Origin of the sequence: Jeotgalicoccus coquinae (assembly GCF_014207425.1) — a bacterium.
GTDB classification, from domain to species: Bacteria; Bacillota; Bacilli; order Staphylococcales; family Salinicoccaceae; genus Jeotgalicoccus; species Jeotgalicoccus coquinae.
This window is the reverse complement of sequence record NZ_JACHFF010000001.1, coordinates 1,125,137-1,240,479: the sequence shown is the minus strand read 5'-3', so window position 1 is coordinate 1,240,479 and position 115,343 is coordinate 1,125,137. Positions and strand designations below refer to the sequence as shown.

Genomic DNA, 115,343 nt, shown 5'->3' with positions numbered 1-115,343 from the left:
CAGCGATTGGATATTTAAAGCCACTGGTTTAAGAGAGTATTTAGAAAATGAATTTTTAGAGGTTCTGAAAAGTTCATAAATGAAGTTTACTTCCCTATAAATATACTTCTTCGCATGTAGAAAACCGCCCAACTACTAATGTAGAAAGGCGGTTTGTTTTTATTTATATAATTAGTTCAGTAAATTTAATTCTACATCATTGAGTATACCGCTGTCATGAATACTCTCAAGATGCGTATCGGTCTTCGCTTCATTTTCCATCATAATCATCTTATCTAGGAATGCACTGTCTGTATCTTCTTTAGAGAGTGCCATGTCGCCATAAAGGATGCCCTGTACGACAACTAAGTCCCACTTTGTTGTGTCCGGCTGTTGATACCATAACGTCATGACTGGTGTGCCGTCGGAGTCTTCCCCAAGCAGTTCTGCTGCGAATATCACTTCGCTCTCAGTATCTTCGTTAAATCCAGTCATACGTAGTCGTCCACGTTCTGAAAACTCTTCGCTGTGCGAGACATCTGCGATATGTGCAAATCGTGCTTCGACTTCACCTTCGCCGTAATCTACAGTCATTGAATTATGGTCTAAAGCTTCGATGAGGTCTGCATGGACTAACTGTCCGTTATGATCTGTTGAGAATATCGCCATCGAACCCTCATCTGATTCTTCGTTGACTAATACGACAGGATCGCCCGGTTTAGGATTCTCGTTCACCTCGATGTTTTCAGATTCTGTTTCATCTACTGCTTCAACTGACGCATCGACTTCCTCGTCTACAGGTGCGTTGTCCTCACTATTGCAAGATGCGAGTATCAGTGCCGTACCTAATAAAAATAATTTTTTCACTTCTATTTCCTCCAAAAAAACAATTTTAATTAAATATAGCAATACTTACAAATATAGGCAATAAGACATTGATTGATAAAACTACTCTCTACTATATAATAGTCAGTAATAGAATTTGTAGTGACTATAGTTATGGCGACATTCGGGACAGGCTAATTGAATCTCAACGTCATACCGTTTCATTTGGATGATATATTGATGTTGGCACTCGGGACAGGTTACCGTTTCGTTTTGCAGCGGATCATATATAATCTTTTAAAAAGAATTCAATAGTAATCATTGTCGTTCCTTTCGAAATAAATTTGATTTGATTATAGCATTTTTAATGTTTTTGACAATTTGGGAACGAGAACGGGGAGTTGAACCTCGGATTTAATAATTAATGGGCTGTCAACATATTGTCAACTAGCGACCGTAACCCTTGATATATATACGTTTGTAAATCTCTCCATCTCCGTTAATATAATTGCTCAATCCCAATAGGGGTTGAGCTTTTTTTATTTTCTAAAATACTAAAAAATTTTAAATACCTTGTGACGATATATTCTAAGTTCTAAAAAAACTGGCTAATTAGAGTGTATTAATTCTACAAGTAGCCAGTTTATTGATAAAAATTAATTTATTTCTAAATCTATTCTTGCTTCTTCTTGTAGTTCCTTTCCGCCTATGCCTAAACTCACTATCAATTCACGCTCTTTTATCTCAGCTTTTTTATCCACTCTTCCAGAGATAAAGAATACATCTATTAAAGCCCAAAATCCAAGTCCACCTAAAGTTAGAGTCATCGCAATAGCGTAACCTATATCTCCTAAATAATATCTGTGTCCACCAAGACCGCCAGTAAATAACCATAGTACAAATGCTACAGGTTTACTTTTTTTGTGCTTGTCCATCTCACTCTCTAAAATCATTAAATCCTGATGCGATAAACTTCTTTTTAGATGCATGTTTGACATAATTTTCTCTCCCTACAATATTTTTATATAATCATATATATGTTAGAAATAGTATTTCTTTTTATATAATCAATTATATTACTCTTTAAATACTATTTTACCATAATGTAAAATTTAGTTAACTCTTATTTTAAAATTATTTCGATATTGAAATATTATTAAATAACTGTAATATTTAGTTAAGAGAGAAAGCAAAGTGCGTAAATAAAATAAACTAGTTTATGCTGATAAAAAATTGAAGAAAAGAGGATGAATACTAATGGAGATAGTTTTAATATTATTGTTACTAGTCGGATTAGTGGCGTACCTATTTATTTTAAGGAATAAATTAATAGAAAAAACAAAAGAATTTGAGAATTTAAAAAAGAAAGATAGAACAGTTGAGGAAATGAACTATTTAGAACTTGAAAAAAGTATAGAAGAGAAGACGAAACAATCAACTCAGTTAGATGATGAATTGAGTAAAAAGAGGAAAAAATTTGAAAATGAAATTAAGTCCTTTGAACATAAAAAGTATAAATTGGGAAATGAGCAAATTAATTTAGAAGAAGTAAAACGAATGAAAATTGAAGAGATAGAAACACTTCAACAGAAAGTTAATATTATTAATGATGATATTAGCATGCAGGATTATGGTATCTATGAGCCAAAATATACTTTTGCATCTGCATTAGTGTATAAAGATATGTTAAAAGCAAAAAGAGATCAGCAAAAACAAATGATTAAAAGTAAAACTGCCGTTGAATATAATGAAAATTGGACAGTAAACGGTAGTAAAGCTGAAGGTAAAAAAATGTTGAATAATAATATCAGACAAATATTAAGATCGTTTAACAATGAGTGTGAAGTACTCATTGATAAAGTAACTTATCAAAATTTTGACAGTGTAAAAAAAAGGATAATTAAAATACACGCTGATTTAAATAAACTGAATACTACTCAGCAAGTGTCAATAACATTTCAATACCTTGATCTAAAAATCGATGAGTTGTACTTGGCTTATGAGTATGCTAGAAAAAAAGAAGAAGAAAAAGAAGAGATGCGACTACAAAGAGAACAAGAAAGAGAAGAGAAAAAATTAGCCAAGGAAATTGAAGAAAAGAAAAAAATTGTGGATAAGGAAATTTCTCATTACAATAATTTAATGCAATCACTTAAGAATAAACTGAAAAATACAGTTTCAGAAGACGAAAGAATTAATTTAGAAAAAGAAATAGAAGAAACGGAAAAGAATATTCAAGAAAAAGAGCATGAGAAAAAAGATTTAGATTATAGAGAAGCCCATTCAAGCGCAGGATATGTTTATATAATAAGTAATATAGGCGCTTTTGGTGAGGATGTATTAAAGATTGGTGTAACTAGAAGATTAGAACCAATAGAAAGAATAAAAGAGTTAAGTAGTGCATCTGTACCATTTGTTTACGATATACATGCTCTAATATTTAGTTATGAAGCTTATGAATTAGAGACTGAGTTACATAATTATTTTGAAAAATATCGCGTTAATAAGGTTAACAATAGAAAAGAATTCTTTAAAGTTCCAATTACGGAAATTGAGTCTAAACTTCAAGATTACGGTAACTTGACTATTGATTTCAATTTACAAGCGGAAGCAGCAGAATATAGGGAAACGTTAGCAATTGAAAAGAAAATGACAAGTTAACTATAAGCCAGGTGCTACGAATTTGAGTAGGTGCCTGGTTTTTAGTTTTGTGTAGAAGGTATTTAAAAAATACTTATGAGAGTGTGATTTTCTACTACCTCTATTATATTGAAGAGAGAGTAATATCATATTCCCAAACCCACTTCCTCACAACATCTTTTCGACTAAAATAAAATTTATTTATATATTCTAGAATCACCGAAGGTGGTATGATTAATTCATATGATAGAGGGGGAACCATGTGAAGAACATTTTAAGTTTAATTAATTCGAAATACTGGGTAGTCGTAGAGTCTACGGACGATGAGATCACTTTTTCTACAGAGCGACACGAATACACTATATCCAAACGCCCGATTCTCGGTTATCGTTTAACCATCGCATCTTTTAACAGTATCGATCGCGATGAGACAATTTTTAAAGATGAAGATGATCTAATTTTATTTATAAAATCTAATAAGCCAATCTGGGAAGAGAAGGTTGTTAAACCTCTTATTTAATACACTGGATTTCTGCTGATATAAATAAATAAACCGCCTGAGAAAGGCGGTTTATTTTTTCTGTAAATTGGTCTTATCTTACATCTGTTCTGTCAGTCGTTCTATCATGTGTTCTGTCAGTTACTCTTGGTGCATTAATTAAGCCGAAGAACTTGAGACAGTATAAGGCTGAAAGACCAACTAAAACATAAACAATTTTAGACAGTAATTCTTCCTGTCCGCCAAAAATAGTCGCTACTAAATCGAATTCAAAAAGTCCGACAAGCAGCCAGTTCAATCCGCCAACAATTAAAAGGATTAGAGCAATAGTATCTAATGCTTTCATAAACACCCTCCTAAATTAAGACTTAGTTAAGTTCTCCCCACTTTAAATATCTCAAACAGAAAAAAAGAATTTTTTCAAGAAATTTAAAAGATTATATCTTCATATACTCGTAATTACTAAATATATTCCTGTAAATATCAAAATTATATAAGTAATATTTAAGAATACTTTCTGGGTAATTTTTTTGAAAACCAGCTGGCCGATAACTACGCCTAAAAAGAGCGCAGGGAGGGCAAGAGCGGATGATAGCCATATTTCTGTGTTCGTCCCGCCGAATGTTATTTGCATGATTAAGCTCACTGTATAAGCGAATAGGTAGAAGGCAAGCGTTGTGCTGCGTAATATAGTTTTGTCTATCCGTACACCTGAAAAATACAGCAGCAGTGGTGGACCTGGAACGCCGATACTCGTTGTCAGCAGTCCTGACAGTCCGCCCGCTGTATAGTCTTTAAGCCCTGTTCTTTTTAACGTGAAGTTACTGATTAAAAGTATAGTTAGAATCAGCACGATAATCCCGACACTGAGTTTAATAAATCCTGTATCCATATACAGGTATATAAGAATTCCGGCAAAGAGTCCAATCGGACTGCCGTATATTAATTTTTTAAGCAGTTCTAAATCAATTTCTTTTCGTATGTTATAAATCATCACCGATGATAAACAAATTGAAAGGATAATGTTAATCTGAATTGCTTCATGAAATGGGAACACCATCAGCAAAAAAGGTGTGCCGACAATTGAAAATCCGTACCCGGTGCTTGTCTGCAGTGACGAAGCTATGATGACGATGAGAAATAATATAAGAAGTTCTTCATTCAAAAGTAATCACCGGCCCATCTAATATTGAATGTTTACACTGTATTAACAGCTCATTCCATATTAACAAAAGGTTTATCAAAGTCCAGCTCACCTTTAATCTTCGTAATCTTAATATCTTCTCCCTGCAGCCATTTATTAAAATCAAAAATAACTGGTTTCCTGTCCAGACCAATAACAAATAATGCTTTTAATTCCTTCGGCAGATAGACCGACGTATGAATTGTTCCGGCAGATGCATCGTATTTGGTTGATGCAATACCTTCATTAAGACTGTTCATGATTTTAAAGGCATCATAAGGTTTACTCGTATTTTGCTGTTTGTTCATGATGTTTTGTTCACGCTGAAGTGATTCTTCCTGTCTGTAGCGGTTTTCTTCCTGCAGCATATGGAAGTGATTTGTACATATATTAGACTGTCTGACAGCGACGTTCCTTGGTGATGCTTCTATAACATAAGGAATACCTCTTTGGTCCTGTACAACATAGCTGAACGAATGCCTGTGGGGTATTTCTTTCAGCAGTGTGACTGCTTCGTCGGTATTTGCACATGTTTCCAGAACAAGCCTTGCAATCATACTGCACATAAATCCGTCTGCAGATTTTTTAGTGTGAGTAAAGTTATAGCCGATAACGAGACCCTTCTCATTCATGCCGTCAATCCGTCCTGTGATCTGCATCGTCGGACCCATAAAAGCATAGCCTCGATCTGTCGGCTGATAAAATATATAACGTCCTTCGTAGCCGCGGGGATGGCTGTCATAATTTCGGACGAAAAAATCATTGTTGGTAAAAATAGAACAGCCGCTCCGTGTCAGCTCTAAATAATAGCCGCCGAACTTTTTAAATGCTTCTGTGATATCGAGTTCCAGCGCATCGGCAAGTCCCTGAATTTCATCCAGCACTTGAGGGGCGAGCTTATCCAGCATCGCCATTGAAATTTCAGAATCAACGATAAAATGACGCTTCTCTCTCGGACGCCACTGCCTTTCACGATTTGGCAGAATAGGGGAGTCTTTCAGCTTCTCTCCTTGGAAATGCCCGAAATCATAATGACTGCCTCTGAACTGGAGCACGTCGCTGTAGTATGGTTTCATAATCACTGTTGCCCCTTTCATTACGTTAATACAAGTGTATTATGAATAACTCACGGGCCGGAAATTAAATGCTTGTCATGTATACAAAAAGAGTAATTTTGCTTATTTAGTAGAAAATAAAAGGTTCTTTTATAATGATAAGAGCAAAAAGTGACATAGTACGGGAATTGCCAAAATTAAGTGGTAGTTTTATGCAGTTTTTCTGTTAAAATAGTGAAGGCTTAATTTTGATACATAAAGATAAATATCATTTAAATAAGTATAAGAAAAAAATTATAAATTTGGTGAATAAAATGAACCACAGAAAAGGTGACGGTAAATTGATTACATTAGCAGGAACAATAGGAGCAGGTAAAACAGAGTGGGGTAAAGTTATCGCAAAACACTTCGACGTTGAATTACTCGAAGAAAAAGTTGATGGCAACCCATTCCTGGCGAAATACTATGAGGAGCCGGAAAGATACAGTTTCCACCTTCAGGTATTTTTCCTGAACCACAGATTCAAAGCAATTAAGAAAGCAATGGCACACCCAAACTCAGTGCTGGATCGTTCTATATATGAAGATGCAATGATTTTTGCAAGACTTCAATATGAAAATGGCTCGATGGATGAAGCTGAATATGAAACATACCTGGATCTGCATGAGAACATGATGGAAGAACTGAATGATTTATACAAACAGCAGGTGCTGTTCAAGAAATCTCCGGACCTGATGGTTATGGTTCACGGTTCATTTGAAGAAGTAATGAGAAGAATTAAACGCCGCGGCAGAGACTTCGAACAGATTGAAGGCAATCCGGGACTTTATAAGTATTATCAGGATCTTTATAATCTGTATGAGAATGAATTTATTACTGAGTACAACAGCAAAAACATTTCTCCTGTTTACGTCATCGACATTGATAAGATGGATTTATTCAATCCGGAAGATGTCCAGACTGTTGTTAAAGGAATCGAAGAAACTCTGAAAAGAGACCGCGGATTCGTTTATCCGGAAGAGCTGGAGTAAGTTTTACAAAAGAAATTAAAAATACTTTTTCGTAAAGTGTTGACATATGATGAAAAGCACTGTAGTATATAAAAGGTAGTTCTTAATCAACAAATATTTTAATTGTTTCATTCGTTTGAAAAACTCTTAAAATTTTTACATTAACAATTGCAAATATTTAAGTGCAAAAGCACTAGGAGGTTTTTTCTATGAACGAAGGAACAGTAAAATGGTTTAACTCAGAAAAAGGATTTGGATTTATCGAACAGGAAGCTGGAGACGACGTATTCGTACACTTCTCAGCAATCCAGGCTGATGGTTACAAATCATTAGAAGAAGGACAAAAAGTTAACTTTGAAATCGAAGAAGGACAACGTGGCCCACAAGCTACTAACGTCACTACGGTTTAATATAAAGCTTTCAAGAGACAGCCTAGGCTGTCTCTTTTTTTATGCTTAAATATCCTGATAATCGGCATGAGGAGCACGTTTCTTTAGTTCTTCGATGAATAAAGATTTATTCTCGGGAGAAATTCTTAAGCTGCCGAAAGCAATGCTCCTCGAATGGATCTCGATGCCGTCTTTAGAAGTCATCATCCGGTAACCGGAGATGAAGTTTGAAGTCGGATGCACTTTGAAAATATCTCTGTAAGGGATTTTGCTGCCGAAAATTACAGATTTTGCATGCAGATAATCATCGTGAAAAGTATATCGGGTATTAAAAGTCATCAATATAAGCAGCAGAATAATCGGTATGATAATTACAAAAATTATAACAGCAGCCGACAATGGTACCGGATTATCCAGAAAGAATGGGAAAAATCCTGCTGCTGCAACAGCAGCAATAGAGATAATCATCATAATACTGAAGGAAAAATCAATCTTTGATTTAAAAGTCATAGAGAATCCTCTTTTCTTGAGTGGCTACTGCCATTGTAAACAAGTAAATTAAAAAAGCCATACCCTGGGTCTGGGTATGGCTTTATAAATGTGCGTACATTAGATTAAAGTAGCTGAAAATGATTTTTTATTAATAAGAGGGGGCCTATTAATTTCTAACTGATAATCATTTTCAATTACTAATATACAATACTTATTGAGAATGAGTCAAGCCTAATTGAGAATCTCTTTCAATTAATTGTGACTTTTATGTGTCTGCATTCTGATATGGCTGCCTGAAGGGTCAGCTGTCAGAACGTATCCTTCTTCCTGTTGAGCAGTGAAGCCGAGTTCCGTAAGTCTTGATACAGCTTTGTTTAATGCTTCGTTAGATGGATATATTACAGTGTAGTAATCAAGACCGATACTGCCTTTTTCTGGAGCCGGTGCGCCAAGTCCGTTCCAGATATTCGCTGCGATATGGTGATGATATTTCTCAGTTGCCATAAATAATGCCTGACCGCCGAAGTTGAGAATCACTTCGAAACCAAGTCCTTCTGTGTAAAACTCATCATTTTTCTGAAGGTCGTTTACATGAAGGTGAATGTGACCGATTATAGTATCTTTTGGCAGTCCTTTAAAGTCTGAAGGGTCCGGTCTGTCTTTCAGCAAATCTTCTGCATTCAGCGGTTCAGTAACCATGTGTACCTGGCCGTCATTCCAAATCCAATGTTCCGGCTCTCTGTCGATATAAATTTCAATACCGTTGCCGTCCGGATCATCTAAGTAAAGAGCTTCACTTACGTGGTGATCTGCAGAACCTAAAGGTATTCTGTTTGCTGCAAGATGCATTGTAATTAATGCAAGGTCTTCTCTTGTCGGGAGAAGGAGAGCGAAGTGATACAGACCGCTGGCACGGCGGTGTGTGCGTTCTTTATCAACCTGATTCAAGATAAGCAGTACATTTTCTCCGTCTGCAGTCAGTTCAGCATGAGTAGGATTCTGTTCTTTTACAGAGAGGCCGATGATTTTTGTATAGAAATCTATAGAACGATTTAAATCTTTAATGTTTAGTGATACTGTTTCTACATATGTTGCGTTTTTATTATGAAATGCCATAATAATCCTCCTATTTGGTAACTTAATGTAACTAAGTATATAATGAATATTTGGTTATGACAAGTAATATGTTTTACTTTTAATAGATGTATTTTTGTGGTATTATATTTCAATAAGGAGTGATAGCCATGTCACAAAATGAAATGTGTCCGCGCTTTGAAAAAGCGGTAAATATATTAAGCCAAAGATGGACTGCTCTGCTTATTTATCAGATGCTGGATGGCAATTCCAGATTCGGGGAAATTCAGACAGCGACAGGTGTCAGCGGTAAAGTATTATCAGATCGCCTGAAAAGCATGGAACAGGAAGGCCTCATCAATCGGGAAGTTATTCCGGAAACGCCGGTTGTTATCAAATATTCTTTAACGGAAAAAGGTCTCTCACTTGAACCTGTGTTAAAAGATATTGAGAAATGGTCGCAGGACTGGATAGAATCAGACAATAAAGTTGAAGCTTAAAAATTAAAACAGGGAATCCCGACCGGGATTCCCTGTTTTTTTATATTATTCCGACCACATGCCGGCACCTTCACTTTTAGCTTTATCTTCTGCATCTCTCAGCAGGTCTTCGTATTTATCGTTAGGCGGGTGGACATAATCCACTGAGGCCAGACCTTCTCTGACGAGAGTTTCATTGATCATTTCACCATCTGCATAAACATAAGCTAAGTAACGGTCATAGTGATCCTGTTTCTCTTCATCGAACTCTACGGTAATTGTACCGGCATTATCCAGCAGTTTCTGCGTACGCTCGAAAGCTTCCTGTGCATAGGGCTCATCCTGTTCACCGTCTCTGCCAATTTCCGGAGTGTTTATAATTAAGTATCTGAAACTCTCTGAACTGCCGTTGTAATTGAAACGCGTCGTATCTCCGTCAATATGCTGGTCGACAGTCACTTCATTCTCCGCTGAAGCTTCTCCGCCGCTTTCTTCCCCCGCAAAATTATCATTGTACACTGTCACTCCGATAAACAGTGCCAGAATAACAAGCATTCCCGGAAGCCCCAATTTCTTTAAATGTCTCGGTCTGACAAATTTGTTATTTTTTCTGTCGTTTTGCGATGCCATTTTTATCATCCTCATATAGTAGATATTACTTCTATATTATAGTTTATACCCGATGATGACAATTATAAATTTGAAGTTTACCATCACGTAACGTCATAGTTTATAATCAAAATTAAGAGGTGAAGATATGAAAGTGAAAGAGCTTGCTGAGATTGCAGGAGTGAGTGTCAGAACACTGCATCATTACGATAAAATTGGCCTGCTGACTCCGGCAATAGATCAGGAGAACGGTTATCGTAACTATTCAGATGAAGATGTTTCACAGCTGCAGCAGATACTGTTTTTCAGGCAGCTGAATTTTAAACTGAAACAGATTAAAGAAATTATGGACAGTCCGGATTATGAAAAACAAGAAGCGCTTCAGGTGCAAAGAGACATTATATTAAAAGAACTGGCGAGGCTCGATGATATTCTGCAGCTGATCGATAACACGATTAAAGATGATAAGGGTGAGATTAGAATGACGAATGAGGAAAAATTCGAAGGTGTGGATTTTTCGCAGAATCCGTATGAAGAAGAAGCGAGAAAAAAATGGGGCAGTAAAGCTGTTGATGATTCAAACCGGAAATTAAAACAAATGGGATCTGAAGAAACAGAACGCAGATTTAATGAGATTTATACAAAACTTGCCAAGGTGAGACATACATCACCTGATTCAAAAGAAGCTCAGTATCATATCCATGAATGGTATGAATTCTTAAATGAAATAGGGGAATATAGTCCGGAAATGTTTAAAGGTCTTGGTGATATGTATGTGGAAGATGAAAGATTTACTAAAAATATTGATAAATTTGGCGATGGACTGGCAAAATTTATGCAGCAGGCAATGACAGTCTATTATTTTTTATTTGGTCTGATATCAGCATCGAGATCATCTGTGGCAGGGCCTTCAATTACTTTTCCAGTGTAATTAAATCTCGATCCGTGACATGGACAATCCCATGTCTTATCATCATTATTCCAGTTTAGACTGCAGCCCATATGTGTACAGCGGTTGGAGACGACATAATAATTATCATCTTCGCGGTAAACACCTTTTTTGGATATTCCATCTTTTGCGACCGTACCTTCACCGGGGCTGAGATCCAGTTCATCGAGATCCGGATGTGCTTCAGCCATATTTTTAATTTCTGCTTCACCGATATGAAGCGGATTTGTTAAGTGCTGCTTCAACTGCTGGAAAGTACCTTTTTTACGGTTGGGATCGACAAGATCTTTATACACATTATTTTTGCCATCTATTAAATCACTGATGATCATCGATGAAAGCACACCGTTTGCCATGCCATATTTATTAAATCCCGAAGCAATAAAATAGTTATCATATTTTTTGTTGAAATAACCTATGAAGGGAAGGGAATCAGCAGTCATTAAATCCTGTGCGCGGTACGCATATAAAGTTTTTTCATTTACAGTTTTCTGTCCTGCGTAATGTTCAAGTTCTTTAAGCTGCTTAGTCATCTCTCTCTTTTCATATGAACCATGGCCGAGACCGCCGAAAAGCAGTACAGGCAAGTTGCTGTCGGGTTTTACGATATTTCTGATTGACAACCGGGCACCGTCATAACCATTGAGAGAAAGGTTTTCCGGTATTGGTGTGGATGTCTCTGCAACGAGAGCGTAACCATAACTGATTTTGAAACTGTTAAAGTAAAAGTTTTCAATATCGAGAAATGGAAAATGTGTGGCAATAATCAGCTGTTCAAAATCTATGCTGAAGTCATCAGTTGTGAACAGTGTATTGCCGTCAGTGTTTTTGCCGCGGGTGTGTTCATAAATTGTGACATTTAATTCCCGCAGTACTTCTATAATTCCTTTTAAAAATTTAAGAGGATGGAACTCAGCCTGATTTTTCATAACCAGCTGTCCGGCAGTTTCAAAGGGAAGTTGGTTTGTATCAGTGGAAAGATAACCGTCGATTGAGAGTTCCTTATAGACCTTCGCTTCTTTCTCGAGATTCTTTAATGATTTTTCATGTTCAGCATAGATCACGTTGTCCACCCGTTTGAAATCACAGTCTATATTATATTTTTCTATAATATTTTCTATTTCCTTAATCGCACTCATTTGAGACTCGTAGTAAACCTGCGCAGAGTTGCCGTCTTTCTGACTTTTTAACTGACTGTATAACAAGCCCTGCTGGGCAGTTATTCTTGCAGTTGTATTGGCGGTAGTGCCGCTGACTAATTCATTACCTTCTATTAATGTAACTTCATAACCCTTAAGAGCGAGTTTAAAAGCATTCATTAAACCGCTTATCCCTCCTCCGGCGATGAGTATTTGGGAAGTAATATTCCTTTCGAGTTTCGGGTAATTTGGAAGTTCAACTGAAGCGGACCAGTATGAATTTTTTGTATTATCAGTCATGCAATTCCTCCTTTAATCATTTATAATACTAATACCCTTGAAACAAGAACTCATTCTTTTAGGTGGAATAATTAATAAAGTGTAAATTTGTCATATGAAAATGGTTAAAAAGACTTGAAATATACGCCTGAAACCTATAGTATATATAACAGACATTAAATATATGTTAAATAATATTGGCGCGGGATGGAGCAGTGGTAGCTCGTCGGGCTCATAACCCGGAGGTCGGAGGTTCGAATCCTTCTCCCGCAATTTTTTTAATTTATACATAGCAGTGGTCCCGTGGTGTAGCGGTTAACATGCCTGCCTGTCACGCAGGAGATCGCGGGTTCGATTCCCGTCGGGACCGCCATTAAAAATTTCATAAATTAAGGTTCAGTAGCTCAGTTGGTAGAGCATGTGATTGAAGCTCACAGTGTCGGCGGTTCGATTCCGTCCTGAACCATATTTACTTTATTACCTTTGCGGGTATAGTTAAATGGTATAACCTCAGCCTTCCAAGCTGATGTTGTCGGTTCGATCCCGTCTACCCGCTCCATTATTATTCCACAGTAGCTCAGTGGTAGAGCTATCGGCTGTTAACCGATCGGTCGTAGGTTCGAGTCCTACCTGTGGAGCCATGGCCCGTTGGTCAAGCGGTTAAGACACCGCCCTTTCACGGCGGTAACACGGGTTCGAGTCCCGTACGGGTCATACTCAGAAGTGTAATCGCACTTCTGTTTTTTTATTCTGGATGATTGGCCGAGCGGCTGAAGGCGCACGCTTGGAAAGCGTGTAAACGTTAACTCGTTTCAAGGGTTCGAATCCCTTATCATCCGTTACATATATAGTGAAGTAATATCGAATCAATGCTAATTTAACCCCTCTTGGGTTTCAGTGATTTTTGCTGAAGCCCGCGAGGGGATTTTTATTTTGATGCTCATTGATTTTTAATGAGAAGTTTTTTAAAGTGGACGGACCAGTTTATAGTAATTGGCCATTTTTTTAAATAAAAGTCAAGCGATAAATATTTCACTTTTAAAGTTGTAATATTTTCTGAATACTAATTGTCATTAAATATCTTAAAACCTTTATGTATCAATGATATCAGCGTTTACAGACTAATTAATAGTATCTGATACTAATAGTAAGTGTGAAATTATATAATGTAATTCATTTTAAAATATTGAAATGAAACCGTTTACATTTTGTAAACATGATGATACATTTAAAAAAGTGAAGGGGATAAATAAAGAAAGGGTTATATGCAGAAGATTAACTGAATATAACAATGTCGGGAGAATAGAATATGGAAATTATTTCATATAATGATTTAAGAAATATTGTTAAAAGCGGCGACGTTATTGCAATAGCTGCTTTGTCCGCAGGAAATCTGCCTATGGAAGTGCTGAAATATCTGGCAGAGCAGTATGACGAAGATGGCAAAACTGACAATTTAACTTTTGTTGTGTCTAATGATATCAGCGATTTTGATGACGGGTTTGACCTTGATTCTTTCGTATCGCGCGGCATGGTAAAAAGAATTATAGCAAGCCTTGTAATTGCTTCTCCTGTAACGGTTGAAGCGATTAAAAATAACGAAATTGAAGCTTACTTTCTGCCGCAGGGTGTCATCGCAACTTCTTACCGCGAACAGGCTTCTTCTTCACCTGGGATAATTACTAAAATCGGATTAAATACGGTTGTGGATCCACGAATGTCCGGCGGAAAAGTGAATGATGTGACTCGTGATAATTTAGTTTCTTTAATGGAAATTAATAATGAGGAGTATCTACATTACGACTTTCCAAAAATTGATGTTGCTCTGTTAAGAGGGACATATGCCGACGAGAATGGAAACATCTATATGAATCATGAGTCTCATCTCGGTGAAGGATTCAGTGCTGCTTCTGCTGCAAGACAAAATGGCGGCAAAGTAATCGTTCAGGTGAAAGAGCTAATTGAAAAGGGGAGTTTCAATCCGCGTGATGTATTTATACCTTCGGAGCTTGTCGATTATATTGTCATAAACAAAAATCCAAAATATCATAAGCAGGTGATACAGACATATTATGATCCCGCTTTATCCGGCCATCACAGAATTACACAGAGTAAGGAGGAATTTCTGGAGTTTGGTTCCAGAAAAATTATATTGCGGCGCTCAGCACAGTTTTTAAAATCCGGTCATGCTGTCAGCATCGGCTACGGAATTAATAATGAGTTATCTAATGTGCTGCGCGAAGAGAGTGCAGATTCACTGGTTAAATTGAATATCGATACCGGTATATTTGGGGGAATAATCGGCAGCGGTAATCACTTTGGCATGAATTACAATCTCGATGCGAGAATGCGTCATGATATGACATGGGACTTTATCTTTAATGGGGGACTCGATATTGCATTTTTAAGTTTCGCTGAAATTGACAGCTCAGGCAACGTCAATGTCTCTAAATTTGGAGATAGAATGAATGGCAGCGGCGGTTTTATCGATATCAGCCAGACAATTAAAACATTAATCTTTTCAGGAACGATGGTCGTGGGGAGCAAGTCGCACTGTGAAGATAATGAACTGATAATCGATTCTGAAGGACATTCCAAAAAGTTTGTCGACAGTGTTCAGAGCTTGGACTTCAATGCCGGCTATTCAAGGAAGCTTGGCCAGGACGTGTATTACGTCACTGAACGTGCAGTGTTTCAGCTGACTGAAGAAGGAATGGAACTGATTGAAATTGCTCCGGGGCTTGATCTTGATAAAGATGTATTATCGCAGATGGACTTTAAGCCTTTAATATCGAAAGATTTAAAAGTAATCAACAGCGAACTGTATACGGAAACCTGGGGGAAATTAGCGCAATCAATTAAAAATAATCATTAACAAAGGGGAAGATGTAAATGAATTATGATTGGATTAAAACAAGAGCGGACTATGATGAAGTAAAAGCGGCAATTATTGATCCGGCGAAGGGAACGCAGTGGTCTTATCAGGACTTAAATGCACGCGCTGATAACCTGGCAAATTATATGCAGGAACAAGGCATTAAACGCGGAGATGTGGTCGGTATTTTTGCACCGAATGACGTGGCAATATTTGACTTGCTGTTCGCATCATTTAAGATGGGTGCTGTCTACCTCCCGATTAACTGGCGTTTAAAACCGAAAGAAATACAAAGTATCATTGCAGACTCGGGAGTGAAAATGATCTTTTACTCGCTGCGTCATAAAGAAAGTTTGACCGGCACACCGGAAGAACTGCTTCATATGGATATCGACTCACCTGAGTACGATGAAATCTGTAATCCGAAAAATCACCGGGAATTTGAAACGGTTAATGTTGAAAGTGAAGACCTGGCTGCACTGATGTACACGAGCGGAACAACAGGGTTGCCAAAAGGGGTAATGTTTACGTACGAATCGTTTGTAGCGAACGTTATTAATGCAGCTCTGACGTACAAAGTTACGGGTGATCAGACGACGATTATTTCAACACCGACGTTCCATGTCCTTGGGCTGAATGATACGGCACTGCCTTTAATTATGGCAGGAGGAACGCTCGTACTTCACCGCTACTTTGATGGTGCACAGCTGAACGAGCTGATGAGTAAATTTAAACCGGATTACCTGATTATGATTCCGACGATGTATTACGGAATGCTGGTTGCAGATAACTTTGATATTAAAAACTTTGAAAACATTAAGTATCTGATTCAGGGCGGTTCATCACCGCTGCCTGCTGTACAGAAGAAGTTTGAAAGCATGGGACAGACACTGATTAACGGCTACGGTCTGACAGAAGCGCCTCTGACAATGGTAAATACTCCGCATAATTCAAAAGTTAAACCGATGAGTATCGGGAAATCGATCATGTACGTTGAAAGCAAGCTGCTGGATGATGAAGGCAATGAGGTAGAAGTCGGAGAAATCGGCGAACTTGCAGTTAAAGGTAAAAACGTTACACCGGGTTATTGGAATAAGCCTGAAGAAACAGCTAAAGTCTTCAAGAACGGTTATTTCCTCACAGGGGATCTTGCTAAAAAAGATGAAGATGGAGATATCTTTATCGTTAACCGCAAGAAAGAACTGATTATTACCGGCGGTGAAAACGTTCTGCCATCAGAAGTTGAAGCGGCACTGTCCGAACATCCAATGGTACGCACGGCAATTGTAGTTGGCTATGACAGCCCGGAATACGGAGAGTCAGTTTCTGCGGCAATAGTGCTGGCGGAGGAAACTGAGAATTTCGAAGAAATCCTGGATAAGCATGTCAGAGAACGTATTGCAGGGTATAAGATTCCGAGATTATATCTTGAGATGAAAGAGATACCTTTAAACTCTACGGCAAAACCGGACAGATTGGAAATTCAGCGTTTAATGAATGAGAAAGCAAAAGAAAACGGTGTAGCGTAAAAATTTTAATTCTAATTGAAAGCGTTATCATATAAAGCGGAGGGAAATACTATGACAGAAAAAGAGCAAATACTGAAAGAATTATATCCTGAGGATATTTTAAATAATGCCAAGGAACTTACTGAAGGGGAAGTTAAATTTCTAAAACAGCTGGACGATCTGCTTGAATCGAAATACCGTGATTCAATTAACAATCACTGGGCAAATGCAACGGTCCCTGAAGACTTCTTCGACGATATGGGGAAACTGAACTATTTCAGAAATCCATTATTATTTGAAGGCCGGGAAGGTGCAAAAACTCCGAGCCAGCTGTTCCAGTTCTTTATGTCATATACAATCGCACGTTTTGACGTATCACTCGTAACAATACTTGGTGTACACCAGGGGCTTGGACACAATGCTTTTTTATTCGGCGGTTCAAAAGAGCAGATTGCTAAATATGTGCCAAAACTTCAATCCCACGAGCTCAGAACGTGTTTTGCACTGACAGAACCGGACCACGGGTCCGACGTTGCAGGCGGTCTTGAAACGACAGCTAAGTTCGACGGAGAAAATTGGATCATTAACGGTGCGAAAAAATGGATTGGCGGAGCAAATGTCTCGGACGTTATTCCTCTGTTTGCAGTAGATGTAGAAACAGGCAAGCCGAAAGGATTCATTATCCGTCCTGAACAGGACGGGGTCGAAATCGATGTAATCGAAAATAAAATTGCACTAAGAATTATTCCGAATACTAATATCCGTTTAGATAATGTAGTCGTAAAAGAAGAAGACAGACTGCAGAATATTAACAGCTTTAAAGATATTGCCAAAATCCTCTACTCTACTCGTGCAGGTGTATCGTACATGGCAACTGGTGCGATGGCCGGTGCGCTTCGTGCAACGCTTGATTACGTTACACAGCGCAAACAGTTCGGGAAAGAAATAAGCAAGTATCAGCTGATACAGGAAAAACTTGCGATGATGCAGGGGAACCTTGCACACGCAATAGCAATGTCAGCACAGCTTGCGCGTATGCAAGAAAACGGCGAGTACGATGAAGTGGCAACATCAACAGCGAAAATGATGAATGCATTAAGACTGCGCGAGTCGGTATCACTGGGACGCGGAATTCACGGCGGTAACGGTATTCTGGCAGAATATGATATTGCGAGATTCTTCTCCGATGCTGAAGCTGTGTACACTTATGAAGGCACTCACGAAATAAATGCACTGGTAATCGGCAGAGCGTTAACAGGCGATTCAGCATTTATTTAAAGACAAAGTGTATGGAAAGTATAAAGATAAAATAATTTGGAGGGTTTTTCATGACGATAAGAAAAGCGACCGTGCTTGGCGGGGGAGTAATGGGCAGCCAGATTGCTGCCCTGCTCGTTAATGCAGGCTTAAAAGTAAAAATACTCGATATAGCAATTGATGAAAAAGATCCAAACAAAATTTCGAGGAAATCTTATGAAATGATTACGGATAAAAAACGTCCTCAGCTGTTTGATTTAAACTTTGCTCCGAATTTAACATACGGCAACTTCGAAGAAGATTTGCAGGGTGAAGATGACGCAGATATTTATATCGAAGCGGTTAAAGAAGAGCTGGATATTAAGCACAGCGTATGGAAGCAAGTTAAAGCTGTGGCGAAAGATAATGCATTATTTGCAACGAATACTTCCGGGATTCCGATTGAATACATCGCGAAAGTATTCAATGAAGAAGAACGTCAAAGATTTTTCGGAATGCACTTCTTCAATCCGCCGCGTATTATGAAACTGGTTGAAATTATTCCGCTGAAAGAAACAACTGAGGAATCAGTAAAAGCAGCTCAGGAGTTTGCAGAAGGCAAACTTGGTAAAGGTGTGGTTGTTGCCAATGACGTACCTGGATTTGTCGCGAACCGCATCGGGACTCAGACGATGAATGATATTATGCACCGTGCAGAGGAACAGGGAATGTCGATTTCAGATACCGATGCATTAACAGGCAGAGCGATCGGACGTCCAAGTACCGGAACATACGGTTTAAGTGATTTAGTAGGAATCGATATTGCAGTGACTGTAACTAAAGGAATGCAGCAGGTGCCCGGTGAAGATAAATTCTTCAAGAGTACAAAAACAGCTGAAAAACTGGTTGAATCAGGAGCGCTTGGCAGAAAAACCAAGCAGGGGTTCTATAAAAAAGAGAAGAATAAAATTCTCGTCTTTAATCCTGAAAGCAATGAATACGTTGAACAGTCGAAACCGCAATACCCGGTTCTTGCTAAATTCAGCAAAGATTTAACAGCGAATATGGATGTTATTTTCAACGCTGATGACGAAGCAGGATTATTCATGTGGGAAACGATGCGAAATAACTTCTACTATTCAGCACTTAATGTGCCCAAAGCAGCATCGGACTACAAGGATATTGACCGTGCGCTTGTATGGGGCTTTAACTGGAAAAAAGGTCCGTTCCAGCTTTGGGATATGATGGGCTTCGAACGGGTTAAAAACCGTATAAAAGAAGAGCTTGGTGAACTGCCGGAGTGGATCGAAAACCGCACTGAAGGATTCTATGAAGATGGAGAATCTATTGAACGTGTGGCATCGGTCAGTGAGTTAATTGAAAGTGAAATCTGGAACCGTGAGGACTCCAATCTGTCTGTCGTGAATGCGGATCAGCTGCTGTTAAAACTGCAGAGCGGCAACAATATTATTTCCGACGATTTCGCCAAGGATTTAATCGAAGCAGTTGATCTGCTTGAGAGTGAAGATTTTTCAAGTATGGTCCTATATGCAGACGGCAGAAACTTCAGTGTCGGGGCAAATCTGTTCATGATGAAAAAAGCTCATGAAATGAAGAAAGTCGACGAATTAGTCGGGCCTGCGATTGATACGCTGCATGAAAGTTTCAACCGTATGAAATATTCACTGAAACCGATTGTTACAGCTGTTCAGGGCAAGGCACTCGGAGGCGGCTGTGAATTAGTACTTCACTCGCCATTCGTAGTAGCAGCAAGCGAAACATACATCGGTATGGTTGAAACGGGTGTAGGGTTACTGCCAAGCGGCGGCGGACTTGCTGAGATGTCAGACCGTATATTAAGCACGAATCATAAACACGATGATAAACAGCAGTCGATGACTGAAGTACTGACAAATATCGGTATGGCTAAAGTATCGACGAACGCATATGAAGCGAAAAGATATGGTTATTTAAGAGATACAGACTCAATTATTCTGAACGTTGAGAAACGTGTGGAAGCTGCACTGAATAAAGCGCGTCTGGAATCGGAAATGAATTATATTCCTAAACCTGAGGCTAAGTACATTGCACTTGGCAGAGACTTTAAAGCACTGGCGGAAGGAATGCTTGATGCGCAGCGTCTTGGAAACTTTATCAGTGATCATGATTATGAAATTACTTTGAAGATTGCAGAAGTATTATCGGGCGGGGATGTACCGCGCAACACGTACGTTAATCAGCGTTATCTGCAGAAGCTCGAAAGAGAAAGATTCCTGGCTCTGCTTAAACAAGAGAAAACATATGCACGTATCAGTCACATGCTTGAAACGGGCAAACCGCTTCGCAATTAGTCATACGTATAAACAGAGAAAGGATGAAGTTAAATGCAGGATGCATATATAGTCGCTTACGGACGTTCAGCTGCCGGAAGAGCAAAAGGCGGCGCAATGTTCCACGACAGACCGGATGAGGTGGCGGCACAAGTCCTTAAAGGTGTATTAGAACGAGTTGACGGTAAATTCAGCTCAGATATGGTTGAGGATGTTATTGTCGGCAACTCATTCCCGGAAGGATTGCAGGGCCAGAATATCGCACGTTCAATCGCACTGCTCGCAGGCATGCCAAATGAAGTGCCCGGACAGACGGTGAACCGTTATTGTTCGTCAGGACTTCAGACGATTGCCATCGCTGCGAACCAGATTATGGCAGAGCAGGCTGATGTACTGGTAGCAGGGGGTGTCGAACTGATGAGTGCCGTACCGATGGGCGGTAATGAACCGACAAACAGCCCGATGCTGCAGGATAAAGACTCAGGTGTATCTTACCCGATGGGTCTGACAGCAGAAATGGTCGCTGAAGAGTTTGAAGTATCCAGAGAAGATCAGGATGCTTATGCAGTACAAAGTCATCAGCGTGCGAAAGCAGCACTAGATGCAGGAAGGTTTGAAGATGAAATTATTCCTGTCGAAGTTAATAAAGTATCTTATAACGAAGAGGGCCCGGTTGTTACAAAAGACGAATTCAAAATTGATGAGCATATCCGTCCGGATACGAATATGGAGGGACTTGCAAAACTCAGAACAGTCTTTAAAGCAGACGGTACGGTAACCGCCGGAACATCGGCACCGCTGACAGACGGTGCAGGATTCGTTGTACTGATGTCAGGCGATAAGGTTAAAGAACTTGGTGTAACGCCTATTGCAAGATTTGTCGGCTTTAAAGCAGTGGGTGTGGATCCAAAAATTATGGGAATCGGCCCGGCCTACGCAATACCAGAAGTACTCGAACAGGCAGGCTTAACAGTAAAAGACATGGACTTAATTGAACTGAATGAAGCATTCGCTTCTCAGACAGTCGCGTCTATTAGAAAAGCCGGACTGGATATCGATAAAACGAATGTGAACGGCGGAGCAATTTCACTTGGCCATCCACTCGGAGCATCAGGCGCAATGCTGACAGCGAGACTGCTTGCTGAAATGAAGCGCAGACCAGAATCGAAATACGGTATGGTAACAATGTGTATCGGTGTTGGTATGGGTGCAGCAGGAATATTTGAATATGTAAGATAAAAAATAATCTCTCAGGGGTTCCCCTGAGAGATTATTTTAGTTTGCTGATGATTTCTTGTGGAGTGCTGTAGCATGAGACATTTTGAATATTTTAAATATTTTAATTAACTTGTTTAAATGTTGTCACTAAATGAACTTAAAGTATAAAGGCATATATAAAAGCATCTGATAAAATAAGTCCATACATATAACGATGGAGGATTATTTTATGAAGAAACTGCTTATACTTTCAGGTCTGACATTAACACTTGCGGCGTGCGGCAACAGTTCGGAAGAAGCACACAGTGATGAAACTCATGAACCACATGAAGAAGGTGCGGAACATCAGCATGAACATGTGCTTGATATGAATCTTATGGTCGATAATGAAACAGAACCTTCAGTAATCAGTGTCGAACTTTTAAAAGAAAATGAAGCATATGAAGCCGACCGTGTACGTTTTGAAGTACAGAAATCTGATACAGAAGAAATTACATGGCTGAATGCAAAAGAACAGAGCAACGGCGTATATACTGCAGAAACAGCAGATATCCCAGCTGGTGAATACAGTATTACAGCTCATATCAATGGTCCTGAAGAGCTGCACGAACATACAGATGATATTTTTGAAATAGAATAAAATTAAGAAGGCACTCAATCCGGTGGATTGAGTGCCTTCTTTGATTCATCTTTTATTTAATCAATTTCGGGATTAACTTTATATAAAATAACTCGCCGATGAGTTCAGTAATTGTCTGAGTCACAATGACTGCGGATGCAATGACCGCCCATTCACCGGGAAGCGCGAGTGAAAGCGGCAAGACGACGAGTGAATTTCTTGTCCCGACACTGAAAGCGAGTACACGTCCGGCTCGCGGTGTTAAATTAAAAACCGAAACGATAATCTTAGAAATAAACGGTGTAATCATCAGGTATAAAATATAAATTGGGACAACGCTCAAAATAAGATTGAGGTCATTATATACTTTGCCCATTTGTGCCGCGACTACTGTAAACAGGACTGCAGCCATCAGAAATTCTGGAAGTTTTTCAGTAGCACTCAGCAGCATTTTACCTGCATTTGTATTTCGTGCAAACAGCTGCGTGATAACGGCTAAAATGAGCGGTACCACAATCAGCAGCAGAAACGCTTCAACGAACGGTCCGATGCTGACGACTTCTGTTATTTCCGGTCCAATAAAAATTGTCAGATATACCGGAAGCAGCAATATTTGTATAATAAAAAGCAGCGGTGTTGATGACAGGACGAGCTTTTCATCGCCCTGACCGAGTTTGGTAAATGGTATGACATAATCGATGCAAGGGGTGAGCAAGACGAGGCATACACCTAATAATATTGCGGGCTGCTGCGGGAATAGTATAATTAATATCCAGACGAGTCCGGGCACCAGAATGAAATTTCCGAGTAACAGTGCCATGATATATTTTGTATCAGATAAAACTTCGCGTAATTTTAAAAATGGAATCTGGGCAAACATTACATAAAGCAGCACGGCAATAAGGGGGGAGATTAAAGGGTTTAAAAAGCTGCTGATATTTGTACTCAGCACTCCTGTAATACCGCCGGTAACTATTGCACATGCATATAAAAATATTTGATTATTTTCTGCAGTTTTCAATTTCATCCCCGCTTATGAGTTAATTAATTTTTTGAAATGGTGATATTAATGAGAAACAGTTTAGTAATAATTATATTTGGCGCAGTAATTTTTTATGTGCTGTCGATGTTTTATGAATGGTTTAACTATGGTTCGTTTATTTATACAGCCGCACCGATTGTCATACTGCTTTTAATCAGTATTATCTCTTTTATGGATGCATTCCGGAAAGGCACACCACCGCCGCAGCGTAATTTATTTATTGCAGGCGGAGTAATCGCAATTATTTTCGGTGTACTGCTCACAGTTATTTCACTTTAAATAATCATCTGTCTTTATTTACGGCGAGCAAAATAGAAATGCAGATGATGATGAAAATAATGAAGGCAATGCCGATACCGCTGAGGATTTCAATCATAAAACCGACTCCTTAATAATGTTCTTTCAATGTAACATAATTGTTTTTATCTTACGTATAATGATAAAATTATAGAAATGAAACTAATTAGAGAGTTGGAAAATATATGGATCCATTATTAGTTTGGCTTAATGTTATTATTTTACTTGTTGCATTTATTGCATTATTTGTCGGGCTTGGTATTTACGTATCAAGGAAACGCAGTGACGTTATGCAGACACAGCCGCTGTTAATGATTGATGAGGTAGGCTGGATGCAGAACGAGCGCGGAAAGTATATGATGTTCCGTGTTGAAAATAAAAATAATAATCCCTTCCATATCGAGAAAGTTTATATTAAAGGCTACGACTTCACTACTAAATACCACTACATTAAAGAGGAAGAAGAAAATGATGTGGTGATACTGAAGTTTTACATGCAGCCTGATCAGACGATGAACTTCCGCATCCGCATTTTATACAGAGACTTTAACAACAAACCTCACATTATGCAGTCAGTAAGAATGGATATGGAGGGCGGAGAACTGACGTACGAAGCAGAAGGTACGAAGTTTATCCTGACAAGAACTAAATAATTGATTATGAACCGTCCTGAAAACAGCAGGACGGTTTTTTGTTACGTTTTGAAAAAATTATGCCAAACAAAAAAGACAGCACCACAAAAAGGGTGCTGTCTTCATACAAATTTATTCTTCTGAATCTTCTTCACTTTCTTCTGCGGGAGCTAAATCAAGTTCGATTTCATGATCCATTGACTCTGTTTCTTCAAGTGGATTTTCTCTCGCCTGAAGGTGTGTCGCAAGTTCGGGATCCAGAGGACCGTAAGCGACGACTGCTGTTGCACTTTCGCCAGGTTCTACTAATTCTGATGAAGCGGCTTTGCCGTCTTTAAATTCACCATCATCTTCAAGGTCCATCGTATAGTTTTCTGTCGGTGCTTCACCGTCTTCGCTGACTTGTCTTACCGCAAGATCAAGACTGAACGCTTCAGAAGGTGTAGCTGCACGATCTGATGTGTTTTCAAATTCAAATTCTACTGCGACAGCCTGAATTTCTGTGTCATTGCCCTCGGCATCTTTAGCCGGAACTTTCACCGGTGTAAAGTTCGAGAAGCTGTAATCCCCGTTAACACCTGAATAAGATACGCCTTCTGACGACTCATCTGATGTTTCTTCAGCCGGTTGTTCTTCTTTTGTGCCTGCATCTTCTGTACTTTCCCCATTACATGCTGCAAGTAACAGCATGCTCGCGAGTCCACCCGCGAATAACGTGCGTTTTAACTGCATGATAAATCCCCCTAAATTGTTTGTTTCATCTTTATTATATTCTTCAATAAGACGAAATACAATTTTATGGAATATTTTTATATACCTGTCACGCCGTAAAGAATCAGTCCGATTGTTAAGAGCAGCCCCATAACAGTATTCAGTTTACCCATCGATGCCATTGCCGGAATCAGTTCAACAGGCGTGTTTCCTTTACGCATCAGCATAATTGTCTTCAGCATAAGCGGTATTGACAACAGCGGAATGAGCAGAAACAGCGAGCCTGCCGGCGTAAAGAATGTAATATAGATTAAGAAGATATAACTGAACGTAAGCAGTGCAGCAGCTGTCATCACTGCGAACGGTTTACCGACGAGTATGACATACGTTTTGCGTCCGCTTTCTTTATCTTTTTTACGGTCCCTGATATTATTTGCCATATTCAGCAGTCCGATTGTGATTGCCGGAGGAATGGACATTAATAACGGGAAAGTGTGCAGTGTGCCTGTGTGAATGTAAAATGTAATCATAATAATTACAGTACCCATAAAGAGTCCTGCAAATATTTCACCGAAAGGCGTCCATGAAATCGGGAACGGTCCGCCTGTGTACAAGTAGCCGACAGCCATTGATACAGCTCCGATAACAAGAATCCACCACGATGAGTTAACGGTAATAATAATGCCGATCACAGCAGCGATGGCGTAAAATATAAAAGCGATTGTCAGAACGAGGCGCGGGCTCATACCGTTTCTTACGATAGCGCCTGCGATACCGACAGATTCGTGCGAATCCAGACCGCGTTTGAAATCATAGTATTCGTTAAACATGTTGGTTGCCGACTGTATTAAAATAGTTGCGATCAGCATCAGGAAAAACATTCCCCAGCGGATATCTCCAAATAATAATACACTTGCCGTCCCGACAAAGACCGGTACAAAACTCGCAGTCAGTGTGTGCGGGCGCGTCAGCATCAAATATTTTTTAAAACCTGTATGTACTTGTGCTTCCTGCATGACTTTCTCCTTTAAAACATGATGGCTATAATTTTATCATATTTAAGAGTTGTCCATACACACAGTAGGTAAAAAATGATAAAATAAAGCTAATTATGATGAAAGTAGTGTGACTCATGAAATTACAATCGTCTCGAACATTTATAGAGAGTATCAGTCTGGATTCCGACAGGCAATATCTTACACTGCATATCCCTATGGATGAGTATAATATTGACGAAGAAAAAATATTTACATATTTTAATGAATCAAAGGGCTCACGCTATTGGTTCAAGTCAAAAGACAATGCTTATAATGTTATCGGCATTAACTACATCGAAAGTATATGGCGGGACAAATTCCAGCCTGATACGATTGCAGAAAGCAAAACATCGCTCTTTGCAAAACTCCAGCAGGAAAAGCTCGGTGAAGATTTAAAATCTAAACTGAGCTTATTTGGCGGGACTTTATTCGATGACAAGGACACCACTGATGAGTGGAACGATTTTAAAATGATCGAGTTCCACTTGCCGGAATGGCAGTTTGACCTTGAAAATCGTGAGCTGTTTTTAACGAGGAACAAAGCGGAATTAAAAATGGACGGACTGCTTGACGAAGTAGATGAAATGCTGACGGCTATAGAAAATGCTGACATCACAGAGAAAGAAAAACCGGTTGTGAAAAGCAAGCGTGATATTTTCCCTAATGAATGGAAGCTGCTCGTTGAAGAAGCGGTAAATAATTTAAATGACGAATTTAAAAAAGTTGTGCTTGCACGCCAGAAGCTTATTACTTTTGAATCGAAGGCGAAACGTCTGTATTTAATCAGACGGTTAAAAGACGAAGCGGATACGTATACGATTTACTATGAAAAAGGAAAATCGACATTCGTGTCAAAAACACCAGAGAAACTATTTTCTATTGCAGGAGAAGAACTGACGACAAATGCAATCGCAGGTTCTATTCAGCGTGTCGAAGACAATCAGGAAAATACAGTTCAAAAAGATTTTCTTTTGAATGACGATAAAAACCTGTTTGAGCACCGCGTTGTAAGAGAATCAATCGTCAGCGATCTTGCACCGTTTTCAGAAGGACTGAATTATAAAAAGAATCCGCTCCTGATGGAAAATAAATATATTTATCATTTATTTACGCCGATTCAGGCAATGCTGAAAAAAGATGCGGATGAGTTTAAGATTTTAAAACAGATTCACCCGACACCTGCAGTAGGCGGGTTGCCGAAAAATCTGGCGAAGGATTATATTAAAGAACATGAATACGGGACAAGGGGATTATACGCAGCACCACTTGGCGTGATTCATGAAGATAAAGAATGCGAATTTGCGGTCGGACTCCGTTCGATGCTTATATCTGCACGCAGTGCAACATTGTTTGCCGGCTGCGGCATCGTGAAGGGATCGGATCCGGAAGCTGAATTTTTAGAAACGGAAGTTAAATTCACACCGATGTTGAACGTCTTGGAGGCGACTACTAATGAACTATACGGAAGCACTAACGGTACAAACGTTTAGTATTATAGATGCACTGTACGAGTACGGGATGAATGAACTGGTCATCAGTCCGGGATCGCGCTCAACACCGCTTGCAATAGCGGCAGAGCTGCACGAAGGCATCAGGACTTACATTCATCCGGACGAACGCGGTGCCGGTTACTTTGCCGTCGGACTGACTAAAAAGAGACGTCAGCCGGTAGGTATATTATGTACATCGGGAACAGCAGCAGCGAATTATACACCAGCTGTCAGTGAAGCGGGTCTCAGTCATCTGCCGTTAATCGTTCTGACTTCGGACCGGCCGCACGAACTTAAAAATGTGGGCGCGCCGCAGGCGATTGAACAAAACAATATGTACAGCAATTTCATCCGTTATCAGACAGAACTGCCGATTGCTGACAGCCACGACAGCGCCGAATCGTTAATTAACGATAAAGTGCTGCAGGCGAGCCAGTACTTCAGCGGAATTAATATGGGACCGGTGCACTTTAACATTCCGGTCCGGGAACCGATTATGCCGGATGCTGACCGTCTGGATTTATTTAAGCGTACGCAAAAAGACATGTCTCCGGCCTTAACAATTCCCGGGAACATTAAAAAGTTAAGCGGGACCGGTCTTGTGATTATCGGTGAAACAGCAGAAGACTTATCCCCGGTTAAATCTGTTCTTGAACAGGGGAATATTATTACGATATGTGATCCGCGTCAGAACATCAGAACTGAAATCAAAGATGCGATTGTTAACCACGATATGATGTTTTCGAACTTCGGCAACAAACATTACGATTACATCGATGCCAATGTTGATTTTATTATCCGCATCGGTGAACCTGTGACGTCAAAACAGACGAATGCATTTTTAAAACGTACAACTGTGCCGCAGTATTTAATCAGTGAGTTCCAGGACATTAAACCGTTTCCGGTAACACCTGATGAAACATATGCGGGCACGATTAATGAAATTCTGCCGAGAATGATCAGCGAAGCGCCGAAGAGTGATGTAAAAGACCGCTTTATCACGTTATCGAAAGATATTCACTCTTATATTAAAGAGAATATTGAAAAGTTTGATGATGAGGGCAGATATGTTTACGACATTATTCAGCAGACCGATGAGGCGCGTACATTCTTCTTATCAAGCAGTATGCCGATCAGGGACTTTGAGCGCTACGATACACGTGTTGCGCATGACGTGTTCGCCAACCGCGGTGCCAACGGTATCGACGGTGTGATTTCAAGTGCGCTTGGAATCGGCACGAAAGAACAGGTCACAATGCTGATCGGTGACGTATCGATGAATCATGACATCAACAGTCTGTTAATGGCTAAACTGGAAAATATCGATTTTACAGTTATTGTATTCAATAACAACGGCGGTAATATTTTCAGCTATCTGCCGCAGTATGCACATAAGCAGCATTTCGAAAGACTGTTCGGCACGCCGCTTGATCTGAATTTTGAACATGCAGCGAAGCTTTACGATTATGAGTATGTGCATATCGAAAAGGCTGCAGAGTTAACGAAAGATATGCTGAATAAATCAGGACGTCAGATGATCGAGATTACAACAGACAGAGAACATAATCTTGAAAGTCATAACGAACTGAAAAGTCAGCTGAAAAATCTGGTGGATAATGCTGAATTTTAATTATGAGCTGATCGATAATAACAAAGACAGCACGATTATGCTGCTGCACGGGTTTTTATCTTCTAAAGAAAGCATGAGGGATATTGCAGCGGGATTAAGCGGTTTACGCAACGTCATACTGGTTGATCTACCAGGATTCGGCGGCACGAAAAGCAGTCTGTATGATTACGGAATGGCTGATATTGCTGCAGGGTTGATTAAAATTGCGGAACGGCACGGAATCAGCACTTTCGATGTGCTCGGCTATTCAATGGGCGGCAGGACTGCACTGGCGTTAACGTCGCATTTCCCGGAGCGTATTGAAAAATGTATTTTAGAAAGTGCATCGCCGGGTATTCCGGATACTCTGAAGCGGGCTGAACGTCTTTTGGTCGATACAGAACGCAGTGAATTTATCACAGCAGATTATAAAAAATTTCTTGAATTCTGGCAGGAGATGCCGTTGTTTCAAACGCAGCAGCATGTTGAAAAGGAAAAGCTCGATGCTCAAGCTAAAGAGCGGCTGCAGCAAATTCCGGCTGAAGCGGCGGACAGTCTGCTGAAGTACGGTACAGGCGTCCAGCAGTCCTATTGGAAAGATTTAAGCAGTCTTAACAATGATTTTTATTTAATTACAGGCAGTGAAGACACGAAATTCATCGCAATTGCGGAATCGATGTCAGAACGGCTGAAAAGTGCTAAACTGGATATAGTTGATAATTGTGGTCACAATATTCATCTGGAAAATTTTGAAGTGTACATAAACACAGTACGAAAGTACTTGGAGGAGGATAACTCATGACAAGAGTTTGGGAAACAGTTAAAGAATACAATGAAATTAAATATGAATTTTATAATGGTATCGCGAAAGTAACAATCAACCGTCCGGAAGTACGCAACGCGTTTACACCGGATACTGTTGCTGAAATGATCGATGCTTTCACACGTGCGCGTGACGATCAGCGTGTATCAGTAATTATTTTAACAGGTGAGGGCGACCTTGCATTCTGTTCAGGCGGAGACCAGAAGAAACGCGGTCACGGCGGTTATGTAGGTTCGGACGAAGTACCGCGTCTTAACGTTCTTGATTTACAGCGTTTAATCCGTGTTATTCCTAAACCGGTTATCGCAATGGTAGCAGGTTATGCTATCGGCGGCGGACACGTACTTCATGTAGTATGTGATTTAACAATCGCTGCAGACAACGCACGCTTCGGTCAGACTGGTCCAAGAGTCGGCTCATTCGATGCCGGTTACGGTTCAGGTTACCTGGCACGCATCGTCGGCCACAAAAAAGCACGTGAAATCTGGTACTTATGCCGTCAGTACGACGCGCAGGAAGCACTGGATATGGGTCTGGTAAACACAGTTGTACCTTTAGAGCGTCTTGAAGACGAAACTGTCGAGTGGTGTGAAGATATTATGAAGCACTCTCCAACTGCACTTCGTTTCCTTAAAGCATCTATGAATGCTGACACTGACGGATTAGCCGGTTTACAGCAGCTTGCCGGAGATGCAACATTACTTTATTACACTACAGACGAAGCGAAAGAAGGTCGTGACGCGTTTAAAGAAAAACGTGAACCTGACTTCGATCAATTCCCTAAATTCCCGTAAATTTCATATTTTTAAAATATAACACCCGTCTATGATGGGTGTTTTTGAGGTGAAGTTAATGTCTTACAAATGGCTTGAAACAGCAAGTTTCACTTATCCTGACAATATTGCTGTGAAATATAATAATGAATCTCTGACGTATCAGATGCTGTACATGCATGCACATTCACTTGGCACACATATGCAGGCGCTTAAATTAAAACGCGTCGGCTTATATATCGGCAACTCGCTGGATTCGGTAAAACTGATTCACGGATTAATGATGCTGGGTGTGGAAATGGTTATGCTGAACACGCGTTTAACGCCCGGTGAACTTAAAAACCAGCTTGAAGACGTGTCGGTATCAACGGTTATTGCAACGCTGCCTGCTGACATTCCCGGTGTGGAAGTGATTCAATATGATGATTTATTTGAGCTTGAGACACAGACTTTTATCGTCAATCAGCCGGAACCGGATGATATTTCATCGATTATGTTTACTTCCGGTACGACAGGCCGTGCGAAAGCCGTGCCGCAGACTTACAAAAATCACTTTGCATCACATAATAACTGTCAGGAGAACTTTGGCTATGACAGTGAAAGTACATGGCTGATGGTGAATCCGATTTTCCATATTTCTGGATTGTCGATACTGTTCAGAACGGTCATTACAGGCTGTACTTTAATCGTTGAGAATAAATTTGACGAAAAACGTGTGTGGGAAATTTTGGCAGAAGACAAAGTGAGTCATACGAGTATGGTGCCGGTCATGCTGAAACGTTTAATGAGCACAGAAGGTGAACATCACCTGAAAGGACTGCTCCTCGGAGGGGCAAGTACGACGCCGTTACTGTTACAAGAAGCGATTGAGAAAAAACTGCCGGTGTATAACTCATTCGGCATGACAGAAACATGCTCGCAGATTGTTCAGATTTCTTATAAAGATAATAAAATTCTGACCGGAGCCGTCGGTAACGTCAGCGGTTATGATATTAAAATTGATGAGAGTTCCGACGAGCTGCTGATTAAAGGCGGCAGTGTGGTCAGTGATTATTTAAATGCTGATTTGAAACAGAAAGACGGATATTTTAACACAGAAGACCTTGCGGCAATAGATGAAGACGGCTATCTGTATATTTTAGACAGACGGACTGATCTTATTATCAGCGGGGGTGAGAATATTTATCCGAAAGAAATAGAAGATGCGGTATACTCGCTCAGCGGTGTTGAGCGCTGTGTTGTTATTAAAAAAGATGATGAAGAGTGGGGCAGTGTGCCGGTGCTGCTGCTTGAAGAAGCAGTGGATGAAACATTGCTCTTGAATCATTTGAGCGAACATCTCGCAAAATATAAGCTGCCGAAAGAAATTCACTACGTCGATAAAATAATTATGACATCTACAGGAAAAATTTCCCGCAGCCAGAATCAAAAAATGTTTCTGAACAGCTGAATACAGGTATGGGACATTAAACAGATGATTACTGATGTTTTTTCTTTTTGTTCACAGGAACAGGATCGAAGCCGCCTTCGTGGAACGGATGGCATTTCAAAATGCGTTTTGCAGCCATAAAACTGCCTTTCATTGAACCGTGTTCTGCGACCGCCTCAAGTGCATAATTCGAACAGGTCGGATAAAAACGGCAGGTTGGCGGTGACATTGGAGAAATATATTTCTGGTAAAAATGAACGGAACCGATTAATAACTTTTTCATTACAGCATCACCTTTTAAAATTAATACAACTATTGTAAGCTGATATCGAAATGAGTGCAACTGGGAGGATTCTATATGAAAACATTTACTGATTTTAAAGGCAGACGTGTCACATTGGAAAACAGTTACGTTGATAATACGAAACATGTCCTGATAATCCCTAAATTTAACGGCCAGTTTTTACTGACAAACCATAAAGAACGGGGACTGGAATTCCCGGGAGGTAAAGTAGAAGAAGGAGAAGCACTTGTGGAAGGCGCTCAGCGCGAGCTCTATGAAGAAACCGGCGGACTGGTCGGAAACCTGCACTTTGTCGGTACATACACAGTTCACGATGGCGATGAAACATTCAGCAAGGCAGCATTCTGCTGCAACATCGAACGGCTGGATCAGCTGAAACACTACCATGAAACAAATGGTCCGATGCTGGTGGATCACATTGATGAGATTCCTGAAGAAGATAAAAGCCTGCTGCTGAAAGATGACTGTATTATTTATTTATATAACGAAGTCAGAGAAAACGGCTGTCAGTAACAGTTGAGATGAAACCCCCGGAACATTTTTGATGTTCCGGGGGTTTGTGTTCGGATGACGATGTCACTTCCACAATGTCATCCGAACGCACACAAAAAGTCCCGGGATATCAAATATCCCGAGACTCTCTCTGTTCTATTATTAAAATCCGCCTTTTTCAGCGATTGCTGCTGATTCTTCACCGAATTTTTTGAAGTTCTCGATGAACTGATCTTTAAGTCCCTGTGCTTTTTCGTTGTAAGCGTCAGCTGATTCCCAAGTGTTGATTGGTGACAGGATTTCTGCCGGTACACCAGTTATTGATGTAGGAATTGATAAGCCGAACATTTCATCTTTAACGAATTCGCCTAATTCCAGGTCACCGCTGATTGCGCGGCGTACCATTGAACGTGTGTGTGCAAGGTTCATACGTTTACCAACGCCGTACTCTCCGCCTGTCCATCCTGTGTTTACAAGATAAACGTTAACGTCGTGCTTGTCGATTAAGTCACCAAGCATGTTAGCGTACACTGTTGCGTGTAACGGCAGGAATGGTGAACCGAAGCATGTTGAGAATACCGGCTGTGGTGTAGTAACACCGCGTTCAGTTCCTGCAAGTTTAGAAGTGAACCCGCTCAGGAAGTGATACATTGCCTGATCTTTAGTTAATTTAGAGATTGGAGGTAATACTCCAAATGCATCTGCAGTTAAGAAAATAATAGTTTTCGGATGTCCTGCAACTGATGGAATACGAGCGTTGTCGATATGGTCAAGCGGGTATACAGCACGAGTGTTTTCAGTAAGTGAATCATCGTCGTAATCTGCGTTGCCATTTTCATCGATAACTACGTTCTCAAGTACCGCACCGAATTTAATTGCATCAAAGATTTCAGGTTCTTTTTCTTTAGATAAGTTAATTGTCTTAGCGTAGCATCCGCCTTCGATGTTGAATACACCGTCGTCGTTCCATCCGTGCTCATCGTCACCGATTAAATCACGTTCAGGGTCTGCAGATAATGTCGTTTTACCAGTTCCTGATAAACCGAAGAATAATGCAACGTCTTTGTTTTCGCCAACGTTGGCACTGCAGTGCATGCTCAGTACGCCTTGTTCTGGTAACAGATAGTTCATAATAGAGAAGATAGATTTCTTCATTTCTCCGCCGTACTCAGTACCACCGATTAAAATGATTTTCTTTTCTAATGATACGAAGACGAATACTTCTGAACCAGTTCCGTCTACTTCAGGGTCTGCTTTAAAAGTAGGCGCTGATACGATTGTAAACTCAGGATCGATCTTAGCTGCTTCTTCTTTAGTTTCAGGACGGATAAACATTGTTTTCGCAAACATGTTATGCCAGCTGAACTCATTTACAACCTGCAGCTGAAGCTGTGTATGCGGGTCTGCACCTGCATAGCCGTTAAAGACAAATAGTTCCTCTTTGTCGTTTAAATATGTAGTAACTTTATCGAATAATTTATCGAAAATTTCCTGTGATACAGGCTGGTTAACTTCTCCCCAGTCGATTTTGCTGTCGGATACGCTGTCTCTAACGATAAAACGGTCTTTCGGGCTGCGTCCAGTGTATTCACCAGTCTGTGCGCGAAGTGCTCCTGTATTTGTCAGTACTGCTTCACCGCGACGTATAGATGCTTCAACGAGTTCAGCGTTTGATAATTGTTTGTGTGTGGAAGGTTTGTTAACAAGACCTTCGATTAAAGCTTTATGATTAACCATGATTCGCCTCCAAAAGTATTTGTCATTAACGAACTATTTAGAAATTAGTATAACACATTAGTTTTTAGGTTTACACAGGTAATACTATAACATTCATGTATAATACTTTAAATTTTACGATGTTACTGAATAAGAAATGATTATAATCAATTGTTGAAACATTAAGAATATGTTTATGGAAATTCATATATGTCTCATAAGCACATAACATGCTTTAATTAGCTCCCGGTTAATCTTGATTTGAATTTCACATTAATGTAAGATGTATATAAAGTTATCTCTTATCCAGAGGTGGTGGAGGGATTCAAACCCTGTGAAGCCAGAGCAACCTCCTTTTCAAGAAAGGTGCTAAAGAATGCAGAGTAATTCTGAGCGATAAGGGAAAAGGGCGAGCCTTTTTCTCTGTTTACTATGGAGAAAAAGGTTTTATTTTTTGCTTTTGAAGAGATGGCTAAATGAGCAGTAAAAGGAGATTTTTATAAATGTCAGAACGTAAATTATTTACTTCGGAGTCAGTCACAGAGGGACACCCGGATAAAATTGCAGACCAGATTTCAGATGCGATTCTCGATGCAATACTTGAAGGTGACCCGTATGCACGTGTTGCCTGCGAAACAGTGGTAAACACAGGTTTAGCGATGATCGTTGGAGAAATCAGCACGGAGACTTACGTTGATATTCCGAGAACTGTCAGAGAAACAGTTAAGGAAATCGGCTACGTTGATGCGAAGTACGGTTACGATTACAAAACAATGTCAGTTTTAACAGGTATTGATGAGCAGTCGGAAGATATCGCTGTCGGTGTAAACAACGCATTCGAAACACGTGAATCACAAGGCGTTTCTACAGGTGCAGGCGACCAGGGCTTAATGTTCGGTTACGCAACTAACGAAACGAAAGAATTTATGCCGCTGCCGATTTCACTGGCACACAAAATCTCACGCCGTCTGACAGAAGTGCGCAAGGATAACACGATTTCCTACCTGCGTCCGGACGGTAAATCACAGGTGACTGTAGAGTACGGAGAAGATGGCCGGCCGGCGAGAGTTGACACGATTGTCATCTCTACCCAGCACCATGAAAATATCCCGGCAACACAAATTTATGATGATCTTCTGAAATATGTTGTACAGGAAGTTGTCCCTGCAGAGCTATTAGATGAAGAAACTAAATATTTCATCAACCCGACAGGCCGTTTTGTTATTGGCGGACCGCAGGGTGATGCGGGGCTTACAGGCCGTAAAATTATCGTTGACACGTACGGCGGATATGCTCGTCACGGCGGCGGTGCTTTCAGCGGGAAAGACCCGACGAAAGTTGACCGTTCTGCAGCATATGCAGCGCGTTACATTGCGAAAAACATCGTAGCGAGCGGTATTGCAGAAAAATGTGAAATACAGCTGGCGTACGCTATCGGCGTATCACAGCCGGTATCTATCGCTGTTGATACATTTGAAACAGGTAAATATGACGAAGAAAAAATTACTGAAGTCATCCGGGAACTGTTTAATTTATCACCAGATGGTATTATAGATATGCTAAACTTGAGAAGACCAATTTATAAACAGACTGCCAGTTATGGACATTTTGGTCGCACAGACATTGACTTACCGTGGGAAAGACTCGATAAAGTCGATGCGCTGAAAGATCTTCTTAGAAATAGCTAATCCATGCAGTTGCGAAAGTGAGGAATAAAATGAATACTGATATTTTTACAGATCCGATATTTATCGCGGTCGCAGCAGTACTGCTCATCATTGCAATATGGTTTTTAGTGTATTACTTCAAACACCGCAATGAAGTGAAAACTGTAGAACAAACATATTCGAAAGAAAAAGAGTCACTCGTTGAAAAATACACAAGTGAACATGAAGAAGAGCGTTTAGAGCACAAGAAAGAAATGTCTGCTTTAAACGAAAAGTATTATAACGATACAACGCTTCTCGATAATAAACTTTCGAGCCTTCACCAGTTTACGGTGGATAAGGGCGAGTATTTGACTGACCTTTCTTTAATTCAGTTAAAAGACAAACTTGTTAAAGATGAGAAAATCCGTGAGACGGATATGATTATCCTGTCGAACATTTATTTACCATCAAGAAACTACACAAACACGCGTAAAATTGATCACCTGGTATTAACGCGCACCGGTATTTATCTTATTGATTCTAAATACTGGAGCGGCCATATTTTACACGGTATCAATGAAAACCAGTTTGAAGAAGTGCCTTATGTTGAATCGTTCTTCGATTTACTGGATCTTGACAAGCAGAAAGAACAGACACTGATTTTTGAAAAAGCAGACTCAGAAAACGTTTCGGTAAACCACTACAACGGTATTATCGATGAAACGAAAGTGACTGCTGAAAAACTTAAAAACAAATTTAAATTACAATACGATATCGTACCGATTATTTACTTCAATCCGAAAGACAACGGCAATTATTCAATTACCAACTATTCGGAAGATCCTTCGATCAGAGTATTAGTCGGCCAGGAAGATTTAGAAGCATTCTTCCTGAAGTATGTATTCCACGGCAGATTCCAGTACACGGTTAAAGACCTGGATGAAATTGCGAATGCATTACTCGATCAAAGCCTGTAATTTTGTAAAATGAAAAAAATCGTCCTATAATTATCTATAGGACGATTTTTTTATATTTTGGAGGGGAATGGAATGTCAGAAGAAATTATCGTAATAAACCCGGCGACACAAGAAGAAGCGGGACGTGTTAAGAAAGACAGCAAAGAAGTTATTGAAGAGAAAATTAATACTGCACACGAAAAATTTCAGAGCTTTAAGAAGATGAATGCACAGGACCGTTCAGATTTACTTTTCAAATGGGCAGAAAAAATCGAAGAGAATAAACAGGAAATTGCAAAACTCGTTACACTTGAAGGCGGTAAGCCGCTGGCTGAAGCCATCGGTGAAGTGGACTATGCGAACAGTTATATTAAATACTATGCTGAAGAAGCGAAACGTATATACGGACGCACTGTACCGGCGAATAATGATGAAACGAGAATTGTAGTTACGAGACACCCGATTGGTGTGGTTGCGGCGATTACACCGTGGAACTTCCCGGTTGCAATGATGGCGCGTAAAGCAGCACCGGCTGTTGCAGCAGGGAACACATTTATCGTTAAACCGGCAAGTGCAACGCCGATGTCAGCGGCGAAGTTTATCGATCTGGCAGTGGAAGCAGGATTCGATGAAGGAATTATTCAGTACGTCAATGCATCAGGCCGTGAGGCCGGCGAAGTATTTACACAGTCCGATAAAATTATGAAGCTGACATTTACCGGTTCAACGGAAGTCGGCAAGCAGCTGATGAGCGATGCAGTGGTAACAGTTAAAAATGTCACGATGGAACTGGGCGGACACGCACCGTTAATCGTTCACAGTGATGCGGATATCGATAAAGCTGTTGAAGGTGCACTTGCATCGAAATTCAGAAACTCGGGACAGACCTGTGTATGTGCCAACAGATTTTACATCCATGAAGATGTACTCGATGAATTTACAGAGAAATTTACTGCTGAAGTTAAAAACCTTAAAGTCGGCAACGGTATGGATGACGGGGTGAAAATCGGTCCGTTAATCGATGAGGACGGTTATAATAAAGTAATGAAACACATAGAAGATGCTGTTGAAAAAGGCGGTAAAGTAACTGCCGGCGGCAGCGGAGATAAATCAGGCGGCTATTTCGTTGAGCCGACAGTTATTACCAATGTGACAGACGAAATGATCTGCATGAGCGAAGAAACATTCGGTCCGCTTGCGCCGATTCAGAGCTATTCGAATCTCGATGAAGCAATTAAGAAAGCAAACGGTACAGAATACGGGCTTGCAGCTTATTACTTCACTGAAAGCTATAAGACAGGTATCAGATTAACAGAAGAACTGGACTTTGGGGTGCTCGGCTGGAATAACGGTGCACCAAGTGCAGCAAATATTCCGTTCGGCGGCATGAAAGAAAGCGGCGTCGGCCGCGAAGGTGCGCCGGAAGGACTGGAACCGTATACGGAAACGAAAGTAACATCGATAAAAATATAAAGTGAAATCTAAAAGAGCGTAGCCGATTTGGCTACGCTCCTTTTCAATACTTTTTCTTTTTGCCCATAAACTCGTTTCTGCGTACTTCTTCCTCTTCTTTTTTAACATTGGATCTGACAGCCAGTGACAGAAAGGCAACAACTGCAGGCATAAACAGCGAGTTCAGAATGCTGACTTCATCAAGAAATGCATACTGCACACCGATTAGAATGGCGAACACAATTATGTACATATATATAAAGCGCATAATTTTCTCTTTTTTCATGAATGCTCCTTTGAAAGCGTATTCTTATATATCATTTTCTCAATAAAATGGAATAATATCAATCGGTAAATTATACAACGGCCTGAAATCTGTGATACTTTATATAATACAAACATTTTTACAAAGAGATACAAGGAGAAGATGAAATGAATGACACAGGACTTGTTCTCGAGGGCGGAGGTATGCGCGGCTTGTATACTGCCGGTGTCCTTGAGTATTTTGCACAGCACGATATACATTTCCCTTATATTATCGGAGTATCAGCGGGTGCCTGTATGGCGGCATCCTACCTTTCGGAGCAGCAGGGAAGGAACCGTACGGTCAGTATTGATTTCGTGAATGATAAAAGATATTTATCATTCAGCAACTTTATACGAAAAGGCGAATTATTCGGCATGGATTTCATATTTGATGAGATTCCTAATAATATAGTTCCGCTCGATGTTAAAAAGATTATTAACGGGCCGGATGAGTTCGTTGTCGTAACTACGAATTGCGAGACGGGTGAGCCGATGTATTTTTATAAAGAAGATTACGATGAAAAAACGCTCGGCAAATTATTACGGGCTTCCAGTTCAATTCCGTTTTTCGCAGATGCGGTGGAACATAAGGGCCGCTATATGCTGGACGGCGGCATTGTGGATCCGCTGCCGATTATTAAAGCTGAAAGTGACGGCTATGCGAAAAATGTCGTCGTGCTGACGAAACCGAAAGGTTATTATAAAAAACAGAGCAGAATGTCGACAATGATTAACTATAAAAAGTATCCGAAAGTCGATGAACGCATGAAAGTAAGATATAAACATTATAACGAAAGACTCGATTATATTTTTGAGCAGGAGAAAACAGGCAATATTATTGTGATTGCGCCAAGTGAGGATTCAGGTGTCGGAAGAACGACGCGCAACAAGGAAAAGCTCGAAAATTTATATGAATTGGGCTACAAAGATACAGCAGAAAAATTCGAAGCAGTAAAATCGTTAATGAATGTATAATCGTGGTAAGCTTTAGCAGGTGCTGAAGCTTATTTTTTATATTATTATAGAGATATGAATATCATTGGAGGTGTTGTGAGTGAAAGTTGAGAAACTTCATATCAACGATCATGAGGAACAGGTTAAAGATGTTGTCATGCTCGCAGCACGCATACTGCTTGAAGCAGGTGCTGAAGGAACGCGTACGGAAGATACGATGAATTACATAGCTTCACATTACGGTTTCATTCAGAATAACAGTTTCGTCACGAACACTGTGATTAACTTTATGCTGCATGACCAGTCATATCCGAGAATATACCGGATTAAAGAGAGAAACACCAACTTAATTAAAATATCAAAAGTAAACAGTGTCTCCAGAAAACTGGTGCGGGATGAACTGACACTGGAAGAAGCATTCAATCTGCTTGAGAAAATTTATATCACAACGAAAGACCATCCGGTCTGGTTTAAAACGATAGCGGGTGCACTGATTGCTCTCAGTTTCCTGTATTTACAGGATGGTATGAAAATAGATATATTCACGACACTTGCCGGCGGGGCAATTGGTATATGTATTACAGAAATTATTAAAAGACGTACACCGACCCAGTTTATACCGGAGTTTTTTGGCGGGCTTACCATCGCACTGACCGTCGTTACCGGACATTACTATATTCCGGGCGGAGACTTATCGACAATGCTGATTTCATCAGTCATGCCAATAGTACCCGGGGTGCTGATTACAAATGCGATTCAGGATTTATTCGGCGGGCATATGATGATGTTTACGACGAAATCATCGGAAGCGCTCGTAACGTCATTTGCGATCGGTGCCGGCGTATCATCTGTACTAATATTCGTTTAAGGAGGAAAAATGATGGACTGGATATTCAACTTACTGTTTAGTTTTACTGCGTCTTATTTTTTTGCGGTTGTATTTGATGCGCCGAAAAAATTATTTTTCCCGGCGGGTATAGTCGGAGCCGTCGGCTGGATGATGGGACAGACTTTCGGTATTGTTTTTGATCTGCCGCTCGTGATGGTAAATTTCATCGGTGCATTTACACTTGGGATAATGAGTCATATAATGGCAAGAGTGTATAAAGAGCCGTCGACGATCTTTTTAACGCCGGGAATCATTCCGTTTGTTCCGGGTGGCATGGCTTACGATGCAACGAGCAGCATTATTTTATCGGATTATTTCGGTGCGGTAAATATAATTATGGAAGTTATTATCAGTGCAGGTTCAATAGCGGCAGGAATACTGTTTGCCGAACAGTTTGCATTGCTGTTTATAAGAAATAGAAGGCTGTTATTCAATAAAAACAAGTAATTAAAGGAGCTTATTATGGAAATTAGAAAGTATGAAACTGCAGACGAAACAGGCTGGGTAAGATGCCGGGTATTATCATTTTTAGATACTGCGTATTATGACGATGTTCACAGAGAGAAAGAGAAATATGAAAATCCGAGTATTGAGCTCGTGGCAATTGAAGATGATCAGGTAGTCGGTTTGATTGATATTGAATACGACACGGAAGAAAATAAAGTTTGTGGAGAAGAAGAAGCGGGCGGCATGATCTGGCATCTGGCTGTTCATCCTGACTTTCAGGGGCAGGGTATCGGCAAAGCACTCATGGAGCGTGCCGTTGAAGAAGCGATTAAACAAAACCTTGAAATTCTCGAAGTATGGACACGTGACGCAGGTAATTCTGCGGAGTGGTTTGAAAAGAATTCATACAGAAAAGTTGATGAATACTATCACCTTTATTTATCAGATGAAGATATGGCGCACAATGTGGAACCGGACGACAAAGCACTTCACCCGCTGTATATGTTCGCAGAGTATACCGGGAAAGACATCGAACAGTTCGATTCCATTGAAAGAAAATACAAATGTATGTGCTACATCAGAAATCTGTAATTTAATGGTTGTTTAACTTTCGGGCATTGATGGTATTAACAATAGAGACTATGGAGGTGTCCGGATGTTTACAATAGCAGAAGCACTTATATTACTCGGTACGGATGACGAGAAAGGCACGGCTGTATCCGCAGCTTCATCATCGCTGAATTACGGACTTGTCGGATCTGTTTTATCCGAGCTTGCGATGATGGGGCGTATCGAATTAAAAGAAGGCAAAGTTGTCATTGCCGATGATACATTAACCGAAGTTTCATACTTCAATACTGTAATTGATGAAATTAAAGAAGATCATAAAGAACGGACAGTCGAGCATTGGATTAATCACTTTGCAGACAAGACGAAAGCGATTAATGATCCGGTGTATTTATCACTCGTGGATAAAGGGATTTTAAAAGAAGAAGATAAGACATACTTTTTCTTTTTCAATACGAATGTCTATCCGACAGTTGATGAACGTCCGGAACAGGACATCCGCAAACACGTTAATGATGTGGTATTTAATAACGCTGAACCGGATCCTGAGATTGCGATGCTGCTCAGCTTAATAAAAACGTGTGATTTAACAGCCGAAGTATTCGGCAAAGAACGGAAAAAAGCAGCTGAGAAAAAACTGATTGAACTGATTGAGAACAATGAATACGGCAAAGCTGTCAGTAAAACTGTGGAAGACATGGAAGCGGCCATCCTGATGGCAACGACAACAGTAATTACAACGACAGTCATCATGAATAATAATTAAATTACAGTAAACCGGAGTATAATGCTCCGGTTTATTTTTATGTAAATTACCCGAGTTAAAATATTAATCAACCTTTACAATATATTAAACAAATATAAATATTCGTTCTGTAAGATTTGAAAGGCAGCAGCAAAGAGAGACAAAATTACAGGAGGTTTTTATTTATGAAAGACGAATTACAGAGCAGCAGGCCGCTGTTTACAAAACTGTCAGTTGGTTTAATGGCAGCAGCACTTGGAGTATCAGCAGTATTCAGCCCGGTTGCCGCAGGTGCAGGCGGAGGCAGTCCAAATGGAACGGAATCAAGTGCACCTGTGGAACAGACAGCGGAACAGGAAGAATTTTCTCCGATACTTTCAGATGAGAAACCTGCTGTGGCGGCAGTGCCTGTAAACAACATGCCAAACCGTATTATCACGACAATAAACGGTAATACTCAAACGGAAATGGCTTTTAACTGGTATACAACTGATTTATTTGAAGATGCTAAAGTATGGGTTTCTAAATCAGGGAACTTCGATGATACTTTAGAATTTAAAGCGGAAGCGACAGAAGTCACTTCAAGTTACGGTGAACGTGACAAAAACGGAAATTACATATTTGCTGAAGTTAAAGAAAACTCGGAAGGGGAGCCGGTTGAAGACGAAAATGGTGAACCTGTACTCAATGGATACTATACTGACCAGCAGGCACACGGTGACGACTGGATGTCCGGAGATTACGGACATATCGAACTTACTGATGTGACGGAGTATTCATATAAAGCAAAAGCGACAGACCTTGAGCCGAATACGGATTACTATTACCAGGTCGGCAGTGAATCAGGTAAAGTCAGCGAAACAGGAACATTCAAAACATCAGGAAAAGCGGGAGATCCATTTAAATTCGTTCACTACACAGATACACAGAATGCTTTCTGGAACGAAAACGTACGGAATGAAGCAGCATTCGGTGCGAACACGTTAATGAATGCACTCGAAACTGCAGGCGATGCAGATTTCGTTCTGCACACAGGTGACGTAGTTGAAACAGCTGAAGTGGAAGATGAGTGGGTGGACTTATTCGGCCAGTCACAACCATACTTCATGCAGACGGCAATGGCAGTCGCATCAGGTAATCACGATGAATATGCGCTTGAATACGGCGACGACCCGCTGACAGAGAAGTTCAACGAACACGTGAACGTACCGGCAGCAAACAATAAAATCGACGGCGGTTCTTACTACTCATTCGATTACAATGGCGTGCACTTTGTTACATTAAACACGAATGATAACAAAGAATCCGAAGATAACCCGGAAGGAAAAGCAATCGGTGAAGAGCAGATGGAGTGGATTCGTGAAGACGTTGAACAGGCACGTGCGAACGGTGCAGAGTGGATTGTTTTAAACTACCACAAACCATTGTATTCTAAATCGTATCACTCATTGCAAGATGAAGATGTCCAGAAAGTCAGAGAGGAACTGACTGCATTAATCGATGAACTGGATATCGACCTGGCACTGCAGGGGCATGACCATGTTATATCAAGAACACACTCATTAACGCATGTACCGACAGAAGAGAACTTCTCAAACGCTGAAGTTGAAGATGTTGAAACATTCGTCGGAGACAACGGAGTTGAGTATATGGAGGACCCGGACGGTACAGTTTATGTACTGCCGAACACAGGCGGTACTAAAGAGTATGACGATGTATACTCTAAAGGACTTGACCACCTTCACGAAGTGAGACCTGATCTTAACTGGATGACGCAGGAAAACATGGATCACTACAACAGCTTATTCGGTTTTGGCGGCCAGCCGCAGGACACAGATGCATTTGATGATTCACACTCGAACAACCGTGATTCATCTACACAGAACTTCGCAATTTACGAAGTGGAAGATGATGAAATGATTGTCAGCATGTATCAGTTAAGCGGTGACTTTATGCTGGGTGAAGAAAGAACTGTAGAACTCGTAGACCAGTTCGGAATTCAAAACGGTGAAGATTAAAATTTAAATTAATATAAAAGGGTAGGACATGAGTCTTACCCTTTTGCTGTTTTCAACAGTCCTCTACTGTTGTATTATTAATAAGTTGTTAATAATACAAATACGGAAGGTGTGTTCATATGGAGTACGGTTTTTTATCGCTTTTACCTCCGCTTTTGGCAATCATTATTGCCATTCTTACTAAACAGACCGTTGTCGCATTATTTTTAGGCGTCTGGTTTGGTGCAACAGTAATGAATGAGTGGAATCCGGTTTCAGGTTTTACATATACAGTTAATGAAATTATGGTGCCGTCAATTGCGGATCCGTGGAATGCCTCACTGATACTGCTGGTTGTCTTTACAGGCGGATTCATTAACGTGCTCCGTACGACAGGAGCGGGCCAGGCCTTTGGCGATTTCGCGACGAAGAAAGTCAATACGCGCCAAAAAGGGCAGAACTTTGTCTGGGGCAGCGCATTCTTGTTTTCTTATACAGAACCCGTATTGATACTTGGAACTGTGACGAGACCCATTACGGATAAATTAAAAATATCACGTGTAAAACTTGCGTACATCGTCGATTCGATGGGCAGCCCGGTGGCATCCATGTCGCCCATCAGTGTGTATGCACCGTTTATTACAGGACTGATTGCGACACAGCTGGCAGCGCTCAGTTTATCAGAAAACCCGTGGTCGTTATTCATTCAGATGATACCGTTCCACTTATACGGTATTTTTGCGATTGTCGGCGTGCTGCTGGTCGTTAACATGAAAATTGATATCGGACCGATGTTCAAAGCAGAGCAGCGTGCGATTAAAACTGGTAAATTATACGGAGAGCACGATAAGTTAATGATTAACGATACTGGTGATGCAGATGCGGTTGAAGCGGATATTTTCAGTTTCCTGATTCCGCTGGCACTGCTGTTTGCAGGGATTTTCGGAGTTATATTCTGGACCGGCGATATCGGCGCAAATGGACTTGCAGGTGCATTTTTAAATGCAGATATTATATTTGCTATTACGACAGGATTCTTCCTCGGTTCAGTTGGCGGAATGCTCTATGCGAAACTGCGCTATGGCCAGCCGCTTGAAGAACTGCTGAACGGATATGTAGACGGCATTATGCAGGTCATGATTGTACCGGTTATTTTAGTCATGGCATGGTCTATCGGAACAGTCGCAACAGAAATGGGGCTTGGCGATGTCATTGCACATTACGCAGGAAGCTATTTGCCGGCGTTCTTAGTACCAGTAATTATCTTTATACTGGGCGGTCTGATTGCATTTGCATCCGGAAGCTCATGGGGAGTATTCTCGATTATGATACCAATCGCAATTCCAATGGGAATTGCACTTGACTTGGAACTGGCACTTGTCATCGGTGCGGCAATCAGCGGAGGGGTATTCGGCGACCACTGTTCACCGATATCCGATACGAGTATTATGTCATCCACCGGATCTGCAGCTGACCATATGGAACACATCCGTACACAGCTGCCGTATGCACTGATTATTGCGATGTCAGCAAGCGCAGGATTCCTGATGAGCGGATTGACTCAAAATTCAATCGCAGGAATTATTACGACTGCGGCTGTACTGGTCGCGATACTGATGTTTGTAAAGAACAGAATGAAGCGCAGAAACTTAGGTATGGACGAATAAAATAAAAAGCACTGAAATTATCAACAGATGATTTCAGTGCTTTTTTCTGTACCATTTCGGCACTGTCAGTTCAAAATCATCATACCAGTCGAGAATTTCAGCATACGAACGTCTCATCGTTTTGATTTCTTTATCTCCAAAACGAATTGCCCATGGTAGCGAAGACAGCATGTTGGATGCAATATACAACTGCAGCAGTTCCCAGAACTCAGCGGGTACATCATAATTAAAGTAACCGTCAATTCTGCCGCTGGCAAAAGCGGGGCTGGCACTCGCACACCATGTAATTCTGTTGAATTCTTCAAAAGCTTCACCGGTATCATGACGGTCGAAATCAATAATATGCAGCTTATTATTACTGTCTATCAGCATATTGCCGATGTGATAATCACCGTGATGCTGAACATTTCTGTTATTGTCAATCAGGTGTCTGTATTTACTGATGACAGTCATTAAAAGATGACCCTTATCGTATTTTAATTCGCAGTCATTATACATTATTATTTTCTTATCAATTTTTCTGTTATACCTTGTGCTCCATGATTCGGTACTTTTACTGACGGGTTTAAAATTATGAATCTCAGCTAATATTTCTCCGGCTTTGACGCCAAAGTTATACTGCTCTGACAAAGTGAAATTATTAATTACATCACTGGCATCATTGCCATCAATCCAGTCCAGCAGCAAAAAGTAATAAGTACCATTTAAACACTCACCCTGTGCAGCAAGCTTGTGAGTATGGATATTGTTCTTCCTCGATTGCTTTAATAAGTCTGCATGCTCCAAGTACTTCTGATTATTTTTAATATCAGTCACTCTAAGCAAATACTTCTTATCTTCACTTACAACGATAAACTTACGATCATTGGACCATCCTTTATTGAAAGGTGTAACAGATTGAATGTTTTTGAGCGGCAATTCTGATGTGAGTGAATTAATCATCGTTTCAGACATTTTAACCATCCCCTATATTAATAAGTTAAGCCAAGTATAATATACTTGGAGCAGCATCAATAATGATATACAGAAGTGAGTGATATAAATGAAGTTTATCGGAATAGATCTTGCATGGACATATAAAAACGAAAGCGGCATTTGTGTAATAAATGAGAGCGGGGAAGTACTCGTGCTGGAATCAGCCGTGTTCAGCGATAAAGATATCGTAAATATTATTAAAACTTACAGTGATGAAATTCTCCATATCGCAATAGACGCACCGCTCGTTGTAAATAATGAAACAGGTTCGCGTCAGGCAGAACGGGATCTGCAGCGGGGACGAATTCACGAACACCGTCTGTTTGCGTTCAACTCAAACAGAACGTTTATGACGAAAGCGTATAAAGGAATTCGGGGAGAGGTACTGAGCAATTTAATAATCGAGCATCTTCCTAATATCAGGATCGGTATGAATGAGCAGAATTCAAGTATCATCGAAACATTCCCGACAGGTATAGTGAGCGGACTGTTCCCGGATATTTATCCGGTTAAATATAAGCGTAAAAAAGGAATGACGTTTGAAGAAACGATTGGGCAGATGAAACTGATGACAGAACGCATTGGATTGTTTGAGCAGCAAAATATTTTCTCAGGATTCAGTGACAAATTAATTATCGATGAAAGAACCATCACCCGTAAACATCACAAGCATCTGGAAGATAAAGTGGACGCTGTATTATGTGCACTGGGACTGTATTTAATACATGAAAAGCTGGCTGAGCCGAGAAAATTCGGCACAGATAAAGATGGATTTATACTTATACCTGAGTTGTTAAAAAGTTAGTATATTTACACAAATTGATAATGAAAGCCCTTACATTAATATCCGTAATTATATACTTATAATTGTCAGATAATTTTATAAAGGGGATGTATTTTATGAAACGATCTAAGTTGATGAAGGGGTTGGCGTTATCCAGCCTGCTTTTTGTAATGGCAGCGTGCGCTAACGGAGAAGGGGAAGAAGAGAGTGCAGAAGCTGAAACAAATAAGGAAGGCGGGGAAGAAACTGCGGCGGATGATTCCAACGTCTACAATTACGAAGATTTCCCGCAGACGGTTTCAAACGAAGCTGAGCCGAGCGGTACAGGTACGCTGAATGTCGGTTATACTAGCGACACACCGTTTGACGGCACATTCAATTGGGCTTTCTATACGCTGGCACCGGAAGCAGATGTACTCGCATATCTCGATGAATCTGTATTCACTTTCGATGAGGACCAGCAGGCGACGAACGAAGGGGCTATTCATTACGACATGAATGAAGAAGATAAGACAGTAACATTACAGTGCAGGATGGTGTGACATGGCATGATGGGGAGCCATTGAAGATTACAGATTACATTGCATCATATGAAATTATTGGACATCCTGACTATGAAGGTGTACGCGGCACGACAGACGGATTCACTTCTATTGTCGGATACGATGAATACCGGGCCGGAGAAGCGGATAAAATTTCAGGTATTGAAGTCATAGATGAGCAGACTGCGGTATTTACATATAAAGAACTGGCGCCGTCTCTAACTGCCGGAGGCTTTTGGTTCTATGCATTCCCTGAACATCATTTTGAACTGGCGTATTTAAGCAAGATTTAAAAAGATTTATTGAATTATTGATGTTTATGATTCCAGCAATAAAAAACAAGTGGGCTCTCAATAGATCGCCTCTATACAGACATTTAAAACAATACAAGATAACACGCCTATGGGTGAATTATTCTTGACTACATTGATTAATGGGATAAAAGAAGGCAAGGAGTTAGCTTGTTTAAGAGATGACACTGAATTGTTAAAGTTGTTGAATGAATATTATTTTTAAATAGAATTTTAGTAAAACAATACACTCCTAAACTCTGGACTTTTTGTTCAGTACTAGGAGTGTATTGTTTTTTAATTTACGAAGTATGCACATAGATAAAGACCTAAATGCGGGTGTTGAGAGAAGCATTAAGAGACCTTGAAGTGTACTATTACCTTGGTTATAAGCTGAAATCGCCTCTAAATGCTCATCATAAAATACTATTAAAAATTATTTTTATAGGAAGTGGTAAAAGTGATTGAATGGTTAAATTAATTCTCTTTAATGACTTTCTAGATATATTAAAAAGAAATGGATAACTAAGTGTATCTAAAGTATAATAAAAGTAAGAATTTAATAAAACAGAGGTGATTCTGTGGAAGTGAAGAAGTTTTATCGTACTCAACGAGAAGTAGCGGCTGTAATTAATGAAATAGTTGATGACTATTGGGTAGATAAATTGTCAGATGAAGAGTTAGAAGAAAATGTAACAATGGTTTACGAGAATAATCAAGATAAAATTATAAAAAATAATGAATATACTACGATAATAAAACAGCAATGTGGAAAAAATCGATTGGCAGTTGTTTCTAAAATAATAAATATTGGATAAACTCTTTAAAATGAAAGCGTTTATCAAAAATACATCTATTAATTAGTGGTGCCAATATACTTAATAAAGAATGGTGAGCAAAATGGAAATTAAACATATTGATAACATTGGAGATAATACAATTGAGAACTTTCTTAAGGACGTTATTGATGAGAATAGCAATGTTAATATTGTAACGCCTAGGTTTTCAATTTATGCACTTCATGCAATTCAAAAAGCAATTAGTAAATCTAAATCTTTTAATGTCTTATTAAGTCAACAGTATTTTGAAAAACCAGATACTGGTTTTTTACGAAGATTTGAATTAGCTGAGAAACAAGAAAAAGTATTGGGTAACCAATATGAGATTAAACTACGTAATCAACTAAACACTTCTTTTATAGCAAAACAAACTGCTTCAATTATTAAAAATCATATTACTTTTAAGAAACTAAATCCTGAGAAGTATTCTTATAAACAACTCTTTATAGAAAATGAGAAAGATAGTCTAAAATCTGCAATGATCCCTAATGACTTTGAGTTAACAGGAGACGGGCTAGGCCTAACAAAGTCCAATCGTTGGAATGATACACCAGTAATGATGGGCAATACAGATATGGTTAAAGCAATGCTGACCAACTTTAATATGATATGGAATCATGAAACAGAAGCGATCGATGCAAATAAAGAGGTTCTTAAACAATTAGAAAACATATATAAAGAAAACTCACCTGAATGGATTTATCTTGTATCTCTTTATCATATTTTTCATCAACAACTAGATGAACTAGATGAAGAGAATATTATAAAAGAAGGATCAGATTTTAAAGATTCCATCGTTTGGAATATGTTGTATGAATTTCAAAAAGATGGTGTTGTTGGATTGATTAATAAACTAGAAAAATATAATGGAGCGATTTTAGCTGATAGTGTAGGTTTAGGTAAGACTTTTTCTGCTCTAGCAGTGATAAAGTATTATGAGTCACGTAACCATAGAGTTCTTGTTTTAGCACCTAAGCGTTTGAGAGAAAACTGGACAATCTATACACAAAATGATAAAAGAAATGAATTAAATGAAGATCGATTTGGATATGATGTACTAAATCATACGGATTTAAGTCGCTACAAAGGAAAGTCTGGTGATCTTGATTTACAAACGGTTAGATGGGATGCTTACGATTTAGTAGTTATTGATGAATCACATAATTTTAGGAATAATGAGCCTTCAAAAAGTGATAATCCAACACGTTATCAAAGATTGATGAATGATGTTATAAAGTCAGGATCAAAAACGAAGGTACTTATGTTATCAGCAACTCCTGTCAATAACCGAATGACAGATATGAAAAATCAGATTGCATTTATTACCGAAGAAAATACTCGTCATTTACAAAATTATGGTGTAGAAGATATTGATTTAGAGTTGAGAAAAGCTCAACAAGTTTTTAATGAGTGGAGTAAGTTAGAATCAGATCAAAGGTCGACTGGAAATTTTCTTAAACAAGTAAATGCAGATTATTTTAAGATATTAGACTTGCTGACAATTGCAAGAAGTAGAAAACATATTGAGAAATATTATGATGCATCAGAGATTGGGACATTTCCAACTAGGCTGAAGCCGCTAACTTTGAAGCCAGATATTAATATAAATGGAGAATTTATTGAAATCAAAAAAGTTAATCAACGAATTAGTGAGTTAACATTAAGTGTTTATACACCAATACATTACATAAAACCTGAAATGCGTGGAAAATATGCTGAATTGTATGATCAGGAAGTTAAAGGTGGAGCAACTAGATTTACTCAAACAGATCGAGAGACAGCGTTAACAGGTCTTATTCGGTCAAATCTATTGAAACGTCTAGAAAGTTCTATTGATTCTTTTAGATTAACTACAGGACGTGTACTTGAAAAGATAGAATCTTATATTGAATTGATTGACAAGAATTCTGTTAGCTCTAGAGCTTTATTAAGTTTAAATGATATTGGTACAGATGATGAAGATTTTGAGCTATTTGAAGATGAGAATGTAATTGGAGGAAAAACCAAAGTACTATTAGGAGATATGGATTTAAGAAAATGGCGTGATGACTTAGCATTTGATTTAAAAATACTCAAAGAAATCCACTATTCGGCTTATCAGGTTGAGCCCAATAATGATGGAAAACTAGTTAAGTTAAAACAACTTATTCAAGAAAAAATCAAAAGTCCACTTAATCCTGGAAACAAAAAAATTATTATCTTCACTGCTTTTGCTGATACCGCCAATTATCTATACGATAACTTAGCCGAAAACATCTTAGAAAAGTATGGTTTACATTCTGCAATAGTTACTGGTGGTGGGAATCAAAAAACCACCTTAAAATCAGTTAAAGTAAGTGATATGAATGATATTCTAATCCACTTCTCTCCTCGGTCTAAACATCGGGAGAAGATTTTTCCAGAAGTGACAGATGAAATTGATATTCTTATTGCAACAGATACTTTATCAGAAGGGCAAAATCTTCAAGATTGTGATTATTTAATAAATTATGATATTCATTGGAATCCAGTCCGAGTAATTCAAAGATTTGGACGAATTGACCGTATAGGTTCTATAAACAAGCAAATACAACTAGTGAATTTCTGGCCTAATATGGAATTAGATGAGTATATTAACTTAGAGAATCGTGTGAGAAGTCGAATGGTCATGTTAAATGTTTCAGCAACTGGAGAAGAAGACTTACTGAACCAGAAAAATAACGAGATGAACGATTTGTCATACCGTAAGAACCAGCTACAGCAACTTCAAGAAGAAGTAACTGATTTAGAAGATATTAATGGTGCTATTTCAATTACAGATATTACTTATACCGATTATAAAGCAGATTTAACAAATGCACTTAAAACTCATGAAAAAGAGCTTTTAGAAGCACCTAAAGGCATGTATGCAATCACTAAACAATCACTCTTAGAAGAGGCAGAACCAGGTGTAATCTTTGTGTTAAAACAAAAAGATCTAAAACTAGAAACAAAAGATACAAGTTTACTTCCATACCTACTGATTTACATGCGTATGGATGGGTCTGTTAAAGTGAATCATACATCAGCTAAAGATGTTCTACATTATTTTAAAATGTTGACACAAAACCAAACAGAAGTGTTTCAGGATATTGTAGATTCTTTCAACAAAGAAACAAAAGATGGTAGTAATATGACTGAATATTCACTACTGCTAACAAAAGCATTGGAAGCTATTAAAGGTAAGCGTGAAGAGACTGGGCGCATGTCTCTCTTTACTCCTGGGGGAACACATTTAACAACATCGGAAGAAGAAATTAGTCTAGAGGAAGTAGAGTTAATCTCATTTTTGATTATAAGGGAGAGTTAGAATGGATAGTAAGGAACTAATCAATTTATTTGAATTCCCTGATAAAACAATAGTTAATCAAACTATCTTTAAAGTTGATCTGTATAACCAACTAGAAAAGGTAAAAGAACGACAAATCGTACAGTATGATTTAGATAAAATAACTTTACTTTCAATTTTAAATGAAAGTAGAATCAATATTCCAGTCGTGATAGATGATGTTGAATCATTCGAGGAATTATTATTTATCTATATTGAATTACGGACGATTATTAGACCTCAATTTGCTTTTAAAACAATTGCTTCCACTATGCCTTATCACATGGTCGGCATAGTAAAAGACGTCAATAATCAATATACTGTCTTAACAGGTAATTATAAGTTAAATAAAAGTGGTTTTTTAAACATCCAAGATACTAATCAATCTGGAACGATAGAAGGTCAAAGTTTTGTAAAACTTATTAAAAAATTACGGCATACTGAACTTCCAACATTAAATTTAAAAATATACTATCAAGCAATAAACGACGTTCTTAATGCAAATCGTATCCGAAGCTTAACAGGCATGCAAGTAGAAAAAGTAGATAATGAACTATCTACTAAAATAGAAGAACAAAAGAAAAACATAAAAGGATTAAAAGGGAAAATTAAAAAAGAGAAGCAGTTAAACCGTAAAATACCTTTAATGCAAAAGTTAGAAAAAGAAAATAGATATTTAGAAGAATTAATAAGAGAATTATAGAAAATCAGGAGGAAATTATGGAAAAAATAGATGGTAAAAGTTTAGATCTAAGAGAAGATTCTATTGACAAACTGAAACAATTATTTCCAGATACAGTAACTGAAGGAGAACAAATTAATTTTGAAAAGTTAAAAGCTATTCTTACTGATGATTTGGATGAAAGTAACGAAAAGTATACTTTTACATGGAATGGAAAGTCTAAGGCCATGAGAATTGCGAACACTCCAACTAATGGAACGCTAAAGCCTGTCTTGGATAAGTCAAAAGAATGGGGTACTACTGAAAACTTGTATATCGAAGGGGATAATCTAGAAGTACTCAAGTTATTACAAAAATCATATTCAAATAAGATTAAGGTTATCTATATTGACCCTCCATATAATACTGGTAATGATTTTGTCTATAATGATAAATTTTCTGATATTTTAGAAAATTATTTAAATCAAACCGGACAAGTGAATGAGGATGGATACAAACTCTCAACCAATCAAGAATCTAGTGGACGATTTCATAGTGACTGGCTCAATATGATTTATCCTAGATTAAAAGTAGCTAGAAATTTATTGAAACATAATGGAGTTATCTTTCTTAGTATAGACGATAATGAATACGTTAATTTAAAAAAAGTGTGCGATGAAATTTTTGGTGAAAATAATTTTGTTGGTACATTCTTATGGAATAAATCTCAGAATCCACCAAGTTTGTCACATACTATTCGTCGAAAATTTGAATATGTTTTATGTTATAAAAAAGATACCTTGAGTGAAAAGCTGTTTGGTGGAGTAATGAGCGGAGGAGATAGTCCACTATATAATGGTGGTAATCCTGTATCAATATTAAAATTCCCTCCTAAATCAGTGAGTTTTAATATATCTGATGGAGTATATAAAAAGTCTAATGACTCAATGATAGATTTAGTGCAACCTGTAGAGATAAAAGACTCAGTCAATAGAAATGAATTAATTTTAAAGGGGCAATTTCGATGGTCTCAAGAGACTTTAATAAATGAACTATCTAATGGCACTGAAATCATTGTTAAAAGTGATAAATTTTCTCCTAGGTATGCTAGAAAAGGAGATCGAATGATGGTCCCATCAGATTTATTATCAATGAAAGAAAATGAAGTTAATACAAATGAAAAAGGTCGAAAAGAAATAGAAGTTTTATTTGGAGAAAATATATTCTCATTTCCAAAACCTACTAGTCTGATAGAATATTTAATAAATACAGTAACTTACAACAGTAAAGATGACATTATATTAGATTTTTTCTCAGGATCTGGGACAACGGCTCATGCAACGATGAACTTGAATGTAGAAGATAATGGTCAGAGAAAATATATTATGGTTCAACTTCCCGAAAAATTAAATGAGGACTCTTCAGCGTATAAAGATGGCTTTAATACAATTCCAGATATCGCAATTGAAAGAATTAACCGAGCTGGTAATAAAATTATCGAAGAAAATCCCGATCTAGAAAATAAACTAGATATCGGTTATAAGTACTTTAAACTTGATAAATCAAATATTAAGAAATGGAATGTTGATGAAGACAATATAGAAGACGAGCTTACGTTATTCACTGATAATTTTGAAGAGGGAAGCACTCATGATGATATTGTTTATGAATTATTATTGAAGCAAGGAATTGAGTTAACTGTTCCGAGCGAAAAAGTAACCTTTACAGATACTTCAATTTTTATTATTGCAAATGGTGCGATGTTCGTTGTTATTGGAAATAATATTGATGAAACAATAGCCGAGTATATTCGTGACTATGAATCAATTTTTAATAAAGATGAAGATTCTGAAATAGTTGTAGCTTTTCAAGATATCGGTTTTGAAGATGACAGTGCAAAATTGAATACTTTTGAGATATTAAAAGCTGCAGGTTTTAAAGATGAAAATATATTTACAATTTAGGGAGGTGATAAAGTGGAAATAAAATTTGATGAATTAGATTACCAGCTTCAAGCTGTAGAATCTTCCGTAAATATATTCGAAGGCCAAACTATTCGAAATTCTGAGTTTACAGTGTCGGCAGTAACAAATGCTGTCGGTACAATGTTCGCGGAAGATGGTATTGGAATTGCAAATCGAATACATATTAATCCTGAGACAATGCTAAATAATGTTCGTAAGAGCCAAATAAAGAATGGGATTGCTCCGTCTGATAATTTACTAGGTAATGACTATACTTTTCCCATGTTTAATATTGAGATGGAGACAGGAACAGGCAAGACATACGTCTACTTTAAAACAATATTAGAATTATATGAAAAATATGGATTTTTAAAATTTATTATTGTTGTTCCTTCTGTTGCAATTAAGGAAGGAGTCTTAAAAACATTTGAAATGACTAAGGAAACTTTTGCCAAAAATCATCAAGGGGTTATATATGATTTATTTCCTTATGATAGTAGTAAATTAGATTGGATTAGACAATTTGCTACGGCAAATACAATTGATATTATGGTAATTACAATGGATAGTTTTAACAAAAAAAGTGAAGCCGGAGCTATTCTAGACAATAAAGGGAACACTAACGTGATTTACCGTCAAAGTGATCAGATTGGCGGAGAACGCGCAATTGATTTAATTGCAGAAACAAGGCCGTTTTTAATTATTGATGAACCGCAAGTAGTAGACAATACTAAACGCGCGCGTGATTCTATAGCTCGATTAAATCCATCGGTAGGTTTTCGATATTCTGCCACCCATAAAGATAAATCTTTTCCAACAATTTTTCGTTTAGGTGCAGTAGAAGCTTACGAAGAAGAATTGGTAAAACAAATAGAAGTAGCTTCTATAAACTTGGAAGAAGACGGTAATAAAGCGCATCTTAAATTACAAAATGTTGAGAACAAGAACGGGAAAATTTCTGCTCAAATTGAGGTGTATAAAAAAACAAAAGCCGGGGCAATTAAAGACACTATGAAATTCCAACAAGGGGATAACGTAGCTACTAAAACTAAACTACAAGTCTATGAAAAAGTCGGCATTATTCAAGATATTGATACGACACCTGGTCAGGAAGCTGTCTTTTTTGAAGGGGAGCCGTCAGTTATTACATTATCTTCAGCTACTCAAGAAGATTTAGAGCTAAAACGTCTGCAAATACGACGGACAATAAAAGCACATTTGGATAAAGAATTACGTTTGTTAGGTCAAGGGATTAAAGTATTATCATTGTTTTTCTTGGATCAGGTAAGCAATTATCGAATTTATACAGAAGAAGGTTTTAAAAAAGGACGTTATGCACAAATATTTGAAGAAGAATATGAAGCTTTAACTTCATTACCTGAATATTCAGAATTAAGAGATAAATCTGTATCAGTAGATGAAGTTCATGATGGATATTTTGCTAAAGATAATAAAGGTCAGTATAAAGAGTCCAAAACTGGTACAGCTAAAGCTGATGAAAGTACTTATGAGATTATCATGCGTGATAAAGAAGGCTTATTGACTCAATATAATTTAGAAGAAGGAAATGATGCACGAGCGCATAAAATAAGATTTATCTTTTCTCACTCTGCATTAAAAGAAGGATGGGACAATCCAAATGTTTTCCAAATCTGTACTTTGGTTGATACAAAGGATGAATTAACTAAACGTCAAAAAATTGGACGAGGTTTACGTATTGGGGTAAATCAAGATGGCAAGCGAGTTCCCGGGTTTGATGTGAATACTTTAACTGTTGTTGCAAATGAAAGTTACGAAGATTTTGCTCGTGAACTACAAACAGAATATGAAGAAGACGGGGTAGTTTTTGGAGTATTTGAAGATGATAGTTTTGCAACCATTATATTATCTTATAACCCAGTTTCTGATGAATATGATGCTTTAGGAAAAGAGCAATCAAAAAGATTGATTAAAGAAATGCAACAAAATGGGTATATTGATAGTAAACGTCATGCAACTGACAAGCTGCGTTTAGCGATTAAAAATGATGAAATTCAATTGAGCAAAAAATTCGAAGACATCAAAGAAGAAGTACTAGAAGTTGCTAGTAAAAAAGTACGTACATTGGAAATAAAAAATGCTGATGAAAAGGTAGCAATAAAAGTTAATAAGGAAGCATTATCTGAAGATTTTCTAGCATTATGGGAAAAGATAAAACATAAGACTACTTATCGTGTCAATTTTAATACAGAGCAACTTATACAGAATGTTCTCCATGGAACAAGCTATTATCCATATGGAGTAAAGGCTATAGAAGTAGACAAACCTTCTTATACTTTTAAATTAGGAAAATTACAAATTGATGATTCGGGAATCGAAGGCGTTGAAGAGTCAAACGCCAGTAACGAGACTCCTAAAGAAATTCACTATGAGTTACCTGATATTATCACTTTTTTACAAAATGAAACAAAGCTGACACGTAATACAATCACAACGATACTTTCCAAAGCTGGGAATTTAGAACAATTTAAAATCAATCCATTGAGCTACATGAATAAAGTTGCAAATATTATAGATTTACACAAACGATATCTTACGTTTGACGGTTTAGAATATCGTAAAGTTGAAAATGATTATTATGAGCAATCACTTTTTACCGATGAAACTCTTGAAGCCTATTTGGATAAAGATTTCAAAGTAGACACTACAAAAAATAAAACAACGCATGACTACGTTAAAGTTGATTCTAACATCGAGCGAGAATTTGCAAAAGATGCAGAACTTGATGAAAGCATCAAGTACTACATTAAGCTGCCAAGTGAGTTTAAGATTCGTACTCCATTAGGGAATTATAATCCCGATTGGGCAGTTCTCAAAGAAGAAGATAATGATCAACGACTATACTTTGTAATTGAAACTAAAGGTAGCATTGACCCATCACAATTGAGAGTCACAGAAAGCTTAAAAATTAATGCTGGTAAAAAGCACTTTAAAGCTGTAGATACAGGTGTTACGTTTAAGAAAGCTACTGATTTGAAGGAACTATAAATTAATTGACGTATTTAGTTGTAAACGAGACAAGGTCATTTAGATCTTGTCTTTTTACTAAATACAAATTTTATATATGTAAAAATAAAGGAGTGGATTTTCATTAATTCTGGAAAGTTAATTAGATTATTTCTTGTAGAAGGAGACCCTGATGGAATTGTTACAGCAGAAATTCAAAACATGACGATTTATGCTACTTCATTTCCACGCACAAAAATTAATGTATTTAAAAATCGAGTCGAAGCAAAAAAAAGCGGGTACGTACATTTTAAATAGGAGATAATATTGAAAATCCATTAAAGCCTATTGTATACGTTGGCGAAGGAGCACCGGTGTTCGAACGTATTAAAAGACATAACGAGTCAAGTATGAAAAAAGAATTTTGGGACAGAGCAATTGTGTTTTCGTCAAAAGATGATTATTTAACTAAAACTCAAATCCAATATTTAGAAGCAAAGTTAGTTAAAGAGATTAGGAAAATTCAAAGTACAATAACAGAAAATATACAGATTACAAAAGAACCTATTTTATCAGAGGTTGACCGTGCTGAAATGGAAGAATTTTATCAAGCTTTATCATTATTATTGAAGACCTTTGGATATGACTTTTTAGAAGAAAAATCGGTCAATCTAGATAATACTTCTGATAAAGAAACTGAAAAAAGTGAAGAAGGGTTCATGGAAGGAGTAGTGTTCAAATTTGAAATTAAGGATGCCGTTTCTTACATGAAGATTATAGATAACGATTATGTAGTACTAGAAGGTTCCACAATTGTTAAAGAGGGAAGACAAAACATTCCACCGGGAGTTTTGGAAGCTAGACAGACACTGATAAATAAAGGTTATCTAGTAAAAGATCAAAATAATAAATTATATAAATTGACTGAAAATTATGCGTTTCAAAGTCCTAGCTATGCGTCAGGATTTGTAGCAGGAGGAAATGATAACGGCTGGACTTCATGGAAATATAATGGGAAAACAATGTCAGAACTGGAAGATAATAATAACTTGTAGATTGGTGATTTTGCTATCAAATAAAATACCAATTTAGTGAGAAGCCATGTAATCAAATAGAGCACTTATAATTACCAAATACTTAATAAGAAAATATAGGGAGAGTCATAATGGCATTATTAAAAGATGAGTTAACAATAATATCGATAGGAGATTTACTTAGTATAGATTTAACATTGCCATCCTATCAGAGGCCCTACAGATGGAAAATTTCCTCTGCAAATACTTTGTTTATTGATACGTTTGAAGCTTACAAAAATAGTGTGGAAGAATATCGCTTAGGAACCGTTATTTTACATAAAAATTCGTCAGGTACTTACAATATTGTAGACGGCCAGCAAAGAATCACAACACTTTCTATTCTATTATATTCTCTAGGTGATAAAAAACAAAAAATGCTTGAAGAAACTTATAGTCAACTATCAAATGATGCAATTGTTAAAAATTTCCGAATCTTATCTAGAAGAATCAATGAATTAAATGATGATGAACAGAATAAATATAAAAACTATCTATTGGAACAATGCACCATGGTTCAAATTGTAACAGATAGTGAACAAGAAGCATTCCAATTTTTTGATTCTCAAAATACTCGTGGAAAAGAATTAGCGCCTCATGATTTATTGAAATCCTATCATTTGCGAGAAATGGATAAGGAATCCGAGGATTTAAAAGTTCAGATTATAAACCAATGGGAAAACATAAATACCAATATACTAAAAGATTTATTCAGTATATATATCTATCCGTTAACACAATGGTATATGTTGAGAGATGGATTAAATTATTCATCCACTAAAATTGATTCATTTAAGGGGATCAAAGGAAATAATATTTATAATTTTTCTCTCTATCACAAGGCGAGCAATTTATACGTGGAACAGTTTAATAAAAGTGGAAACAGTGAACTTCTGGCTTCTAATCATTTAAATCAATTTCAACTAACTCATCCTTTAATCGCTGGGAAAAGATTTTTTAATTATTCCCTCCACTATAAAGAGCTCTTGGAAAAGGTTCAAAATATAATTATTAACTTTCACAATACTGAGGGTGAGGCGATTCCAGACAGACGTTCTGGAGATATATACATAAAGCAATTGTATGAATCTGTTGCATTATTTTTTGCTGATCGGTTTGGTATAGAAAGTTTGACTAAGTCTGTGCTTCAGCAGTTATATACATGGAGTTATTCATTAAGATTAAGTATGTATGCGGTCTATCCTCAAACAATTAATAAATATGCAAATGGTCTACATGAACGAGTAAATGAAGGACTAGCAATGTTCTCAGTTATCAGTCAGATGAATGATCCAGAGGAATTAAAGTTAATCATACTTGAACAACCAGAAATAAGAGAGAATAATGGTGAAAGATATAAAGAGTCTTATAAATTATTATGTGAATGGAATGGGTGGTATAAATAATGACTAAAAATCCATTGCAACTACCAGTTTCTAAAGTTTTCGAGCATAACTATCAGGTGCCAATCTATCAACGTAACTATGCATGGACTGAAGTCGAAATCATTCAATTAATTGAAGATATTGATAGTTCAATTGAGAAGCCGGGTGAAAGTTATTTTTTAGGTAATTTAATTGTTAATCAATTTGATAATAATGCTTATGAAGTAATAGATGGTCAACAACGTCTAACCACATTGTATCTCTTAGGAAAATATTTAAATTTATCTATTCCACCTAGGGCATTACACTTTGAAGCTCGAGAGAAATCAAATCGAACATTAGAATATATAAGAGATGAAAAGAAGTCTGAATTAGTAGAAGAATTACTAACACCTGAAATTTTAAATGGATATCAAATTATTAGTAATTATTTTGATACGAAAAAAGTTAATAGAGAGACGTTTATTAGAAAATTAAAACAAGTATTTATAGTACGAGTACAAGTTCCGCCGAATATCGATCTTAATCATTATTTTGAAATAATGAATACTCGTGGTGAACAGCTTGAGCTTCATGAAATTGCTAAATCGAAGCTATTAGAAGTTTTAGAAACAGACAAAGAAAGAGATATTGCAGCTCTTATTTGGGAAAAATGTTCAGATATGAATTCTTATGTCCAAATGAATTTTGATAAAACTATTCGAGATAAAACATTTACTACAGATTGGTCTGCTTTAAAACAATCGATTAAGAATTTTAAAACTCTTGAAGATACTATATCAATAGAGAAAGAAATATTAGATACAATTTCACTAGGTGATATTTTAAATAAGAATAACCTATTACAAGAAGATCAGAATCAAGAGGAAGAAGATGAAAATAGACGATTTGAATCTACTATTACTTTTCCTAACTTTTTATTGCAAGTGAATGCAGTTATAAGTAATTTAGGAGAAGAAGATTCAACTCTTGATGACAAAAACTTTCTTAAAAATTTGTCATGGAACTGGAAATCATCAGATAATGCAAAAAACTTTTTATTTCATTTATTGAAATTACGTGTTCTTTTCGATAAATTAATTTTGAAACGGGAATTTGCAAGAGATTATAAAGAAACGGGTAGATGGTCATTACAACGGTTAGAAAAATATACTGATCAACACGGTGCTAAACCTAAATATGTAGGCACATTAGGGGAGAATGGGAATGACAATCAACAATTAAGAACTTTACAATCAAGTTTACGTATAACCTATACTTCACCTAAGACAATGCACTGGATTACAATTGCACTATCTAATTTATTAATAAATGAAAAAACTAATCTTATACAAATTTTAGAAGAATATTCAATGAAGAAAGTTGATGAATCTGATTATAAATTTAGTTCTGGATTTGGATTTGAGCGAATTGTATTTAGTTATCTTGACTACTTGATTTATAGAGATGGCTACTCATATGAGGGAAAAAACATTGTAACTCCGATGCAGGATAACTGGCAATTTCAGTTTAGAAATTCTATCGAACACTATCACCCACAAAATCCCATAGAGGGTGAAGAGTGGGATATAGAGAATCTGGATGATTTTGGTAACTTAGCATTAATTACCGTTTCTGGAAATTCTCGATTTTCTAACTTACCACCAAGTGGAAAAATTAGTTCATACCCAAGCATCATTAATCAGAGCATGAAATTGAAAATAATGGAATACATGACAAAAATTGATAATGGGAAGTGGACAGAAGAAAAAATGAAAACTCACAGAGATGAAATGTTTAGAGTTTTAATGAATGAATAAATCCTCTTACAAGCCACTATGTTAGTAGCCTCATCCGGATACTGATTAAATTACCAAGGTGAGACTCTTATTATCAATATAGGATATATATTGTCTCTTCTTCTTACAGATAATTTTTCAATAGAATTATGAACTGTTAATATTAGTTTACTTTGAAAAGTACTATTCTCATAAAACATAGGCGTATGCGTGAAAATTTAGTCTAAACCATTACCAAAACCATTACTGTATAACTTATAACGTTGTTGTGAAGGGGTTCAGATGAGCCCCCTCAGCTCGACGGTATTAATATTAGAGTTGTGGCACCTTCTTCAATTTCAAGTGCTCTTGAATCTAAAGATGTTGATGTCGCAGTGAACTTTCCGACAAACCAGTATCCTGATGTAGCAGATATGGAAGGGGTGGAATGGTTAGCCCAGATTGAACCTATTTATGATTACATTGGCTTTAAATACGGTATGTGGGATGCGGAAAATAGCACAGTAGATTCTAATATGGAAGAAGCTAAAATGGGAGATGTTGAACTGCGCCGTGCAATGTGGCATGCAATTGATAATAATGCAGTCGGCGAGCGTTTCTATAATGGTCTGCGCTGGAAAGCAACAACAATTATTCCGCCTTATCATAAAAATTTCCACAATGATGAAATTGAAACACCAGAATTTAATATCGATGAAGCAAATAATATTCTCGATGCAGCGGGATATGAAGATGTCGATGGAGACGGTATGCGAGAAGACCCTAACGGTGAACCGCTCGAAATCAACTTTGCTGCAATGTCAGGCGGGGATACATCTGAACCACTGGCAAACTATTATATTCAGCAGTGGCAAAGTATCGGACTTGATATCGATAAACTTAACGGCAGACTGATTGAATACAACACATTCTACGATATGCTTGAAAATGATGATCCCGGTATTGATGTATTTTTAGCAGGATGGTCTGTAGGAACTGATGTAGATCCAACAGCACTGTACGGAGCAGATGCACCATATAATTACATTAGATACGAGTCTGATAATAATACTGAACTTCTGACACGAGGAATGTCAGAAGAAGCACTTGATATCGATAAACGGATTGAAATTTATAAAGAATGGTAGGAACTCATGGTGGAAGATGTAGCTGTAATACCGACAGTCTACCGTTCTTCTGTCTACCCAGTTGGAGATAACGTTGTGAACTACGGCGTTGAAATAGGATTTAATGAAGAAACAGCATTATATAATGTCGGTCTTGCAGAAGAATAATTAAATATATTTAAGTCTAAAACATGGTGATTAATATAATCATCGTGTTTTTTAATTTGTTATAGTAGTTTAAAGAGAAATTTTAACTATTTATAAAAGGACTGAAGGTTATGTGTGAAACATCATGGCAGGTGCTAAGTAAAGGTAAAGATTTAACCGCATCAAGCAAGTTGAATATGGCGCTGGATGAAGCAGATGCTGTATTAATCGGTGCCGGTGCCGGAATGGCTGCGGCTGATGGTTTTACATATGCAGGACCGAGGTTTACAGAAAGTTTTCCGGACTTTATCGAAAAATACCGGTGGCTGGATATGTTTCAGGCAAGTGTGTTTGAGTTTGAAAGCCTAAATGAAGAGTGGGCATTTTTCAGCCGTTTTGTTGATTTAAATTATATGAGCCAGCCGCTTGGTGAGTCCTATGTCCGTCTTAAAGAATTACTTGAAGGCAGAAATTATCATATTATTACATCCAATGCAGACAATGCATTTGAAATCGCAGGTTTTGATCAGGACAAAGTATTTGATGTCCAGGGTAAATATAATCTGCTGCAGTGTTCAAGGGGATGCAGTCTTGAACGATTTAACAATGAAGAATTAATGAAAAATATGATAGAACAGCAGCAGAACATGAAAGTCCCGGATGAGCTGATTCCGTACTGCCCGGAATGCGGTGCATCGATGGAACTGAACAGACGCAATCATACCGACTGGATGGTTGAGGATGATAAATTCTTTAAAGACCAAAAGCTGTTTCATAATTTTTTAGACCATAATATAAATAAAAAACTGTTAATACTGGAACTGGGATGCGGCTATATGGCACCGCAGGTGATTAAACATCCGTTTCAGCAAATGACGGAAAATCGAAATAATGCATTATATATGACTGTGAACTTAAAAGATTACAGAATACCGCCTGCAATCAGAGAACGGTCAGTATGGCTGCAGGAAGATATTAAAGAACTGTTATTAAATGTTCAAAAGGAACAGCAGTTTACTAAAAAGAAAACTTACGAAACGGAGTACTAGTCAATGTATCTTATAGAAGTTAAACGCAACGGAAAGTACATATACGACGGAGCAGTCGCTCTTGCTGTGCAGGTCTATGCCCAGAAAAATTTATTTTTAGGTGAAGACATGGTCTTTCCATATTTAACAAAACCGCTGGTCCAGGTCGGCCGCTATCAAAATGCACGGGAAGAAGCGAATCTTGAATATATGAAAGAACACGGTATTAATCTGGTGAGAAGAGATACCGGAGGCGGTACGATTTATCTCGATATGGGCGGAGTGAATTTCTGTTTTGTCAGCGACAATACCGATGTGAGTGCGGATATTAACTTTGACCGGATGTATGAACCTGCGATTCAAATACTCAAAGAACTCGGTTTAAAAAATGTTGAAAAGAGCGGGCGTAATGATCTTCATGTAGATGGGAGAAAAGTATCAGGCGGTGCGATGAATGTCGTAAATGGGCGGACATACAGCGGATATTCGCTGCTGCTTGATGTCGATGAAGAGAAGATGGAAAAATCGCTGAAACCAAACAAAAAGAAAATGGAATCCAAAGGCATCAAATCTGTCAGAAAGAGAGTAATTTCCTTAAGAGAATATTTAGATGAAGAATATAAAAATCTGTCCAGTATTGAATTCTGCGAACTGATGATTTTAAAAATATTCAACGCAGCCGACAGAAGTGAAATAAAAACCTATGAGCTGACTGATAAAGACTGGGCCGGAATTGATAAGTTAATGGCTGAAAAGTACAGCAGCTGGGACTGGACTTTCGGGAAATCACCGCGATTTAAATATTCAAAAGACGGCAGATTTTCAATCGGTACTCTGGATATTACGCTCGATGTAGACTCAGGTATCGTCCAGCATGCTAAGATTTACGGTGACTTTTTCGGCAGCCGTGAAATCAGAGATGTGGAAAAAGTTCTTGATGGCGTCAGACTGAAAGAGGAAGACTTATTGGAGGCACTTTCCTCTATAGATTTACAGAAATATCTTGGCAGTATTACAAAAGAAGAAATTGTTAATTTAATCTTGGAATAAGTTCGGAGCTAAAGGGTATTTATTAAGAAAGCATTTAAAAAGGGGCGCTTCTATAGTGGAACATTTAAAAATAAATGGAGACAGATTGCTAAACAGAATTAATGAACTCGGAGAAGTTGGACGTAATGAAAAAGGTCAGTTAATCAGACTGGCACTCTCGGATGAAGATAAAGAGGGCAGAGATTTACTGGTCAGCTGGTTTAATGAACTGGACTTAAAAATAGAAGTGGACCGTTTTGGTAATATTTTTGCGACATGGGAAGAAGAACATAACAAAGGTGAGAAACCGTTAATGCTAGGCTCGCATATCGACTCTGTAATCGATGCAGGGATTTATGACGGCAGTTACGGCGTATTATCAGGACTGGAAACCGTGCAGACATTAAAAGAAAACAATGTTAAAACAAACAGACCGGTAACGATTGCTGCATTTACGAATGAAGAAGGCGTACGCTTCCCGCCAAGCATGCTTGGTTCGCTGGTATATTCGGGTGATCTGGACATCGATAAAGCACTGGATACCATCAGTATCGACGGACTCAGATTAGGTGATGAACTGGAGCGTATCGGTTATGCAGGTGACAATGAACCTGGATTTATAGAACCGGAAGCTTATATTGAACTGCATATTGAACAAGGACCTGTACTCGACAAAGAAGGTTTTGAGATTGGCGCAGTTCACAATCTGCAGGGAAACTCGAGACGTGAAATTACCTTTACAGGTGAAGCGAACCATGCGGGATCTACACCGAACTACTTACGTAAAGATCCGATGCAGGCAGTGACACACTTTATGTCGACGCTGTATAACTATATTAATAAAAATGGTCTCGATACAGTAGCAACACTGGGATCAATCCAGCTTGAACCAAATGCGGCAACGATTATTCCGTCGAAAGCTACTTTCACGCTGGATATGAGAAGTCCGTCAGAGAAAGGGTTCGATGAAGCACAGCAGCTGGTACGTGACACTCTGGATGAAATTAAAGCAGAAGGAAAAATAGGTGTGCAGGCAACTGAATTTGCGATTTTCGAACCGGTGACATTTGACAAGACAATCGTAGAAAATATCGTTGCAGCTGCAGGGGACTTAAAATTGAGCTCAAAACTGATGACATCAGGTGCAGGACACGACGCTCAGATGATTAACAGAATTGCACCTTCAGCAATGATTTTTGTGCCAAGTAAAGATGGTGTCAGTCATAATCCGATGGAATATACGTCTCCGGAGCAGCTTGTAAACGGTGCGAATGTACTGTTGCTGACAGCAGGCAGACTGCTTGACGCTAAATAAAACTAATAAGGCAGGGATTATATTATGGAAATGAACAACATTCTGGAAGTCACATTGTTCAGTGAAATTCCAGTGCCGGAAGATATAAATGAGATGCTCGTAAATGGCGAAGAAGCGGTTGCATCATACAAAACATTCCGCGACAGTGTCACATTTACGACTAAACGAATTATAGTACGTGACTCACAGGGTATGACTGGTAAAAAAGTTGAAATTTACTCAATACCATACAAAATTATCGATATATGGTCTTCGGAAAATGCCAGAGGCATGTTTGATTTAAATGCTGAAATCGAACTGTGGACGAGAACCGGACGCTTTAAAATTAAACTGGATAAGAAAATTGATATCCGGGAAATCGATATGCTGATTGCCAACGCAGTACTGTAACTGTTAGTCGGCTTGAAAATCGGGTATTACTAATCTAATCAAAAATTTGAGGTGGTAACAATGGCAAAAAATGAGGAAAAGATTATTAAAAAAGCATGGCAGGAAACGAAGAACTTAAAAGAGGGCGAAGTATTTCTGCTTAAGGACCTTTTTAAAGGCTATAAATGGAACCGTCTGGAAATGGAAATGCGAAGCAGCTTAGGGCGACTGTTTTTAGAAAAAGTACAGAAGAAAAAATCAGTTGAAGCAATTGAAAAGACGTCCTCTCATCAGCAGCAGTACAGAAAGCTAGGATAAGAATTATAAGGACCAGGTATGACACTGGTTCTTTTTATTATAAAATAATGTTACGTATTAATAATATTGAAATATTTCATTTAAAACGATAATATAATACAATTAAAAGTATTCAATTTGGAATTGTATGACACATAAAGAGGTGGAAATTTTAGATATGGACCCCAGGATTTTAACGGAGTTTGATATCATTGCTAAATTTACTTATTCTTTATTTAAGAGCTGAATGAACTGCTTATTGATTAACATCATTAAATAGGAGAGATTTAGCTTTGAGTGTTTGTCTATTATTATATTTTTAACAGTAATTATCGGCGTGGCACTATATGCATATTTCAGATCAAGAAGCGTAAATAAAAAAGTGCATCCGGATACTTTATGGGCGGACACAGCCTGACCGGTTTTGCGGTAGCATCAACAATAATCATGACAAACTTATCAACCGAACAGCTCGTCGGACAGAATGGCCAGAGCTTTGTTGCAGGTATGGAAGTTATGGCATGGGAAGTCACAGCAGCAGTCGCAGTAGTGCTTCTGTGCTGGGTGTTTTTACCTAAATACTTAAGATACGGTATCAGTACGATCTCGGAATTTATCGAGATGCGTTACGATGTATTTACTAAAAGACTCGTATCTATGTTATTTATATTTACTTATGTAGTTTCCTTTCTGCCGGTAGTCTTATATTCAGGCTCACTGGTGTTTAATCAGCTGTTTAATGTCAGCGAATTTTTGAATGTAAGTGATAATACAGCTGTTATTATTATCGCAGCTGTAATCGGTACAGTAGGAATTCTCTATTTATTTATAGGCGGACTGTCATTGAGTGCATACAGCGATACATTATACGGAATCGGTTTAATAGTCGGCGGACTTATCGTTACGATACTTGCACTTAAGTATCTGGGGAGCGGAAGTTATCTTCAGGGATTCGACCATATTGTAAAAGAAACACCTGAGAAATTAAACGCCTGGGGTGCAGTTGACTCAACGATTGTACCGTGGCCAATATTATTTTTCGGAATGTTATTTAACAATTTATTCTTCTGGTGTACGAATCAGATGATTGTCCAAAAATCACTGGCAGCTAAAAGCTTGAAAGAAGCACAAAAAGGCGCGATATACTTAAGCATATTTAAAATATTCGGTGCGCTGTTCTTAGTGCTGCCGGGTATTATTGCATATAATATTTTTAACGGTAATGTAGGTGGTACAGCAGATAACGCCTATCCGATGCTGATCAGTGCAATATTGCCGGAATGGGCATACGGACTATTCGGTGCGATTATCTTCGGTGCAATACTGAGCTCATTTATAGGTGCATTGAACAGTACGGTGACATTGTTCTCACTGGACTTTTATAAATCATTTATTAATAAAAACGCTTCAGACAGAAGAGTGTCATATGTCGGGAGAATTACGACAATCGTTGTCGGTGTAATTGTGGTAATACTCGCGCCGGTAATTTCACTGTTCCCGTCAGGACTGTATGCAGTAGTGCAGCAGTTTAACGGAATATACAGTCTGCCGGTATTAATATTGGTAGTCGTCGGATTCTTTGCGAAGAAGACATCAAAACTGGGTGCAAAAGTAACATTTATAACGCATATCATATTATATGCATCAGTAAACCTGTTTTTAGAAGACGTACATTATTTATATATATTAAGCGTGCTGTTCTTTATAGATCTGGCAGTACTGCTGATATTTAATAGGTTATATCCATCGAACGAATTTGATTTAAACTCAGACTTCTCGAAAGTGGATATGACACCATGGAAATACAGATATGTCGCAGGAATTGCAGTCCTTGCAGTTGTTGTCGGCAGTTATATAATCTTTTCACCGCTAGGAATAGCGGCTTAGAGATGGAAGAGCAGATGAGAATCTGCTCTTTTTTTATTTGTATATAAAATTTATAAAAATTAGAAAATACGGTATGATGTGCTTATATAGTTTAATAAAGGAGGTATTAATTATTTTGGTGTGTTCAGTGAAAACCTTAAATAATATACTTAAAGGCAAAATTATAGGTAATTATAATCAAGAGAATAATGAAATTAATGATTTTGAATATATATATGGATTAGTATCAAACTCTCAGACAGCCTTCATATCTATACCGTCACATCGTTGGGCCGATCTTACTGGGAAAAACTCTAAATTAAAAGATGGAAATAGTTATATTAATTTTAATAAACAAAAGCCTGGATTAATTATCACTGAAGAAGAATACGATGACAAAGAGGTTCCCCAGATAATTGTTAGTAATATTATAGATGCAATGAAAAAAATAGCACTTTACATGAGAGAAAATTATAAAAATCCTCTTGTTGCCATAACTGGTTCTAATGGGAAAAGTTCAACTAGATTAATGTTAGGACATTTATTGTCAGATTACGAAATATTTCAGAACAGAGGGAATAATAACACCAGAAGTGCAATATGGTTGAATTTATGTAAACTCGTTAAAAATCCAGACTTTGCGCTATTTGAGATATCATTAAATGCATTAAATAATCGAGGAAATATGAGCCTAGTTGTAAAGCCGGATATTGCCATATTAACAAATATAGGTGAAGCTCATTTATCTACTTTAAAGGATACAAAAACAGTTGCTGAATTTAAAAGCAGAATTTTTGAAGGGATAAGTGAAAATGGAACCATTATAATAAATGATGATACCTTACATAGCGACTTTCTATATGAAAAAGCATTGTTAAATACTAAAAACATAATCAAATATAGTATGAAAAATTCATATGATATTTTAAGAAATGTGCATAGTTATGCCAGTAAAGGTCAACAGACAGTGAATGTTGAAATAAAAGAAGAAAAGTATTCCTATAATATAAATATGTTAGGAAAAGGAATGGTTGAGAATTCTATTGCATCTATGCTGGTTTTAAAAGTTTTAAATATAAATCTTAACAGCGTTCTAGATAAATTTAATGATTTTAAATCACTTCCAAAGGTAATGGAAATAAAAACTATTGTGAATAAACATAATCAAAATATTACTGTAATTGATGATACTCATAATGCATCTTTACCATCATATATAAATGCAGTAGAAAGTTTTAACCAACAGTCAAGATTTTATAAAGGTAACAAAGTTTTGATACTTGGAAAAATCAGCGATATGGGTGACGAAACGTTAGATATACATAATAGAATTGTACCGTTGATTGAGAAAAGTGATGCAGATTATATTTTATGCATTGATGATCCAATGCGAGCAGTTACTGTTCAAGTGAAAAATAAAAGTATTACCTGGTATAAAGACCGAGATCTGATGTTAAAAGATATTATGTTTTTCCTAAATGATGATTCTTTAATATTATTTAAATCGTCTGTAACAGATTCTGACTTGCCTGTCATTGCAGCCAAATTCCCGTACAAATACAAAATGTCTGAATATAAATATGACGAGAAAGTTTTTAAAACGATAGGTAATCACGGTAAATCATATCTGGTTGTGGACAATAATCAAAAAAGAATAGTGTCGAGTGAGAATCTTAAAAATACAGGAACTATAGAAGGTCTTAACTTATTAATTTATTACATTAGGTACCATGAATTGTTAATAAAAAATGAAATTATCCTCTCTAAGAAAATTCGCTTCTCTGAATGGCCGACTAATGATGAAAAGTATAATAGAAGCACTATTATGAGTATAGAAAAATTGCTAGATGAAATTCAGGAAGTTAAACATCCTACATTAACTTATGAGTTCTCAAAGTTGCTTTTCAAAACACCTTTGGAAAGAATAAAGTATATTTCAAGATTTATAGAGAATAATAATCTTAATCCTTCGGTATCTGTTAATAGGACTGGAAGGTTCAGAATTAAAGAAAGGCAGAGTTTCACTGTAGAAGAACTTGCTTTAATTTCAGAAAACTATAGAGAATTATTAGGAGATAGAAGTTATATTTTTGGAGATAAATTCTATCATGGAATAGTGTTGAAAAATAATATAATTGGATGCTTTACATCTTTCTCAGACTATAAAGAAGTAACAAATTTTGTAGAAAAAATTGAAAAAGGGGAATATATTAATGAATTTGAAGCTAATTGAAAACTTAAGGCAACAGAATGCCAAGAATGAATCAAAATGGATCTTTATTTCTCTTGGTTTTATGAACAGGAGAGCTCATGTTTTCAAAGTGAAGAACAATAACTATATAGAGAATAATATTCAAGATGAAATATTAAAGTTATCACAAAGTGGTTATGAGACTGAGTGGATAAGAGTAGACTTTATAAAATCACTAGTTGAAGTTCCATTCATGGAAGTAATCGAAGAACTTCCAAAAATTAGAAGGAACTATGTCGATTTCGGTATAGCATTCGATTCAAATTTTATATTGTCTTTTCTGCCAGAAGAAATTAATGCAAATGCATTTGTTAGACCAATTCCAGGTAAAGATCACCAATCATTATTTGTATGCGAAAAAAACATCAATACATACCTAAAGAAATTTAAATCTTATAGAGGTATATATTTCCATAAGAAATATGTGAATAAAAACATTTTTAAATTTTATACACAAGGATACTTATTAAATAATGATGAGGTAATAGAATTAATTCCTGAAGGCAACATGCATGGAATTAGGAAGGTTGAAGAAAATGAAAGGAAAGACGAATATAATAGAATGATTAAATCAGCCACTGAATATTTACTGAACCAGATTAAGGATTCGGGGAGATATGAATATGGCAGATTTCCTCACTTTGATAAAAAAATCGCTTTTTATAATATGCTTAGACACGCATCCTCAACATATTCATTGCTAGAGGGTTTGGAGTATCTAGAAGATGAATCAGGTATTGAGCAAGCAAAAGAAACACTTGATTATATGTTGGAAAATAATTTATATATCGATCCGGCAGAAAAAGAAGCAGCATACATTTTTGATGATACAAATAAATTAAATGAAATTAAACTTGGTCAAAATGGGGTGGCATTGGTTGCACTGACAAAATATATGTCTATGACAAATAGTGATGAATATATGGGGGTGGCTCGTAAGCTTGCTAGAGGGACAATGAGAATGATAGGTGAAGAAGGAGATACGGTTCACGTATTAAATTATCCTGAACTTACAGTTAAAGAAGAAAAACGAGTGATTTACTATGACGGTGAAGCGGCATTTGGACTGATGAGACTGTACCAGATGGACGAAAATCCTGAATGGCTGGAGTATGTAGAAATACTCTTCAATCATTTTATAGAAAAAGACTATTGGAAATATTCGGATCACTGGCTGAGTTATTGTACTTACGAGCTCACGAAAGTTAAACCAGAAGAAAAATACTTTATATTTGGACTGAAAAACGTATCAAAACGGCTGGATTTCATTAATAAGCGAGAGACAACATTTCCGACATTTCTTGAAATGCTTATGGCTGGATACAATATGGTTGAGCTGATGAAAGAGAAAGGACTCGAAGATTTAATCAAAGAGCACCTCGATGAAGAAAAATTTAATAAAATAATTGAAAAAAGAGCAGACTATCAAAGAACTGGATATTTTTATCCGGAAATAGCAATGTATTTTAAAAACCCGGAAAGTGTACTGGGAAGCTTTTTCATCAAACATCATGGCTATAGAGTAAGGATTGATGATGTACAACATTATATTTCTGGATACATTCAATACAAAAATAACTTTAATTGTAAAAAATGAGTGAAAATTTACAAAAGCGTGACAAATAAAAAAATATTCTGATATAATGGAAAATGTAACAAATATATTTCTTTAATGGGAATATTTGTTACATTTTTTGTACTATAGTTAAGAAATTCTATTTTTTTAAGGAGGAATTTTTATTGTCGAACAATGATAGAAAGAAGAAGTTGAAGAATTACGATTATAAGAAAGCATTAAATCGTAAGTCCGAACACTCTCTTTTTAAGAAAATCGGGATGACCGTAGTGGCAGCCAATCTTATGATTGCTCCCCTTGGACCATACATAGATTACTTCAGTGGTCATACCAATGTTGAAAATGTAGCATACGCTCAATCGTTATCTGAAGTTCAGATATTAACTGGAGTTGATATCTCTGCTGAACTTTCAGAAACAACTGAGCCTTATGATTACAACATGAGTCTTGGCTTTGTCGGGAATGGTTTAGCTGATGTTGAATTAATTAGTCCGAACAGAAAAGTTGTATTTTATGCGCCAGAACTTTCAGCTGAAGACCTTTATCAAAATGGACAAGCTAATATCACTATACAAATGCTTCCAATTAATTTAGAAGAAGACTTACCAGCGTTATATACTGCTATAGGAGGGATCACTGGAGATCTTACTTCTACGGTCAATGAACTAGTGGGAATAGTTGACCAGTATATTCTCAATAACCCATTGATTGGTATATCAGGTGTGCCAGAATTAGTGGCTGCATTGGATGTGTTAAACAATCTTGACGCTTCTTTACAGAACTTGACAACGGAAGAACTTACTGTTGATTATACCATAGGAGCAAATGGTGAAATTATTGTTGAGTTCCCTGATGATTTAGCAGCACATCTTACAACTTTAGTGAATGATGTTGTAATCGATGCTCTAAATGGTGTTGGAACAGCTATTGGAAATATTAAAACAACGGGTCTTATAGGTGGAACTTTAGGTTTCCTGCTGAACCCTGTACTAAATACGCTTGGGAATACAGTTACAACTGCTATAAATCCATTAGTAGAAAATCTAGTTGACGGTACATTAGATATAACATCACAATTAGCTAGTGCTCAAGTATTGGGTCAGACAGAGGTTGAACTCGACGTATTTGTAAACCAACCTGCTAATGTTACTGGTCCGATTGAAATTAAAGGGATTGGAATTGAAGATACAACGGTAGATATTTCATTGTTTGATGAAGCTGAAAATTCAGTAATGATTCCATTTGATGTCGATGATACAGACGCCGATGCCGATGCTGACGCAGATGCCGACGCAGATGCCGACACTGATGCAGATGCCGACGCCGATGCTGATGCCGACGCTGATGCTGACGCTGACGCTGACGCCGATGCCGACGCCGATGCCGACACTGATGCGGATGCAGATGCTGACGCTGATGCGGATGCTGATGCGGATGCTGACGCCGATGCTGACGCCGATGCTGACGCTGATGCAGATGCTGACGCCGATGCCGACGCCGACGCCGATGCGGATGCTGATACCGATGCTGATGCCGATGCGGATGCTGACGCCGATGCGGATGCTGACGCTGATGCCGATGCTGATGCAGATGCCGACGCTGATGCAGATGCTGATGCCGATGCTGACGCCGATGCTGATGCTGACGCCGATGCGGATGCGGATGCTGATGCCGACGCGGATGCTGACGCCGACGCCGATGCCGACGCCGATGCGGATGCTGACGCAGATGCTGACGCCGATGCGGATGCGGATGCGGATGCCGACGCGGATGCTGACGCCGACGCCGATGCCGACGCCGATGCGGATGCTGACGCAGATGCTGACGCCGATGCGGATGCGGATGCTGACGCTGATGCGGATGCAGATGCTGATGCCGACGCGGATGCTGACGCCGATGCTGATGCTGACGCCGATGCCGACGCTGACGCCGACGCTGATGCAGATGCTGACGCTGATGCGGATGCTGACGCTGATGCGGATGCTGACGCCGATGCGGATGCGGATGCTGACGCTGATGCGGATGCTGATGCGGATGCTGACGCTGACGCCGATGCTGACGCCGATGCGGATGCTGACGCTGATGCGGATGCTGATGCGGATGCTGACGCTGACGCCGATGCTGACGCCGATGCTGACGCTGATGCTGACGCCGATGCTGACGCCGATGCCGACGCCGACGCCGATGCGGATGCTGATACCGATGCTGATGCCGATGCGGATGCTGACGCCGATGCGGATGCTGATGCCGATGCGGATGCTGACGCCGATGCGGATGCTGACGCCGATGCGGATGCTGACGCCGATGCGGATGCTGACGCCGATGCGGATGCTGACGCTGATGCCGATGCAGATGCGGACGCTGATGCCGACGCCGACGCCGACGCCGATGCCGATACCGACGCTGATGCCGATGCCGATGCTGATGCGGATGCTGACGCTGATGCGGATGCTGATGCGGATGCTGACGCCGATGCTGATGCCGACGCTGACGCTGATGCTGACGCCGATGCTGACGCCGATGCCGACGCCGACGCCGATGCGGATGCTGATGCCGACGCTGACGCGGATGCCGACGCTGATGCTGATGCTGATGCTGACGCCGATGCTGATGCCGATGCTGACGCCGATGCTGATGCCGATGCTGATGCCGACGCTGATGCTGATGCGGATGCCGACGCGGATGCCGACGCTGATGCCGATGCAGACGCCGATGCTGATGCCGACGCTGATGCTGACGCCGATGCTGATGCCGATGCTGATGCCGACGCTGACGCCGATGCGGATGCTGACGCCGATGCGGATGCTGATGCAGATGCCGACGCTGATGCCGATGCAGACGCCGATGCCGATGCGGATGCCGACGCTGATGCAGACGCTGATGCCGACGCTGATGCCGATGCAGACGCCGATGCCGACGCCGACGCCGATGCGGATGCTGATGCCGACGCTGACGCGGATGCCGACGCTGATGCTGATGCGGATGCTGATGCCGATGCTGATGCCGATGCTGACGCCGATACTGATGCCGATGCAGATGCCGACGCCGATGCCGATGCGGATGCCGACGCGGATGCCGACGCTGATGCCGATGCAGACGCCGATGCTGATGCCGACGCTGATGCTGACGCCGATGCTGATGCCGATGCTGATGCCGACGCTGACGCCGATGCGGATGCTGACGCCGATGCGGATGCTGATGCAGATGCCGACGCTGATGCCGATGCAGACGCCGATGCCGATGCGGATGCCGACGCTGATGCAGACGCTGATGCCGACGCTGATGCCGATGCAGACGCCGATGCTGATGCCGACGCTGATGCTGATGCGGATGCCGATGCAGATTCAGATAGCGACGGAGATCAAGACGTGATTCCTGAACTTTCAGATGTTGGTATAGATGGTGACTACGTTAATGGTTACTCCGTAAATGGTGTTACTGAACCAGGAAGTACTGTGACATTTACGAATGTAGATGGAGTTGTAATCGGAACGATTGTAGCCGATGAAGAAGGAGTCTTCAATCAAGGTTTCACTAGAAATGAAGTCGTGGAAAATGAAGTAATTACTTTAGTTTCTACAAATGAAGATGGAGTCGACAGTGAACCTGCAGAGGTAACAGTTCCAGTTACTACATTAGAAGGACCAACTGCATCAGACATTTATGAAGATGAACTTCTTATCGAAGGAGAAGGTATCGTCAATGCAGACGTTATTGCATATGTAAATGATGTTGAAGTTGGATCAGCTACAGTACCGGAAGCTATTTCTGCTTTCGCAGCTCGTGTAGAGATTGCAAACAATGGAACTTACACTATTGAACTTGATGAAAACTTAGAAGCTGGTACAGAGATTGTATTACTTCAAATATTAGACGGTAAAGTAAGTGATACAACTACTATTACTGTTCTTCCATTAGATGATTCAGATGCTGATGCAGATGCAGATTCAGATGCTGACGCAGATTCAGATGCCGACGCGGACTCAGATGCCGACGCAGACTCAGATGCTGACGCAGATTCAGATGCCGACGCGGACTCAGATGCCGACGCAGACTCAGATGCTGACGCCGACGCAGATTCAGATGCTGATGCAGATTCAGATGCTGACGCAGATTCAGATGCCGACGCGGACTCAGATGCTGATGCAGATGCAGATTCAGATGCTGACGCAGATTCAGATGCCGACGCGGACTCAGATGCCGACGCAGACTCAGATGCTGACGCAGATTCAGATGCTGACGCAGACTCAGATGCTGACGCAGATTCAGATGCTGACGCAGACTCAGACGCAGATTCAGATTTAGTTGCTCCTGGTCTGAACGATGTTGCTATTGATGGCAATGCTAACGATGGTTACGTAGTTTCAGGATCAACGAATTCTCCTCAGGTTGGAGATGTTGTTCATGTTTACAACTCTGCAGGTAACGTAGTCGGTTCTGCAGTGGTAGGGGAAGATGGAAACTTTGAAGTTAACGTTAATCCAATCTTGGTTTCTCCTGGTGAAGAGCTAGCGGTAGTCGGAATAAATAAAGATAATGTGTCTGGTGATGCAGAGTATGTATTCGTTCCTGCTGGTGACACATTACCAATTGATCCTAATGATAATGAGGCTCCAATATTAGGAGATTTCACTATCGACGGTAATTCTACAGACGGTTATGTTATCTCAGGTACAGGTGAAGAGCCTGGAGATGCTGTAATTATTGAGAATGCTGACGGTGAAAGAATTGGTGTTGGTACAATTGCTGAGGATGGCAGTGTCGTTATTAATATTCACCCAAGTCTTGTAACTCCTGGTGAAACATTAAGTATCTACGGTCTTGATGCTAATAATAACTTCAGTGAAGCTATCACATTAGTTGTTCCGGAAGATGATTCGGGTGCCGATGTCACTGCGCCTGAAGTAAGCGATGTAGTCATCTCAGGTAACTCACAGGATGGGTATACTGTAACAGGTACATCTAATGAGCCTGGAACTGTATTAATTACTGACGCTGATGGAAATGTTATCGCTGAGGGTACTGTTGATGAGGATGGAAACTTCTCAATCAGCATTGATCCTGATGCTGTAACGCCTGGACAGGTATTGTATGTCTCGGTAACAGATGAAGCTGGTAACTCAACTGACGGTATTGAAATCGTTGTCCCTGGTGACGGCGAAGCTGGTACTGTAGGTGATGGTTCCGGTGATGACGGACAGAAAGGTTCTTCGGAAGTAACGAAAGTTGACGGAGATGATGGTGCGGAGAAAGATTCCGGATCTGGTATTCTTCCTGACACTGGTGTAGCTGCTGCGCCGATTGGAATTGTTGCAACAATACTTCTTGCTGCAGGTGCTGTGTTAGCATTCTTCAGAAGAAAACCTAAAAACTAAAATGTTTTAGAGCGGCCTCCAGGCCGCTTTTTTTTTATAAGAACATAAAAATACCTTCGATTCTTAAATGAATCGAAGGTATTTTTAATTTTAAACAAACATACTCCCGGCAATCAGTCCGAATGCAACAGCGACTAATGTGAAGAAAATAGTGCTGAAAGAGTATTTTAAGAATAACTTTGTTTTCTTATCTCTGAGTAAATTAAATTGATCTAAAGCAAATTGTGAATATGTCGTAAAGCCGCCTAAAAACCCGGTAACGATAATTAAGTAATACTGGGTATTTGCCGTGACCAGCATAACGACGAATCCCATCAGGAATGCGCCTGTAATGTTTACAGCCATCGTACTGTAAGGCATTTCCTTATTTTTTAAAACAGGCAGCTCGTTAATATATGCTCTGAGACAGGCACCCAGTGCCGCTGCAACCATCATCGTCAGTATATTAATCATTTATTTTTTTACCTCCGAGCGTAAATCCTAGGAATACAGCAACGACGCCCAGCATCAGGTTGATACCCAGATATACGATAAACATTACATAATCTCCGTAAGAGAGCAGTAAATAATGTTCATAGCTCAGCATCGAAAATGTCGTGAAGCTTCCGAGGAATCCCGTAATTAAAAAGCTGTGCATTGACGGTTTTAATTCCTTTGCAATAAAGAAACCAATCAGAAGTGCACCGGCCATATTCACTATTAAAGTACCGCTGTAAAACGGCATCTGCAGCGTCAGTACGCCTATGGATAGTAAAAAGCGCAAAAGTGCACCGAGTGCTGCACCTGCGCCTATACTTAAATATTTATTCATAAAAATTCCAATCTGTACTTAATTTTTAAGTGCTTTACGTACAAGTGCAAGTCCCGCGACAGCAGCTGCTGCAGCAATACCGGCCTGTACTTTTTTACTTGAAGTCATGGACTTAACTACAAGGTTAAGGTTTTGAGGTCTCTCTGCAAGTCTTCTCATGAAGTAAGCGTACCAGTCAGTTCCGTATGGTACGTATACACACATGTTGTATCCGCGTGCGACTAAATCCTGCTGATAGTCTTTACGGAAACCGTACAGCATCTGAAATTCAAATTTGTCTTTTGAAATGTTCTGCGTTTCAATAAAACGAATTGTCTTCTCGATGATGTTGTGGTCGTGTGTTGCGATTGACGTAAATCCGTTACCTTCCACTAAATGTGTTTTAATAATTTCGAAGTAAGACTGATCGATATCAGCTTTCGACTGGTAAGCAATTGTATCAGGCTCTTTGTAGGCGCCTTTTACTAAACGCGTGCGTAAATTCTTATATTTTCTGACATCTTTTTTAGCGTCATAGAAATACGCCTGAATAACGGTTCCGACATTATCGTATTCACGGAGCAGGTTATCAAGAATTGTCAGTGACTGTTCTTTTGATAAATAGTTCTCCATATCCAGGTTTACGAACATATTAGTTTCTTTCGCCGCATCAAGAATTTCTTTTATATTGTTATAACAGAAATTTTCATCAATATTTAAGCCGATTTGAGAAAGTTTAACCGATGCGTGGGCATTCAGTCCTTCTTTTTGAATCTCTTTAATCATTTTAATGATATTATTTTTTTCTTTCTCAGCCTCTTTGCGGTCGGATATGAATTCTCCGAGATTATCAAATGTAACACTCATACCCTGATTATTTAAGTCGGCCAGACAATTGAGAGTGTCTTTAACACCCGTTCCTCCGACTACTTTCTGTGCACCAAATCTAAGTCCCATTTGTTTTGATGCATTATTCAAAATCTTGTTTTCCGATAAACCGATGAAAATATCCCTAACTACTCCCATTGCTAATCCTCCTGTAAATAAAGCGTTTTCTTTTTATGCTTAATTCATTATATCGTCTTTCAAGATAAAAAGGGTGTAAAATATTTTATTTATTTAGTTTTTATAGTTGGGAATGTGACCAACGTATGTCTCGTTGATACGTTTCATCTCCTCAAGGTCTTCTGGAGTCAGCTCTCTGACCACTTTTGCAGGGCGTCCGAAAGCGAGTGTGTTCGGTGGAATTACTGTTCCGCCGGTAACTAATGAACCGGCACCTATGAATGCATTTTCCCCAATTACTGCATCGTCGAGCACGATTGAATCCATACCGATCAATGCGCCGTCTTTCACTGTGCAGCTGTGCAGTGTTACTTTATGACCGATAGTCACATTGTCCCCGAGCGTTAACGGCAGACCCGGTGTCTGGTGAAGTACTGATAAATCCTGGACGTTTGTATTGCTGCCGATGCGGACAGGTGCAATATCACCGCGGATAACCGAACCGAAGAACACAGAAGAGTTGTCCCCGATTTCAACATCCCCGATTACTGTTGCATTTGGTGCGATAAAAGCACTGTCACTGATTTTTGGTGTGTGATTTTTATAATCTATTATCATTTTAAATTTCCTTTCCCATCTCAAATGTTATAATAAAGCCATCATATCAAATTTGCATATTTTTGTAAGGAGAAAGCTTATGTGGAAGTGGGAGACAGAAAACGAACCAAAAGGTGTCGTGGTCATTGTTCATGATTTACTGGAGCACCATGAGTACTACGATGAGCTGACTGTAAAACTTCGCCGTGACGGCTATCACGTCATAATAGGCGACCTGCCGGGACATGGTCAGACGACACGTGTCAACAAAGGGCATATCAACAGTTTTGAGCAGTATGTGGAAAGAGTGGCTGAATGGCATGCACTTGCAGCACAGTATGATTTGCCGACGTTTGTAATTGGTCAGGGACTCGGTGCTTTAATTGCACTTGAAGCGCACAGACAAAACAGGATTCAGTCGGACGGCATCGTCGCACTAAATCCGCTCTTATCATTTAAACAGTCATTTATGAACCGGAAAAATACAATACTGACAAGTGTGCGTGTAACGAGCGATGAAGCGAGGTTTAATCTTGGTATTAAGATGAACTACTTTACGCAGGATAAACGATTCCTTGAACGTTATAAGGCGGATGAACTGATCGTCGATAAAGTCAGCTACCAGTGGTACAAGACAATCATTAATCAGATGAAACTGACGTCTGAAAACATGGAAGAAGTTGCAGGCGTTCCGATACTGACCGTTATGAGCAACGATAATCAGATTATCAATCCTTATTTATCTGCGAAGTACATTAAGAGAACATTATCGGATGATTTCCGTTTTACGATGCTGGATTCAGAAGAACACAGCATCTTCCAAAGGGATAATATAGAATATCCGTATTATTTAATGGAGCAGTTCTTTAATGCGCAGCTGTTTTCAATCGGGCTTATATTAGATTAATTTAGTGTGTTTGACAAAAAAATTTAACCCGTACACCGGATGTTCCAAACGGAACCCGGCGTACGGGTTTTACCTGATACGCAGTGTGATTACTTTAATTTTTCTATAACGAGTAAAAACGGAGCACTGTTTTTCTGGTTGATGTACTGATAGCGGAGAACTTGGGCTTTATCCTGCGGCCATGCCGACAGCGTATCTAGCAGCGCGTCGCGTTCAATTTTACCGCTGTCATGACCGTGGTAAACGACAATCACAATACGCCCGCCGGGCGTCAGTAAGTCAAATAAATCTGTCACTGCAGCAATCGTCGTATCGTATGCTGTCGTAATCGATTTGTCGCCGCCCGGCAGATAGCCGAGGTTAAAAATACCCGCTTTAACAGGTGCTTCAACGTGCTTCGAGATGTTTTCATGGCCGTCGTGCACGAAAGTAATATTCTCAGCCCGGTATTTTTCGCGGGCGCTGTCTATCGCTTCAGCCTGCACATCGAAACTGTACACATGACCGTCCGGTACGAGTCCGGCAAGAAAACCTGTATCGTGGCCGTTGCCGCAAGTGGCATCGACTAATTTATCTTCTGTGCTGACGATTTCTTTAATGAAGTCTTTTCCTGCAGGAAGTATTCTTTGCAGCATAATATCAATCCTTTCAATTTCTATTAATTTTATCATAAGAAGGTTGGGTCTTTAATGATTACTGCCAGTAATTTAACGAAAAACTACGGCGCTAAAGCCGCTGTTAAAAATATAAATCTTTCTATTAAAAAGGGGGAGCTGTTTGCTTACCTCGGACCGAACGGTTCCGGCAAGTCCACAACGATAAAAATGCTGATGGGTCTGCTTGAACCGACAGACGGCACAGTCGAAATACTGGGTGAACCGATGCGCTTAAATAATACGGAGCTGAAAAGAAAAATCAGTTTCGTACCGGACACACCGGATATTATCGGCAAACTGACAGGCAACGAGTATTTAAACTTTGTTGCAAGTATATATAAAATGGATAAACAGGTATATAAAGAAAAACGGGATGAACTGGTCAGCATGTTCGAACTTGGCGGGGACCTCGGCACACTGGTGGAGGAGTATTCACACGGAATGCGGCAGAAACTGGTCGTTATCGGTGCATTAATGCATTCACCGAAAGTGATTTTCCTGGATGAACCGAACGTCGGACTGGATCCGAAGAGTAACCGCGAACTGAAGAACTATTTGACGGAATACGTTAAGCAGGGGAACACGGTATTTCTGACGACACATACATTAAGTCTGGCAGAAGAAATTGCCGACCGTATCTGTATTATTTATAAAGGTGAGATTAAAGCGCTCGGCACGCTTCAGGAACTGCGCGAACAGGCGGGAAGCGGAAGAACGCTTGAGGATATATTCCTTGCGCTCACAGACGGGGAGGACGTGCATGTTCAAGAGTATACTGAAAGTTGAAGCACAATCCAGACTGAATTATTTTAAAGCGCTGAGTACAGGGAAGATAATACTGTACTTATTCCTCGTAATGATTCTGCTCGCGATGGTTGTTCCGGCAGTGTGGATGGTCGTTAATCTGTTTCTGATGAATGCAGAAGAAATGATGATCGGCAAAGCTCTCGTGCTGCTGTCGCTGTTTCTTATTGCAATACTGGCACTGTTTTTAGTGAACGGCATTATTAAAGAAATGTTTATGGATAAAAATATCGATTCCTACCTGGTACTGCCGGTGACACCGAAAGCTGTATTTTCTGTAAAACTGTTTTACCAGTTTACTCTTAAAGTATTGCCGGTCGTACTGTTTATCGGTATTGCGGCAGGATTGACACTTGCTGTAAGATACGGTGCTCCGGCGCTTGTGTTAAGCAGTGCTGTGTATTTCCTGTTCGTCGGAGCAGTGAGTATTGCAGTTGCATATGCAATCGTATTTGCCGTAACGAAAGTATCATCCGCAAGACGCGTCGGTGAAGTACTCACACTGGCCGGCGGTGTTGCGGGTGTGCTGCCTTACTTCATTATAGTGGCGGGCGGGCAGTATTTACTGCCGGTTATTGAGATGATGCCGAATGCTGATGTTATCTTTGCAGGATTTTTATATAATCCATCAACAGTGAAGTACATTCTGCTGCTGGTTGTTTTTGCCGCTGTATCAGCTGCATTAATCTGGCTGGTTCTGAATTACGTTACGGATGCATTTGTTAAAGGAACTGCGAACACGAGAATGGTCGAACGCAAAAAAACAGTCGCAGCTGAAACAGGTTCGCCGGTTCGTGCACTGCTGAACAAAGATTTTACAATGACAAAACGAGACTTTAAAGAATGGTCGGCAGTACTGCCGCAGTATTTATTTCCTTTTGTCTTTTTATACTTACTGACATCAAATCCGTTGATATACGGCGGAGAGTCATCATCGGACGATCAGGTGATGATGTCGATTGCATTCGCCGGTTCGATTATGATTTCACTGTTTGTTGCTGCGATGAATACGGCAAGAGATGCACGCACGTATGCATTTTTAAAAATGATGCCGGTCAGCGGAATGGATATTGCTAAAGCAAAATATTTATATAACTTTATAACGATTACACCGATGTATATTTTAATTACAATTATTATTTACTTTATACTGGATGTCCCGGTAACAACATTAATCTATGCTGCAGTCGTATCGGTGCTTCTTGTACTGACTGTTGCACCGCTCGGGATGCTGCTTGGGACGATGAATCCAGTTGTCTCCAAAAAGAATCCGGCACTGCGTCTGGATACCGCAGCGAACGTCATTATTTCAGTCACTATTTTTGCACTTATATTTTTAATGGGGTATTTAACACAGTTTACGATTGGATTTAACGGTGAGGAATACTACCTTAAGCATGGCACAATGCTGATGGTTATCGGTGTCTTAATCGTTTTGAGTATTTTATCGTATGTAATTCTGTTAAGAAAAACTGGCGCGAGATACGACGAAGGATATAATATTACGTATAAGGACTGATGTGTATGACAGGTGCTGTGTATTATAAGGAATTTGATATTGGCCCGCTCAGAATCGAGTCGCTGAATGATGCGATTATTAAAATCGATTACATCGATGAAGCGGGGCAGTCTGATGAGCCGGATAAAGTGATTAAACAGTGTGTCCGTGAACTGGAAGAGTACTTTAACGGAGAACGCGATGTGTTTGATGTGAAGATTAATCCGAATGTTTCCGGCACGCCGTTCCAGCAGTCGGTCTGGCAGCAGCTGCTTAAGATTCCATACGGCGAAACAATCAGCTACAAGACGCTGGCTGAACGGATCAGCGGGAGTAACTATTCCCGTGCAGTCGCCAATGCGAACGGTAAAAATCCGATCTCAATTATTATCCCGTGCCACAGAGTGACAGCGAGTAATAACGGTCTTGGCGGATATACAGGCGGGCTGGATAAGAAAAAGCTGCTGTTATCTGTCGAGAACGGCTCATAACCTTGCTATATTAATGAATTTCAGCTATATTATTAATATCAGAAGCAGTAGCAGAAACGTTTTTTTAAGCGAGCCGGTGGCTGGTGTGAACCGGTATTAACGTCAAGTGAACTTGTCTGTGTTAATTTCATACTTTTTAAAGTTGCACATAATGTGAATGCGGGTGGTACCGCGGTCTTATAGATCGTCCCATATCTTTTTTTAGATATGGGATTTTTTTATTTAATAGGAGGAAAACTAATGACGTTTAAACACAGAGATATCGAAAAGAAATGGCAGCAGCATTGGGAAAACAACAAGATTTTTAAAACTGAAGATGAAATCGGCAAAGAGAAATTCTATGCACTGGACATGTTCCCGTATCCGTCAGGTGCAGGACTTCACGTCGGTCACCCTGAAGGTTACACAGCGACAGATATCGTCAGCCGCATGAAACGCATGCAGGGCTACAATGTGCTTCATCCGATGGGGTGGGATGCATTCGGTCTGCCTGCAGAGCAGTATGCAATCGACACAGGAAATGATATTCATGCTTTCAACGATAAAAACATCGATACGTTCCGCCGTCAGATTAAAGAACTTGGCTTCAGCTATGACTGGGACAGAGAAATTAACACGACAGATCCCGAGTACTACAAGTGGACGCAGTGGATTTTTATCCAGCTGTATAATAAAGGACTGGCTTACGTAGACGAAGTACCTGTGAACTGGTGTGAGGCGCTAGGAACAGTACTTGCGAACGAAGAAGTCATCGACGGCAAGAGTGAGCGCGGGGGACATCCGGTAGTACGCAAACCGATGAGACAGTGGATTCTCAGAATTACTGAATATGCGGACCGTTTACTAGAAGACCTTGATGATCTTGACTGGCCTGAATCGTTAAAAGATATGCAGCGCAACTGGATCGGTAAATCAGAAGGGGCTAATGTCACTTTTGAAATCGACGGTTTCGATGAGTCATTTTCTGCGTTTACAACGCGTCCGGATACAATTTACGGTGCAACGTACGCAGTCCTTTCTCCTGAACATAAATTAATCGATAAAATTACGTCTGACGAACAGCGTGAAGCGGTTAAAGCTTACCAGGAAAAAGCAGCGCATAAGAGTGAACTTGAGCGTACAGATTTAGCTAAAGAAAAAACAGGTGTATTCACAGGTGCATATGCAGTGAACCCGTTAAGCGGTGAAAAACTGCCGATCTGGATTGCAGACTATGTTTTAGCTTCATACGGTACCGGTGCAATTATGGCTGTACCTGCACACGACGAGCGTGACTATGAATTTGCCAAACAGTTTGACCTGGAAATCATTCCGGTACTTGAAGGCAGAAATGTTGAAGAAGAAGCATTTACCGGCGAAGGCGCACATATTAACTCAGGCCCGCTTGACGGACTTGGACTTGAAGACGGTATTAAGAAAGCAATCGAACTTCTTGAAGAGAAAAATGCCGGCGAAGCGAAAATTACTTACAGATTAAGAGACTGGTTATTCAGCCGTCAGCGTTACTGGGGCGAACCGATTCCTGTAATTCACTGGGAAGACGGTACGATGACGACAGTTCCGGAAGAAGAACTTCCGCTTGAACTTCCTGTAATGACTGAAATTAAACCGTCAGGTACGGGCGAGTCACCGCTTGCAAACAACACTGAGTGGATCAATGTTGTAAGAGAAGACGGCGTTAAAGGCCGCCGCGAAACGAACACAATGCCCCAGTGGGCGGGCAGCAGCTGGTACTTCCTGCGCTTTATCGATCCACACAATACGGAGCAGCTGGCTGATCCTGAAAAACTTAAACACTGGCTGCCTGTAGATCTGTATATCGGCGGAGCGGAGCACGCAGTGCTTCACCTGTTATATGCAAGATTCTGGCACAAGTTCCTGTACGACCTTGGCGTTGTTCCGACAAAAGAACCATTCCAGAAGTTATATAACCAGGGAATGATTCTTGGTGAAGGTAACGAGAAGATGAGTAAATCCAAAGGTAACGTCGTAAACCCTGACGATATCGTATATTCACACGGTGCAGATACACTGAGACTGTATGAAATGTTCATGGGTCCGCTTGACGCATCCATCGCATGGAACGAGAACGGACTCGACGGGGCAAGAAGATTCCTTGATCGTGTATGGAGACTGCTTATTAATGAAGAAACAGGTGAACTTGCAGCGAAAATCGTTGACAAAGAAACACCTGCACTTGATAAAGTTTATAATGAAACAGTGAAGAAAGTAACAGAAGACTTCGAGTCGCTGTTATTCAACACAGGAATTTCACAACTTATGGTCTTCGTAAACGAAGCGTATAAAGCAGAAGAAGTCAGCAAAGCTTACGCTGAAAACTTTGTGAAACTTCTGTCGCCTGTCGCACCGCACATTGCAGAAGAACTGTGGAGCATCTTAGGCAACGCAGAAACACTTGCATATGCTGAGTGGCCGGCATACGACGAAACTAAACTTGTAGAAGATACAGTTGAAATCGTTGTACAGATAAACGGTAAAGTTAAAAACAAGCTTGAAATCGCAAGAGATCTGTCGAAAGATGAAACAGAAGAAATTGCACTGTCTGATGAGAAAATTAAAGAAGAGCTGACAGGGAAGACGGTACGTAAAGTTATCGTAGTACCTCAGAAATTAGTGAACATTGTAGCCAATTAATATTAGAAAAACACCGCCCGGACTGATTGAATGTCTGAGGCGGTGTTTTTTGCTGTGTTGTAAACCCGGGAGGGTTCTCTTAAGCGATTTGAGTGACAGTGTCGTTTCCACATAGTCAGTCAAACCCATTTGAGTGACAGTGTCGTTTCCACATAGTCAGTCAAACCCATTTGAGTGACAGTGTCGTTTTCACATAGTCAGTCAAACTCACTTGAGTGACAGTGTCGTTTTCACATAGTCAGTCAAACCCATTTGAGTGACAGTGTCGTTTCTACATAGTCAGTCAAACCCACTTGAGTGACAGTGTCGCTTCCACATAGTCATCCCAGTCACAACAGTTTAACTTTTATCCGTTAGAACAGTGATATCCTGCTACATAACCTGTGACCAGTGCACTCGTAATGTTGTAGCCGCCGGTATAACCGTGAATATCGAGTACTTCTCCTGCAAAGTGGAGGCCGTCGATCAGCTTGCTCGACATAGTGGATGGGTTAATTTCTTTTAAGTTAACCCCGCCGCCCGTGACGAATGCTTTTTCAATTGACTGTGTGCCGTTTACGTTAAATGTAAATCGCTTAAAGAATTCCACGATTGCCTGTTTCTGCTGATTCGATACATGGTGTCCGCTCGTGCTGCCGTCGATTTTCAAATATTCAAGGACGAACGTAATCAGGCGTTCCTGATGTATATTTTTTAAAATGTTTTTCAGACTTTTATCGATATTGTCTTTAATTGTCTTATTAATGTATTCCTGCATTTCTCCCATCGTGTATTGCGGGAAGAAATCGAGCTGCATTTTAATGTTTTCTTTTTTCTGAGACTGCTGTTCTTTATAAACAAACTGGCTGCAGCGGAGTGCTGCCGGACCGCTCACGCCGAAGTGGGTGAAAATCATATCCATCTGATGTGTAATACGCGGCTTGCCGTTTTTCTTTAATACCGATAAAGCAACGTCATCGAGACTGATGCCTTTCAGCGAGCCGTCGGTGAAGAACCGCTGATTTGATGTAATCGGCACTTCTGTCGGAAACAGCTCGGTTACTGTATGACCCAGTGTTTTCGCAAACTTATGTCCGTCTCCTGTTGAACCTGTCTGCGGCACACTTTTACCGCCGGTCGTAATAATGACATTACGTGCGTTAAATGTTCTGCCGTCGGTCGTTTTAACGCCGGTGATTTTATCATCTTCATGAAGGACTGCGGCCACTTCAGTTTCAAACCGGATGTCCACTTTATTCCGTTCAAGCTGTCCGAGGAAAACATTCAGCACGTCTTTTGCTTTGTTCGAAACCGGGAACATGCGGCCGTGGTCTTCTTCTTTTAACTTAACGCCGTTGGATTCAACGAAGTTGATTATCGATTCATTATCGAAAACCGAGAACGGACCATATAAAAATTTACCGTTGCCCGGAATGTGTTTAATAATTTCTTCATAAGGCAGACGGTTGGTTACATTACAGCGTCCGCCCCCTGAAATCAGCAGTTTCTTGCCGAGTTTCTTATTTTTTTCTATTAAAAGTACTTTATTATTGTTCAGACTTGCAGCGTAGCTTGCCATAATTCCGCTGACGCCGCCGCCGATTACTATCGTATCGTACATGAGTTTGCTCCTTTTAGTTTTAAAGTATTCCCTTATCCATTATAATAATGGGTATGTTTATTATAGATAAGAAGGGTTAATATATGTCGGATCAGAAAAAGATGTTTCGCGGTACATTCCTTTTAACCGCTGCCACATTTACTACACAGATTTTAGGAATGCTTTATTTAATTCCATTTTACAGCATTATGGGCGGAGAGGAAAACCTTGCTCTTTACGGTTATGCTTATACGCCTTACACGATCATGCTGTCGATTGCCGCAGCCGGCGTGCCCGGAGCGGTTTCGAAGTTCGTTGCCAAGTATAATGCGCTCGGTGCTTACGAAACCAGTCAGAAGCTTTATAAATCAAGTCTTCTTGTCATGATGGCTTCAGGTATTATTGCTTTTCTTGTTTTATATTTCATGGCGCCGTTTATCGCCGAAGCACAAAGTGCAGCAGGCGGGGGCGGGGATCACCGCTGGAACACCGAAGATATTACAAGTATTATACGCGTAATCAGCTTCGCAGTCATTGTTGTTCCGTTTATGGCAACGTGGAGAGGGATATTCCAGGGACACGAATCATTCGGCCCGACGAGTGTTTCATCCGTTGTTGAACAGATTTTACGAATCGCAGTACTGTTATCGGGTGCGTTCATCGTTATTAATGTAATGGACGGGTCGATAAAAACCGCTAACGAAATTGCCGTGTTTGCTGCTTTCGTGGGAGCAATCGGTGCAACTGTGACCCTCGCAATCTTCTGGAGAAAACGTAAACCGTTTCTCACAGAGCAGCGTAAACAGGACAGGAGCGGAATCAGTTTATCGTACGGGGAAATGTATAAAGAGATTATCCGTTACGGGCTGCCGTTTATTATTGTCAGTATGAGTATTCCGGTCGTATTATTTATTGACCAGATGACGCATAACAACGCATTGTCGCTTGCCGGAGTTCCGGGAAGCCTGCAGGACTCATGGTTCGGTATGCTGAACCTGACGACACATAAACTTGTAATGATTCCAACGGCATTCGCATCGGCATTCGCAATTACAATACTGCCGTTCATTACGAAAAACTATCAGCAGAAACTGTTTGATAATGTGCATGATCAGGTGAAATCGATGATTCTGATGCTGTTATTCTTCGTTATTCCGGCAGGTTTGGGAATGATGATTTTATCGGCACCGATTTATACATCGTTTTACAGCTATAACGAAATCGGTATTATGATACTGACATTCTATGCACCGGTCAGCATTATCATTTCACTGTTCTCGGTAACATGTTCAATCGTTCAGGGAATCGATAAGCAGAACCTGACATTTTACGTTGTTATCGTCATGCTTGTTATTAAAGCGGCAATTAACATTCCGCTGATCATGAATTTCTACACAGTCGGTGCGGTAATGGGAACAGCAATTGCCCTTGGTGCCGGTGTAATCATGAACCTGATTATTATTAAAAAACACGGTAAAATCCGTTTCCGTGCATTCATTGCACCGATTTTCCAAATTACAGTATGTGCACTTGCGATGCTGCTGGCAGTAGAAATTGTCTACTACCTGTTCATGATGAGAATCGATGATATGACGAAATTAAACTCAGTCCTGACATTATTAGTTACAGTACCTGCAGGTGTTATTGTCTACCTGTTCATTTCATTTAAAACAGGACTTGCAGACGAAGTGCTCGGCGAACGGGCACAAAAAATACGCCGGAAAGTGAAGTTTTTATAATGAGACTGGATAAATATCTTGCAAACGCCAATCTGGGCAGCCGCAAGGAAGTTAACAAGCTGATTAAAAAAGGTGAGATTTCGGTTAATGGTGAAGTCGTGAAAAGCCCGAAGACAGATGTGGGTTATGACGATGAAATTTTTTATATTGATGTACCGATCGTTCTCGAGGAGTTTATCTACTTTATGATGAACAAGCCGGACGGTGTCATATCTTCAACAGAAGAGGGGCCGACGGAAACAGTTATTGATTTAATCGGACATCCGCAGCAGGGAGAACTGTTCCCTGTCGGCAGACTGGACAAAGATACGGTGGGGCTGATGTTCATTACGAACGACGGCAAGCTTGCCCACCAGCTTCTGTCACCGAAAAATGAATACTGGAAAACATATCATGTGACACTGCGCGATGAAGTGACAGCTGCAGATATTGAAAGGCTTGAAACAGGCATCGAACTGAAAGACTTTACGACGAAACCTGCAAAAGCTGAACTGTTAAGTCCGCGCGAAGTTTCGCTGTCGATTACTGAAGGTAAATTTCATCAGGTGAAACGGATGTTTCTGGCAACCGGTAATGAAGTGGTGAAACTGAAACGGACGCACTTTGCTGCGCTCACTCTCGATGAGACGCTCCGAGAAGGTGAATATCGCAGATTAACCGAAAAAGAAATAAAAAATTTAAGTAATTAAGTTTATAATTTGCAAGCCAGGGTATATTTTATATTAAGTCCGGTGAAAAACAATTTTATAATATGAGGTGTATCAAATGGGGAAACTATTTAATTTAGTATTCAGAGTCGGTGCAGTACTTGGTATTGCATACGCTGCAAAAAAACTTGCAGACAATAAAGATGCAGTAAAAGAAGAATATGCGAAAGCGAAAGAAGATCCGAAAGCCTACGCACAAAACGTGCAGGAGAAAGCGACTGCCAAAGCGCAGGACGTTCAGGTAAAAGCTCAGGAGGAATATTCTAAAGCGAAAGAAGATCCGAAAGCATACGCACAAAATGTTCAGGATAAAGCATCAGCAAAAGCTAAAGAAGTACAGGCTAAAGCTAATGAACAGGTAGAAACTGCGAAAACAAAAGCAACAGACGTTCAGACTAAAGCTAAAGACGAATACTCAAGAGCTAAAGAAGATCCTGAAGCATACAAACAGGAATTAAAAGAAAAAGGTCAGAAAAAAGCTGACGAAGTGAAACAAAAAGCAGAACAAACTAAGAACAATGTTAAAAAAGAAGCAAAAGAAGCTAAAAAACAAGCTAAAGGCGACGATGCAGATGCTAAACCTGACGCAGTAAACACAGATGATGTTGAACAAAGAGAATCTGTGCTGGCAGACGAAGGCGGTATCTCTGAAAGCGAAGTCGAAAACTTTGAAAAAGAACACAACGTTGATGTAGTCGGCGAAGCAGGCGCTAAAGATGAAAATCATAATATACACGTCGTTACAGACAGCAAAAAGAACAATAAAAAATAATAAGTTTTTTTAAGGAGCCGCTGATGCGGTTCCTTTTTTTATGTACTGAAATTACACAGAGATAAACCCGTATAGGCACGCTGAAAATTTCCGGTAAAAAGTATATAATGGATAAAAGTCTATTGATGGAGCTGATGAACATGGAAGCGCAACAATTAGTAAGTAAATACAAAGATGATTTAATTAACGATTTAATGGGTTTACTGGCAATCGACAGTGTTAAAGGAGAACCTGTTAAGGATGCGCCTGTCGGTGAAGGTCCGAAAAAAGCACTCGAATTTATGATTGACCTTGGTGCAAAAGCAGGTCTGCCGACGAAGACTGTCGACAATCTTGCCGGACATATCGAGTTTGGCGGGGGAGAAGGTTTATTCGGCGTACTTGGTCACGTGGATGTTGTACCGCCGGGCAAAGGGTGGACGTCTGATCCGTTCGAACCGGTTATCAGGAACAATGAAATTATTGCGCGCGGTGTTCAGGATGATAAAGGGCCGACAATGGCTGCTTACTATGCATTGAAAATTTTACATAACGAAGGTTATAAATTTAACCAGCGTGTCCGCCTGATTATCGGTACAGATGAAGAATCTGACTGGCAGTGTACGGATGCGTATTTCAAATCTGAAGAAATGCCGGATGCCGGTTTTTCTCCGGATGCTGAATTCCCTGTTATTCACGGCGAAAAGGGAATTACTTCATTTAACATCGTGCAGTCAAATCTCGATGATGAGTATACTGATTCGGATATTGAACTGAAAGCGTTTATTTCAGGTGAACGTTACAACATGGTGCCTGAATCTGCTGAAGCGAAACTGAAAGTGCTGACTCAGATGAGTTCGATTATTCAGGCGTATGAAGGGTTTATCCGTAAAACAGGAAATGAAGGCAGTTACGAAATAGACGGCGGTTTCTTAAAACTTGAGCTGTCAGGTAAGAGTGCACACGGTTCAACGCCTGAAGAGGGGGTTAATGCCGGGACAGAGCTGCTTAAATTCCTTTCTGAAATTGAACTCGATGCGAACGGCAGCCAGTTTGTTAAATTTGCACAGGAATATATTATCGGCAATTTAACTGGCGGGCAGTTTAATATGGCGCATCACCATGAAGAGATGGGGAATGTCAGCGTAAACACGGGCATGATCAATTACACGGAAGTTGACGGCGGAATCTTCGGTGTGAACTTAAGGTATCCTGCCGGTCTTGATTTTGATGCGGGGATTAAAAACCTGGAAGCAATGATTAAAGAATCAGGCTTTGCGATAGAAGATGTAAGCGACCAGAAACCTCACTACGTCGATAAAAATGATCCGCTTGTGTTAACGCTGCTGGAAAGCTACCGCAAACACACGGATGACGACAGAGAAGCATTTACGATTGGCGGCGGAACATATGCACGCACACTTGAAACCGGTGTTGCTTTCGGTGCGATGTTCAAAAATACAGTCGACACAATGCATCAGAAAGACGAGCGCATGAACATTGACGAGCTGATGCTGGCAACGGTAATTTATCTCGAAGCACTTTATAATACATGCGTTGAAAAGTAAGTATACTCAAGCCTTTTTACACTTTTGATTAATATCTACAATAAAGAGGGAACATATGCTTTTGAATACTGAATAACAGGGTAGAGAGTATGGTAAAGAATGAAATCATCTATTCCCAGAAAGGGCTAAACCTGTTATACTAGCATTTGCTTCTTTGCCCGTCGCAGGAGTAAATTTTTGCTGCCGGGTAAGAAATGGGCGATGAAAATCAGTGCATCATTCAGTTAACTTTAAACAACATTTTGTTTAGTGTATAATAATTTATCTAAACAACATCACAGTTACTGTGTACTAACATTCAGTTGGCAAAAGTATTCCATCTTTTGTCCTTGAAATAAAACATTAAACCCGATAAAATTTTAAACACGAACTAAATTTGCGCTATCTAATTTATTTTATAGCGCAAATTTTTATTTGAACGATGAAACGAGGTGTAAGAATTGGATCATTTCTATCAACTCGGCTGGCAATTAGATCCTTTGGGAGGTCCATCAGGCGAAGCTTATAAAGCAGAGCAGGACGGACGCAAACTATTCCTTAAAAGAAACGCCAGCCCTTTCCTCGCGGCGTTATCAGCTGAAGGCATTGTCCCGAAACTCGTTTGGACTAAACGAATCGAGACAGGCGAAGTGGTAACAGCACAGCATTGGAAAAATGGCCGGGAGTTGACACGTGAAGATATGGGAGGGCTGCGGGTCGCAGCACTGATGAGTAAGATACACACATCAGAACCCTTACTTACGATGTTAAAACGTCTTGGTATGAAACCGATGCTTCCGGAAGTTTTACTTAATAAAATACAGTCTTCATTATCTCCGAAAGTTAACGCCCATCACGTCGTTAGAAATGCTATCCAATACCTCGAAAACGCAGTGCCGGAAATTGAGGTTGCAGATTGCAGAGTATGTCACGGTGACGTCAACCATCATAACTGGCTGCTGTCAGATACGGACGAGCTGTTTTTAGTAGACTGGGAAGGTGCTATGATTGCCGACCCTGCTATCGATCTTGGAATGATTTTATATCCTTACGTCGACCACAGTGAGTGGGGCAGCTGGCTCAGTAATTACGGTATTGAGCTCGACAACGATCTCAGATCGCGTATGAAGTGGTACACATTCGTACAGGCGATAACGATGATTCAGTGGTATGAAGACCGCAAACGTTTCACAGAGATGAACGAATGGATCTTATTCCTGTCTAAAGTAATGGACAAAGACCGTCTTATTTAATAAATGAGAGTAGTGAATATTTTTGAGAATGCGCAACAAACCGTGGGCAATTGATTATCTGGAATCAAATAACCACATTGTAGATGTTAACAATACGTACAGTAAAAGAATAAAAGAGTTTTTCAGTGAAGACCGTCCGGTTCATATTGAAGTCGGCACGGGTATGGGCACGTTTGTAACGACGCTCGCACAGAACAACCCTGATATAAACTATGTCGGCATTGAAATCGATAAAAACGTCATGATCCGTGTAACAGAAAAAGTAGTTGAACTGGGTCTGACCAACGTGAGACTGCTGCTCCTTGATGCAAATAAGCTGATGGAGTATTTCAACGAAGGCGAAATCGATAAAGTGTATTTAAACTTCTCTGATCCGTGGCCGAAAACGCGTCATGCCAAAAGAAGACTGACACACAAAAACTTCTTAACAAGCTATAAACAGCTGTTAAAAGAAGGTTCACTCGTTGAGTTTAAAACGGACAACAGAGGATTATTCGAGTTCAGCCTGATGTCGATGAATGCATTCGGCATGAAGTTTGAAAATCTTAATCTGGATGTTCATGATGACGAGCCAAAAGAAAATATCCGTACCGAATACGAAGAGAAATTTTCGCAGCGCGGACATAAAATATATTGGATTCAAGCATCTTTCTAAAGGGAAGGTGCTTTTTTATATTCGTGTATTATCCATTAAAGAATGTTAAAATATAAGGATACAGAACATTTGGAGTGGAGGAATATAATGACACAGTTCGATTTCAACAAAACAACGTCAAGAGAAGGTACATACAGTGTTCAGTACGACGGTACTGAAGCTTTATTCGGCGCCAAAGGACTTGAACCTTTCTGGATTGCGGACATGGATATAGAAACGCCTGAAGCTGTCAGAGATGCTGTTAAAAAGCGCCTCGACAACGGGATTTTCGGTTATACGATGTGGCAGAATGAGCGTTTTTACGGTCCGGTTAAAAACTGGTGGGAAACCCGCTTTAATATTTCTTTAAACGAAGAAGACATTCACTACGCCGCGTCGGTATTATATACTGTCGGTGAAGTGATGAGACAGGTGACTGATGAAGGAGACGGCGTTATTTTAACTACACCTTCATACAACTCATTTCCGAACTTAATTAAAGGAAACGACCGTACAAGAGTGGAGACACCGCTTATTTACGACGAAGACAAGAGAGAGTATTTCTTAAATACTGAAGAGTTCCGTGAGCTGTGCAGCCGTGAAGATGTGACTTTATACATTCACTGTAATCCGCACAACCCGACAGGAAAAATCTGGTCGGAAGAAGAACTGCTGGAGATTAAGAATATCTGCAAGGAGAACGATGTCTACTTAATCAGCGATGAAATCCATATGGATTTCGTCAGACCGAAAGAGGATTTCGTGTCCATGGTGTCGCTGCTTGAAGAAGGAGATCCGGTACTTGTGACGACAGGGCTTGGTAAATCATTTAACCTGGCAAGCATTCCGCACTCTTATTACATTACGAAAGACAGAAAAATTACGAAGGACATTAATAATGCAATGGGGAGCAGATATAATGTCAGTACAGCTTCAAGTCTTGCACTTGCTGCAATTGAAGCGGCGTATACAGAATGCGGAGATTGGATTGATCAGCTGAACGATCATGTCGAGGGCAATTTCCAGCTGATCAGCGATTATATCGATGAACATCTGTCGGAGTATTTATCATTTGATATTCCGAAGTCAACGTATCTTGGATGGATCAGTTTTGAAAAGTCGGGATTAAATGCGGCTGAAGTGCATAAAGCGCTTGTGGAAGTGGGCGGCATCGCCGTATCGCCGGGCAAGCTGTATCTGGATGATGAAAACAATCATTTCAGAATCAACGTTGCATCGAGCAGAACACGTATCGAAGACGGGCTTGAGCGAATCAGAAAAACATTTGAGTATCTAAGCAAATAAAAAAATCATGGGGATTACTGAACAGTAATCTCCATGATTTCAGCTGTATAAGGATCTGCCAGGAAGTTATATTTCACCGTGTTTTCATCACTGCCTACGTGCAGTACGCCGCTTACCGTGTTTGTATTTAAACCAAAACGGTTCTGGCCGTCTGCCTGATAGTCCAGTGAAATAAATGAAATGTCTTCGAATTGAAGATGCAGGTTATCGACAATTTTCTTAGTGTCGACTCTGCGGTGCAATAATAACCAGACTACAAGCGGAATAACCGTTACAGCTAATAATGTAGATATAATCAAATTACGCTTCATATGTACATCCTCCTTATGAAGTAGTTTAACATAGAATATTGAATAAATAACAATTAAAAGGGGTATTTTCATGGAACTGTCGAAAAAAACATTGGAAAGAATGAAGGCTTTAACAGAACTGCACGGAGCACCCGGATTTGAAGATAAAGTAAGAGAATATATGAGAAAAGAACTGTTGGAACATGCTGATGAAATTATTCAGGACGGTCTCGGCGGTATTTTTGCAGTGAAGAAGAGTAAAAAAGAAAACGCACCGAAAGTACTCGTTGCAGCACATATGGACGAAGTCGGGTTTATGGTTACCGAACTGACGGATAACGGATTTATTAAATTCACTCCGCTTGGCGGCTGGCCGACGGACGTGCTTTTAAGCCAGCGTTTCTCAGTGCGTACTGCATCCGACGAAGAAATTACAGGCGTCATCGGCAGTGTCCCGGTACACTTCAGAAGAGGTGACAACAAAGAAACTAAAATATCTGATATGCTCCTCGATGTCGGAGCCGATTCAAAAGAAGAGCTTCTTGAGATGGGGATTAACCTTGGGGATTCAATCGTTCCAAAAGTTGAATTCCAGGTTCTTAAAAATGAGAAGAAGTTACTCGCTAAAGCATGGGATAACAGATACGGCTGTCTGATTGCGATCGAGGCACTCGAGTCACTGAAAGATACTGAGCTGGACTGCGACCTGTATATCGGGGCAAATGTGCAGGAAGAAGTCGGTCTGCGCGGAGCGAAAGCAAGTGCGCACATGATTGAACCTGATATTGCGTTTGTCGTTGACTGTTCACCGGCCAATGACATGATGGGCAAAAAAGACGACCTTGGAAAACTTGGAGAAGGAACATTACTGCGTCTGTTTGACCGGACGATGATTCTTGCACCGAAAATGCGCCAGTTCCTGCTCGACACTGCCAAAGCGTCGGATGTTAAATATCAGTATTACCATTCACCGGGCGGAACGGATGCAGGAAGCATTCACGTTTCGGGAGACGGTGTGCCGTCGGCAGTCGTTGGAATCTGTTCACGCTATATCCACACAGCGAATTCAATTATTAATTATGAAGACTATTTCCATGCACATAATTTATTAACGTCGCTGATTAAAAATGTAAATAATGAAACTGTAGACAGAATCCGGGGGTAGGTCATGAAAAAAATACTGCACCGCTGGTTCATAGAAGCGATGAGTTTTATGGCACTTGGTCTGTTCGGAACATTGATTATCGGGTTGATTATTAATACCGTTGCAACTTATGTCCCGCCGCTCGCCGGTTTATCAGTAATTGGAGACACAGCACAGAGTTTAACGGGCGCCGCAATCGGCGTCGCCATTGCTTACGGTTTAAAATCTCCGCCGCTCGTTATTTTTTCAGTGCTTGCTGTCAGTCAGCACGCATATGATTTAGGCGGGGCGGCTGCGAGTTTTATCGTCAGTTTAATAGTGATTGAAACAGCAAGACTGTACCAGCAGAGAACTAAACTTGATATTATCGTTACACCGCTCCTGACATTAATTATCGGGCTTGTGATCGCCGGTTTAATCGGTGAAGCAGTCGGCGGAGTAATGACAGGTCTCGGGGATATTATCGTCTTCGGTACCGAACAGCAGCCGTTTATGATGGGTATTCTTGTCAGCGTCGTCTTCGGTATTACGCTGACAGCGCCGCTGTCCAGTGCGGCGCTTGCCCTGATGCTCGATTTAAGCGGAGTAGCCGCAGGCGCTGCTGTTATCGGCTGCTGTTGCCACATGGTTGGTCTTGCAGCAATGAGCTACAGAGACAACGGCGTATCAGGTGTCATTTCAATCGGTGTCGGCACGTCAATGCTGCAGGTGCCGAACATTTTACGTAATCCGTTCGTAATCGTGCCGCCTGTAATCGCGAGTGCAATTATTGCCCCGATTATGACTGTGTTTTTCCCGATGGAAAATAATGCAGCAGGCGCAGGTATGGGAACAAGCGGGTTCGTCGGCCAGATCATGGCGGTTGAAACGATGGGGCTGTCAGCCTCAACGATAGTGCTGGTACTGGTCTTTCATATCGTTTTACCTCTAATTGTAACTCTGATATTCTATAAACTGTTTAGCTATTACGGATTTATTAAACAGGGGGACCAAATTATTAGTCTAGGTAAATAACACAGGAGGTAAATCATGAATATATATAAAATGCGTGATCTTGTAATCGAAGGAATCGCTGCAAAAAGAGATGACGTTTCACATAAATTTGACCGTGAAAAAGAAGAACTGCGTGTAGAGCGTAAAGATAACGGTCAGGGAATTACAATTGCTTTAGCAAAAGCACTGAATAAAGCGAAGAATGATGATAAAATTATTGATGAGCTTGTTTATTACATCGATGAATCATTAACGCGTATGGGCGAAGAGAATATCGATGCGGCATCTGCGACAATTTATCCTGTTGTCCGTGCAACAAGTTTCCCGAAAGAAACGAAAAGCGGCGTGCCGTTTATCGTCACAGAACATACTAATGAAACAAATATTTACTATGCGGTTGATTTTGATAAGAGCTACCGTTTAATAGACGAACAGCTGCTTGAATCGCTGGGCATGTCGGAAGAAGACATGAAAGTGCTCGCAGGCAACAACTTAAAAAATCTGCCGGTTGAAATTAAAAAACAGACGGTTCAGGAAAATGACTTTTACTTCATCAATCATAACGACGGCTATGACTCGTCCCGTATTTTAAATACGGATTTCCTGCATGAAATGCTCCAGAAGACGGAAGGCGAAATGCTTGTCGGTCTGCCGCATCAGGATGTGCTGATTATAGCGGACTGTAAAAACAACGTCGGCTATGACATTATGGCGCAGATGATGATGCAGTACTTTGCAGAAGGACTGACGCCGATTACATCACTGTCGTTCTCATACGACGGTACGAAACTGCAGCCTGTATTTATTTTAGGGAAGCAGAGAAATTACAACAATAAAAACAAATAGTGAAGAAAGTAGTGAATAATGTGAGACTCACATACAACGAAAATATCGGAGACGTATTACTGGTTACATTAAGAAAAACTGAGGAAGTATCATACGAACATAACGGAGATATTACTCTTATTAAAGACGGCGATGAAGTTATCGGACTGAATATCTTTAAAGCTGAAAATAACCTGGCGCTTGAAGGTACTGATATCAATGATTATGAAACAATGGTCCCGCGTATTAATGAACTGCTGCAGAAAAACGGCATTGAAGCACTTGAATTCGATCTGACACCCAGATTTATCGTCGGCAAAGTTATCGAAAAAGAAGCACACCCGGATGCAGACAAATTAAATGTAACTAAAGTCGACGCCGGTACTGAAGTACTGCAGATTGTCTGCGGTGCCCCGAACGTTGATGCCGGGCAGAAAGTTGTTGTAGCCCGTGTCGGCGCTGTTATGCCGGGCGGTTTATATATTAAACCTTCACAGCTTCGCGGTGTGGATTCAAATGGTATGATCTGTTCTAAAAAAGAGCTTAACTTAAAAGATGACGGGGTAAAAGGTATTTATGTATTAGACGACAGCTACAATGTCGGCGAACCGTTCCCGGTCGGATAAAGGTGAGATTAAATGACAAGAAGACAAAGACGAGAATTTAATAAGGATCGCCACGACAGAGACGAGAGCAGAGAAGCATTTAAATTCCCTCTTGATATCGACAGCGATGATACGAATACAAAATCGGTTACGCCATTAGATTCACCGCCTGCTTATGTCAGACGCCCGCAGCGGGAAACGAGATACACTGCTTCAAAACCGTCGGTAAAACGTCCGACGAGAATGACGATTTCAAAAGCACGACAGGTTCCATCGGCAGTTTACGGTTTAAAGAAACCTGAACGCACCGAACGGGACGAGCGTGAAATTTATCTTGAGAAATTTAAGAACTATAATTCTGTCATCGTGGATAAAATCGTACAGGAACGTGTGCAGCGTGAGAAAAAGAAAGACAAACAGAAGATGAAAGAACAGCAGCGCCGTGCTGAACTTGCTGCTTTAAAAAAGAAACGCGATGCACAGAAAGCAAACGGCGAACCTGCTGCTCACAAGCAAAAACCGGCATTAAGAGAAAAGCAGCGTGATACACTGAGTGTACTCGGTTCAAAACAAAATAAACTGCGTGAAAAACAGCAGTCAGCGGCCGGTAAACGTATCGGTCCGAATATTACCCAGCCCGGCATCAGCATGCTTGGCAGTGCCCAGGCAGCGGATTACAAAGAGCCGGATGCAGAACTGTGGAAGAAAATTGACGATGCATTTATTAACCTGAATGTTGAAGGCCGTGTAATCAGCTATACATCAAACGGTGTAATCGGCCGTTACGAAGTGAAACTGAACCGCGCATTCAGAGTCAGCAATATCCCGCGTTTAAATGAAGCATTAAAAGAAGAACTGAACCTCGATGAGCTGCGCATTATGAGCCCGCTTATCGGGACATCAAACATCGGTCTGGAAGTGCCGCTTGAAAATGTGCGACCGATTACTTTCCGCACGCTGTTCGAATCGAGCAGTTTAAAACTGCGTAAGAGTGATTACAAATTTGCGATCGGTAAAACTGTAGATGATAAAATCTTCAGCTATGAACTGTCGAAGGCAGGACACATTTTAATTCACGGCAATCAGCCGAACTACGATACAAATGTTACAGACAATATTCTTCTGTCACTGCTGATGAATCATAATTCAAGCGACCTGAGAATTGCCATTGCATCTGAAGATGACAAGTACGACGACTATTTGGATGTTCCTCATTCATACGGCAGCAGAGTTTCACTGACAGACCCGGACGCATTGAAGATATTCCTTCAGGAGCTGAACGACCGCAGCGTGGCGTTCAGAAGAGCGCACGTCAGAAACATTCAGAGCTACAACAGCCGTGTGAAATTCGAATCGAAAAAGGCGACATTAGTAATTATCATCGATGATCTTGCAGCACTGCTTGAAAATAAAAATCCGGAAGCAGTACGCGCCCTGATACAGATTTTAAAACAGGGGAAACCGCTGGGTATTCATGTAATTGCAAATTACGCGAATGCTGATTCCGGAATCCGCTATGAACTTCTGCAGCTGCTGCAGACAAAAATTGCATTTTATGATGCAAATAACAATGCAGTCAGCGGGACTGATGAACTGACACAGGGCAACGATGCACTTGCTGTCATTCCGACGTCGAACAAACCGAACCGTATTTCAATCGGCGCGGTGAATAAATTAGTTAAACAAAGTGTGTTTGATCACATAAAACATAATAATCGATGAAAGATTGGTGTAATCGTGAAGAAATATCATTTTATCGGAATAAAGGGTGCGGGAATGAGCGCTCTTGCTCAGGTTCTTTTTGACATAGGCCATGAAGTGCAGGGCTCTGATATTGAAAACGAAGTATTTACAGAAGGTCCTCTACGTAAAAAAGGGATAAAGATATTGCCTTTTTCTGAAGATAATATCGTTGAAGGCATGACTTATATTGCCGGGAATGCGTTTAAGGATGACCACCCGGAAATTAAAAAAGCAAATGAGATGGGCTGTGAAGTTATCCGCTATCATGTATTTTTAGCGGACTTTATGAGCAACTATATTTCTATCGGCGTAACAGGCTCACATGGTAAAACGTCGACGACAGGCCTGCTGGCACACGTTATGAACGGCGATGTGGAGACGACGTACCTGATTGGTGACGGTACGGGATTCGGTCTTCCAGAGAGTAAATATTTTACGTTTGAATCATGTGAATATAAACGTCATTTCCTGAGCTACTATCCCGACTATGCGATCATTACAAATATAGACTTTGATCACCCTGACTACTTTAATGATATTTCAGATGTAGTGGATGCATTTAAGGAAATGGCTTCACAGGTGAAGAAATGTATTATTGCTTACGGCAACGATCCTTATATCGGAGAAATTAAAAATGAAGTGCAGGATATGCTCACATATGGTATTGAAAGCGATGATGATATCGTTGCAAAAAATATCAAGGTGACAGAAGACGGCACTGTTTTTGATGTATCGATAAAAGGCGAGCATTTTGATACTTTCAGAATTCCGATGTACGGGGATCATCTCGTATTAAACTCACTCGCAGTAATCGGAGTCTGCTACTTGGAAAAACTGGATATTACACTGATTAAAGAATCATTCTTAAACTACAAAGGTGTAAAACGCCGTTTCTCTGAAACTAAACTGCATAACATGGTCATCGTTGATGACTATGCACATCACCCGAAAGAAATCGATGCAACGCTTGAAACTGCACGCAAAAAATACCCTGACCGTGAAATCATTTCGGTATTCCAGCCGCATACATTTTCACGCACGGAGAAATTCCTTCAGGAATTTGCAGATGTGCTGGCAACATCGGACAAAGCATATATCGTTGATATATTCGGTTCGGCACGCGAGGAGAGCGGTACGTTATCGAGTAAGGATTTAGTCGACTTGATTCCGGGGGCGGAACTGATGACGGAAGCAGATCTTGAACGTCTCGATAAACATGCTGACGGTGTAATTATATTTATGGGTGCAGGAGACATTCAGAAATATGAAAAACGTTTTACGGAATTACTCTCTTAAAATAACGCAAAGTTATATAAATTAAATGTTTATATCATTGTGAATTAGGTTATGATAATTAAGAATACAGAAAAGAAATATTGGAGGCGTTAAAATGGATTGGCAAATAGTATTATATATTGCCGCGGGTATTGCCGCGATTGCATTTTTAGTATTATGTATCGCAATTGCAGTCGTATTGTTCTCGGTGAAGAAAAACCTGGACCATGTAGCCAGCACATTAGACGGGCTGGATGGACAGATTCAGGGTATTACACGCGAGTCAACGGATCTTCTGCACAAATCAAATCGTTTAGTTGAAGATATTCAAGGTAAATCTGAAAAACTTAATGCTGTAGTAGATGCAGTACAGGGCGTTGGTTATTCTGTAACTAACTTAAATGACTCAGTCGACCGTGTAACGAATTCAATTACGCATAACATCTCTCAAAATGAAGAGAAAATTTCACAGGTTGTACAATGGTCAAATGTTGCAATGGAAATTGCAGACAAATGGCAGGTACGACAGCAGCAGCGCAGCAGAGCTTACAGTAAAGTGAATGTAGACGGACAGTCAGAGAATTTATAAGTCTCAGTGATTGATCCCGTTTGGAGGTTAAATCATGGAAACGTATAACAGAGACAGACATGTCAAAGGTGTTGAGAGCTACGATGCTCAAATAGAAACATCGACCGGCCGTGATTTTACGGTCGGCCTGGCTCTCGGTCTAATCGTCGGCGTTGTAGGCGGTCTGTTTATTGCTCCGAAATCAGGCGATGCTTTAAGAGATGATATTAAGAAAATCCAGGATTCTGTAGTTAAAGAACAGAACGACGGACCTTCACTCACAGAAAAGCTCGATGAGAAAGTAAGCGATGTAAAACAGATGGTTAAAGACAAAAAAGCTGAAATGGACGAGAAGTCGAGAGTTAAGAAACTCGATCCTTCAGAAGTTCAGGCTCAGCAGCAGGCTATCAGAGAAGAAGCGGCAGATGAAAATCTGCAGCGTCCGAATGTAGTCGATATGTCAAAATACGCTGAGAAAAGTACCAAAGATCCAAAAGATATGGATAAATAATTCAGTCACTCCCTGTGACTGAATTTTTTTGTTATAAATTTGTTACATATTGCAGTACCATTCAGGCCAAAAATTTGGTATTATTGATTAAAACGTTTACATTTTCACATTAGACTCGGAGGGATATTATGACAGTTACTATATACGATGTGGCTAGAGAAGCAAAAGTCTCAATGGCAACAGTTTCTAGAGTCTTAAATGGTAATCCAAACGTCAAACCTGAAACAAGAAAGAAAGTTAAAGATGTTATAGATAGATTAAACTATCGCCCGAATGCAGTGGCAAGAGGACTTGCAAGTAAGAAAACGACAACAGTCGGCGTAATCATTCCGGACATTTCAGATCTTTATTATTCAGCGTTGGCGCGTGGACTGGAAGACATCGCAGAAATGTATAATTACCAGATTATTATTACAAATACAGACCAGGATACAAAAAAAGAACGCAATGCCTTTTTAAACCTTGTCAGCAAACAGGTTGACGGCATCATTTTCCTTGGCGGAAAACTGAACAGCGAAGTAATGCAGGACATTGAAACTTCAAAAGTACCTGTAGTTATTTGCGGATCAGGCGAAGAAGCCAACGACATTCCAAGCGTTAATATCAACTACCACGATGCAGCGAAAGAAGTGTCAGCGAAATTAATCGCAGACGGCACTAAAAATATCTGCTTCGTTACAGCAGGATATTCACGCTACCAGGAATCACGTATGGTAGAAGGAATGAAAGAAGCATACAGCGAAGCCGGCTTAAACGGTGACGACTACTTAACGACAGAAGAAGCCGGAGACTACGAAAAAGGTAAAGAAATCTTCGGCAAGCTGCTTGATACAGACCGCGATGCGGTAATTGTAATCAGCGATGAAACAGCAATCGGAATACTGCACGGCGGGCACGACCACGGTGTGGCAATGCCGCAGCGCCTGCAAATCGTCAGCTGTTCGAACACACGACTTGTGACTATGGTGAGACCTAAGATCTCAAGCATCGCTGTGCCGTTATATGACCTTGGTGCAGTAGGCATGAGGCTGCTGACTAAACTTATGAATGAAGAAAAGGTAGATACTACATCTGTACAGCTGCCTTACAGCATCGATTACCGTACAACTACAAGATAATATAAGTAAACCGGAATACCTGAAAAGGTGTTCCTTTTTTTGTTGCGGGAGACGGTGTCAATTCAACTAAATGCATATAAAAAGCTGCATGGACAAAGTTTTTTCAACAAAGTCCATACAGCTTCAATTTTCACTCACTGATCCAGATACATCAGAACACGTTCGAGCGTTGTTTTATTCTTTTCAGTAATTTCAACTCTTCGAGGTATTTCAGTAAAGTCATCGAGCGTATCTTCCCACAGCACGGGGAAGTCGACTTTACATTTCATTTTATATCTTTCGATAAACGCCTCAGGCAGAGGTCCTGCCGGTGCATCGATATTTTTCATCGCAAGCCAGATCTGACTCCACATACGCGGAACGACCTGCCAGATGTTATATCCGCCGCCGCCGACTGCAATCCATTTACCGCCGGTATACTTATCGGCCATGTCTTTCACAAAGCGCGGTATTTCTTCATATGATTTTGATGTCAGTGACAGGTGAGTCATCGGATCACGGAAGTGGGCGTCCACACCGTTCTGGCTTAATATCACGTCCGGCTCAAATGTTTGAATCGCACGTTCAAGACTTTCTTTGAATACTTCAAGGAATGAATCGTCTTCCGTAAAGGCATCAATCGGCAGGTTCACCGTGTACCCGAAGCCTTCTTCTGTGCCGCGTTCTGTCGCACTGCCTGTGCCCGGGAACAGATACCGGCCTGTTTCATGTATTGAATACGTTACGACATCATTGCGGCTGTAAAACGTCCACTGGACCCCGTCTCCATGATGAGCGTCCGTATCAATGTACAGTACTTTTTTCCCGTATTTCTTTGCGATATATTCACACGCAATAGCAGTGTCGTTATATACACAAAAGCCGCTCGCTTTACCGCTGAATCCGTGGTGGAGTCCGCCGGCAAGACTTAACGCCTTATCCGTCTGTCCTGTCATCACCAGATCAACTGCAGTAAGTGTGGCACCGACAAGAGCCGCACATTTTTCATGCATATTTATAAAGCTTGGAGTGTCTTCTGAATCGAGTCCGTACTTCGCTGATTCTTCAGCAGTTAAATCACCGTGGCCAGCCGCACGTACAGCTTCGATGTATTCTTTCGTATGTACCAGAGCAAGTTCATCGTCTGTCGCTATACGCGGTACAACAATATCCTCATCATTTAAAAATCCGGCATCCGTTAATAAATCCGTAGTCAATTTTAAGCGCATCTGATTGAAAGGATGGGTATCATTAAACCGGTATTTCAGCAGTTCATCAGTGTAAACATACAGGGGGTTCATCAGGACATCTCGCTTGGATCCAGTACGTGAAATCCGGATTCTCTTAATTTTTCTATAGCAATTAACGGATTCATTGCATCGATGCGCAGTACGATAATTTTATGATCTTTTTTCCCGGCATTCGGATAAATTGAAATGCTGACAATTTTAATATTTAAGTTTTTAAACACTTTGCCGATATCATAAATGACACCCATGCGGTCTTTAATATCGATTTCTATAATAGAGCCGGGCTCTTTAATTCCCGTCAGCTCAAGGAATGTGTTCAACATGTCTTTCTGAGTGACGATGCCGACAATTTTCTTACCCCGCATAACGGGAATGGCACCAATTGCAAAATGATAAAAGTCTTTCGCAATCTCCTCGACAAAGTCGAGCGGGTGACACGTTGTGACCTGCTGGCGCATAATTCTGCCGAGCTCCAGATCGAGCGACAGTTCAGCATCATTATTTGCGATGGACGGCAGTGCAAGGTTAACGTCCTTATCGGAAATAATACCTGCCAGGTTATCATCATCATCCACAATGGGAATGTGGCGGATTGACAGGCGGCTCATCATATTCATCGCTTCATGAATAGTATCGTTGACGTGGAGCGTCTCCACGGGAGAAGTCATAATTCTTTCTACTAGCATTTACAATCGCACCCCTCGTTAAATTAAAAATCGGTTTTTAAAACGTATTTCATCAAATTGCTGCATTTGTTTATCATTTATATTTTTGCCGATGCGTGCCATCAGCGTATTGGCGGGATGTCCGGTTATTTCCGGATCGTTCGTCTGGAAAACTTCGTAACCCGCACGCTGCATCAGCCTGATCATCAGATTTTTGTACTCATATACATCCAGGCCGCTGTTTTTTAAATCCCAGTGCCAGTAATATTCGGTCGTGATAATAATGTAATTTTCGATAAAATCATCGTACGTCGATAACTCGAGCATTTTCCCGCCGAGCCCGAAGCTGCGGTAGGGCAGTCCGACTTCAATAGCGCCGAGTTCCATAATAAATGGATAATTACCGTCGGACCATCTTTCAAGCGGATCGGGATGAAGAAATATAATGTAGCCTATAATGTGTTTATCTATATGACTGACGATAATACGTCCTTCAGGCAGATCAGCAATTTCAATCAGTGCCTGAAATTGTTCCGACGGGCGTCTGAACGCGGTTAAATTATCATCAAATGTATATGTTTTTAAAGTATCGCTGTCGAGAGGACCTTCGATAATGACAGTCTCTGTGTCAGTTTTCGTTTCCATTTTAAAGTAGTGCTTCTGATGCTTCAATGGAACACCCCTTCTGTAAGTAATTAAATATTATTAAAAATTAAATTCACATTCATTATATATTATTGATAGACTATACTAAAGTGAAAGCGTTTTAATTTTGCTTGAAAAGAAAGAATTTAAAAGAATTCAAGCGTTTTCATAGAATTCTGAACTGTCTTTCAATATAATGGCTTTATGAAAGCGAAATCACAATTATAAACAAGGGGTGTCGTTAGGAATGAAAGTAGAACTTTACGGAGCAACAGATCAACATGCAAACATGCCGGATTACAAAACGGCAAAAGAAAATTTTTCATGGGAAGAAATAGAAAAAGAATTTTCATGGTATGAAACCGGAAAAGTGAATATGGCTTATGAAGCTGTTGATAAACATGTGGACGATGGGTACGGAGATAAAATTGCACTTCACTATAAATTAGAAGACAAACTCCAGTCGTTTACTTTTAAAGAAATGAAAGAGAATTCAAATAAAGCAGCTAACGTACTTAAAGATGCGGGTGTTAAAAAAGGGGACCGCGTATTTATCTTTATGGCGCGTTCACCTGAATTATATTTTGCACTGCTCGGTGCGCTGAAAATCGGCGCGGTTGTCGGACCGTTATTTGAAGCATTTATGGAAAAAGCAGTCAGAGACAGACTTGAAGACAGTGAAGCGTCAACAATTGTGACGACACCTGAACTGCTGCCGAGAATTCCGGTGGACGAGCTGCCTGACTTAAAAAATGTTATCGTTTCAGGCGATGACACTGATGAAAAATACATCAGCTTTAAAAAAGAATTTGAAAAAGCATCTTCAGAATTTGAAGTAGAATGGCTGGATAAAGAAGACGGCCTGATTTTACACTACACGAGCGGTTCAACAGGACAGCCTAAAGGTGTGCTGCATGCACAGTATGCGATGGTGCAGCAGTATATTTCAGGTAAATATGTCCTGGACCTGAAAGAAGACGATGTTTACTGGTGTACAGCTGACCCGGGCTGGGTTACAGGTACTTCATACGGAATCTTCGCCCCGTGGCTGAACCGTGCGACAAATGTAATTGTCGGCGGAAGATTCTCGCCTGAATCATGGTACGGTGCGCTTGAAGAACTGAAAGTTACAATATGGTACAGTGCGCCGACAGCATTCAGAATGCTGATGGGCGGCAGCGATAACGTTATTGAGAAATACGACTTATCTGCATTAAGACACATTCTGTCTGTAGGAGAGCCGTTAAACCCTGAAGTTGTTAAATGGGGAATGGAAGTATTCAACCTGCGTATTCACGATACATGGTGGATGACCGAAACAGGCGCTCACATGATTGTTAACTTCCCATCTATGGATATTAAAGGCGGATCAATGGGTAAGCCGCTGCCTGGTGTGGAAGCAACAATTATCGACGATCAGGGTAATGAACTGCCGCCGAACCGCATGGGTAACCTTGCAATGAAAACAGGATGGCCGGCAATGATGCGTGAAATCTGGAAGAACAAACCGAAGTACGATTCGTATTTTATCGGCGACTGGTATATTTCAGGTGACTCGGCGTACCGTGACGAAGACGGATATTTCTGGTTCCAGGGACGTGTCGATGATGTCATCATGACAGCGGGTGAACGTGTCGGACCGTTTGAAATCGAGTCTAAACTCGTTGAACATGAAGCGGTTCAGGAAGCAGGGGTTATCGGTAAGCCGGACCCTGTACGCGGTGAAATCGTTAAGGCGTTTATCGCTTTAAGAGACGGTTACGAGCCGACTGACGAGCTGAAAGAAGAAATCCGGGTATTCGTTAAGAACGGACTTGCAGCGCACGCAGCACCCAGAGAAATCGAATTTAAAGACAGTCTGCCGAAAACGCGCAGCGGTAAGATTATGAGACGCGTGCTTAAAGCATGGGAACTCGATCTTCCGGCAGGCGACTTATCATCGATGGATGACGATTAAAGTTAACATTTTATAATAAAATTTATTAAGATAACGAAATAAGGACCGTTAATAATGGTCCTATTTCTTTTTTTATGTCATAATGAGTATGAAGTTGTGAAATCGTTTTACAACTGCAAATTATATTTAGGAGCTGAGAAGATGGCACATTTGACTGACCAAGAGATTGCGTCAAAAGCCTCAATACAACCAATTCAGGATATTGCTAAAAAAGCGGGCATTCCTGAAGAAGCATTAGAAATGTATGGTAAATACAAGGCAAAAGTAGACATCAACCAACTTGAAGGAGACAAGGAAGATTCTAAAATCGTACTTGTATCTGCTATGAACCCGACACCGGCTGGTGAAGGTAAATCCACAGTAACTGTTGGCCTAAGTGATGCTTTCAATAAAATCGGTAAAAAAGTAATGGTTGCTTTACGCGAACCTTCACTTGGACCTGTAATGGGTGTTAAAGGTGGAGCGACAGGCGGCGGTCACGCACAAGTTTTACCAATGGAAGAAATCAACCTGCACTTTAACGGTGACCTACACGCAATTACTGCAGCAAATAATGCACTGAGTGCTTTCATCGATAACCACATTCACCACGGCAACGCGTTAAACATTGATCCGCGCCGTGTAACATGGAAACGTGTTATTGACATGAACGACCGTGCACTTCGTCAAGTAGTTGTCGGCCTCGGCGGACCTACAAGAGGTGTCCCTCGTGAAGACGGATTTGATATTACAGTTGCAAGTGAAATTATGGCTGTACTATGTCTGTCAAACGACATCATCGATCTTAAAGAAAAATTAGCTAAAATTGTATTCGGTTATACTTACGACAAGAAACCTGTAACAGTTGGGGAACTTGAAGTTGAAGGTGCATTAGCACTTCTTCTTAAAGAAGCTATTAAACCTAACCTGGTACAGACTATGGAAGGAACACCTGCGTTAATTCACGGTGGACCATTCGCTAACATTGCACACGGATGTAACTCAATCATTGCAACAAACACTGCAAGACAGCTTGCTGATATTGTTGTAACTGAGTGTGGATTCGGTTCTGACCTTGGCGGCGAAAAATTCATGGACATTAAAGCGCGCATGGGCGGATTCAAGCCTGATGCTATCGTTTTAGTAGCAACAATCCGTGCACTTAAGATGAACGGCGGAGTAGCTAAAGCTGACTTAGGCGAAGCTAACGTTGATGCTCTTAAAGAAGGTGTTGTTAACTTAGGTAAACACATCGAGAACGCCCGTAAATTCGGCGTTGAGCCTGTAATCGCGTTAAACGACTTTGTAACTGACACTGATGAAGAAAGAAACTTCGTTCTTGACTGGTGTAAAGATCAGGGCGTACGCGTTGCATTAACACAAGTATGGGAAAAAGGCGGAGAAGGCGGCGTAGACTTAGCTAATGAAGTATTAGCAGCAGTCGAAGCTGGAAACGACTTCCACCACCTGTACGAAGATGAACTGCCAATCGCTGACAAGATTGAGAAGATCGTTACAGAAGTATACGGCGGAGACGGTGTTATCTTAACAGACAAAGCTAAAAAACAAATAGCTGATATCGAAGCTAACGGCTGGGGCAACTTCCCGGTATGTATGGCTAAGACTCAGTACTCATTATCAGACGATCCTAAGAAACTTGGACGTCCTACAGGCTTCAACGTAACAGTACGTGAAGTTATCGCTAAAGCAGGTGCAGGATTCGTAGTTGCACTTACTGGTGACATCATGACGATGCCTGGACTACCTAAAGTTCCTTCAGCTAACAAGATGGATGTAAATGCTGACGGTTCTTCAACAGGATTATTCTAGAACTTAAATAATAATGATAAAAGCCCAAAATCTTCGTGAACTGCTCCCTGTCAAGTAGACAGGTAAAAAAACAAAATAGTATTTTGGTCGCACACGACGTTTGTCGTGTGCGTTTTTTTATGCGGGTATCTTTAAACCCATTTTCAAAGTGACACGCTGCGTATTATAAAATTTAATGTACGCATTGATATCCTGTTTAAGGGCTTCAACGGTGTCGTATGAATTTAAGTAATACTTCTCAGATTTAATAATGCCCCAAAAGTTTTCTATGGGGCCATTATCAATGCACTTACCTGGACGCGACATACTATGAATGGATTGGGTGTGTTTAATAAAATGATGAAACGCATGAGAAGTGTATTGGGAACCACGGTCTGTGTGAATGATGGTTTGACCTTCAATTATCCGTGACTCTATTTGTTTGAATGTCTGAGTCACCAGAGATTGTTCGCTGTGCGTGTCCATGTGATGCGCAATGATTTTATTCGTGCATAAATCCAACACAGCACTTAAATAGACTTTACGTCCGTCGGTCGTACTGAATTCAGTAATATCTGTCACCAGTTTCTGCATCGGTTTAGCTGCATGGAATTCACGGTTCAGTATATTCGCAGCGATATAATCCGGCTTAACTTTCTTATATCTACGTTTCTTTTTACGGATGACCGATTTCAAATTCATCATTTTCATCAGTCGATACACATGTTTGTGATTCACCTTAGCTTGTCTGAAATGATTCAGGTATATTGTCATTCGACGATACCCATAAATGCCATCTAACGCATGATATGTGTCTAACATCATGGTCATCAATGATTGATCTCTATTTTCATACTGTGCAGGTTTTCGATTGAGCCATTTATAATAGCTCGCTCTGGAAATCTCCAGCACCTGGCAAAGATGGACAATCGGATATTTATGTTTTAATGCTTCGACCGTTTGGTACGACGCTTTTTGGCGGATTCTTGTTTGATCAACTCTCTTTCCATTTGTTCCTGCTTTTTTAGCGTCTCAACTTCCATTTCTAACCACTGATTTCGGACTCTGAGCGCTTCAATCTCAGCTTTCAACTGTTCTTCACCCGTCTGAGCTTCCGACGCCTTCTTCTTACCTCGATTGTCTTCGAGTGCTTTCGGTCCAAATTGTTTATACTTTCTCGTCCATGAATAGACGTTAGTGTAGCTGACCTTAAATTTTTCTGCAGCGTCTTTATAAGATAGTTGGTGATTGATGACATGCTCCACAATCTCGATGCGTTCTTCATATGTTGTTTTTCTGCTTTTCATTTGATAGACCTCCGGTTTTGGAGAATACGTTTGATTCTCTTTGCCTTCAGTATATCGTATCACCCAGTTCCTAATCGTATGATCACTCGGAATATTATATTTAACAGAGAGACCTTTATAGGACAAATTACTATTGAAGTATTCTTGAACCACTTGATGTTTGAATACTTTTGAATAGTTGCGATTTCTTTGTTGCTTCAGTAATCCAGTCGTCCCATGCTTCAAGTATTTATCTAGATAAAGTCGAAAAGTTGATTCGTTTAAATCTAACTCATAATCTTCACAGAGTGCTCGAAACGAAGTGCCATCTAAATATAACTCGATGTATTCAATCAGTTCATTCGTTGAATACCTTATGTTTGATTTCAAGAGAAAACTCCCCCTAAAGTAGTTTACTTTTTAAGTGTCTA

At 39.8% G+C, this 115,343-nt stretch carries 103 protein-coding genes, 7 tRNA genes, 3 pseudogenes and 1 riboswitch (1 of these 114 cut by a window edge); of the genes and pseudogenes, 85 read left to right on the top strand and 28 right to left on the bottom strand.

Annotated elements, in window-relative coordinates; translation table 11 throughout:
- On the top strand, positions 1 to 79 hold the 3' end of the coding sequence (locus HNR41_RS06050) for a DUF771 domain-containing protein (protein ID WP_184282682.1). Its footprint begins 230 nt before the window's first position; only the last 79 of its 309 coding nucleotides appear in the window; its start codon lies off the left edge, out of view; its stop codon occupies positions 77 to 79.
- A gap of 92 nt (positions 80 to 171) precedes the next feature.
- On the opposite strand, the gene HNR41_RS06045 is transcribed toward HNR41_RS06050, so the two are convergent.
- Both HNR41_RS06045 and HNR41_RS06040 read right to left on the bottom strand, forming a co-directional pair.
- Positions 172 to 846: a hypothetical protein gene (locus HNR41_RS06045; protein WP_184282680.1), complete on the bottom strand. Its 675-nt coding sequence runs from the start codon at positions 844 to 846 to the stop codon at positions 172 to 174.
- Between the two features lie 614 nt (positions 847 to 1,460).
- A complete protein-coding gene (locus HNR41_RS06040; protein WP_184282678.1) occupies positions 1,461 to 1,802 on the bottom strand; it encodes a TM2 domain-containing protein in 342 nt (113 codons plus the stop codon).
- Between the two features lie 259 nt (positions 1,803 to 2,061).
- Between HNR41_RS06040 and HNR41_RS06035 the strand changes: the two genes are divergently transcribed.
- Both HNR41_RS06035 and HNR41_RS06030 read left to right on the top strand, forming a co-directional pair.
- Entirely contained in the window at positions 2,062 to 3,465 is a 1,404-nt protein-coding gene (locus HNR41_RS06035; RefSeq protein WP_208454862.1) for an SNIPE associated domain-containing protein, read from the top strand.
- Positions 3,466 to 3,706: 241 nt separating this feature from the next.
- The gene (locus HNR41_RS06030) at positions 3,707 to 3,964 is read left to right on the top strand and encodes a hypothetical protein (protein ID WP_184282676.1); all 258 of its coding nucleotides are present in this window, start codon (positions 3,707 to 3,709) and stop codon (positions 3,962 to 3,964) included.
- A gap of 73 nt (positions 3,965 to 4,037) precedes the next feature.
- Here HNR41_RS06030 and HNR41_RS06025 read toward each other — a convergent pair whose 3' ends face one another.
- The 3 genes from HNR41_RS06025 to HNR41_RS06015 form a co-directional block, all read right to left on the bottom strand.
- Entirely contained in the window at positions 4,038 to 4,289 is a 252-nt protein-coding gene (locus tag HNR41_RS06025; RefSeq protein WP_184282674.1) for a DUF378 domain-containing protein, read from the bottom strand.
- 99 nt (positions 4,290 to 4,388) lie between these two features.
- A complete protein-coding gene (locus HNR41_RS06020) occupies positions 4,389 to 5,108 on the bottom strand; it encodes a sulfite exporter TauE/SafE family protein (protein WP_184282672.1) in 720 nt (239 codons plus the stop codon).
- 50 nt (positions 5,109 to 5,158) lie between these two features.
- A complete protein-coding gene (locus HNR41_RS06015; RefSeq protein WP_184282910.1) occupies positions 5,159 to 6,202 on the bottom strand; it encodes a C45 family autoproteolytic acyltransferase/hydrolase in 1,044 nt (347 codons plus the stop codon).
- A gap of 293 nt (positions 6,203 to 6,495) precedes the next feature.
- Here HNR41_RS06015 and HNR41_RS06010 point away from each other — a divergent pair, with 293 nt between their 5' ends.
- Complete coding sequence (locus tag HNR41_RS06010; protein ID WP_184282670.1) at positions 6,496 to 7,212, top strand: deoxynucleoside kinase; 717 nt, start codon at positions 6,496 to 6,498, stop codon at positions 7,210 to 7,212.
- A gap of 188 nt (positions 7,213 to 7,400) precedes the next feature.
- Complete coding sequence (locus HNR41_RS06005; RefSeq protein WP_026859579.1) at positions 7,401 to 7,601, top strand: cold-shock protein; 201 nt, start codon at positions 7,401 to 7,403, stop codon at positions 7,599 to 7,601.
- 45 nt (positions 7,602 to 7,646) lie between these two features.
- On the opposite strand, the gene HNR41_RS06000 is transcribed toward HNR41_RS06005, so the two are convergent.
- Both HNR41_RS06000 and HNR41_RS05995 read right to left on the bottom strand, forming a co-directional pair.
- Positions 7,647 to 8,090: a PH domain-containing protein gene (locus HNR41_RS06000; RefSeq protein WP_184282668.1), complete on the bottom strand. Its 444-nt coding sequence runs from the start codon at positions 8,088 to 8,090 to the stop codon at positions 7,647 to 7,649.
- A 234-nt stretch (positions 8,091 to 8,324) separates the two neighbouring features.
- On the bottom strand, positions 8,325 to 9,188 hold the full coding sequence (locus tag HNR41_RS05995; RefSeq protein ID WP_184282667.1) for a VOC family protein: 864 nt from the start codon (positions 9,186 to 9,188) through the stop codon (positions 8,325 to 8,327).
- Positions 9,189 to 9,316: 128 nt separating this feature from the next.
- On the opposite strand from HNR41_RS05995, the gene HNR41_RS05990 reads away from it, so the two are divergent.
- Positions 9,317 to 9,646: a winged helix-turn-helix transcriptional regulator gene (locus HNR41_RS05990; protein WP_184282665.1), complete on the top strand. Its 330-nt coding sequence runs from the start codon at positions 9,317 to 9,319 to the stop codon at positions 9,644 to 9,646.
- Between the two features lie 45 nt (positions 9,647 to 9,691).
- On the opposite strand, the gene HNR41_RS05985 is transcribed toward HNR41_RS05990, so the two are convergent.
- Positions 9,692 to 10,255: a thermonuclease family protein gene (locus tag HNR41_RS05985; protein ID WP_184282663.1), complete on the bottom strand. Its 564-nt coding sequence runs from the start codon at positions 10,253 to 10,255 to the stop codon at positions 9,692 to 9,694.
- A 127-nt stretch (positions 10,256 to 10,382) separates the two neighbouring features.
- On the opposite strand from HNR41_RS05985, the gene HNR41_RS05980 reads away from it, so the two are divergent.
- Positions 10,383 to 11,165 (top strand): MerR family transcriptional regulator, encoded by a 783-nt coding sequence (locus tag HNR41_RS05980; protein WP_184282661.1) that lies wholly within the window; start codon positions 10,383 to 10,385, stop codon positions 11,163 to 11,165.
- Here the strand turns inward: HNR41_RS05980 and HNR41_RS05975 are convergent.
- The gene (locus HNR41_RS05975) at positions 11,093 to 12,622 is read right to left on the bottom strand and encodes an FAD-dependent oxidoreductase (protein WP_260399576.1); all 1,530 of its coding nucleotides are present in this window, start codon (positions 12,620 to 12,622) and stop codon (positions 11,093 to 11,095) included. The genes HNR41_RS05980 and HNR41_RS05975 overlap by 73 nt on opposite strands.
- Before the next feature lie 180 nt (positions 12,623 to 12,802).
- Between HNR41_RS05975 and HNR41_RS05970 the strand changes: the two genes are divergently transcribed.
- From HNR41_RS05970 to HNR41_RS05910, 13 genes are all read left to right on the top strand, one after another.
- Positions 12,803 to 12,874 (top strand) — tRNA-Met (locus HNR41_RS05970).
- 24 nt (positions 12,875 to 12,898) lie between these two features.
- Positions 12,899 to 12,974: transfer RNA gene (locus HNR41_RS05965), tRNA-Asp, on the top strand.
- Between the two features lie 20 nt (positions 12,975 to 12,994).
- Positions 12,995 to 13,067: transfer RNA gene (locus HNR41_RS05960), tRNA-Phe, on the top strand.
- Between the two features lie 19 nt (positions 13,068 to 13,086).
- Positions 13,087 to 13,160 (top strand) — tRNA-Gly (locus tag HNR41_RS05955).
- Positions 13,161 to 13,167: 7 nt separating this feature from the next.
- A tRNA-Asn gene (locus HNR41_RS05950) sits at positions 13,168 to 13,242 on the top strand.
- Position 13,243: 1 nt separating this feature from the next.
- Positions 13,244 to 13,315 (top strand) — tRNA-Glu (locus HNR41_RS05945).
- A gap of 38 nt (positions 13,316 to 13,353) precedes the next feature.
- A tRNA-Ser gene (locus HNR41_RS05940) sits at positions 13,354 to 13,440 on the top strand.
- 470 nt (positions 13,441 to 13,910) lie between these two features.
- The gene (fadX, locus tag HNR41_RS05935) at positions 13,911 to 15,476 is read left to right on the top strand and encodes a fatty acid degradation protein FadX (RefSeq protein ID WP_184282657.1); all 1,566 of its coding nucleotides are present in this window, start codon (positions 13,911 to 13,913) and stop codon (positions 15,474 to 15,476) included.
- A gap of 17 nt (positions 15,477 to 15,493) precedes the next feature.
- The gene (gene fadD, locus HNR41_RS05930; protein WP_184282655.1) at positions 15,494 to 17,005 is read left to right on the top strand and encodes a long-chain-fatty-acid--CoA ligase FadD; all 1,512 of its coding nucleotides are present in this window, start codon (positions 15,494 to 15,496) and stop codon (positions 17,003 to 17,005) included.
- A 51-nt stretch (positions 17,006 to 17,056) separates the two neighbouring features.
- Entirely contained in the window at positions 17,057 to 18,262 is a 1,206-nt protein-coding gene (fadE, locus tag HNR41_RS05925) for an acyl-CoA dehydrogenase FadE (protein ID WP_184282653.1), read from the top strand.
- A gap of 50 nt (positions 18,263 to 18,312) precedes the next feature.
- Positions 18,313 to 20,571, top strand: coding sequence for a 3-hydroxyacyl-CoA dehydrogenase/crotonase FadB (gene fadB / locus HNR41_RS05920; RefSeq protein ID WP_184282652.1), 2,259 nt, complete (start codon positions 18,313 to 18,315; stop codon positions 20,569 to 20,571).
- 33 nt (positions 20,572 to 20,604) lie between these two features.
- Positions 20,605 to 21,789 carry a thiolase family protein gene (locus HNR41_RS05915; RefSeq protein ID WP_184282650.1) on the top strand — a complete coding sequence of 395 codons (1,185 nt, stop codon included), beginning with the start codon at positions 20,605 to 20,607 and terminating at the stop codon, positions 21,787 to 21,789.
- A gap of 208 nt (positions 21,790 to 21,997) precedes the next feature.
- Positions 21,998 to 22,408: a hypothetical protein gene (locus HNR41_RS05910; RefSeq protein WP_184282648.1), complete on the top strand. Its 411-nt coding sequence runs from the start codon at positions 21,998 to 22,000 to the stop codon at positions 22,406 to 22,408.
- Between the two features lie 52 nt (positions 22,409 to 22,460).
- Here the strand turns inward: HNR41_RS05910 and HNR41_RS05905 are convergent, their stop codons facing one another.
- A complete protein-coding gene (locus tag HNR41_RS05905) occupies positions 22,461 to 23,414 on the bottom strand; it encodes an arsenic resistance protein (protein ID WP_184282646.1) in 954 nt (317 codons plus the stop codon).
- 30 nt (positions 23,415 to 23,444) lie between these two features.
- Between HNR41_RS05905 and HNR41_RS05900 the strand changes: the two genes are divergently transcribed.
- Together HNR41_RS05900 and HNR41_RS05895 are read left to right on the top strand one after the other, a co-directional pair.
- Positions 23,445 to 23,708 (top strand): hypothetical protein, encoded by a 264-nt coding sequence (locus HNR41_RS05900; RefSeq protein WP_221432851.1) that lies wholly within the window; start codon positions 23,445 to 23,447, stop codon positions 23,706 to 23,708.
- Between the two features lie 203 nt (positions 23,709 to 23,911).
- Positions 23,912 to 24,379, top strand: a complete 468-nt coding sequence (locus HNR41_RS05895) for a hypothetical protein (RefSeq protein ID WP_184282642.1) — start codon at positions 23,912 to 23,914, stop codon at positions 24,377 to 24,379.
- A 111-nt stretch (positions 24,380 to 24,490) separates the two neighbouring features.
- On the opposite strand, the gene HNR41_RS05890 is transcribed toward HNR41_RS05895, so the two are convergent.
- Together HNR41_RS05890 and HNR41_RS05885 are read right to left on the bottom strand one after the other, a co-directional pair.
- Positions 24,491 to 25,090: a DUF4352 domain-containing protein gene (locus tag HNR41_RS05890; RefSeq protein ID WP_184282640.1), complete on the bottom strand. Its 600-nt coding sequence runs from the start codon at positions 25,088 to 25,090 to the stop codon at positions 24,491 to 24,493.
- Positions 25,091 to 25,167: 77 nt separating this feature from the next.
- Positions 25,168 to 26,085, bottom strand: coding sequence for a 1,4-dihydroxy-2-naphthoate polyprenyltransferase (locus HNR41_RS05885; protein WP_184282638.1), 918 nt, complete (start codon positions 26,083 to 26,085; stop codon positions 25,168 to 25,170).
- Between the two features lie 116 nt (positions 26,086 to 26,201).
- On the opposite strand from HNR41_RS05885, the gene HNR41_RS05880 reads away from it, so the two are divergent.
- The 5 genes from HNR41_RS05880 to menE are packed head-to-tail and all read left to right on the top strand — an operon-like array spanning position 26,202 to position 32,251.
- On the top strand, positions 26,202 to 27,596 hold the full coding sequence (locus tag HNR41_RS05880) for an isochorismate synthase (protein ID WP_184282636.1): 1,395 nt from the start codon (positions 26,202 to 26,204) through the stop codon (positions 27,594 to 27,596).
- Entirely contained in the window at positions 27,559 to 29,226 is a 1,668-nt protein-coding gene (menD, locus tag HNR41_RS05875) for a 2-succinyl-5-enolpyruvyl-6-hydroxy-3-cyclohexene-1-carboxylic-acid synthase (protein WP_184282634.1), read from the top strand. Before HNR41_RS05880 ends, menD begins: the two co-directional genes overlap by 38 nt.
- Positions 29,213 to 30,007, top strand: a complete 795-nt coding sequence (menH, locus tag HNR41_RS05870) for a 2-succinyl-6-hydroxy-2,4-cyclohexadiene-1-carboxylate synthase (RefSeq protein WP_184282632.1) — start codon at positions 29,213 to 29,215, stop codon at positions 30,005 to 30,007. Before menD ends, menH begins: the two co-directional genes overlap by 14 nt.
- Positions 30,004 to 30,822: a 1,4-dihydroxy-2-naphthoyl-CoA synthase gene (gene menB, locus HNR41_RS05865; RefSeq protein ID WP_184282630.1), complete on the top strand. Its 819-nt coding sequence runs from the start codon at positions 30,004 to 30,006 to the stop codon at positions 30,820 to 30,822. The genes menH and menB overlap by 4 nt, the downstream gene beginning before the upstream one ends.
- Before the next feature lie 58 nt (positions 30,823 to 30,880).
- Complete coding sequence (gene menE, locus HNR41_RS05860; RefSeq protein WP_184282628.1) at positions 30,881 to 32,251, top strand: o-succinylbenzoate--CoA ligase; 1,371 nt, start codon at positions 30,881 to 30,883, stop codon at positions 32,249 to 32,251.
- A 28-nt stretch (positions 32,252 to 32,279) separates the two neighbouring features.
- Here the strand turns inward: menE and yidD are convergent, their stop codons facing one another.
- On the bottom strand, positions 32,280 to 32,513 hold the full coding sequence (gene yidD / locus HNR41_RS05855; RefSeq protein ID WP_184282626.1) for a membrane protein insertion efficiency factor YidD: 234 nt from the start codon (positions 32,511 to 32,513) through the stop codon (positions 32,280 to 32,282).
- 75 nt (positions 32,514 to 32,588) lie between these two features.
- Here yidD and ytkD point away from each other — a divergent pair, with 75 nt between their 5' ends.
- Positions 32,589 to 33,047 (top strand): RNA deprotection pyrophosphohydrolase, encoded by a 459-nt coding sequence (gene ytkD, locus HNR41_RS05850; RefSeq protein ID WP_184282624.1) that lies wholly within the window; start codon positions 32,589 to 32,591, stop codon positions 33,045 to 33,047.
- 141 nt (positions 33,048 to 33,188) lie between these two features.
- Here ytkD and pckA read toward each other — a convergent pair whose 3' ends face one another.
- Positions 33,189 to 34,763 carry a phosphoenolpyruvate carboxykinase (ATP) gene (gene pckA / locus HNR41_RS05845; protein ID WP_184282622.1) on the bottom strand — a complete coding sequence of 525 codons (1,575 nt, stop codon included), beginning with the start codon at positions 34,761 to 34,763 and terminating at the stop codon, positions 33,189 to 33,191.
- A gap of 278 nt (positions 34,764 to 35,041) precedes the next feature.
- Positions 35,042 to 35,145, top strand: a riboswitch (SAM riboswitch).
- A gap of 100 nt (positions 35,146 to 35,245) precedes the next feature.
- Here pckA and metK point away from each other — a divergent pair.
- From metK to HNR41_RS05830, 3 genes are all read left to right on the top strand, one after another.
- Complete coding sequence (metK, locus tag HNR41_RS05840; RefSeq protein WP_184282620.1) at positions 35,246 to 36,430, top strand: methionine adenosyltransferase; 1,185 nt, start codon at positions 35,246 to 35,248, stop codon at positions 36,428 to 36,430.
- A 29-nt stretch (positions 36,431 to 36,459) separates the two neighbouring features.
- Positions 36,460 to 37,368, top strand: coding sequence for a nuclease-related domain-containing protein (locus tag HNR41_RS05835; RefSeq protein WP_184282618.1), 909 nt, complete (start codon positions 36,460 to 36,462; stop codon positions 37,366 to 37,368).
- 72 nt (positions 37,369 to 37,440) lie between these two features.
- Complete coding sequence (locus tag HNR41_RS05830; protein WP_184282617.1) at positions 37,441 to 38,820, top strand: NAD-dependent succinate-semialdehyde dehydrogenase; 1,380 nt, start codon at positions 37,441 to 37,443, stop codon at positions 38,818 to 38,820.
- 43 nt (positions 38,821 to 38,863) lie between these two features.
- On the opposite strand, the gene HNR41_RS05825 is transcribed toward HNR41_RS05830, so the two are convergent.
- Entirely contained in the window at positions 38,864 to 39,085 is a 222-nt protein-coding gene (locus HNR41_RS05825; protein WP_184282615.1) for a hypothetical protein, read from the bottom strand.
- 146 nt (positions 39,086 to 39,231) lie between these two features.
- Between HNR41_RS05825 and HNR41_RS05820 the strand changes: the two genes are divergently transcribed.
- The 7 genes from HNR41_RS05820 to HNR41_RS05790 all read left to right on the top strand — a co-directional run bounded on the left by HNR41_RS05820 (position 39,232) and on the right by HNR41_RS05790 (position 46,371).
- Positions 39,232 to 40,080 carry a patatin-like phospholipase family protein gene (locus HNR41_RS05820; RefSeq protein ID WP_184282612.1) on the top strand — a complete coding sequence of 283 codons (849 nt, stop codon included), beginning with the start codon at positions 39,232 to 39,234 and terminating at the stop codon, positions 40,078 to 40,080.
- Between the two features lie 136 nt (positions 40,081 to 40,216).
- Positions 40,217 to 40,927, top strand: a complete 711-nt coding sequence (locus HNR41_RS05815; RefSeq protein WP_184282908.1) for a threonine/serine exporter family protein — start codon at positions 40,217 to 40,219, stop codon at positions 40,925 to 40,927.
- 12 nt (positions 40,928 to 40,939) lie between these two features.
- The gene (locus HNR41_RS05810) at positions 40,940 to 41,395 is read left to right on the top strand and encodes a threonine/serine exporter family protein (protein WP_184282906.1); all 456 of its coding nucleotides are present in this window, start codon (positions 40,940 to 40,942) and stop codon (positions 41,393 to 41,395) included.
- Positions 41,396 to 41,410: 15 nt separating this feature from the next.
- Positions 41,411 to 41,986, top strand: coding sequence for a GNAT family N-acetyltransferase (locus tag HNR41_RS05805; protein ID WP_184282610.1), 576 nt, complete (start codon positions 41,411 to 41,413; stop codon positions 41,984 to 41,986).
- Positions 41,987 to 42,050: 64 nt separating this feature from the next.
- Positions 42,051 to 42,728 (top strand): GOLPH3/VPS74 family protein, encoded by a 678-nt coding sequence (locus HNR41_RS05800; protein WP_184282608.1) that lies wholly within the window; start codon positions 42,051 to 42,053, stop codon positions 42,726 to 42,728.
- Between the two features lie 221 nt (positions 42,729 to 42,949).
- Positions 42,950 to 44,725: a purple acid phosphatase family protein gene (locus tag HNR41_RS05795; protein ID WP_184282904.1), complete on the top strand. Its 1,776-nt coding sequence runs from the start codon at positions 42,950 to 42,952 to the stop codon at positions 44,723 to 44,725.
- Positions 44,726 to 44,844: 119 nt separating this feature from the next.
- Complete coding sequence (locus tag HNR41_RS05790; RefSeq protein WP_184282606.1) at positions 44,845 to 46,371, top strand: Na+/H+ antiporter NhaC family protein; 1,527 nt, start codon at positions 44,845 to 44,847, stop codon at positions 46,369 to 46,371.
- Positions 46,372 to 46,404: 33 nt separating this feature from the next.
- Here the strand turns inward: HNR41_RS05790 and HNR41_RS05785 are convergent, their stop codons facing one another.
- Positions 46,405 to 47,325, bottom strand: a complete 921-nt coding sequence (locus HNR41_RS05785) for an aminoglycoside phosphotransferase family protein (protein ID WP_184282604.1) — start codon at positions 47,323 to 47,325, stop codon at positions 46,405 to 46,407.
- 88 nt (positions 47,326 to 47,413) lie between these two features.
- On the opposite strand from HNR41_RS05785, the gene HNR41_RS05780 reads away from it, so the two are divergent.
- The 24 genes and pseudogenes from HNR41_RS05780 (at position 47,414) to HNR41_RS11480 (ending at position 79,352) form a co-directional block, all read left to right on the top strand.
- On the top strand, positions 47,414 to 48,151 hold the full coding sequence (locus tag HNR41_RS05780; protein ID WP_184282602.1) for a DUF429 domain-containing protein: 738 nt from the start codon (positions 47,414 to 47,416) through the stop codon (positions 48,149 to 48,151).
- A 95-nt stretch (positions 48,152 to 48,246) separates the two neighbouring features.
- Entirely contained in the window at positions 48,247 to 48,672 is a 426-nt protein-coding gene (locus HNR41_RS05775; protein ID WP_184282599.1) for a hypothetical protein, read from the top strand.
- A gap of 20 nt (positions 48,673 to 48,692) precedes the next feature.
- Positions 48,693 to 48,965, top strand: a complete 273-nt coding sequence (locus HNR41_RS05770; protein ID WP_184282597.1) for a hypothetical protein — start codon at positions 48,693 to 48,695, stop codon at positions 48,963 to 48,965.
- Between the two features lie 578 nt (positions 48,966 to 49,543).
- Positions 49,544 to 49,780, top strand: a complete 237-nt coding sequence (locus HNR41_RS05765) for a TIGR04540 family protein (protein ID WP_184282595.1) — start codon at positions 49,544 to 49,546, stop codon at positions 49,778 to 49,780.
- A gap of 82 nt (positions 49,781 to 49,862) precedes the next feature.
- Positions 49,863 to 53,129: a helicase-related protein gene (locus tag HNR41_RS05760; RefSeq protein WP_184282594.1), complete on the top strand. Its 3,267-nt coding sequence runs from the start codon at positions 49,863 to 49,865 to the stop codon at positions 53,127 to 53,129.
- 1 nt (position 53,130) lies between these two features.
- Entirely contained in the window at positions 53,131 to 53,850 is a 720-nt protein-coding gene (locus HNR41_RS05755) for a DUF4391 domain-containing protein (protein ID WP_184282592.1), read from the top strand.
- A 17-nt stretch (positions 53,851 to 53,867) separates the two neighbouring features.
- Positions 53,868 to 55,772 carry a site-specific DNA-methyltransferase gene (locus HNR41_RS05750; RefSeq protein ID WP_184282590.1) on the top strand — a complete coding sequence of 635 codons (1,905 nt, stop codon included), beginning with the start codon at positions 53,868 to 53,870 and terminating at the stop codon, positions 55,770 to 55,772.
- A 12-nt stretch (positions 55,773 to 55,784) separates the two neighbouring features.
- A complete protein-coding gene (locus HNR41_RS05745; protein ID WP_184282588.1) occupies positions 55,785 to 58,799 on the top strand; it encodes a restriction endonuclease in 3,015 nt (1,004 codons plus the stop codon).
- 368 nt (positions 58,800 to 59,167) lie between these two features.
- Positions 59,168 to 59,812, top strand: a complete 645-nt coding sequence (locus tag HNR41_RS05740; protein ID WP_184282586.1) for a DUF4357 domain-containing protein — start codon at positions 59,168 to 59,170, stop codon at positions 59,810 to 59,812.
- Between the two features lie 110 nt (positions 59,813 to 59,922).
- Complete coding sequence (locus HNR41_RS05735; RefSeq protein WP_184282584.1) at positions 59,923 to 61,236, top strand: DUF262 domain-containing protein; 1,314 nt, start codon at positions 59,923 to 59,925, stop codon at positions 61,234 to 61,236.
- Positions 61,236 to 63,014 (top strand): DUF262 domain-containing protein, encoded by a 1,779-nt coding sequence (locus tag HNR41_RS05730; protein WP_184282582.1) that lies wholly within the window; start codon positions 61,236 to 61,238, stop codon positions 63,012 to 63,014. The genes HNR41_RS05735 and HNR41_RS05730 overlap by 1 nt, the downstream gene beginning before the upstream one ends.
- A gap of 275 nt (positions 63,015 to 63,289) precedes the next feature.
- Positions 63,290 to 64,120, top strand: a pseudogene (locus HNR41_RS05725) (ABC transporter substrate-binding protein); the annotation flags it as partial.
- Between the two features lie 6 nt (positions 64,121 to 64,126).
- Positions 64,127 to 64,267: a hypothetical protein gene (locus tag HNR41_RS11400; RefSeq protein ID WP_229714910.1), complete on the top strand. Its 141-nt coding sequence runs from the start codon at positions 64,127 to 64,129 to the stop codon at positions 64,265 to 64,267.
- 110 nt (positions 64,268 to 64,377) lie between these two features.
- Positions 64,378 to 65,295: an SIR2 family NAD-dependent protein deacylase gene (locus tag HNR41_RS05720; RefSeq protein ID WP_184282581.1), complete on the top strand. Its 918-nt coding sequence runs from the start codon at positions 64,378 to 64,380 to the stop codon at positions 65,293 to 65,295.
- 3 nt (positions 65,296 to 65,298) lie between these two features.
- The gene (lplA, locus tag HNR41_RS05715) at positions 65,299 to 66,324 is read left to right on the top strand and encodes a lipoate--protein ligase (protein ID WP_184282578.1); all 1,026 of its coding nucleotides are present in this window, start codon (positions 65,299 to 65,301) and stop codon (positions 66,322 to 66,324) included.
- A gap of 55 nt (positions 66,325 to 66,379) precedes the next feature.
- Positions 66,380 to 67,618: a M20 family metallo-hydrolase gene (locus tag HNR41_RS05710; protein ID WP_184282576.1), complete on the top strand. Its 1,239-nt coding sequence runs from the start codon at positions 66,380 to 66,382 to the stop codon at positions 67,616 to 67,618.
- A gap of 24 nt (positions 67,619 to 67,642) precedes the next feature.
- Positions 67,643 to 68,008, top strand: a complete 366-nt coding sequence (locus HNR41_RS05705) for a PH domain-containing protein (protein WP_184282574.1) — start codon at positions 67,643 to 67,645, stop codon at positions 68,006 to 68,008.
- A 60-nt stretch (positions 68,009 to 68,068) separates the two neighbouring features.
- Positions 68,069 to 68,305 (top strand): single-stranded DNA-binding protein, encoded by a 237-nt coding sequence (locus HNR41_RS05700; RefSeq protein WP_184282572.1) that lies wholly within the window; start codon positions 68,069 to 68,071, stop codon positions 68,303 to 68,305.
- A 280-nt stretch (positions 68,306 to 68,585) separates the two neighbouring features.
- Positions 68,586 to 70,171 (top strand): annotated as a pseudogene (locus tag HNR41_RS05695) (solute:sodium symporter family transporter).
- A gap of 127 nt (positions 70,172 to 70,298) precedes the next feature.
- The gene (locus HNR41_RS05690; RefSeq protein WP_184282570.1) at positions 70,299 to 72,383 is read left to right on the top strand and encodes a Mur ligase family protein; all 2,085 of its coding nucleotides are present in this window, start codon (positions 70,299 to 70,301) and stop codon (positions 72,381 to 72,383) included.
- Entirely contained in the window at positions 72,364 to 73,998 is a 1,635-nt protein-coding gene (locus HNR41_RS05685) for a poly(glycerol-phosphate) alpha-glucosyltransferase (protein WP_184282568.1), read from the top strand. Before HNR41_RS05690 ends, HNR41_RS05685 begins: the two co-directional genes overlap by 20 nt.
- Before the next feature lie 239 nt (positions 73,999 to 74,237).
- Positions 74,238 to 75,203: pseudogene (locus HNR41_RS11485) on the top strand (adhesive domain-containing protein); the annotation flags it as partial.
- 19 nt (positions 75,204 to 75,222) lie between these two features.
- Positions 75,223 to 77,349: a hypothetical protein gene (locus tag HNR41_RS05680; RefSeq protein WP_184282566.1), complete on the top strand. Its 2,127-nt coding sequence runs from the start codon at positions 75,223 to 75,225 to the stop codon at positions 77,347 to 77,349.
- Positions 77,346 to 79,352 carry an Ig-like domain-containing protein gene (locus HNR41_RS11480; RefSeq protein ID WP_184282564.1) on the top strand — a complete coding sequence of 669 codons (2,007 nt, stop codon included), beginning with the start codon at positions 77,346 to 77,348 and terminating at the stop codon, positions 79,350 to 79,352. Before HNR41_RS05680 ends, HNR41_RS11480 begins: the two co-directional genes overlap by 4 nt.
- A 90-nt stretch (positions 79,353 to 79,442) precedes the next feature.
- Here HNR41_RS11480 and crcB read toward each other — a convergent pair whose 3' ends face one another.
- From crcB to HNR41_RS05655, 4 genes are all read right to left on the bottom strand, one after another.
- Positions 79,443 to 79,805: a fluoride efflux transporter CrcB gene (crcB, locus tag HNR41_RS05670; RefSeq protein WP_184282562.1), complete on the bottom strand. Its 363-nt coding sequence runs from the start codon at positions 79,803 to 79,805 to the stop codon at positions 79,443 to 79,445.
- Positions 79,798 to 80,163 (bottom strand): fluoride efflux transporter FluC, encoded by a 366-nt coding sequence (locus HNR41_RS05665; protein ID WP_184282560.1) that lies wholly within the window; start codon positions 80,161 to 80,163, stop codon positions 79,798 to 79,800. The genes crcB and HNR41_RS05665 overlap by 8 nt, the downstream gene beginning before the upstream one ends.
- 18 nt (positions 80,164 to 80,181) lie before the next feature.
- The gene (locus HNR41_RS05660) at positions 80,182 to 81,168 is read right to left on the bottom strand and encodes a proline dehydrogenase family protein (RefSeq protein ID WP_184282558.1); all 987 of its coding nucleotides are present in this window, start codon (positions 81,166 to 81,168) and stop codon (positions 80,182 to 80,184) included.
- 93 nt (positions 81,169 to 81,261) lie between these two features.
- Positions 81,262 to 81,765, bottom strand: coding sequence for a gamma carbonic anhydrase (locus tag HNR41_RS05655; RefSeq protein ID WP_184282556.1), 504 nt, complete (start codon positions 81,763 to 81,765; stop codon positions 81,262 to 81,264).
- A 79-nt stretch (positions 81,766 to 81,844) separates the two neighbouring features.
- Here HNR41_RS05655 and HNR41_RS05650 point away from each other — a divergent pair, with 79 nt between their 5' ends.
- A complete protein-coding gene (locus HNR41_RS05650) occupies positions 81,845 to 82,651 on the top strand; it encodes an alpha/beta fold hydrolase (RefSeq protein ID WP_184282554.1) in 807 nt (268 codons plus the stop codon).
- 89 nt (positions 82,652 to 82,740) lie between these two features.
- Here the strand turns inward: HNR41_RS05650 and mnmM are convergent, their stop codons facing one another.
- A complete protein-coding gene (gene mnmM, locus HNR41_RS05645; RefSeq protein ID WP_184282901.1) occupies positions 82,741 to 83,289 on the bottom strand; it encodes a tRNA 5-(aminomethyl)-2-thiouridylate-methyltransferase MnmM in 549 nt (182 codons plus the stop codon).
- Positions 83,290 to 83,340: 51 nt separating this feature from the next.
- Between mnmM and HNR41_RS05640 the strand changes: the two genes are divergently transcribed.
- From HNR41_RS05640 to leuS, 4 genes are all read left to right on the top strand, one after another.
- Positions 83,341 to 84,093, top strand: a complete 753-nt coding sequence (locus tag HNR41_RS05640) for an ABC transporter ATP-binding protein (RefSeq protein WP_184282552.1) — start codon at positions 83,341 to 83,343, stop codon at positions 84,091 to 84,093.
- A complete protein-coding gene (locus HNR41_RS05635; RefSeq protein ID WP_184282550.1) occupies positions 84,068 to 85,630 on the top strand; it encodes a putative ABC transporter permease subunit in 1,563 nt (520 codons plus the stop codon). The genes HNR41_RS05640 and HNR41_RS05635 overlap by 26 nt, the downstream gene beginning before the upstream one ends.
- A gap of 5 nt (positions 85,631 to 85,635) precedes the next feature.
- A complete protein-coding gene (locus tag HNR41_RS05630) occupies positions 85,636 to 86,100 on the top strand; it encodes a methylated-DNA--[protein]-cysteine S-methyltransferase (RefSeq protein ID WP_184282548.1) in 465 nt (154 codons plus the stop codon).
- 240 nt (positions 86,101 to 86,340) lie between these two features.
- Positions 86,341 to 88,755: a leucine--tRNA ligase gene (leuS, locus tag HNR41_RS05625; protein ID WP_184282546.1), complete on the top strand. Its 2,415-nt coding sequence runs from the start codon at positions 86,341 to 86,343 to the stop codon at positions 88,753 to 88,755.
- Positions 88,756 to 89,101: 346 nt separating this feature from the next.
- Here the strand turns inward: leuS and HNR41_RS05620 are convergent, their stop codons facing one another.
- Complete coding sequence (locus tag HNR41_RS05620) at positions 89,102 to 90,355, bottom strand: BaiN/RdsA family NAD(P)/FAD-dependent oxidoreductase (RefSeq protein ID WP_184282544.1); 1,254 nt, start codon at positions 90,353 to 90,355, stop codon at positions 89,102 to 89,104.
- Between the two features lie 83 nt (positions 90,356 to 90,438).
- On the opposite strand from HNR41_RS05620, the gene HNR41_RS05615 reads away from it, so the two are divergent.
- From HNR41_RS05615 to HNR41_RS05585, 7 genes are all read left to right on the top strand, one after another.
- On the top strand, positions 90,439 to 92,073 hold the full coding sequence (locus HNR41_RS05615; protein ID WP_184282542.1) for a putative polysaccharide biosynthesis protein: 1,635 nt from the start codon (positions 90,439 to 90,441) through the stop codon (positions 92,071 to 92,073).
- The gene (locus HNR41_RS05610; protein WP_184282540.1) at positions 92,073 to 92,762 is read left to right on the top strand and encodes a pseudouridine synthase; all 690 of its coding nucleotides are present in this window, start codon (positions 92,073 to 92,075) and stop codon (positions 92,760 to 92,762) included. The genes HNR41_RS05615 and HNR41_RS05610 overlap by 1 nt, the downstream gene beginning before the upstream one ends.
- A gap of 76 nt (positions 92,763 to 92,838) precedes the next feature.
- Positions 92,839 to 93,552 carry a hypothetical protein gene (locus tag HNR41_RS05605; protein WP_184282538.1) on the top strand — a complete coding sequence of 238 codons (714 nt, stop codon included), beginning with the start codon at positions 92,839 to 92,841 and terminating at the stop codon, positions 93,550 to 93,552.
- Between the two features lie 140 nt (positions 93,553 to 93,692).
- Positions 93,693 to 95,099 carry a dipeptidase PepV gene (gene pepV / locus HNR41_RS05600; RefSeq protein ID WP_184282899.1) on the top strand — a complete coding sequence of 469 codons (1,407 nt, stop codon included), beginning with the start codon at positions 93,693 to 93,695 and terminating at the stop codon, positions 95,097 to 95,099.
- 440 nt (positions 95,100 to 95,539) lie between these two features.
- Positions 95,540 to 96,331, top strand: coding sequence for a phosphotransferase family protein (locus HNR41_RS05595; protein ID WP_184282536.1), 792 nt, complete (start codon positions 95,540 to 95,542; stop codon positions 96,329 to 96,331).
- A 22-nt stretch (positions 96,332 to 96,353) separates the two neighbouring features.
- Complete coding sequence (gene trmB, locus HNR41_RS05590; RefSeq protein ID WP_184282534.1) at positions 96,354 to 96,986, top strand: tRNA (guanosine(46)-N7)-methyltransferase TrmB; 633 nt, start codon at positions 96,354 to 96,356, stop codon at positions 96,984 to 96,986.
- Between the two features lie 87 nt (positions 96,987 to 97,073).
- On the top strand, positions 97,074 to 98,270 hold the full coding sequence (locus HNR41_RS05585) for a MalY/PatB family protein (RefSeq protein ID WP_184282533.1): 1,197 nt from the start codon (positions 97,074 to 97,076) through the stop codon (positions 98,268 to 98,270).
- A gap of 14 nt (positions 98,271 to 98,284) precedes the next feature.
- Here the strand turns inward: HNR41_RS05585 and HNR41_RS05580 are convergent, their stop codons facing one another.
- Complete coding sequence (locus HNR41_RS05580) at positions 98,285 to 98,581, bottom strand: hypothetical protein (RefSeq protein WP_184282531.1); 297 nt, start codon at positions 98,579 to 98,581, stop codon at positions 98,285 to 98,287.
- Between the two features lie 70 nt (positions 98,582 to 98,651).
- Here HNR41_RS05580 and HNR41_RS05575 point away from each other — a divergent pair, with 70 nt between their 5' ends.
- From HNR41_RS05575 to ccpA, 9 genes are all read left to right on the top strand, one after another.
- Positions 98,652 to 99,725 (top strand): M42 family metallopeptidase, encoded by a 1,074-nt coding sequence (locus HNR41_RS05575; RefSeq protein ID WP_184282529.1) that lies wholly within the window; start codon positions 98,652 to 98,654, stop codon positions 99,723 to 99,725.
- A gap of 3 nt (positions 99,726 to 99,728) precedes the next feature.
- Entirely contained in the window at positions 99,729 to 100,718 is a 990-nt protein-coding gene (locus HNR41_RS05570) for a PTS sugar transporter subunit IIC (protein WP_184282527.1), read from the top strand.
- 15 nt (positions 100,719 to 100,733) lie between these two features.
- A complete protein-coding gene (locus HNR41_RS05565) occupies positions 100,734 to 101,543 on the top strand; it encodes a DUF1444 family protein (RefSeq protein ID WP_184282525.1) in 810 nt (269 codons plus the stop codon).
- Positions 101,544 to 101,563: 20 nt separating this feature from the next.
- On the top strand, positions 101,564 to 102,148 hold the full coding sequence (gene ytpR / locus HNR41_RS05560; protein ID WP_184282897.1) for a YtpR family tRNA-binding protein: 585 nt from the start codon (positions 101,564 to 101,566) through the stop codon (positions 102,146 to 102,148).
- 12 nt (positions 102,149 to 102,160) lie between these two features.
- On the top strand, positions 102,161 to 103,849 hold the full coding sequence (locus tag HNR41_RS05555; RefSeq protein WP_184282523.1) for a DNA translocase FtsK: 1,689 nt from the start codon (positions 102,161 to 102,163) through the stop codon (positions 103,847 to 103,849).
- Between the two features lie 15 nt (positions 103,850 to 103,864).
- Positions 103,865 to 105,166, top strand: coding sequence for a UDP-N-acetylmuramate--L-alanine ligase (murC, locus tag HNR41_RS05550; RefSeq protein WP_184282521.1), 1,302 nt, complete (start codon positions 103,865 to 103,867; stop codon positions 105,164 to 105,166).
- A 94-nt stretch (positions 105,167 to 105,260) separates the two neighbouring features.
- On the top strand, positions 105,261 to 105,734 hold the full coding sequence (locus HNR41_RS05545; protein WP_184282519.1) for a DUF948 domain-containing protein: 474 nt from the start codon (positions 105,261 to 105,263) through the stop codon (positions 105,732 to 105,734).
- 34 nt (positions 105,735 to 105,768) lie between these two features.
- A complete protein-coding gene (locus tag HNR41_RS05540; RefSeq protein ID WP_184282517.1) occupies positions 105,769 to 106,224 on the top strand; it encodes a YtxH domain-containing protein in 456 nt (151 codons plus the stop codon).
- 128 nt (positions 106,225 to 106,352) lie between these two features.
- Entirely contained in the window at positions 106,353 to 107,342 is a 990-nt protein-coding gene (gene ccpA / locus HNR41_RS05535) for a catabolite control protein A (RefSeq protein WP_184282515.1), read from the top strand.
- Between the two features lie 134 nt (positions 107,343 to 107,476).
- Here ccpA and HNR41_RS05530 read toward each other — a convergent pair whose 3' ends face one another.
- From HNR41_RS05530 to HNR41_RS05520, 3 genes are read right to left on the bottom strand one after another with little or no spacing between them, the layout of a single operon-like run.
- Complete coding sequence (locus HNR41_RS05530; RefSeq protein ID WP_184282513.1) at positions 107,477 to 108,622, bottom strand: acetoin utilization protein AcuC; 1,146 nt, start codon at positions 108,620 to 108,622, stop codon at positions 107,477 to 107,479.
- On the bottom strand, positions 108,622 to 109,257 hold the full coding sequence (locus HNR41_RS05525; protein ID WP_184282511.1) for a CBS and ACT domain-containing protein: 636 nt from the start codon (positions 109,255 to 109,257) through the stop codon (positions 108,622 to 108,624). Before HNR41_RS05525 ends, HNR41_RS05530 begins: the two co-directional genes overlap by 1 nt.
- A gap of 18 nt (positions 109,258 to 109,275) precedes the next feature.
- On the bottom strand, positions 109,276 to 109,908 hold the full coding sequence (locus HNR41_RS05520; RefSeq protein ID WP_376698658.1) for an N-acetyltransferase: 633 nt from the start codon (positions 109,906 to 109,908) through the stop codon (positions 109,276 to 109,278).
- 220 nt (positions 109,909 to 110,128) lie between these two features.
- Here HNR41_RS05520 and acsA point away from each other — a divergent pair, with 220 nt between their 5' ends.
- Together acsA and HNR41_RS05510 are read left to right on the top strand one after the other, a co-directional pair.
- Positions 110,129 to 111,838: an acetate--CoA ligase gene (gene acsA, locus HNR41_RS05515; RefSeq protein ID WP_184282509.1), complete on the top strand. Its 1,710-nt coding sequence runs from the start codon at positions 110,129 to 110,131 to the stop codon at positions 111,836 to 111,838.
- A 141-nt stretch (positions 111,839 to 111,979) separates the two neighbouring features.
- Positions 111,980 to 113,647: a formate--tetrahydrofolate ligase gene (locus tag HNR41_RS05510; RefSeq protein WP_184282507.1), complete on the top strand. Its 1,668-nt coding sequence runs from the start codon at positions 111,980 to 111,982 to the stop codon at positions 113,645 to 113,647.
- A gap of 117 nt (positions 113,648 to 113,764) precedes the next feature.
- On the opposite strand, the gene HNR41_RS05505 is transcribed toward HNR41_RS05510, so the two are convergent.
- Together HNR41_RS05505 and HNR41_RS05500 are read right to left on the bottom strand one after the other, a co-directional pair.
- Positions 113,765 to 114,556, bottom strand: coding sequence for an IS3 family transposase (locus tag HNR41_RS05505; protein ID WP_229714945.1), 792 nt, complete (start codon positions 114,554 to 114,556; stop codon positions 113,765 to 113,767).
- A 14-nt stretch (positions 114,557 to 114,570) separates the two neighbouring features.
- Complete coding sequence (locus HNR41_RS05500; RefSeq protein ID WP_184282505.1) at positions 114,571 to 115,302, bottom strand: helix-turn-helix domain-containing protein; 732 nt, start codon at positions 115,300 to 115,302, stop codon at positions 114,571 to 114,573.
- Between the last annotated feature and the right edge of the window lie 41 nt (positions 115,303 to 115,343).

Coding starts and splice junctions, on each gene's coding strand:
- pepV (WP_184282899.1), top strand. CDS start 93,693: ATGGAAGCGCAACAATTAGTAAGTAAATACAAAGATGATTTAATTAAC.
- HNR41_RS05915 (WP_184282650.1), top strand. CDS start 20,605: ATGCAGGATGCATATATAGTCGCTTACGGACGTTCAGCTGCCGGAAGA.
- ccpA (WP_184282515.1), top strand. CDS start 106,353: ATGACAGTTACTATATACGATGTGGCTAGAGAAGCAAAAGTCTCAATG.
- HNR41_RS05795 (WP_184282904.1), top strand. CDS start 42,950: ATGGCAGCAGCACTTGGAGTATCAGCAGTATTCAGCCCGGTTGCCGCA.
- HNR41_RS05985 (WP_184282663.1), bottom strand. CDS start 10,255: ATGGCATCGCAAAACGACAGAAAAAATAACAAATTTGTCAGACCGAGA.
- HNR41_RS05620 (WP_184282544.1), bottom strand. CDS start 90,355: ATGTACGATACGATAGTAATCGGCGGCGGCGTCAGCGGAATTATGGCA.
- HNR41_RS05605 (WP_184282538.1), top strand. CDS start 92,839: ATGGGGAAACTATTTAATTTAGTATTCAGAGTCGGTGCAGTACTTGGT.
- HNR41_RS05900 (WP_221432851.1), top strand. CDS start 23,445: ATGGTGATATTAATGAGAAACAGTTTAGTAATAATTATATTTGGCGCA.
- HNR41_RS05740 (WP_184282586.1), top strand. CDS start 59,168: ATGAAAAAAGAATTTTGGGACAGAGCAATTGTGTTTTCGTCAAAAGAT.
- metK (WP_184282620.1), top strand. CDS start 35,246: ATGTCAGAACGTAAATTATTTACTTCGGAGTCAGTCACAGAGGGACAC.
- yidD (WP_184282626.1), bottom strand. CDS start 32,513: ATGAAAAAGTTATTAATCGGTTCCGTTCATTTTTACCAGAAATATATT.
- HNR41_RS05655 (WP_184282556.1), bottom strand. CDS start 81,765: ATGATAATAGATTATAAAAATCACACACCAAAAATCAGTGACAGTGCT.
- HNR41_RS05750 (WP_184282590.1), top strand. CDS start 53,868: ATGGAAAAAATAGATGGTAAAAGTTTAGATCTAAGAGAAGATTCTATT.
- menB (WP_184282630.1), top strand. CDS start 30,004: ATGACAAGAGTTTGGGAAACAGTTAAAGAATACAATGAAATTAAATAT.
- HNR41_RS05700 (WP_184282572.1), top strand. CDS start 68,069: ATGGCAAAAAATGAGGAAAAGATTATTAAAAAAGCATGGCAGGAAACG.
- HNR41_RS05570 (WP_184282527.1), top strand. CDS start 99,729: ATGAAAAAAATACTGCACCGCTGGTTCATAGAAGCGATGAGTTTTATG.
- HNR41_RS06015 (WP_184282910.1), bottom strand. CDS start 6,202: ATGAAACCATACTACAGCGACGTGCTCCAGTTCAGAGGCAGTCATTAT.
- fadD (WP_184282655.1), top strand. CDS start 15,494: ATGAATTATGATTGGATTAAAACAAGAGCGGACTATGATGAAGTAAAA.
- HNR41_RS11400 (WP_229714910.1), top strand. CDS start 64,127: ATGGTGGAAGATGTAGCTGTAATACCGACAGTCTACCGTTCTTCTGTC.
- HNR41_RS05990 (WP_184282665.1), top strand. CDS start 9,317: ATGTCACAAAATGAAATGTGTCCGCGCTTTGAAAAAGCGGTAAATATA.
- HNR41_RS05665 (WP_184282560.1), bottom strand. CDS start 80,163: ATGAATAAATATTTAAGTATAGGCGCAGGTGCAGCACTCGGTGCACTT.
- HNR41_RS05705 (WP_184282574.1), top strand. CDS start 67,643: ATGGAAATGAACAACATTCTGGAAGTCACATTGTTCAGTGAAATTCCA.
- HNR41_RS06000 (WP_184282668.1), bottom strand. CDS start 8,090: ATGACTTTTAAATCAAAGATTGATTTTTCCTTCAGTATTATGATGATT.
- HNR41_RS05910 (WP_184282648.1), top strand. CDS start 21,998: ATGAAGAAACTGCTTATACTTTCAGGTCTGACATTAACACTTGCGGCG.
- HNR41_RS06025 (WP_184282674.1), bottom strand. CDS start 4,289: ATGAAAGCATTAGATACTATTGCTCTAATCCTTTTAATTGTTGGCGGA.
- menD (WP_184282634.1), top strand. CDS start 27,559: ATGAACTATACGGAAGCACTAACGGTACAAACGTTTAGTATTATAGAT.
- HNR41_RS05890 (WP_184282640.1), bottom strand. CDS start 25,090: ATGCAGTTAAAACGCACGTTATTCGCGGGTGGACTCGCGAGCATGCTG.
- HNR41_RS06035 (WP_208454862.1), top strand. CDS start 2,062: ATGGAGATAGTTTTAATATTATTGTTACTAGTCGGATTAGTGGCGTAC.
- HNR41_RS05780 (WP_184282602.1), top strand. CDS start 47,414: ATGAAGTTTATCGGAATAGATCTTGCATGGACATATAAAAACGAAAGC.
- HNR41_RS05640 (WP_184282552.1), top strand. CDS start 83,341: ATGATTACTGCCAGTAATTTAACGAAAAACTACGGCGCTAAAGCCGCT.
- leuS (WP_184282546.1), top strand. CDS start 86,341: ATGACGTTTAAACACAGAGATATCGAAAAGAAATGGCAGCAGCATTGG.
- HNR41_RS05775 (WP_184282599.1), top strand. CDS start 48,247: ATGAAACGATCTAAGTTGATGAAGGGGTTGGCGTTATCCAGCCTGCTT.
- HNR41_RS05575 (WP_184282529.1), top strand. CDS start 98,652: ATGGAACTGTCGAAAAAAACATTGGAAAGAATGAAGGCTTTAACAGAA.
- HNR41_RS05885 (WP_184282638.1), bottom strand. CDS start 26,085: ATGCAGGAAGCACAAGTACATACAGGTTTTAAAAAATATTTGATGCTG.
- HNR41_RS05680 (WP_184282566.1), top strand. CDS start 75,223: ATGTCGATGATACAGACGCCGATGCCGATGCTGACGCAGATGCCGACG.
- HNR41_RS05580 (WP_184282531.1), bottom strand. CDS start 98,581: ATGAAGCGTAATTTGATTATATCTACATTATTAGCTGTAACGGTTATT.
- lplA (WP_184282578.1), top strand. CDS start 65,299: ATGTATCTTATAGAAGTTAAACGCAACGGAAAGTACATATACGACGGA.
- HNR41_RS05905 (WP_184282646.1), bottom strand. CDS start 23,414: ATGAAATTGAAAACTGCAGAAAATAATCAAATATTTTTATATGCATGT.
- HNR41_RS05835 (WP_184282618.1), top strand. CDS start 36,460: ATGAATACTGATATTTTTACAGATCCGATATTTATCGCGGTCGCAGCA.
- HNR41_RS05980 (WP_184282661.1), top strand. CDS start 10,383: ATGAAAGTGAAAGAGCTTGCTGAGATTGCAGGAGTGAGTGTCAGAACA.
- HNR41_RS05810 (WP_184282906.1), top strand. CDS start 40,940: ATGGACTGGATATTCAACTTACTGTTTAGTTTTACTGCGTCTTATTTT.
- crcB (WP_184282562.1), bottom strand. CDS start 79,805: ATGATTAATATACTGACGATGATGGTTGCAGCGGCACTGGGTGCCTGT.
- HNR41_RS05610 (WP_184282540.1), top strand. CDS start 92,073: ATGAGACTGGATAAATATCTTGCAAACGCCAATCTGGGCAGCCGCAAG.
- HNR41_RS05815 (WP_184282908.1), top strand. CDS start 40,217: ATGCTCGCAGCACGCATACTGCTTGAAGCAGGTGCTGAAGGAACGCGT.
- fadE (WP_184282653.1), top strand. CDS start 17,057: ATGACAGAAAAAGAGCAAATACTGAAAGAATTATATCCTGAGGATATT.
- HNR41_RS05565 (WP_184282525.1), top strand. CDS start 100,734: ATGAATATATATAAAATGCGTGATCTTGTAATCGAAGGAATCGCTGCA.
- ytkD (WP_184282624.1), top strand. CDS start 32,589: ATGAAAACATTTACTGATTTTAAAGGCAGACGTGTCACATTGGAAAAC.
- HNR41_RS06010 (WP_184282670.1), top strand. CDS start 6,496: ATGAACCACAGAAAAGGTGACGGTAAATTGATTACATTAGCAGGAACA.
- HNR41_RS05895 (WP_184282642.1), top strand. CDS start 23,912: ATGGATCCATTATTAGTTTGGCTTAATGTTATTATTTTACTTGTTGCA.
- HNR41_RS05585 (WP_184282533.1), top strand. CDS start 97,074: ATGACACAGTTCGATTTCAACAAAACAACGTCAAGAGAAGGTACATAC.
- HNR41_RS05555 (WP_184282523.1), top strand. CDS start 102,161: ATGACAAGAAGACAAAGACGAGAATTTAATAAGGATCGCCACGACAGA.
- HNR41_RS05830 (WP_184282617.1), top strand. CDS start 37,441: ATGTCAGAAGAAATTATCGTAATAAACCCGGCGACACAAGAAGAAGCG.
- HNR41_RS06005 (WP_026859579.1), top strand. CDS start 7,401: ATGAACGAAGGAACAGTAAAATGGTTTAACTCAGAAAAAGGATTTGGA.
- HNR41_RS05805 (WP_184282610.1), top strand. CDS start 41,411: ATGGAAATTAGAAAGTATGAAACTGCAGACGAAACAGGCTGGGTAAGA.
- menH (WP_184282632.1), top strand. CDS start 29,213: ATGCTGAATTTTAATTATGAGCTGATCGATAATAACAAAGACAGCACG.
- HNR41_RS05615 (WP_184282542.1), top strand. CDS start 90,439: ATGTCGGATCAGAAAAAGATGTTTCGCGGTACATTCCTTTTAACCGCT.
- HNR41_RS05650 (WP_184282554.1), top strand. CDS start 81,845: ATGTGGAAGTGGGAGACAGAAAACGAACCAAAAGGTGTCGTGGTCATT.
- HNR41_RS05975 (WP_260399576.1), bottom strand. CDS start 12,622: ATGACTGATAATACAAAAAATTCATACTGGTCCGCTTCAGTTGAACTT.
- HNR41_RS05630 (WP_184282548.1), top strand. CDS start 85,636: ATGACAGGTGCTGTGTATTATAAGGAATTTGATATTGGCCCGCTCAGA.
- HNR41_RS05720 (WP_184282581.1), top strand. CDS start 64,378: ATGTGTGAAACATCATGGCAGGTGCTAAGTAAAGGTAAAGATTTAACC.
- menE (WP_184282628.1), top strand. CDS start 30,881: ATGTCTTACAAATGGCTTGAAACAGCAAGTTTCACTTATCCTGACAAT.
- HNR41_RS05685 (WP_184282568.1), top strand. CDS start 72,364: ATGAATTTGAAGCTAATTGAAAACTTAAGGCAACAGAATGCCAAGAAT.
- fadB (WP_184282652.1), top strand. CDS start 18,313: ATGACGATAAGAAAAGCGACCGTGCTTGGCGGGGGAGTAATGGGCAGC.
- HNR41_RS05880 (WP_184282636.1), top strand. CDS start 26,202: ATGAAATTACAATCGTCTCGAACATTTATAGAGAGTATCAGTCTGGAT.
- HNR41_RS05790 (WP_184282606.1), top strand. CDS start 44,845: ATGGAGTACGGTTTTTTATCGCTTTTACCTCCGCTTTTGGCAATCATT.
- HNR41_RS05785 (WP_184282604.1), bottom strand. CDS start 47,325: ATGTCTGAAACGATGATTAATTCACTCACATCAGAATTGCCGCTCAAA.
- HNR41_RS05540 (WP_184282517.1), top strand. CDS start 105,769: ATGGAAACGTATAACAGAGACAGACATGTCAAAGGTGTTGAGAGCTAC.
- HNR41_RS05510 (WP_184282507.1), top strand. CDS start 111,980: ATGGCACATTTGACTGACCAAGAGATTGCGTCAAAAGCCTCAATACAA.
- pckA (WP_184282622.1), bottom strand. CDS start 34,763: ATGGTTAATCATAAAGCTTTAATCGAAGGTCTTGTTAACAAACCTTCC.
- HNR41_RS05660 (WP_184282558.1), bottom strand. CDS start 81,168: ATGGGAGTAGTTAGGGATATTTTCATCGGTTTATCGGAAAACAAGATT.
- HNR41_RS05525 (WP_184282511.1), bottom strand. CDS start 109,257: ATGCTAGTAGAAAGAATTATGACTTCTCCCGTGGAGACGCTCCACGTC.
- HNR41_RS05760 (WP_184282594.1), top strand. CDS start 49,863: ATGGAAATTAAACATATTGATAACATTGGAGATAATACAATTGAGAAC.
- HNR41_RS05545 (WP_184282519.1), top strand. CDS start 105,261: ATGGATTGGCAAATAGTATTATATATTGCCGCGGGTATTGCCGCGATT.
- acsA (WP_184282509.1), top strand. CDS start 110,129: ATGAAAGTAGAACTTTACGGAGCAACAGATCAACATGCAAACATGCCG.
- HNR41_RS05995 (WP_184282667.1), bottom strand. CDS start 9,188: ATGGCATTTCATAATAAAAACGCAACATATGTAGAAACAGTATCACTA.
- HNR41_RS05735 (WP_184282584.1), top strand. CDS start 59,923: ATGGCATTATTAAAAGATGAGTTAACAATAATATCGATAGGAGATTTA.
- HNR41_RS06040 (WP_184282678.1), bottom strand. CDS start 1,802: ATGTCAAACATGCATCTAAAAAGAAGTTTATCGCATCAGGATTTAATG.
- HNR41_RS05820 (WP_184282612.1), top strand. CDS start 39,232: ATGAATGACACAGGACTTGTTCTCGAGGGCGGAGGTATGCGCGGCTTG.
- HNR41_RS05800 (WP_184282608.1), top strand. CDS start 42,051: ATGTTTACAATAGCAGAAGCACTTATATTACTCGGTACGGATGACGAG.
- HNR41_RS05530 (WP_184282513.1), bottom strand. CDS start 108,622: ATGAACCCCCTGTATGTTTACACTGATGAACTGCTGAAATACCGGTTT.
- HNR41_RS05825 (WP_184282615.1), bottom strand. CDS start 39,085: ATGAAAAAAGAGAAAATTATGCGCTTTATATATATGTACATAATTGTG.
- HNR41_RS05635 (WP_184282550.1), top strand. CDS start 84,068: ATGTTCAAGAGTATACTGAAAGTTGAAGCACAATCCAGACTGAATTAT.
- fadX (WP_184282657.1), top strand. CDS start 13,911: ATGGAAATTATTTCATATAATGATTTAAGAAATATTGTTAAAAGCGGC.
- HNR41_RS05730 (WP_184282582.1), top strand. CDS start 61,236: ATGACTAAAAATCCATTGCAACTACCAGTTTCTAAAGTTTTCGAGCAT.
- HNR41_RS05755 (WP_184282592.1), top strand. CDS start 53,131: ATGGATAGTAAGGAACTAATCAATTTATTTGAATTCCCTGATAAAACA.